Origin of the sequence: Gilvimarinus chinensis DSM 19667 (genome assembly GCF_000377745.1) — a bacterium.
Taxonomy (GTDB): Bacteria; Pseudomonadota; Gammaproteobacteria; order Pseudomonadales; family Cellvibrionaceae; genus Gilvimarinus; species Gilvimarinus chinensis.
Genome location: NZ_KB898706.1, coordinates 519,043 through 634,385, shown reverse-complemented (window position 1 = coordinate 634,385; position 115,343 = coordinate 519,043). Strand labels below are relative to the sequence as shown.

The following is a 115,343-nucleotide window of genomic DNA, read 5'->3' as shown; positions in this document are numbered from 1 at the left end:
GACCACCGAGCCTGGACTGCAGCCTTGGTAGTATCAATATCAGCGCATGCACTGATGGTATGGCTGTGGGACTTTCCTAAGCCCGAACCCGCACCCTATCCCGAGACAATCAGCATTAAACTACAACGGCAGGCGGTTCGAATGCCCCCCCTGCCCAAGTCAGTAAAACAGAAAGTATAGCTGACGCTTCTAAGCAATCCCTCACTAAGGAGCCCCAATTGGAGGAAACACGCTCAAGCAATACAGAACCACTTAATATCGAAGCCGTGCGCCCTGCAGAACCTAAACACCCGCGACCAGAAACTGAGAGTTCGGTAATACTTGCTCCCCCCACAACTCCGTCAGCGACTTCCAGAAACGTATTTGACCCACGCCTACGAGCAAAACTAAACAGCCTCCCGCAGGAGCGAGCCAAGTCAACGCCCAATATCTATACCGATATCAGCGGTAGTACTCAGGTAGATTTTGGACGCGGCAATTGTCTTCGGTCCGCCATAGAAAATACACGGGGACTATCTCAGAACTGGTACCTAACCCAATGCAATAACAGGAAGAGTGAAGGCGATGCGATTCTTCAAGGGTTGAACGATCGGCTCAAACACAGAGCGCGTTAACGTGCAGTGTAATAGCCTGTTTCGCGATTGTTATCGTCGCGGCATCCAGCTGGCCTTCACTTTTCCCCAAGCGCCGTAACAAAGGCGTACGCCCCACCAGTAAAAAGGTCACCTGCCCGGCCAGCATATGGGTTTGTACAATCACCTCAGGCGATTCAGGCTTAACCTCACTGATTTTTGCGACCAACTGACTTAAAAATCTCTGCACTTTAAAAAAGGCGTTGTCATATAGGGTATCAAATGCCTCGGTGGGAGCAACCTGTTCACGCAGTATCAACATCAACCACTTTTCGGCTTCACCGTCGGTGGCGAATACATCCACCATGCGATGAAGTATGGCGATAAGTTGTGCGCTCGCTTCGTGCTTGCTTAATGCCGCCACATCAGGGAATTGCGCAAACGACAGTTTTTCAAGAATGCAGCGACTGATTTGCTCGGCAATAGCCAGATAAAGCCCCTGCTTATTGCCAAAATAGTAGGCAATTGAGCCTATGTTAGCATTGGCTTTTTCAGCCACCATACGTGTTGTGGTTGCTTTAAAGCCAAGCTCACCAAATAACGCAATGCCCGCCTCGATCAATTTACTTTCAGTGCTCTCGCTGTGCATTACTTCGCTTCCTGCAAACCTGCGCGCACATCTGTCACAGACATTTTAAACGCGTAGCTGTACAAAACAGGAACCACCGCCAGCGACATAACCGTACCTACCGCCAAACCAAACGCCATCGCGCAGGCCATACCATAAAAAAGCGGATCGTTCCCGGCGATTAATGGTAAAAAACCCAGCACTGTAGTGACGGTGGACATAATGATAGGTCGCAACCGTCGCACCGACGCTTTGATCACTGCCTCGACAGCGGTGTATGCGGAGTTTTGTCGATCAATATCAATACGGTCAATCAATACAATCGCATTATTAATAATGATACCCGCCAAACTGTACAGCCCCAGCAACACCATAAAGCCAAAGTCGGCCCGCATAATCAGCAACCCCACAGAGACACCAAGAATAACCAGCGGGATAGTAACAACAATCAACAGCGGTCGCTTAAAAGAATTAAACTGCGCGACCAGCAACACGAAAATCAACCCGATGCACATGGGAAGGTTAGCCTGCAAAGCCGCTTGACCTTCAGCGGACATTTTCACGACGCCATCGTACTCAATCCAGTGACCGGGCGGCAGCGTTTTTTCAAGTTCAGCCAACTGGTCAAAAACTTCGGGCTGCATTTGCTCTGCGGTCATAACCGTACTGCGAGCCTGAATGGTGATGGTGCGCACCAGGTCTTCACGGTCAATACGCCCGTAGCTACTGACAAGCTTAATTTCGGCTACTTGGTTTAACGGCACACCACGACCATTGGACTCCAGCGGGTAAACGGTTAACGATTTCAGTCGCTCAAGGCTCGCTCGCTCTTCCGCCTCGTTGCGCAGCACAATCGGAATCAGTTTATCGCCCTGGCGAAAGCGCGACAGCTGGTAGCCGTCAATAGCGCCACGCAAAGACTGCGCAATGTCCTCAGAGGTGACACCCGCAGCGCGGGCTTGAGCTTGGTTGACCTGTACATCCAGCGCTGAAATGCGCGCCTCCCAGCTGTGCTTAATATCACGCGCACCGGGCTGCTGCGCCAAAATAGCTTCTACGTCTTTTGCCCTTGAGAACAACACTTCGCGATCAGGCCCCTTGAGCTGAACCTCTAAGAGGTTGCTGTCGGATGGACCTAAAAACATTTTTACCACTTGTGCACGAAGCTCTGGATGGCGATTTATAAAGTAATCGTGCAGACGCTGCTTTACGGCATCCACCTTGTTGCGCTGCGCGACGTTAACCACCAAGAACCCCTTATTGGCGGCCGGATCTATCGGAGTTAATGACAAAACAAAACGCGGCCCACCAAAGCCGGCGTAACCGGCCACACTGGCCACATCGGAGGCAAGATCAGCATGTTGCTGGACTTCCGCGCTGAGCTTTTGAATAGACTCATCCGCTTGCGTGGGCGAAATATCCACCGGAAAATCCACATACACCAGCACTTGATTGCGATCGGAGTCCGGGAAGAACTTTTGCGGCACAAGCTGCATTAACCCCACCCCCAGCACTAACAACCCCAACATGACAAACAAAAAGATAACCCGGTGGGCGAGCGCGTGACGCAAAAGCGATTCGTAACGCCCGCTCATAGCGCGAAACAAACGGTCGGATAAATTGACGCTTTCGGTTTTCGACTTATGTTGTTCGGTAGTTTCTGGCAGCGTTAAAAAGCGGTGGCACAACACTGGTGTTACCGTAAGCGATAAAAACCAGGATGTGATTAAGGTAATGGCGATCACGATAGAGATTGAACGGGTGTACTCACCCGCCACATGATTTGCCAACATCAACGGCAAGAAAACCAAAATGGTCGTCAGGGTGGAAGATAACAGCGGCAACGCAAGCTCCGAGCCTGTTACCCGCAAAGCTTCATCCCGCGAGTCGCCGCTTTCCAATCGTGTTTTAAAATCTTCGGCCACCACAATGGCGTTATCCACCAGCAACCCTAAGGAGATCACCAGGGTTGCCAAGCTCATGCGCTGCAGCGACATGTCCATAAAGCCCATAATGGCCAATGTCACGAGCATAACGGCGGGGATAATAGAGCCGACAATCAACCCCGTGCGCAGGCCTAAAAACAGAATCACAACCGCCAGCACAATTGCCAGAGTCTGCAACACACTGGAGGTAACCCCATACACGGCGTTGGCGACCTGGTCGGCTTGAAAAGTCATAATCTCCAGTGCATAACCGGGTGGAAGTTCGCGCTGCAGGCGCTCGATTTTCTCTTTCACCTGATGGCCGTAATCTAATACGCTGCGCCCATCGAGCATGGAAATAGCCAATACAATGGAGCGTTTGCCATTAAAGTACGCGGTCTGGCTAACCGGCTCTTGGTAACCGCGCTCAATCTCACCCAAATCGCCCAAGCGGATGGAACCACCATTATTGGGCAACTGAACTTCAGCGTTGGCAAGATCTTCAAGGCTGGCGTAAGAGCCGGACACCTGCACCGCAAAACGTTGTTCACCCGCTTCGATTTCCGCCGCCGGCGGCAAAATATTACGCTGCTGCAGTTGCGAGGCGAGCTGCCCCGGGGAAAGCCCCAACTCAGCAAGCCGGGCCTCGGGCAAGTTGATATAGATGCGCTCATTTTGAACGCCCAGCAATTCAACGCGCTTGGTGCCTTCTAAGGCGTAGAGTTCAGCGCGAATATGCTCAGCCATTTCCAGCTGTTCCGCGTGGCTGTATACGCTGGATGACAACGCGGCGGTGACGACGGCAACATCGCCAAAGTCGTCGTTAAACACCGTTTCTTGAGTGCCGTCTGGCAAAGAGGGATAGGCGGCGTTTATTTTCTGTCTGACCTCGTCCCATATTTGGTCCAGATCAAAAAACTCATCGCGAATTTCTACGTGAATAAGCGAGCGACCGCGCATGGAGGTAGAGCGAATCGACTCTACCTGCCCCACCTCTCGGATACTCGCCTCTAAAGGTTTGGTAATTTTTTCTTCAACTTCTTCCGCAGACAACCCCGGATAAGCCGTACTGGCCAGGGCTTCGCGGATAATAATTTGCGGATCTTCCCGCGCGGGCAGAGTAAAATAATTGGCAATACCGGCCAGCACAGACAGCACCAGGCACAGCAATAAAACAGGACGGAAACGGTACGCGAGCTGAGAAATGTTCATCAGTTAAACCGCTCCGGACCCTGGCCCATAATCTCTACGGTTTCACCGGGGGAGACAAACTCGGCGCCGCGGGCGACGATAAAGTCTCGGGCGGCCAAGTCGCCACTCACTTCTGCAAACTTAACCCGCGGCTCAATGATCGTGACTTCAACCTGCTCCAGAACCTGACTGGCATTGATACGCAGCACGTGAACCGTATTTTGCTCGCCGTGCACCAGGGCCGTTAGAGGTACCAAAACGCTGCCTTGGCTTTGTTTGCCGCTGCGTGGTGACAACAGGGTCTGGGCGGTCATGCCTGCCCGCAGCTCGCCATCTTGCGACTCGAGCGCTAACACCACTGGGTAATTGTTTGAGGATTCGGGGCGAGTGCCTATATGCTCAATAGTCGCGGTGAGCTTGTCCTGGCTGAGCGCGGGAATGAGTACCTGCTGCTTGCTGCCACGCTGTAACTTGCCAACCAAAGCCTCGGGGACATGGGTGTAAACCTCAAACCCGCCGCGCTCAGAGATTGCCTCCAGCACCGGCTCGTTAGGGCCTACCCGTTGCGCCGGTTGCGCCAAGCGCTCACTGATGGAGCCAGAGAACGGGGCTTTTAACTGTGTAAGAGCGACATCACGCTCGGCAATATTCACCGATGCCTGGGCAGAGCGGTAACGCGATTGGGCCGTCTCCAGCGCCGCTTTTGCGGTGTCCAGATTCGCTTTGCTGACAAAGCCCTGCCCCTGCAATTCGTTTAAGCGATTGTAATCCAGCTCTTTTTCCGTAAGGGCCGCCTGGGCCTCTGCCGCCTGGGCCTCTGCCTGACTTAGCACTAACTGATAGCGCTCATCGTTGAGGCTTGCCAGAATTTGTCCTTGCTCTACCGCATCGCCCACATCAACGTGCAGGGTGGATATTTCACCGCTTACCTCAAAGCTTAATACGGTTCGCTCCACGGCCCGCACTCGCCCACTCAGGCTAACCACACTGGCACCATTGGCCGCCTTTACCTCGGCGGCATCCACCAGTCGGGGCGGCGACTGCTGGAGCTGGCTATCGCCATCAGAACACGCCGTCAGTCCCATCCCAAGCAACGCACACAAAGATAAAGCCAGTAGTCGAAGCCGCGGAAAATATGTCACATCCATCTCCTAGGTAGGAAAGAGTTTAATCAAGCGATTAATCTTATAATCACTTGATTAAACCTACAAGGGGTCAGACTTCTTGTCGACCTCATTTGATCCGGAGCGACGAGTTTGATCCTCTTGCAGTACCCGGCGCAGATCATCCAGGTTTTTGCGAATGGCACGGCCGTAACTTTTATCATCGCCCCAAACCTTGGCGAGCTTGCTTAGGGAGTTCTCGTCATGTTGCTCAAACAAATCGCCCGCACGCTCCGCTGACTCCTTGTCTTGCCCCAAAAGCTTCAGCGCATCCACACCTAACTTAAGCGCAGAGTGGAATGTCTCACGGCGTAACCCGTCCACCTCTGCGGCAATTAATTTGTAAGCATGGGGGCGATCAATGGCGCGCACTAAAATTTTCAGATTAGGAAAGTGACGCTTCGCCGTTTGTATAATACGCATGGCACGGTCGGGTTCATCCACAGCAATAATCAACAACTTGGCCTGCTCACCGCCCGCGGCACGCAGCAAGTCTTCACGGGAGGCGTCACCGTAGTACACTTTGCTACCAAAACGGCGCACCAGCTCAACCTGGCCCGGGCTGTGATCCAGAATGGTCAGCTCATACCCCTGTGCCGAAAGAAGCCGCCCGATAATCTGACCGAAGCGACCATAGCCGGCAATAATGACATGCTCCGACGAAGGTATAGCCTCTTCTTCTGGATAAGGTTGAGCACTTTTACGCCCGGTACGAGAAAACAGTGTTTCGTAAGCCGCCAGCAATAGCGGTGTAAGCAACATGGACAGTGCCACCACGAGAATGACCGTATCCGCAGCACCCGCCCCAACCACTTGGTTAGCCTTGGCCGCCGCAATAATCACAAACGCAAATTCCCCTCCCTGAGCCAACGCCAAGCTGAACAGCAAGCCTCGCCACTTGCCCATTTTAAACACCACGGCCAACAGCATTAATACCACAAGCTTAGCGGCAACTAGCCCTATAACGGCGAGCGTCACCACTAATGGTTTATCAAGCAGTAAGTCAAAATCGATGCCGGCACCAACGGTGATAAAAAACAACCCCAGCAGCAATCCCTTAAACGGCTCAATATCCACCTCAATCTCATGGCGATATTCACAGTCTGCCAGCACGACTCCGGCAATAAATGCCCCCAAAGCCGGAGACAACCCTATCGATTGCATCAACACCGTGATAGCGACCACAATAAACAAAGCAAACGCGGTGAATATTTCCCGTAAATCCGTCTCGGCAATTTTTCTAAAGATAGGAGCGGCCAGGAAACGCCCTGCCAAAATGACGGCAACTATGGTGAAAAGACTGATAACCACCTGCACGCTTGCGGGCCAGGATTCAATCAGGCTATGACTTTCCAACGGCGACTCACTGCCCGAGACGCTAGAAAGCAAGGGCAAAAGTGCCAATATGGGGATAATGGCGATGTCTTGGAACAACAGCACCGAGAAAGTATTTCCACCGGCCGGGGTATTAAACAGCCCTCGCTCTTGAAGCGACTGCAGAACGATCGCAGTGGATGACAGAGCTAATGCCAACCCTATGGCCAGGGCGCTTCGCCAGCCAAGATCACTGACCCCAAGAATCAGCGCAGTAATAAGGCCTGCCGTCAACACCACCTGCAAGCCACCTAAACCAAGTATGGGTCGACGCATATCCCACAAACGGCTGGGCTGGAGTTCAAGTCCAATTAAAAAAAGCATCATGACCACGCCAAACTCGGCCACATGCATAACGTCTGTCTGATCCCCCACCAGCGCCAGAACATAGGGCCCAATCAACACCCCTGCCAGCAAATAGCCGAGCACCGCACCTAACCCGGCGCGTTTAGCCAAAGGCACTGCGATAATGGCAGCACATAAATAGATTAGGGCATTGATCATGCTAGAGTACTCCGTTTACTAGTCACTATAGAAATAGTGAACGTCTGGTCCCGTTCAATAAGGCACCCATAAGTAAAACAATCAATTTTTACTGAACTGCATCGAGGGGATACCGGCAACAGCGTCAGCATAACCAGAGCTGGCATTTTGAGCTGTTGCCCTGCCGTGCGCATAGCGTTAATACCCTAATGGATCACAATAACCACTAGGTTATGATTCGACTGCTCTACTGGGGCAGCGACCTACCCCGGCTGCCTGTTTGAAACAACGTCTTTATGCTAAGCCGCACAGAACAAAAACAAAACCAATATAAAACGTCCCTGTAACAAGTAAGGTGTTTTGAATTAGCTCATTTTAAGCATTTTTAGGTTCTGCCTCGTTAGCGGCCTGATCAACCCGCGGCATATTCTGAACATCCAGACGAGCAGGCGGAGCCGCCCCCTCTTTATCCTCGCCAAAGTAAATGGTTTGATGAGGAAAGGGAATTTCAATATTACGTTCGTCAAAGGCATATTTCATCCGGCGATTAAATTCACGGCCCACGCCCCATTGCTCTTTAGGTTTTGTTTTTATTCGCGCTTTAATAACCACAGCGCTATCGGCAAACTTATCCACTCCAAGTATTTCTATGGGCTCTAGAATAACGTCTTTGTATTTTTCGTCGTCCATCATGCCGCGACTGATCTCTTCCAGCACCTCAATCACTTCATCTGGGCTTTCACGATAGGCGATGCCCACATCGAACATATAGTAACTAAATATCTTGGTATAGTTTTCAACCACCGCTATTTCGCTAAAAGGCACGGTATACACACGACCATCCAGGTCTCTTAGCTGAACTTTTCTCAAGGTGATTTTTTCAATAATGCCCGTTTTGCCGCCCACTGCAGCAATATCACCAACTTGGATCAAGTCCTCCACAATTACAATAAAACCATTGAGGACGTCTTTGATCAGCGCCTGCGCGCCAAAGCCAACGGCCACACCAATGACACCTGCACCCGCCAACAACGGAGTTACATCAATTCCTAGCTCAGAAATGACGGTGATTCCGAACAGCACGAGTAAAGTGCCGTAGAGCACAGTGCGAGCAATCGGTAAAAGGGTATCTATTCGAGCGCTACCACGCAGAGATAAACGATAGAAATAGCGCTCTAGCGCAACAGAGATCACCTCAAACACCACCACCGCAAAGACCGCAGCGACCGAGAAGCTCAAAATATTAATAAACCAAGTAGTTGCCAGGTTAGAGAAAGCAACTTTGCCTTCACCATCCAGCCAGACCAAAAACAAAGTGTAGGCAACGAAACACATGACCAGCAAAAATACTATGAAATTAAAAATACGGCGGTAAATCGATAAGCGTCGAGCACTGCCATGAAAGTCACGGTATTTCTTCTTTAGATGTTTATACACCCGACGAGCGCTATAACCTGAAACCAATAAGATAAGGGCCGCTGCCACTAAAATGATGGTGGTTACTACAGCCTTGGCAGACCAGCCACCCACGCCTATCGCCTGCAGCCAGCTGTGAACTTGCGCCTCCCAATTCTCGGCTACTTCAGCCACATCAATAACTTGACCCACGTCCAGGTTTACGGGCAAAGATGATTGCCCACTGTCACACTCTCCAGATGGGCAATCGCTATTGCTGGACGTGGATGAACTGCTTGAAGATGAGTCAGACTCGTCCACGCTCACATCCACCTCAGGAACAACCTGAGCCTGACCTAGCCCGCAAGCGAGTGAAAGAACGAAAAGAACAACAAAAAAGCCAAATCGCCTCATCTGTTTACCTCTGAACAATGATTCCAAAACACAAAAAAATTGCGGCCACAAAGGTGGCCGCAACTTGATGAATATCTGAAAATTGAACGGTATCTTTAGTTAAGATCTAGCAATTCTCATCGGTCATGTCTTCACACGCATCTTCTGCGCTGTCCGATACCTCATCGGCAGCATCATCAAGAGCGTCACGGGTATTATCTGCCGCATTATCAATCTTTTCGCCCAACTGCTCGGCACCACCGTCATTGGTGTCGCAAGCGGCAAGAGGCAAAGCAAACACTACCATCAGTAAAATACGTTTCATCATGTTCATAATCGAGCTCCTTGATAAAAGGGTGTTTCTTAGTTTTGTGAGGGCGGAAGAAACCGCCTAACGCTTTCACAGTATGACTATAGCTCAAAGCATGCCAGTTTATTGAAAATATTAAAAATATTTATAACCTTTTGAATTAACTAGGTTTTTATGAATTTTAAATTTAGCATTAAGTATCATTCAACAAAATGAAGCCAGGCCTGTTGCAAGAGTTACAACATTTATGGAAAAACGAATACTAAAGAGTTTGTAGGTCGCTTAACGAGACCGGCTTCATAAAACTGGCGCTGATGCCCGCCGCGGCCACTCTAGCTTGATCAACAGGCTCACCACTTAATACGATGATTTTCGCCTCGGGCGCTAAAGATTTGCACTGCCCTGCCAAGTCATAACCACTGGCATCAGGAAGATTTAAATCCATAAGAATGGTCTGCGGGCTACCAGAGTCAAGATGAACCAGAGCCTGCTGTGCGTCAGAGGCCTGGAGAACCTCCCAGCCCAACAGCTCTAATAAACTGGACGTAGCCTGCAGGGCATCAGCATCATCTTCAACAACCATAATAGTGCGATGGCCAGATTCCACTTCAGCCTTTTGCTGCACGTTCAAATAAGTTGCCAAGGCGCTGTAGAGTTGTTGCTGATCAACAGGCTTACTTAAATACGCACTAAAGCCAGACTCCAGACACTTATCCATATCGCCTTTCATGTGCGCAGCGGTTAAGGCGATTAACGGCTGCTTTGCTCCGGCTTCGCGAAACTTCTGTGCGGCCTCATGCCCTCCCATAACCGGCATGTGAATATCCATCAATATAATATCAAACGGCTCGCCTTTCTCTTCTTCCAGCGCCGCCACTTTAAGCGCCTCTTCGCCGTTACGAGCATAGACAACCTGTAAGCCTGCCTGCTTAACAAAGTGACCTATCAGCATGCGAATATCGCGCAGGTCATCAACCACCAACACTTTACCCGTCAACTGAGGAATATCACTTTCAGAGGTGCGCTGGCTATCAAACTCTATAGAAAAAACCCGCCGCTCAATATCGGTCACGTCCCCCATATCAATCGTAAATTCGAAGCAGCTTCCCTCTCCAGGGGTGCTATCAACGCTAATTTCGCCGCCCAGCCGCTCTACCAGTTGCTGGCTGATCGCAAGCCCCAGCCCCGTTCCAGCCCTGGGCTCAGAGTAAGACGCTTCCCGCGTTTGGACGAATGGCTGGAAAATATCGAGCAAGGCCTCTTTTCTGATACCAATACCAGAATCTTGAACCAAGAATTTAAGCTGCTCTCTACCATCGTGCAGGTGAGGTATAACTTTTAAAGATACGCTTCCAAAGTCGGTAAACTTGATGGCATTGCCCAATAGATTCAGCAGCACCTGGCGCAGTCGTGTAGGGTCCGTGTGTATCTGATAAGGGAGCGGGCTGGGGGCCTCTAACTGTAGCTGTAAGCTCTTATCGACAGCCGCGCCATGCATCAAAAAATAAATATCGGTCAGAAACGAAGAGAGATAAACCGGTTGAATTTCAAGCTCAAGCTTACCGGCTTCAATTTTCGATAAATCGAGAATATCGTTAAGCAAGCCCAATAAATGTTTGCCATTGCGCTGAACCACTCGCAGATGACTTAAAGAATCCTCATCTTTATTCGTGTTAATCAGGAGTTCCGTAAACCCCAAAATAGCGGATAACGGTGTGCGCAATTCATGACTTAAATGTGCTAAAAATTCGCTTTTCGAGCGGTTTTCAGCCTCAGCTTTAAGGCGCTCAACACGCTCATGCTCCATTTCACGGCGCGCCAAAGCGTAACGAATACTCCTTGCAAGCTGCTCAGCGGATAAGCTGTCTTTCACTAAGTAATCAACAGCACCGGCCTGTAAGGCCTGCATATCCACTTCGCCCTGGTGCATGCCAGTGAGGAGAATAATCGGACCGGTATAGCCCAGCGTTTGGGCCTCGCGCAGCAACTCAATGCCATCGTGTGCGCCAAGTTTGTAGTCCATCAAACACAAATCATGGCGGTTCTCTGCCAGTACCTCTTTACCCGCATCGTAGCTGCCGGCCCAATCAAGCTCGTAAGGACCTACCGTAATTTCATCCAGCAGATCTTTAGCGAGCATAAAATCGTCTTCGTCATCGTCGACGATAAGTAGTTTTACGCCTTGCATTTATGGTAGCTCTACAAACTCAACCCAATATTTACCTAACGTTCGCATTAACTCAACCAGCACATCAAAGGTTACCGGCTTAGTAATATAGGAAGCCGCACCCAAGTCGTAGCCCTTGAGCATATCCTCTTCAGCCTTTGAGGTTGTCAAGATAACAACCGGTATACGTCTTAATACCGAATCTTGTTTTAATAATGCCAAGGCCTCTCGGCCATCCATTTTGGGCATATTTAAATCAAGCAGAATCAACCCAGGCAAAGGGTATTTATCACGATCGGCGTATTCACCCTCACCGCGTAAATACTCCATCAGCTGCACGCCATCCTCAGCAAAATGCAGCTCATTAAGCACCCGACTTTCAACGAGTGCTTCTTGTGTTAACAGGCGATCATCTGCATCATCGTCCGCCATTAAAATCACTAATGTTTTTTTATCAGCGCTCATTCATTATTCCTCAGAAGACTCAAATTGTGGTTGTTGCAGCGGAATATGGATAATAAACTCCGAGCCCACACCAAGCTGGCTCTTTGCTTCTATCTTCCCCCCGTGGCGCTCAATAATTTTTCGGCATAGGGCGAGGCCTATCCCCGTGCCAGTGTATTCGTCTCGTCCATGCAGACGCTGGAACAAATTAAATACCTTATCGGCATATTGCTCATCGAACCCAATACCATTGTCGATCAAGCGCAGTCGGCACCAGCTCACATCGTCATAAAGGTGATCATTTTCCAACGCGAACTCTGGGCCTATTTCAGAAATAATTTCTATAACGGGCGGCACATCCGCACGTCGAAATTTGATACTGTTACCAATCAAATTCATAAATAATTGGCCGAGCTGCGAAGCGTCTGCATCCAAGCAAGGCAAGCTTCCTACCTTAATAGTGGCTCCAGAATCTTCGATGGCATACTCTAAGTCATCTTGTACTTGCACCAGGACCTTATTAAGGTCAACCTCTTCAAAAGGCTGCTGGCGTGTTGAAACCCGAGAGAAGCTCAACAAATCGTCAATCAGTTGTGACATTCTCTCCGAAGCGGCGTGCATACGTTCAACGTAATCGGCACCTCTCTCCCCCAACTCATGGCGGTACTTTTGCCGAAGCCGGTCGCCGAACGCTCGAATTTTCCGCAAAGGCTCCTGTAAATCATGAGAGGCAACAAAAGCAAATTCTTCCAATTCACGATTACTGCGCTGCAGCTCTTCTGAATATTGTTGAAGCGCCAGAGTTCGCTCTTCAACTTTATCTTCCAGCTCATCGTTTGCCTGCTCAATACGGTTATAAAGAACGGTAATTTTCCGATTGTGACGATAGATGGCAATAAACACCACCAGCGTTAATATCAAACCTAGTATATTGGTTACAATCAGTGTATTTAGGATGAACTCACGATCTTTCTGCGATTCCATTCGGTTTCGGTACAACAGCGCTCGCTCGTCAGACTCCATTTGACCAATTAACTCTCTGATCTCGCGCATCATGATCACACCGCGGTCAGTGCGCACCTGCTTCAGTGCTTCAGAACGTCGGTTTTCATCCACTAACGTTATGGTCTCTTGCATCTCATCAATTTTGGCGCGTACTTTTTGATTAAGAGCCTGGAACCGCTGTTTTTGCTCGGGAATTTCCGTAGAAGATTCGGACAGCGATATCAAAAGGTGATCCATGCGCGCCAACGCAGTATGATAAGGCTCTAAGTACTGTTGATCGGAAGTCAACAGATAGCCACGCTGCCCACTTTCGGCACTTGCCATCTCCGTACGAAGGTCTTTAATCAAAGCAATAACCTGTAGGGTATTGTTTACGCTCTGACTATTCTCATGCATTAGACCGATAGAGCGATACGCCGAGGCCATACTGATACAGAAAAATGCAACCACGACAAACAACGCCAAGATGCCGGGCTTACTGGGCATACCCGCCTCTTTCAAACTTCGAATAATATTCACTCTCGCTCTTTCGCCTCTAATGTATCGGCCAGCGACTGCAACTTTTGGCTGCAGCGCTGACACTCAGACAAAATTACGTCCAATGAAGTTATGGCCTTATCGATATCCGAGCTGGTCTGCAATGCCAGCTTACTTAACTCAGCATGTACTGAAATGTTATTAAGCGGGTTTCGCGCGTCGTGTATTAGCTTGCGATAGTCTTCATCCATATTAACTCTTACTAATGTTCTTCTGCGTAACTGTTTAAACGGTTATATAGGGTTTTTAAACTGATACCCAACATTTCCGCAGCCTTTTTCTTATCACCATCTAGATGTTCTAACGTTGTTTCAATTAACTCGCGCTCAACATCTTCCACGGTTTTACCAACGCTAATGCCAGAAATTTTACTTTCACCGGTTTTCGAGAAAGGTGAAGACAGATCGTCGGGCAACACCAGATTATTCGTATCTCGGTCGGCCATAATATAGGCACGGTGTATCGCGTGGCGTAACTCCCGAACGTTGCCAGGCCAGTCATAAGTCTGGAGTCGGCGGAGACTTGCTTCATCGATGCCGACTTCGGCCTGGTATTGTTTATTAAAATCTGCCAGAAAATGCTCCACCAGAAGCGGTATATCTTCGAGCCGCTGACGTAATGGGGGAATGTAGATAGGAAACACCGCTAAACGAAAGTACAAATCTTCGCGCAGACAATTTTCTTCAGCCAATTGAGATTCGGTGCGATTGGTAGCGGAAACCACCCTACAGTTGATATCAATGGCGCTGGTAGCACCCAATCGAGTTACCTTTTGCGTTTCCAGAACCCGCAAAAGGTTGGGCTGCTGCTCTATTGGCATCTCTGTAATTTCATCCAAAAACAAAGTGCCCTTGTTAGCCAGCTCAAACACCCCCGCTTTACGGTGTGAAGCCCCCGTAAACGCGCCTTTCTCGTGGCCGAAAAGCTCACTGGAGATCAAATCTCGTGCAAACGCGCCACAGTTCGCAGGTACAAACTCTCCCTCGGGCTGACTGGCATAATGAATAGCACCAGCCACCACTTCTTTACCTACGCCACTCTCCCCCATCAATAATACATTTGCTTTGGTGCCAGAGACACGATCGATCATCTCATAAAGCTTTTTCATGGGCGCCGACTCGCCCACCAAATGGCCAAAGTGCATACCCGGAAGTTCTTCAGAGCGCACTTTCTTAGCTACAGGTTTATCCAATAAAGACTGCAACTGTTTAAGGTCAATAGGTTTGATCAAATAGGAAATGTTAGGACCGTATAAATCCTTAACGACTGACTTTACCGAGGGATGCCCAGTGACCAGGGTAACATTGGTGGTGTTGCCACTCTCTAACTGGTCCAGCACATGCAGGCCACTTCCATCAGGTAGGATCAAATCGAGAATCACATGATCAAACACTTTACCCGAGGCAACGCGCTGCGCCCCAGCCACAGAGTCAGCAGTCACCACTGAATGGCCTAACATTGTTAATAACTCACCAGTTGCATCCAAAAAAGCCTGGTCGTCATCCACCAGTAATATCTTCGCCACTGTATCCTCTCTTATTGACAGACAGACCTAAACAGGTCACTTATTTTGCAGGGTTAAAATTATCCATAGAACGCTAAGCGGCTGCCCCAGATTTACAGCACAGTTGTAATCTATACCAGCGCCCTTGGCTAATGAGCACAGCAATGCGACTAAGCGGGCAGGAATCACCGAAACAGAGCCGCTCGTTGGGCTTAAGGCGCTGGCATACAGCTTGCTAAGGTCGAGTTAGGCGAGTCTAAACCAACCTTAGGAGCAGTACAATGGACCATTCAACCCCCAGCAGTAAGACCTTAACCTACTTAGCCGGCCTTGGTGGAACCGACGCTTGCGGAGGGAGTTTATCACCCTCAGACAAACAGAGATGGAGCACTATGGTCGCAACCACAAAAACACAGAAAACACCCTTTTTTCAACGCCTGGCTTCGTACTTTAGCAGGCGCTAATAGAACGGCCTTGGCAGCCGAGGCCAATCGGGAAACAAGTGAACGGAGTCAAAAGGGTCGTTAAAAAGACTGGATAAATCCACTTAAGGCGGCCCGACGAGCCACTTTCGATAACTTTGAATTTGGTGCCAGTTTTTGCCATACCACGCCGGCAAAGAATGCACCGAAAACCAGACCCCGCCAAAGCCCCTGCGGATCCGTATGAGGGTCGTCTGCCAGTAACTGCTTTAACCGCCGACCCTGCGTAAGCAGCTCAAGATGACGCTGTTGAATCTTCTTTTGCAGTCGCATTGGAAAGCTCCTGACGGAAATTGTGTAACGTCTCGGTTGTGTAAGGAAAGGTCATATTTCGCTGGTATTTTTTCAATGCCCACCGCAGCACACCTAAAGATATAAGCTGCAATAGAAATAAGGTAAAAAACCCGGCTAAAGCATGCCCTGACCACTCAAAGGCAGCCCACGCGCACAGCGCAGAGAAGCTCAACCAGACGAGCAAGGCAGCAGGCAAAATTAGCAACCAAGTAGCTATAGCCTTAGGGATACTACGAACTGCAAGCGTAAACTCCAACTTAAACAGTTCAGCACTACCCTTGACCACATCCATGGTCTGCTCACCTAGAGCCAGTATGCGCTCAAGCTCTTCAGTCAACGCAGAATGAGCAGAGCCCCCGCTGGACTCTTGCTTGTCGCGGGGGGTGCTGGTTGGGTCGTTGGAGTCCACAACGTTTAACTCTTATTAGAGCCAGACAAAAGACGTGAGACAACCCAACCGGCTGCAAAGGCGACACCAACCGTCAACAAAGGGCGTTCGCGCAAATAACTCTCCGCCTGAGATCCGTACTCCACAGCACGCTCGCGTCCTTCCTCAACTTTTACCCGAGCCGAGGCTGCCCCTGCCGCGCCCACTGCGCCTACTGCGTCACGAACACTTGCGGAAGCATCCTTTACTTTATCGAAGGCTTCACTCATAGAAGCTTGTTCACCAGAATTTCCAGTAGATTTCTTTGCTTGCGTAGCCATATTTAACTCCTGTTAAAATTAAGCCTTTAAATTAAAGAAAATATCATCAACCAAAAAACAGACACTTATCGACGTCGACGACCGAAAATAAGTGATAGAACAAACAGCACGATAAACACCACAAACAAGATTTGAGCAATACCGGAAGCCGCCCCTGCAATACCGCCAAAACCAAGTACGGCAGCAATCAAAGCGATAATAAAAAACAAAATAGCATAACCTAACATCATCATTCTCCTTTTAAATGACTTCACTGTTAAACAGTCAAATCCCGTGCCAAATATTTAACCCGAAAACCGGGGCTTTAACGTGAATACCGAGCAAATTATTTGCAAAGCGTGCAAAGCGAAATCCTTTTTTACACAAACTACCATTAGCTTTCCGAGCTCGAATTAAAAATGGACGAAGAGAATCCGCCATTAAGAACCTTCACCCAACCGCCCACCAAATCCAGGTGAGTGGCTAAAATACGAAAACACACCAGCAAGGGGATGGCGATAAGCATACCCACAGCCCCCCACAACCAGCCCCAGGCGAACATCCACAGCACGACCAGCAAAGGGTTAATGTTAAACCTCTGCCCCAGTAAAGTAGGCGTTACAAATTGACATTCGATAAAGTTCAGCACCAAGAAAACCCCCGGCACAGACAAAACATGAAAGATTTGATAAAACTCAATAAAGCCTACCCCGGTAAGAATAATCACGAGCAACATAGGGCCGACATAAGGAGCAAAATTCAAGATAGTCGCCAGAGCGCCCCACAGCAGAGGGTCATCAACGCCTAAACACGCCATCGCCCCTGCGGTAGCCGCCCCCAGGCCAACATTAATTAATGAGATAACCAACACATAACGGGAGACATCGTTTTGAATGGTCTGAAACATTACCACCGTAGTTTTCTTGTGGGAAAATGATTCTTGCGCCCGCACTATATTGCGCATTAGCTCATCACCAAAAACAAGAAAGAAATAGGTGATAACAATAATCGCACCTACCTGTATCGCAAACAGAACCGTCGTCTCTGCAAGAACAGAAATAACATTTTGCAACGTAGAATCTACTGCCTGTTCGATAGACTCTCCACCGCCTCCACTGCTGCCCACACCGTTTCGCAAAGATTCCAATGGCTGTGCCACATCCCCTACTTCCGTGGATAAGCGCTCCATCACGGCGGGAATGACTTCAAGCCATCGCGTAGCCGGATCCACCAACAGTCCCAGCACGTAAACCACTGCACACAGCAATCCACCAATAACTAATATAGCCCCCAATGGTCTGGGAATTTTTAAAACCAACAGCAGCCGGACAATAGGGCTAGAGAACAGCGCAATAAAACCCGCCACACAAATCGGCACCATTAATGTTTCCGCAAAGTACAAGGTATAAGCTACTGCAATCAATGCCAGAATATTCAAACCAGCCATCCGCCTATCCGTTTTAATCTCGCTTCGATTGTCTACATCCGTTTTTGTGTTCATTCAAAGTTCCGCCTTCCGGTGATGAAATGAATAACCAACGGCAAATGCCAGATTCATACCAGAAGTACCGCCAGCACGATCAAGCCTTCCCCCCCCTAATTACAAAATTCTGTATTTTTTTCACACCAACTGACATTAGCGTCTGCCTAAACGGCCCTGCCTACACCGGGATTTCTGCTCTGGAAAAACCTGGCACAGTTTACGCATTAACGCCATCACCACTTATCGCAACGTTATATTCATCTTAACGAGCTTGGAGAAACACAATGCAACGCAACGCCTTACAAACTGTTATTGCACCAGTAACCTCTGTCGCCTTAGTCACGGCTTTTTCAATTTCTACAGCCGTTGGGGCGAACTCGGAAGGCGCCTACGATGATAAACGCAGCGCCGAAGAATACTGGGCCGACTTTAAACAGGACAGCGAACAAAACTGGGAGAACACCCAGGACGCGTTTCGTGACGGCTGGATTGAAAGTAAGTTGGAAACAGCTTTAGTGTTGAACGAACATTTAAACCCGTTTGAAATCGACATTAGTGTGGATGATGCCAAGGCGACTTTAGCGGGCGAAGTGTCCAGCGATATTGATAAAGAGCTGGCCGAAAATGTTGCCATGGGCATTGAGGGCATTGATGCCGTAGAAAATAAACTTTCGGTAAAGGCAGATCTCGACAAAAGTAAGGGCGAAGAATCTGGCCGCAACTTTTCACAATACATGGAAGACATTTCCACTACCGCAGCCATCAAAACCGAACTGTTAGCGTCTTCAAACATTAATGGTATGTCTATCGACGTGGATACCTATAAAGATGAGGTAACCCTGTCAGGTGAGGTCGAAACCGAAGCACAACGAAAGCTGGCCGAAGCCATTGTCAGCAAACGCGATGGTGTTGCCAAGGTGGTTAACAACCTAAAAGTTGCCTCGTAAATACAGACATCCGCACTCAAGATAAATATACCCAACCTTGCCGGGGGCACCCCGGCAAGCAAGCTGGAGAAGTTCATGACAGAATCTGCATTTATTCAAGATCTGGATTCCCGACGAGAGCAGGCGCGCAAGCACATGATGGATGGCGCCGTAACGGAAGACTATACGGAAAACCGGGACACCATTTTAAAATTACTGAACGAAGCGTTAGCAACCGAACTTATATGCGTATTGCGATACAAAACACATTACTACACGGCTAATGGTCGGGGCACAAAAGCAGCAGCTGAGGAATTTTGGGAGCACGCCCAAGAGGAGCAAGAGCATGCCGACCGCCTCGCAGAACGTATTGCCCAACTCGGGGGCAAGCCGGAAATGAACCCTGACCTTTTAAGCACGCATGCCCACAGCGATTACCACAGTGGCGGCGATACGTTAGATATGCTGAAAGAAGATTTAATTGCCGAGCGTATTGCGATCAGCAGCTATCGTGAAATGATCGCGTATGTGGGTGACCAGGACCCGACAACGCGTCGGATTCTGGAGGATCTACTGGCGCAGGAAGAAGAACACGCCGATGATTTGGTCGACTTGATCGAACATATTGGCAACTAAGCGGAAAAAGATGACGAGGGCTATTACGGCCCTCTTTTGATCTTAAGTTAAGCGCGTGATTTTTTAATCAGATCGTAGGCTACCTGAATTTCCTTAGAGCGCTCCGTCGCCGCCTTAACGGCATCCTCAGGCAACCCCTGGCCCGCCAGTTTATCCGGGTGGTACTGACTCATTAACTTGCGATAAGCCCGCTTTACTTCTGCATCGGTCGCCGAAGATTCCACCCCCAAAGCGTCGTAAGCCTCGGCCAGCGCATTAGGGCTGGACTGCGAACCGCCTCCGGCCCCCTGACGATAACCACCACCAGCGAAAGAGTTCTGCGCCTTGATCATTTTCAGGATTTGCTCAAAAGCAAACCCATTAATCCCCAGGCCCGCTGCAATTTCGCGTAATACACGCTCTTCGGATGCATCAAAGCTGCCATCGGCCAGGGCCAGGTTAACCAGATACGACAACAGCATCTGTACCAGGTTATGACGCCGCCCACACTGAGCACGAAACGCCGCCATAGTGGGCTTGGGGTCAAACTCTTTCGCTGAGCCCGCCTTAAACAAAGCGATGGCCTCGCGGCGCTGCTCGGCCGTAAGCCCCATTTGCGTCATCAACTGTTCAGTTTGCGCCACTTCCGCTTCGCTGACGCGGCCGTCTGCCTTGGCCAGATACCCCAGTAGCGTAAACGTGGTTTCAAAAAAGCTTTTGCCAATGGCGTCGCGGTCAGCCTGAGAGGGCTGGCGCATATTGGCCGCATACCCCTTATCGAACAAATGCCCCAGTATCACCCCAAGGATCGCGCCGGGAATAAACCCGATTACAAAACCGATAATACCGCCAACGAGTTTACCCATCGTTTACCTATTCTCCTGCCGTCTAAAGTCGCTTAGCTTATCACAGGCGCCCCTAACGCTGATTGCCCCATAACACCCGACGGCAACAATTCTTAACCCATTCAAACCCTGCAGCGGGGTTGAGTGCCTCGCGTGCTGAAGAGCCATTACGTATAATCGACGTACAACCTATAAGAATTTCACGCTATGACAGAACCACCAAACACACTGCTTGAAGAGCTGCTATTGCCCCGCCTGGACGACAAAGCGCAAAAATTTTGGCACAACGCCCGTACCGAGTTGGCGGCTGGTTGCAATAAAAGCCGCTTTGCCGCGCTGATTGCGCTGGCCAGTCGTTACTGCAAACGACGTCCGTTAGACGTGAGCCATATTGAGCGCGAAAGAATAAGCACGGCCATACCCGGTCTCACTCTGGATGAATGGAACCTGCTTGAGCTTCTCAGGGTTGCTCTGATCTGCGGGCGCAATGATTTAACCTCGGCTCAGTTTGCGGAGGACTATGAAGCCCAATTCGTCTATGCCGATGAAGGCGAAACCTGCGCCCTGTATCGCGCCCTGCCTTTTTTACCCGCGGGCGAGCGTTTTGCGTGGCGTGCCGGTGACGGCTGCCGCACCAATATGCTGAGTGTCTTTCACGCCATAGCGCTGGATTCACCCTACCCGGCAAAACACTTTGACGATACGGCCTGGCATCAGCTGGTTATGAAAACCCTCTTTCTAGAGTTACCAGTTTGGCGTATCGTCGGGCTTGACGAGCGGCGCTCGGCCGAACTAAACCGCATGGCACTGGACTATGCCGAAGAGCGTGAAAGCGCCGGACGCAGTTTACCCATAGGCCTGTGGCTGTGCTTTACCGAGCACGACAAAAACCGCCTGACAGCACTGGTCGAACGCCACTGGCACAGCGCAACGGCGCAGGACCGCAAAGCCATTGTCTTTGGGCTGGTAAGGTCCGGACTGCACAGCCAGGTACACACATTAGCCACCAGTGAATCAGACGCCGGGGTTGCCCACGTCATTGATCACACGCTAGGTGGCCAAACCCAACAAATCCATTTTGCCCGTTTGGTGACAGACTAGAGCGAGAATTAGCCATGAGATTTTTTGACCCCCATATTCATATGTCCAGTCGCACCACCGACGACTACCAAAACATGGCCGCGGCGGGTATCCGCGCCGTCATTGAACCGGCCTTCTGGATGGGCCAGCCGCGTACCAACGTAGGCAGCTTTATCGATTATTTCGCCAGCTTGGTGGGCTGGGAGCGTTTTCGCGCTTCGCAGTTTGGTATTGCCCACTACTGCACCATTGGCGTTAATTCCAAAGAAGCCAACAACGAGGGCCTGGCCCGCGAAGCGCTGGAGCTGCTGCCCCAGTTCGCTCTTAAAGAAGGTGTAGTAGCCATTGGTGAAATCGGCTATGACGAAATGACTCCCGCCGAGGAATGGGTATACCAGCATCAATTGCAATTTGCCGTGGACCACGACATGGTCGTGATGGTGCATACCCCACACCGCGACAAAAAAAATGGGGTATTGCGTTCGATTGACGTGGCCCGAGAAGTGGGCGTGCCCATGGAAAAGCTGGTGATAGATCACAACAATGAAGAAACCGTTCAAAGCGTGTTGGATGCCGGCGCCTGGGCGGCCTTTACCATTTACCCCAACACCAAAATGGGTTCTGAACGAATGACGGAAATCGTCCGTCAGTACGGCCCTGAGCGCATTATTGTAGACAGCTCGGCCGACTGGGGCGTAAGCGATCCGCTGTCAGTCCCCAAAACGGCTCACCTGATGCAAGAGCGCGGTATCGATCAAGCCGCCATTGAGTTGACCTGCTGGCAAAACGCCCTGGACGCTTACGCTCAGTCTGGCCAGATCGACGTGGAAGAGCTGTTAAAGGCTCCCGTGATTGACCAGTCACAACGATTCAGTGAGAACTCAGTTCTGCGCGGCCAACAACCACGCATCGACGAACCGGTTAAAAACTAAAGGCCGCTGTACGTGTACCAAATAGACCAAAGCTTTACCATGACTTACTCCTTCCCGGTCTGCTTTGACCGGGACACACTGGCCCCTGAAAGCGCGGTGCTGACAGACATTTTAAGCCGCGCAGGCGAAGGCCCCCACCGGGTTTTGCCGGTTATTGATCAAAACGTGGTGGAGGCACACCCTGATCTGGTGGACCGTCTGCAGCTTTACGCCGATGTGCACGGCGATGTGATGGAGCTGATTGACCCGCCTTTGATGGTACGCGGCGGTGAAATCAGTAAATCCGAGCCCGTTGAGGTCGACGAGTTTTACCAGCGCACCCAAACCCAGAATATTGATCGCCACAGTTTCGCCCTGGTGATTGGCGGCGGCGCGGTGGTAGATGCCATCGGTTATGCGGCCGCCACCGCGCACCGCGGCATTCGCCTTATTCGTATGCCTACCACGGTACTGGCGCAAAACGATGCCGGTATTGGGGTAAAAAACGCGATTAATTATCGCGGCCGGAAAAATTACCTGGGCACCTTTGCCGCGCCTTTTGCGGTCATCAACGACTTTGATTTTCTCGCCACCTTACCCGCCCGCGATAAAGTCAGCGGTATCGCCGAAGCCATTAAAGTTGCCCTGATTCGCGATGGTGAATTCTTTGATTGGCTGTACCAAAACCGCCAAGCCCTGGCCGACTTTGAGCAAGCCGCCACCGAGCGCATGATTACCCGCTGCGCCGAGCTGCACTTAAACCATATTCGCACCAGTGGCGATCCGTTTGAACAGGGCAGCGCCCGACCGCTGGATTTTGGTCACTGGTGCGCCCACCGCTTAGAAGAGCTGTCCGCCAGTGAGCTGCGCCACGGCGAAGCCGTAGCCATTGGTATCGCGCTGGACTCTCTGTACTCGTATCTCAAAGGCATGATCAGCCTTGCCAGCGTTGAGCGTATTCGCGATACCTTAGAAGGTGTGGGTTTTACCCTTAACCATCGCGCGCTGGAATCTCTGGATATTCACAAGGCGCTGGAGGATTTTCGCGAGCACCTGGGCGGCAAGCTGTGCATTACCCTGCTAACCCGTGAAGGCGCCGCCGTTGAAGTCAACGAGATTGATCATCACGCCATGGAAGAGTGCCGCCAGCAGTTGCTGGGGGGCGTATGGCCGAAGTAACCACGGCGCCTGCAGTCACCTATTGCAGCAACATCCACCCGGGCGAGTCCTGGGCGGATGTTATGCATAACCTCAACGGTCACGCGCTTGAGGTCAAACAAAGGCTTAACCAAAATGCGCCTTTCCCTCTGGGGCTGCGTATTGCCCATCAGGCCGCCCTTGAAGCAGACGCCAATGCCATTGCCGAATTTCGCGCCTGGTGTCAGCAACACAATACCTACCTGTTAACCATTAATGGTTTCCCCTACGGCACCTTTCATCAAACGCGAGTGAAAGAAAACGTCTACCTGCCCGACTGGCGCGAACGCGAACGGGTTGAGTACAGCAAACGGCTGGGGGATTTGGCCATTGCCCTGCAACCAGGGGCGCAGCGTATTTCCATTTCCACCGTGCCCATTGCCTTTAAACCCGGTTTTAACGAAGCGGACTGGCCCCAGGCACTCGCCCATGTGCGTGAAGTGGCCGAGCACTACCGCAGCTTGTCACAGCAAACCGGCACGCAGCTGGTATTAGCACTGGAGCCAGAGCCGGGCTGTGTGCTGGAAACCACCGCCGAGGCCATCGATTTTTTCACCCGCTTAGACTTAGCCGACGCCCTGCGCCCTTATGTAGGCTTGTGCTTTGACGCCTGCCACCAGGCCGTGGAGTATGAAAACGCCGCCGAGTGTTTGCAGCAGCTGTCACGCGCCAATATACCGCTGGGCAAAGTACAGGTGTCCAGCGCCTTGAAAGCCTCTGGCGATGAAATTGACACATTGCTCAGCTTTGATGAACCTGTGTACTTACACCAGGCCGTCGCCCGCCACCGCAATACCGGCAAACTGCACCGCTTTAACGATTTACCCGAATTTGCCCATGCACGCGCGCAGGGCGAACACTACAGCGAGTGCCGGGTGCACTTTCATGTCCCCATCTTTTTAGAGCATCTCGGCCGCGTGGGCACCACCCAGACTTTTTTACGCGAGCTGCTACCCTTATTGGATAACTCGGTACCACTGGAAGTAGAAACCTACAGCTTTACCGCCATTCCAGAAAACCTGCGCCACGGCAGCGTAGGCGAAAATATCACCCGCGAACTGCAATGGGTGCATCAGCTGTTGGGCCCTACTCACACGAATTAAACTACGAGGTTGTCATGCAAAGAACCGTCGTCCTCAATGTGGTCGGCCTGACCCGCGCGTTACTGGGTGAGCACACACCCAACATCAATCGCCTCGCCGGTCGCAGCACCACCATCAAACCCGTTACCCCGGCGGTCACCTGCGCCGCGCAAGCCACTTACTTAACCGGCAAACAACCCAGCGAACACGGTATTGTTGCCAATGGCTGGTACTTTCGCGACCAAAACGAAGTCTGGCTGTGGCGCCAGAGCAACAAGTTAATTCAGGCACCCAAAATCTGGGACATTGCCCGCGCGCGCGACGCCAGCTTTACCTGCTCCAATACGTTTTGGTGGTACGCCATGGCCACCGATGCCGACTACACCTTGACGCCTCGGCCACTGTATCTGGCCGACGGCCGCAAACTGCCGGACTGCTACACTTATCCGCTGGAGTTGCGCGACACCTTGACCGAAAAGTTTGGCACCTTTCCCCTGTTTCACTTTTGGGGACCAGCCACCAGCGTCAAATCCAGCCGCTGGATTGCCGACGCCGCCATGCACATGGAAAGCGAGCACTCGCCCACCTTGCAGCTGGTGTACTTGCCCCACTTGGATTACTGCCTGCAAAAGTTTGGCCCCGATGGCGACATAGCAAAAGACTTACAGGAAATTGATGCACTCGTCGGTGAGTTGATGGATTTTTTCACCGCGCGCGACTGCCAGGTAATCGTGTTATCCGAGTACGGGATAGGCCCGGTCAACCGTCCCATCCATCCCAACCGCATTTTACGCGAGGCGGGTAAATTATCGCTCAAGGTAGATTTAGGCCGCGAGTATATAGACTTTCACACCTGCCGCGCCTTTGCCATGAGCGATCATCAGATCGCGCATATTTATGTGCAAGCCGAACAAGACCTGGCAGAAATTAAACACCTGTTTGCCAATACCCCAGGGGTGGCAAAGGTACTGGCCGGTGCCGAACGCGCCGAGTACGGGTTAGATCACGAGCGCGCCGGTGAACTGGTGCTGTTGGCGGAGCCCGACAGCTGGTTTACCTATTACTACTGGAACGACGATACTCGCGCACCGGATTACGCCAACCAGGTAGAAATTCATAAAAAGCCCGGGTTTGATCCCTGCGAGATGTTTTTAAACCCGAAACTCAAGCTGCCCAAGCTGCGCATTATTCGCAAGCTACTGCAAAAGAAGCTCGGGTTTCGCTATGTGCTGGATGTTATTTCCACCGACGCGTCGCAAATTAAAGGCAGCCACGGCGTGTGGGACGGCAGCGATTACACCACCCCCGTCTTGATGAGTAGCAACCCGGACTTATTGCCAGGCCACCAGGTTCACGCCACCGATGTCTGCGATATTATTCTGCAGCATATCTTTGCCGAATCGGCGAATGGTGCCAGCCAATTATCATCCGACACCGATGATTTTCAACAAGAGATTCCCGATGCTTAAAACCGCACTGGCCCTGGGCCGCGTGAGTAACCTCCCCACCGTTTGGATGAATGTGCTGTGCGCGTCGGCATTGACGGCGGCCAGTTTCGGTTTAGCACTGCCGGTGGGTACCGCCATTCTCGTTGCGCTAGCCATGAGTTTTTTTTACGCGGCCGGTATGTGTCTGAACGATTACTGCGACCGTCACTGGGACGCTGAACGGCAACCTTTTCGCCCCATACCCGCCGGGAAAATCAGCGCGCCGACGGTATTGAGCTTGTCGTTAGGACTGTTTTGTGTTGGTTTCGCATTACTGTTGCTTACCCCCAGTGCCCGCGGTGTTATCGCCGCCTGTGTTTTGGCAGCCCTCATAGTCGCCTACGATTACCTGCATAAAAAACACTGGGCCACCGTGGTTCTTATGGCGCTCACCCGGCTGGGTGTTTATGCCGTGGCGGGGTTTGCCTTGGCGGGCACAGTCACTACCGCCGTGACTGTAATGGGGCTTATTCAATGCGTGTACACGCTGCTGGTTACCGTCGTGGCACGGCTTGAAAACAGCAGGGCCGGTGGTTACGGTTTTCCGGTCATTCCCTGGATGATTGCCTGCATGGGGTTGGTTGATGGCATAGCCCTAGCGATATTGTTGTCGCCAGCATGGCTGATCGCAGGAGTCGTTACGCTGGTATTAACCCGCTGGGGACAAAAATACGTGCGCGGTGATTAATACCTACCATCGCTACTTGGTATTATCAGGGCTACTGAGAAGCTACAAGGCAATACAGGATGCCATGCTGGGGTCACTGTAAACCGGGCAACTGATAATACTGCCGTTCAAGTGGATTCAGAACCTGTTAGAAAACAATAACTTCACGGTAAAGTTATTGTTTTTATTTACATTTAATAAAGCGGCCATGTTTTTTAATTGCCAGAGAACCGTGAATAGTTAAAACGTGGAGCGTTACTGGACCGAGACGAATCCCTCGGCCCTCTGTTTCGATATTGACGTTATTGACGTTTAGAACAACTTACCCAGTAACGAGGCCGCTCCCGGCCCCGCCATATTCGAGAGTAAATCGCCGCCCGAGCTGGCTTTGTCAATGAGCTGCGGAATCATATCCGACAAACCGCTGGCAGCGGTTTGAGAGTCCACCCCGACCTGATCGGCAAACTGAGAGACCTTGTCCTGCCCTAAAAGCCCCATGACATCGGCGGCCGAAAAACTCTGATTGGCTCCGTCACCCAACCAAGAGGAAGCCATCGCCGCTAAGCCACCACCACTGCCGGTAAACTTCTGTACCAATGCCGGTATATCCAAATCGCCACCTTCGGTGGGTAACAGCTGCTGCAGGCCGGTCATTACCGAGCTTAAATCCAGCCCCCCACCCTGCCCACCTAGTTGCTTGATAAACAACTCACTTGCCATTTTCAGTAAACTCATGGGGTCTCCTACAGTTTGGCAAATTCAGCGTCGAACAAGTCGGCAGCTGCGTCAGTGAAGGGAAAGGTTTCGCGAATATAACGGAGGGTACGAAGTTCGGTATCGGTAATACCTGGGCCGTCGTTGGCCGATTTAAACAAGTCTTCTACTTCATCTTTCGCCAGATTACCTTCACCACGACCAGTGGTGTGGTGCTTGGCAAGCTCCAACAGTTCTTTTTCATACTGCACGCCATCGATAGTCACGTAAGCCATTTCTCTGTCCTTTAGAAAATGCCCAGAGCGGGCGACAGGATTGATAATAGACCGCAAATTGTGACCATGCCATGTCAAAGCCCCGCCTACCGGCGGGGCTGTGTCGCGTTACTGTCGTTCAGAAACAGTTTCACCAGAGTTGGCGATAATAATCTCCACGCGGCGGTTTTGCAGACGCCCAGAAGGGTTATCGTTACTGGCAACCGGATGAGCCTCACCGTAACCACGGGTTTTAATCCGCGCGGCACTCACGCCATTGCTGACCAAAGTGTCCTGTACCGAACGCGCGCGGCGCTCAGACAAGTCCTGATTATAACTCTCACTGCCGGTGCTATCGGTAAAGCCTTCGATCATCACATCGCGATCCGGGTATTCACGCAGAAAATCGGCCACGCGCTCCAAGGTACGTTGCGATCCGGCCTTGATGGTCGCCTTGTCTACTTCGAACAAAATATTACCCAGAGTTAGAACAAGACCTCTATCGGTTTTTTCGGTAGAAATATTCTCTAATTCTAGCTCGAGTTTCTTGGCCCGCTCACTCATTTGGTCCGCTCGCGCTTGCGCTGCCAGCGCCTCCTCCTGAGCCAAACGCGCTCGAGCTTCGGCCTCTTCAGCGCGCTGGGTTCTGGCAGTTAAAAGCATGCTGTTTCGGCGATCACTGGCTTGATCAACCATTTCATCGGCCTGCTTCATACGTGATGTTTGCGTCGCAATTTGTAAGCGGCGCTCGACAATATAAATTTGTTGCTCAACCTCAGCCGGCTCCGCATCGTTAGCAATAAGACTTTCAAGTTTTGCCAGCGATTTTTTCGCGTCGTCTAATTTTAAAGGCGCATACTCGTTGGCCTGTTCCGTAGCGGCAACCATTTCATACTGATCGCGTAGTCGCTCAACGCGGTCATCCGGCTCGGGGGTTGTGGCGCAACCACCCACCAGTAACGCGGCAGCCAGACTGCTTGTAGCTATCGTTTGTTTAAACATTGTCCTTCCTCCAAACTGTTTTTACATTCATCAGGCTTTAGCGAATTTCCGCTTCCAGTGCCCTTAGGTTTTCTTCCAGCTCATTCGCGGCTTGTTGAGACTTTTTGGCCTGGCTGGTCGCAACGGCCAGATCCGCGTCTGCCATAGAGCGCTCTAATAAGGCGCGAGCCTGATCAAATTCTTTGTTGGCGATAGCCTTTTTCGCTGTCTCTAAGTGAGTTTGAGCATCGCGAAAGGCGACGGGGGAATGACGATCCGCATTGAGGCTGCGAGCTTGTTCAATACGAGCTTCAGTTTGCGCAACCACGGACTCTGATACAGGGTCTTGAGTCGCGCAGCCGAGCATCAGCATTGCAAGCAATGCAGGGACGAGTAGCGTTAAGCGCTTCATAGGTTTCTCCTTTGTAATTCGTACACCTGTGAACTCTGGTTTGTAAAAAACGCTCCAGACAGAGTTAAAATCAACTCACACAGTGGGTAAGAGCAACACAGATGCCAACAAAGGAAAATAAAGGACGTCAGACAGCGTCAGGCTTACAACGAAATCGCTGCAAGCCTTTATAGACAAGGACTTTCGTAGATTTAATAAAAGCGACCAGAGTTAATACAAATTAAACGAATTGAAAATCTTACGCCAGCCCAAGCCAGGCACGTAAAAATGCAATTTGGCGCAAAATTAATTTTTCAACCAACCACAACATCAACAGCGACAGCCCCACTATCGGCAGCAGAATGCCCAGCGCCAATATGACGAGGGCGACCACCTTGGCCACCGCGTGTTGCGGTAAAGAAGCAGGCGCACCCAGTCGCCCTGCGGGCTTTTTACGCCACCACAAAATGGTGCCGGTCACCGATAAAAACACCAACCCCAAGGTCACTAGTACACCCAATAGCTGATTAAACCAGCCAAACAAATGTCCCTCATGAGCGGAGATACCAACACCAATGACTCGATCTACCAACGGCCTGTCGGCAAAAGGTTTTTGCCGCAGCAATTCACCGGTGCGGCCATCCACCCAGGCCTCGGCGCGCAGTGGCCGGTTTTGATTTTGCGAGCTGACTTTTAAGGTGTTTAACTGCGCATTCGACACCGACACTTCTACCGGCGGCGCAAAACCCAGCGCTTGGATACTCGCCAAGGCTTGTTCAGAAATATCCACGGTATCAACCGCCATCGGCCCCCAGGACTTTTTCTCATCGGCGCGAGATTGATTCCAGTCCTGCTGTACTACAGGCTTATTCCAGCTGCGAACCTCTTTAAAAGCGCCGCCCCACACCATCGCCCAAGGTAAACCGCTGACAATTAAAAACAGTGCAAACGCCGACAACCAAATGCCCACCACGGCATGTAAATCCCGCCAGAATATACGTTTGCTTTGGCGTAAACGCGGGTAAAGTACTCCGGCCAGGCCCTTGGCGTTGCGAGGCCACCACAAGTACAGGCCGGTTAAAATCAAAACCACAGCCCAGCAAGCGGCAAGTTCGACCAAAATAGAACCGAAGCGACCAGCCATCAGCTCGCCGTGAAACTCGCGCACCTGTCGCATAAAGCGCTGGTCAAACGCGACCTGCGACAGTACTTCACCGGTATAGGGATGAACATATACCTGATACTTTTGCCCTTCAAAGCGCAGGTTTACCAGCGCCGCATCACGAGGACTTGAGGGCAGCTCGTAGGATAGAAACTGCGCCCCAGGCAAACTCGCTTGCGCGGTGGCTATCACCTCGTTAACCGCAATCCTTTGCCCTTGCACCGTCAGGTTGTGCCAATGCCTATCGGTAAAGGCTTCAAATTGTGGCTTGAATAAATACAGCGCTCCCGACACCGACAAAGTAATGACAAAGGGTATACAGAAAAGACCGGCATAAAAATGCCAGCGCCACAGAGTACGATAAAGGCGCTGGCTTAAACTGATGCTTGCCCCTCGCCCTTGGGTGGGGGCTTTCACGGTAGATGCGATTTGGTTCATCGTTTATAGATCGTAGGAAAAGTTTATGTAGAAGGTGCGCCCAGGCCACGGGTGCGCCACATAGGCAATCTCATTGGTGATATTGTCTACACCTAACCCCGCACTAAAAGCTTTGCTAAATTGATAATTCGTTTTAACCCCTAATCGCGTGTAAGAATCTTGAGCGCCGTAGACATTGCGCGCGGTATCTGCGTTATCCAACCGACCATAGCTGTTACTTGCGTATTGCACGCTGCCGCCGACATTCCAATGATCTGACAGCTGATAAGTGGCCAGTACATTCCCGCGCCACTGCGGCATACGGGGAACCTTATTGCCAATAATGGTAGGATCCGCTTCATTCGCCAGAATCTCGGAATCCGTGTACGCGATGTTTAAGCGTACATCCAAGTCATCCACCAGCAGCTGATTAATGTTGGCGATAAACTCGACACCGCGAATGCGCACTTCATCGATCGGAATAAACGTGCTGATGGATGAGCCTCCGGGCAAGATGGTCGACTGCGATTCAATGGCCTGCTCAATATCATCCTGATACACATTAAGCCGTACATAGCCGTTGCTTAAATCGCGCTGCAACATCAAGTTCTGATGGAAACCTTCTTCCGGTCCTAACTCTGGGTTTGCCAGGCTGATGGAATTGTAGGCACGATACTGACTGAACAATTCTTCGACGATGGCAAAGCGATACGCTTCGGCCACCGAGTAGCGCAATTGCCACTGATCGCTCAACTGCCACCCCGCCGAGAATTTAGGCGAGAACTTATCGATGCTGTTACCGGGCACAGCGGTAAGATCAAACTCGGGCGTGCCCGGGTTATCGTCAGAAAAATAACCGGCTTCGCTCTGCCAGCTTTCAAAGCGGCCGCCAAAGGCGATATCCAGTTCATCGGTCAGCTGCCAGTTAAACTGAGCAAAAGCCGCCGCGATATTGGTTTCACCGCCACTGCGGCTGGTGTAACGATCTTTGCTGGAGGCTAAATAATTATCCGAGGCATAAACGCTGTAGTTTAACTCGTAGGCCTCGTAGCGAACCCCGGTGACTAAATCCAGATTCTCCAGCAGAAAGTCATTGCTGGTTAAGGTGAGCCCCGCCGTTTGCCAGCCGGTATCGTCATAATCGCTCACCTGGCCGCTTAAGTCGTAATCTGCAAAAGCGGGGTTAGTAGCCGAAGCGCGGCTGATGTCTTCGAGAATATCAAACTGGCTCAGGTTGGCCTCAAGACTGGTTTGTTCTGATACATCCCAACGCAAGCGTAAGCCTACCGACAAGCTTTCACGGTCGGCACTGCTGACGTTTAAGCGATGGGCGGGAATGGAAAAACCTTCACCATCGATGGCCACCCGCCCGCCATAAACCGGCTGACCGGCGGCATCGACAATATAACTGTTAGGGCTGTCGGTATCCGAATGTCGGTCTTCAAAGGCCACATTGAGCAGCGCGGAAAAGCGGTCCAGCTCATAACCCAGTTTAAACTTTACGTTATCGGTAGTGGTGTTAATGACGCCCGAGTCGCCGAAGTAAAGGCGCTCGTTCTCTTGGGAATCCGGCCCCCAAATTCCACCACTGGCAGCGCTTGCACCTTCGGCCGGAGCACTGGCTGCGTAGTAAAAAGACTGGGGCTGGGAGTCATTGTCTAAATGGTTATAGGATACATAAAAGCTGGTATTGCCGATTTTATCGCCATAGGAAACAAACCCTTTGTAACCACTGACCGAATCGTCAAAGCCATAATCGGCAAAGTCCTGGCTGAACCAGGAGCCATCTATATGAAATTCACGGCGCTGGGGAATGGCGGTTTCAATTTCCACCACGCCGCCCATGGCGTTGCCACTGTATTCGGCGGAATAAGGGCCGTAAATAACATCAACCTGTGCAATTTCACTGGCCGATACCATGGTCCAGCGCGGCGCACCGCTCCAGCGCGATTGCAGTAAATAATGCAAAGGCACGCCATCGGCAAATACCATAGAGCGGGAAGTTTGAAACATATTGGCACTGCGAATACCCAGAGTGCCGTTAGAGTCGCCAATAAAACGGCGGCGAATGACCAGGCTGGGCTCGTACTTCACCACATCTTCGGTGGTGGCCATATTAATGCTGGCAAAATCGCTCGGCAGCAGGCGACTGATTGGTCCCACACGCTCGGCGCTGCTGGCTTCGGCACTGTGTCCCCAGACCTTTATTTCTTCAATTTTAGGTGTATGTTCGGCCGCTGCAGGCCCACTTAACGTTACAACCAACCCGAACCCGGGCAACAGAATGTTACTTATTTTCATAACTCTCCCCCAAAGAGGGTAGAGAATTTATGGTAAAGCAAACCCTGCGCCCAGTGACAAATTGTCGCACCTTGGTGGGTTTGATTCGAACCCGCTCACAAAACCATAAATCGCCAAACCATCCATTCAGTTTCCGTAACGAATTTGGTCATTACTGCGCTTATCGAGAGAGCGCTATCACACCCACGCGAATAAAGATTCAAACACTAACTTTACGCCCGCCACCGCGAGCAATACATAACAAACACCGTAAAACCATTTATCAGAGACTCGGTGGTGTAACCACACTCCCAGCCGTACACCTATGGGCGCTAAGGGCAAGAGGACCAGCGAGGTATAAAAAGCGCTTAAATTCAGCTGGCCTGTCCACACGTATGGCACCAGTTTGATGTAATTCACCACACTGAAAAACAGCACCGTCGTGCCGACAAATAGGGTTTTGGGTAAATGCTGTGGCAACAGGTAAATTGAAATGGGTGGACCACCCGCATGGGCGATGTAGCTGACAAACCCGGCAATGGTGCTCCAAAAACCGCCGCGAGTCACGCTGGCTTTTTGCACCGCAACGCGCTGCAGGATATGTTTACCCCAGACGTAATGACCCACAAAGTACAGCGCCATCAAGCCCACCATAAAGCGAATCATATTCGCATCCATATAGGTAAACATGGCCGCGCCGAGTGCTAATCCGAGCATCGCAAAAGGAAACATGATAGCGAGGTTTTTCTTATCCCAGCGCCCGCGAAAGCTCCATAGGCTAACTAAATCCATACTGCAGAGAATGGGCAGCAACACCGCAGCGGCTAAACGTGGGTCTACCGCAAGGGACAATACCGGCACCGCCAACGATCCCAGCCCGCCACCAAAACCACCTTTGGATAACCCCACTAACAACACCACCGGAACGGCGAGTGCGTAAAACAGCCATTGATCGATCATTGTGCCCCCGTTGTTAAGGGCGCAATTTTACACTACCTGCAAGGGCAAGACATGGGCCGCTTAGCGGCCCCATACCTGAAGATTGAAGATTAATGAGCGGATACTTGGTAGGGGTTGCCGCCAAGAGCACTGGAAATATCGGCAATGGCTTTTTGCGCACGCACACTATTACCAGCGGCATCCAGCGGTGGTGAAATCACGGCAATACCAAATTTGCCCGGCGACACCGCAATAATGCCGCCACCCACTCCGCTTTTTGCGGGCAAGCCGGTTTTGTACAGCCATTTCCCCGCATCGTCATACAGGCCCGCCGTCGCCATTACCGCGAGAATTTCCGGTACATTTTCCGCAGAAGTCACCTGCTTTTGAGTCACAGGGTTTTTGCCCGCATTCGCCAAGGTTGCAGCCATTAACCCCAGGTCTTTGGCGTTAACACCTACCGAACACTGGCGGGTGTAGATGTCCGTAGCGCGCAGAAAATTTTCATCAATATGACCGTAGGCATGCATAAGAGACGCAATAGCCTGATTGCGCTGATTGGTGGCCGCTTCGGATTGGTACACATCCTCCATCACAGTAAGTTCGCGCCCGGCAAACTCGTTGTATTCGCTGGCAATTTTACCCCAGATCTCATCGTAGTCTTTGCCGTCGACTAAACCGGTAGTGGCAATTGCGCCAGCATTTACCAAAGGGTTCATTTCCGAGCCCTGATACTGTTCAATCGCCACAATGGAGTTAAACACCTGCCCGGTAGCATCCGCCCCCATGTTGTGCAGCAGCTCATCGGTGCCGTCCTGATCTATCACCAGTGCCATGGTAAACACTTTCGAAATAGACTGAATAGACACTTCAGACTTTACGTCGCCTTCGGTGTAGACCTTACCATCGGCTGTTACCAGTGCAATACCGTAAATACCCGAATCCACTTTCGCCAACGCAGGAATATAATCGGCGTTTTTACCTTCATCCAAATGACGATATTTTTTATAGGCATCGGCCAGCGCTTGTTTAATATTTGCCTTGGTCATTTCTGCTGCCTGGGTAAAACCTGCCACCATAACCGCGCAGCAAAAAACCCATGCTTTACAATTTAATAGTACTTGCCTCATGTTCTGCTCCTTAGAAAAAATCTTTACTGCTAAAGGTGTACTTCACGGAAAATTGCACGCGGTTATCAGTGCCGGCGTCACCGTCAAAATCCGTGCGCTGCCCCCAAAGGTATTCAGCGCCGACCAGCACTTGCGAAAACGGACTGTAGAGTAAGTTAACGGACGCATACTCACCTTTATTGAAGGCACTCCCTAATTGCTGAGCGTGATTATCTACCTCGGTAAAACTGTAACCCACTGCGCTGCTCATGCGATCATTCCAGGCGTGTTCGTAGTAAGCCATCACCCCCAATAAAGGCACAGAAGTTAAGTCCTCAGGGTTAAGCGTATCGGGCGCCATATCCATACCGCCATCGTTCATATAGCTGGCGATACCTTCGCCGTACACAACCCCTGCGCGCAGATGATCATCGCCCAGGTTAAGAACGCTGGTAATATTGAGGCCGTAACCCAAGTCACTGCCGCTGGGCTCATGGTCGCTGGTGCTTTGCTCTTCGTAACTCAGGTCGCGCAAAATACCGGCCACCTGCACATGCCCCCATGCATCCTGAGCGCGATACTGAGCGGTCAGGTCCGGCAGGGTTTCACTGCCGCTTAAATTAAAACCCGCCGCTCCCAGAAGCCCATCGTCCACATCGTTGCCTGGGTTTTCAATGGCGATGGCAAAACTGTTGTTACCTTCTACGGGCGTCCAACGAATTTGCGGGTTGCGCAAATACACCATCCCCGATGGGCCCCAATAATCAATCACATTGGGAAACAGGTCACCATCCATAAACAGGGTGTTGGTTTGCCCGGCCAACAAACTGCGCCACTGACCATAGGCGTGGCGCAGGCGAAGTGTCGTCTGCCCTTCATCGGAGCCAACACCAAACATATCAATTTCAAAAACCGTGTAAATACTGTCATCACCAGCGGGAAGCTCGGCTTTCACCCCCAACCGACTTTGCCTGGCACTTAAAATGGCTTGACCGTCACTGCCGTATTGACCGTCGGTGGTGGGAATACGCGAGGGGCGTAAGGTGGAATCCCATTCAGGTTGTACCCGTTCAAAATCCTGAATGTAATCCAGCTGGGCGAAGCCATACACCTCAAACTTTTGTCGCCAACTGTCGTTACTGCTGACAATGGCCTCACCCAACCCCAAACGCGCTTGCAGTAATTCAAGCTGAGCGCGGGTAACCATAACTTCTTCGCGCAATTCATCCAGCTCATCGGCAAAACACACACCGCTGCTCGAGGCGGCAATCATTAAAGGGAGAAAACTTTTCAGGAAACAACGCATATCACGTCCTCTTATTGAATGCGTAGAAATAGACAGCCTTACAGACTGTCAGAGAATATAGCGCTGCTTTATGACACTGACAATGCACGGCGCATGCAGTGACGCTTGGCGCGCTGAGTATGTTTTAAGAGACGGCGCGAAAAACGAGTGAGGTATTCAACCCGCCAAAAGCAAAGTTATTGCTGACAATGGTGTGGATTTTTTGCTCGCGCAAAGAGCCGCTTAAGTACTGTAACGGCGCGCAGCGCGGGTCAGGCTGATGCAAATTTAATGTTGGGGCTAACACCTGATCGCGTAACATATGCAAGCAGGCCCAGGCTTCAATCGCACCGCAAGCACCCAGACTATGGCCCAGATGCCCCTTTAAACTGCTCACCGGCATGGGATTACCATACACCTTAAAACAGGCTTCGCTTTCGGCGATATCGCCCCACTCGGTGGCGGTGCCGTGCATATTAATATAATCCACATCGGCGGCATTAATCCTTGCATCTTCCAGCGCCAGTGCCATCGCTTTTTGCATGCTGCTGGAATCTGGCTGGGTCACATGCCCACCGTCGGAGTTCGTGGCAAACCCTATTATTTCACCGAATATCAGTGCGCCACGCGCCTTGGCGTGGTCGTAATCCTCCAGCACCAAGCTCGCCGCCCCCTCCCCAATCACCAAGCCATCTCGCTCGGCGTCAAAGGGGCTGGGGGTTTGTTGTGGGCAGTGGTTTTTACGGCTAGTCGCGCGAAAGGTATCAAACACCGCCGCTTCAGATGGGCAGAGTTCTTCGGCACCACCGGCCAGCATAATATCTTGCTTGCCACTGGCGATGGCTTCAAAAGCGTAGCCGATGGCCTGGCTGCCCGACGTACACGCGGTAGAGGTAGAGTAAGTGCGGCCCTGTATTTCAAAACACACGCTTAAATTTACCGCCGTGGTGTTACTCATCATTTTCACGTAATTGGTAGCCGTGACACCGGACAAATCCCGCCCGCTGAGGCGCGCTGCAAACTCGCAAATGGCATCGGTACTGCCCGTAGACGAACCATACGCCAGCCCCATTCGACCGCTGTGGCGCAGCGAACTTTGCGTCAAACCCGCCTGCTCCAGAGCGGACGCGCTGGCAACGGCGGCCAATTGCGACACCCGCCCCATACTGCGGATTTTTTTACGCGGGTAATCCGTCGGCATAACAAAGTGATCGACCGGCCCGGCAACCTGAGTGTTTAAACCCGTGTAGTCGGCCCATTCCGGCATCAGGCGAATACCACTGGTGCCAGATTCTAAAGCGCGTCGAAACTCGGGCCAGCTATTACCCAGGGCAGTCACGGCCCCCAGGCCAGTCACCACCACGCGCCTCATAAGCGTTTGATAATCAGTGAGGTATTCACGCCACCAAAGGCAAAGTTATTGCTCATGGCGTACTCGGCATCCAACTCCCGTCCGCTGCCCATCAAGTAATCCAAGGCACCGCATTCGGGATCGGGATTTTGCAGGTTAATGGTCGGAGCAAACCATCCGCTGCGCATCATTTCCAAAGTCATCCACGCCTCCAATGCACCGCAGGCACCGAGGGTGTGGCCGATGTAACTTTTTAACGAACTAAAGGGTTTGTCCTTACCAACCGTATTTTCCGTCGCCCGGGTTTCGGCGATATCGCCCTTGGCGGTAGCGGTGCCATGAGCATTGACGTAATCAATCGCGGCGGCGTCCAGGCCCGCATCATCCAGCGCAAGTTGCATGGCGCGCGCCATGGTTTCAGCTTTGGGCTCAGTCACATGTGCGCCATCTGAGTTGGTGCCATAGCCGACGACTTCACCCAGAATATTGGCGCCGCGTGCCCGTGCGTGTTCGTACTCTTCCAGAATCAAAGAGCACGCCCCTTCACCAATCACCAAACCATCGCGTTCTTTATCAAACGGCCGTGGTGTCAGCTCGGGCGAATCATTGCGGGTACTGGTGGCAAATAGCGTGTCAAACACGGCGATGGGGGTTACGTGAAATTCTTCAGCGCCACCAGCCACCATCACATTCTGCAAACCATACTTGATGGCTTCATACGCGTAGCCGATACCCTGGCTGCCCGATGTACACGCGGAGGCGGTGGGAATAATGCGTCCAGTCATACCGAAAAACATCCCGATATTCACCGTGGCGGTGTGGGTCATGGTACGCAAGTAAGTAGACGCCGTGAGATCAACGGTGGTTTTATCTGTGACCACCTTACTGAGCGCAGGCACATCCCCCGGCGTACCAATGCACGAGCCGTAGGACACACCGGTTGAACCGTCGGTTAGGCACGCATCGTCGCTTAGGCCTGCCTGAGCCAATGCGCGCTCGGTGGCGTAAACCGACATCACCGACACCCGGCCCATACTGCGCAATTTTTTGCGCGGGTAGTTGGGAGCGATAAAGTCGGCCGGCGCCCCTAAACGCGTATTAAGGCCTTCAATCTCGTTCCATGCCTCAAACACGCGCACTTTATTTTTGCCGGCACGCAAGCTCGCCTCAACCTCAGCCCAGGTGTTACCCAGTGAACTGACAGCACCCACTCCGGTAATAACCACCCGACGCATCAGAGCATTCCACCGTTTACCGAGATAACCTGGCGAGTGATGTATGCGGCTTGATCACTCATTAAATACCCCACCAAACTGGCCACCTCATCCACCTGGCCGAAGCGTCGTAAGGGAATCATTTTCTTGGCCTCATCCGCAAACACCTCGTCAATCATATCGGTTTCGATAATGCCGGGGGCTACACAGTTCACAGTGATTTTGCGCTTCGCCAACTCCAATGCCAAGGCTTTGGTGGCGCCAATCAGTCCCGCCTTGGTAGCGCTGTAATTAACCTGGCCACGATTACCCGCCAACCCGGCAATGGACGACAAAGTCACAATACGCCCGCCTTTACGTGCCTGAACCATCGGCATAACCAAAGGCTGAACGACGTTATAAAAACCGTCTAGATTGGTGTGAATAACGCTGTCCCAGTCCTCTTCACTCATGGCTGGGAATGCGTTGTCCCGGGTGATACCCGCGTTACAGACGACACCATAGAACGCGCCGTGGCTGGCCACACTTTGCTCTAAAGCCTCGCGCGTGGCGGCTCGGTCAGCTACATCAAAGCACAGGCGTTCCGTTTCGCAGCCCAAGGCTTCGATCTCGCGGCAGACCTCATCGGCCTTTGCCACATTTCCACGGCAATGCACACTGACGGCAAAACCCTGACGCGCCAAGTTAAGCGCAATTGCACGGCCAATACCGCGACTTGAGCCGGTAACTAGGACCCGACGCTGCATAACATTCTCCTGTATTACCACCGGCTCAAACCCGGTGGTTCACTCGCTGCTAAATACGCTTCGGCATCATCTGGGCGGAAAGCAGAGAACACTGCTTCGGCCAAATAACCTTTCGCATTATCAGAGGAGTAAACCCTGCCATTAAACGACACGATTTGCTCCTCCTGTAGCGCCACTTCTACAGCGACTTGAAAACTTTCCCCTACGGCAAATACCGGCTGAGTTACCGTGTAGTGCCGAGTGCTAATTAAGAAGGCGGGCGCAATAGCGCGACCGGCTCTTTCATCGGCAAGGCCCAGCCAAACCGCAGCAGTCTGCGCCATAAACTCTATGCCAGCCCAGGTAGGGACACCGGCGACACTCGCATCAAAAAACACGTGATCCCGGTCAACCGAGAACGCCGTCACTACCTGCTGAGGTGTCTCGCTAACCAGGTTGTCCACCAGCCGCATAGGTGGCCGGTGAGGTATATAACGTTCAATGTCCAGCATGTAAAATCACGGCGGCATTATTACCGCCAAAAGCAAATGAATTACTCAGGCACACTTGTGCACCCGGTTCAGCCTTCCCGCCCGTCGGCACCAGGTTTAAGCTCGGTAACGACGGATCGTAATGACCATCAAAACAATGGGGGGGCAGTTTACCATCGCCATTCGTCAGCGCCAGCCAGATCAAAGCAGCCTCGGTGGCACCTGCGGCACCCAAGGTATGCCCCAATTGGCCCTTGCTACTGCTACACCAGGGGCGATGGGGAAATAAGCGATCAATAATCCCCGCTTCCATGGCATCGTTTAACGGTGTGCCTGTGCCATGTAAATTCACATAATCTACCGCACAGGGCTCGAGGTTGGCCTGCTGCAAAGCCATACGGATTGCGGCCTCTGCGCCTTTTCCCTGCGGGTCGGGCGCGGAAATATGATAGGCGTCGGACGAGGCCCCCACACCCAGTAACTCCACCCGGTGCAGGATGGGCTCTCGCGTTACCAGAAAAAACGCCGCCGCCTCGCCGATATTAATACCGTCGCGCCCCTCACTGAACGGGCTGCATACACCCGAACTGACGGAATCCAAGGCGGCAAAGCCGTTCACCGTCAGTCGGCATAAGCTGTCTGAACCACCGGCAATGACCGCATCAGCCATATTCGCCGCCAATAATCGCCGCGCCGAGGCCAGCGCATGTGCACTGGAGGAGCAGGCTGTCGACAAGGTATAAGCAGGCCCCTCAGCGCCACACAATTGAGCCACCAACGGCCCCAAGTTGCCAATCTCCTGAGCGTGATAATGGTAATCTGCAGGAATAGGTTCACCTTTAGTATGCGCGGCCACAGCGGCCTCGCCCTCCGCGATACCCGACGTACTGGTACCCGCTACTACGGCAATACGTGACGGTGCGTAGCGCGCCCTCACCTGCGCCAACGTGTTTTGCAGCTGGCTAATGGCGCTGTAAGCCAAGCGAGCGTTGCGACTGTTAAACTCTGCGAGTTCAGAGGGCAGTTCGGGTAAGCTGGCGGTAACAGCTGATACGTAAGTCGGTTTATCAGCCACCCAGTCGCAGGGTTGAAAGGCCCTCGCACCCGCGAAGAGAGCTTTACTCACTCCCGCCTTCCCTTCCCCTAAGCCATTTACCAGCCCCATATCGGTTAAATAAAATTTCACGGTGCGGCCTCGTCTTGTGGGTGAGCAGTTTGTGTTTCATTAATGGTTACCGAGATGCCGCCATACTGGTACTGCATAGGTTCAGACTTTTGCCATTGCCACCAAGGTTTTTTACCTCTGAAAAGCACTGCGCGTTCACTATTTTCTGTCAACTGAAAACCAGCGGCCATCGCACAGGCAGCCGTTAATGCGGCTCGCCTTTGCCACCAGCTATACGCTTCAATCAGTTCACTGGCAGCAGGGCCGCGGTACAGTTTGTTCACCTCTATTTGCCACTCCTGCGCCTCTCCCCCCGCAGTTCGGGCCACAAAAAGAGGAGCACCTAAAGTATCTAGGGCAACAAAGGTAAAGCCTTCGTCTGTGCGCTCTGCACGCAGTAGCAGGCGCACAGGGGAATCGTGCTGACGAAGTGTGAGAAAGGCGGTTGCGCTGTAAAGCTCAGGACAATGTGCGCCGGTAGGAACCATTACCTGACGAGCACAGCCGCTCGCGACCAATACGCTAAGAACAAACAGCCAATAACGTACTTTCATCAGGTCACCGAGGAACAATACTGTGCCAAGGTATTCATGCGACGCTTAGGTTGCGCAACAAAAGGGTTGTCGCTATCCCAGGCATAGCCCGCCAATATGGAAGAGATCATTTCTCGCAAGTTCTCCGCCTGATCGGGATAAAATATAATGTCTTGAAACAATCCGTCGTACCAGGCATCCACAAACACACGAAACGTGGCCACGCCTTGGCGTAAAGGTCGCTCATACTGCGCCTGCCAATCGACAGACTCTCCGGCTAATTGACGCAAAAGTACCCGCACCGCCATGCTGGCTGAACGCATTGCTATGGTTACCCCGGATGAGAAAACCGGATCGAGAAACTCCCCCGCGTTGCCCAAGAGGGCGTATCGATTGCTCGCTAAATGTTTGACGTTACATGAGTAACCCGTTAATTGATTTGCAGGGCAGTTCCACTGTGCGGCGCTGAGCGTCTCGGCCAGTGACGGAGCTTCTCTGACCATGGTTTGCAGCAATTCAAGGGGTGAACTCGCCCCTCGCTGGGCGAGTTTTTCGGCACTGGCTACAACGCCTAATGAGCTTTTTCCATTCGCAAAAGGAATTAACCAATACCAGATGTCCCGCTCTTCAGGATGTACCGTAATTAGAATTTTATTGCGATCAAACGAAACATCACGGATACCATCGTCTATGTGGGTAAAGGCCGCCTGGCGCACAGGAAAATCTGAAGGTGACTCCAGGCCTAGCAGTCGAGGTAACACCCGCCCAAAGCCGCTGGCATCCAGTACAAAACGACACTCAATCGAACCACTGTTACTGTCGCTGTCGCTATACCCCAGTCTTACGCCATCTGCTGTTTCAGTGTAGCTGGTTACACTGTGCTGATAGGCGATTGGCACACCTTGCAATTCGGCCTGCTCTGCCAGCAGCTGATCAAACCGGGCACGCTCTACCTGAAATGTAGTACCTGGCCCCGGTGAGAATTTTTCTTCAAAATTAAAGTAAGTTTTACGCTCACCCCATGCGAACGCGGCACCGTTCTTATACTGAAAGCCCGCCGCGCGCAGCGCTGGTAAAAAACCGGCTTCTTCAATGTACTCCATGCACTGAGGCAACAGGCTTTCTCCGATTGAAAAACGCGGAAAACGATCGCGCTCCAACACCACAACATCCACACCAGCACGGTGCAGTAACGCTGAAGCAATAGCCCCCGAGGGCCCCGCGCCAATCACAACCACCTCGGCTTTGTTCGGCACCACGGCCAGCTCTGGCTTATCCGCCATAAAACATCCCCACTTATTAACGTCCGGCGTCACACCTGTGCACAGATAACGGCGCCAGTAAAAATACCAGAAAAATTCCCACTAACACCACCAGGCCAAAGTTGTGAATGGCCGTTGTAGAACTCAGGGCTAAAAGTCCAAAGGATAGTACGGTGGTTATCGTGGATAAACCGATGGCTAACATGGTAGCGCGAGACTTGCCTGCGCTTTCGCGCCAGAACAACGAGTAATCCACGCCAATCCCCAACACAAGCAATAAAGCCATTACATGAAACACACTCAAGGCTTGCCCTGAGAGCAATAAAATCGCGATAGTGAGTACACTCGCCAAGGCCGGCGGCGCTATCACTTTTGCCGCACCCAACACACGGTAACGAATCAATAAAAGGCAGAAAATCACGCTGTAGGCGACCAACAATAGAACGCTGGCGCGCTCACGATAAGTTTGCAGTAAACCACTGGTGCGGGCCACGGGGTCAACCCATTGTCGCTCAGCATGCTGAGCTGCCAGAGAAGCCGCCGCGGCGGCATCCACGGGCGCATATAAATGCACAACACTGTAATGCTTGTCATTCATCGCAAAATAGCCAGGCGCCCCAGGAACCTCCGATAATATCGGTAACAGTGCTTCTGGTGGCAAGTTACGGGCAGAACTCCAACGAGCTGTATAGGCCTTTGCCTGCTGAGCTTTTACCCCGAGCTTTTCATATAAGCGGTTTAACAACCCACTGTCGAGTACTTGCTGCTGCCACAGCCTGGCGCTATCGCGCTGGCGCTCAAGCGAAGGCACCCATTGCGACAGGAGGCTATAACCGCCAAGTTTATTTTCCACCACTAGCGCATCTAGTTCAGCTTGCAGCTGCTCACCACGACGCAACAAGGTATTGATATCATTAGCCTGGACTAAAAGATACTGCAGCGCCGGTTGTCCGGGCATGTATTCGCGCAAGGTACTTTCAGCTTTCTGAAGTGCCGGATTCATACTTTGCATCGCTCTGATATCATCATTTACCTGCCAGCAACTGATACCTCCAAGCACCAAAACAATACCCCCAAAGTACACAGAGGGCCGCTGGCAATTGGCCAAAAAACGACTATGCCCACCGATAACCTTTGCCACCAAAACCGCGAGCCAGCGCGGCATGGGTGTACTTACGGGGCGCGCGAGTAATAATGGGTACCATCCCATCACAAAAATAAAAGCAGCGGCCAAACCTGTGCTCGACAAGACCGCGATCTGCATAAAACCGGGAAAACCCGAAGCCATAAAACTCAGATAACCGGCGCAACTTGAGACCAATCCCAAAGCCAGCGGTGCAAATAACCGCTTTGCTCCCTTTGGTGCCTGCCAAGCAGGACCACTGTCGAGTCTTTCGGTAAAAAAGTGCAAGCTATAGTCAATAGCCACCCCCACCAGCGCTGCGCCAAACACAAGCGCCATAAGGTGTACACGACCAAATGCCCATTGAGTAACTAACAGGCCTGCAACCACACCGACAGCAATAGGCGCAAATGCCAACAACACAATGTCTACGCGGCGAAATACGATCAGCAGCAACAGTACAATACCGGTTGCAGAGCCGACTCCAACGGTTGATATCTCAGTACGGGCCTGCTCCGTGCCGTCCATAGTGTAAAAAACAGCACCGGTTTGCAGCTGTCGGAACCCGGGTAATTCTCGTACCTTTTTCAGTGCGGCATTAAGAGATTGTGCAAATTGCGCTTGCGTACGTATAGAAAATGGAGACCCCTGCAACTCGACCCGCAGTAAATAAAAATGTCGCTTTTCAATAACAATGTACGGGTTGCCCTGTTCATCAAAACTCACTGACTCTGGCACAGAGCGAAGTGTACGAAGAAAATCCTGCACACTGCCTAACGGATCGTTGGCCAGTATGTGTTCATTAAGCAAACCAGGGGAAGTTACAAATTCCCGCAGCCGTTGTTGTTGTATTTTCTCGGGTGGCTCGCGCAACAAACGATCACGCCATGGCTCGGTAAGCACAATATTAGCGTGATTTTTATAAACAGCGTCAAGCCTATCGGTGGCGTTCTCTGTCTTGAATTGGGTGCCCGCCCAGGCGATGCATTCGCAAGCCTGTAAAACATCCACAATAAGAGGCAAGTGTGTGCGTAGAGCACTGGAGTCATCGGCCGCCAATAACAATAATACTTGCTGTTCGTATTTTTTCGAGAGCAACTCTTCAGCGCGGCCTTGGGCCTCCGGTTGCTGTCCTGTGGGGAAAAGAGCAAGCAGGTCGCTATCGATTTTCAGCTGAGGTAATTGCCACACAGCCAAAAGCATAATGACCAGCACAAGTAGCCTGCAGCAGCGGCTAAAAGCGCGCATCATCAGGGAGCCACAGCCTCGGTAGACACTGTATTGTCATAGCGAAAGCTCAACACCGTGTAGTCTTCACCCGGTTCGGTAATCGTCACTTTTTCCACTCGGCCGCCATCACCACTAACAATAAGAGTAGCCACCACGTCACTTAGCGGCGCTTTTGAGGGCACCAGAGCCATATCCCAAGCGTGACGGTCTGAAGCAGGAGCAAGATAAATTAAAAAATAGTGTTTCAGAGTTTCTGCGTCGAACTTGAACAATTGCTCGAACATGCGGAAAAAACCATACACCGAAGGCTCATGTGTGGCTGTTATTGTCTCTACCTCGCCGTCTACTTCACGAGTAATTTCACCTCCTTGGACGCTGTAGCGAACCGCAAAGGGCTCACGTATCTGCCACTCAATATCGCCATTCACCGCCAGAGAAAAAGCCCCCGAGGAAATCAGTGGTTGAGCGAGCACAGCCATGTGTTTTTCTTGCCTTATTTGAGCCCGAACCGGTAAGTTGGCACGCATAGCGCCAGCTATTGTGTCCAAACGCTCTATCTGTTCAGGGGTATTGACTGGGTAATCAAGGATGCCCTGGGCAATCGCGGTCGATACCGTTAAAGTAGAAGAGCAGAGTAACAACAGAGCGAATGCCCTCACGATGCTTTTCATACTACGCGTCTCCGACTTTACCCAAATAAGTTAGGACTTTCTCAGCGAGAATGGGCGGAGTTGCAAAACACATTTCACCGTCATCTACACTCACCGCCACCTGTACACTGTGTCCCTTGGTCAGGATATCACCGGAGTGCAAATCGATAATGCGATAGCGAATTTTCAACCGAACTTCCCATTCTTCGAGCGTCGCCTCTACTTTCAACAAACGGTTAAACCGCGCGGGCTTCACATATTTGAGATGTAAATCCACCACCGGAAAGCCATAGCCTGAGGCACTCATTGACTCGTAGTTGTAATCGATCGCGTCAAGCAGCGCACAGCGGGCATCCTCAAAATATTTTATGTAATGGCCGTGCCAGACAATGCCCATGCTATCTACATCGTAAAAAGGTACTTTGACTGTTTGGGTAACAATTACCTTTTGCTCAGCCATGGCTGTATAACTCCCAGTGCTGCTCGCGGATTAATTGCACACTTTTTCGCAACACACCCTCCAAGGGACGGTCTTCTTCGACCACATCAAAGTATTTGCGCACTTGCTCAGTCATACTCTGTAATGCAGGGGTAATTAATTGCTGGTTAAAGTCGGATTGCTGTTGACGTAAAGACAAGGCCTGGGTCGCGGCCAGCAGGCCTGCGGCAACCACTTGCTCGGTCAACTCAAGCACACGCAGACTGTCGCGGGCGGCTATGGTCCCCATGCTGACCTTGTCCTGATTATGACATTCAGTTGAGCGCGAAAATACACTGGCAGGCATAGTGTGTTTTAACGCCTCGGCAGCCCACGCAGAAGCGCCAATTTGTACGGCTTTAAAACCATGATTAATCATGCTGCGTTCAAAAACCGCACCCGATAAATTCGAGGGCAGCCCATTGTTGAACTTTACATCCATCAACAGGGCCATTTGCCGGTCAATTAAGTCGGCGACATTGGCAACGGCCACTTTCAATGAATCCATAGCAAAAGCGATATGCCCACCGTAAAAATGCCCGCCATGCAGCACATGCTCTCCTTCACCATCGATAATGGGGTTATCGTTAGCGCTGTTTAACTCGGTTTCAATAAACTGACGAAACCAAGGTAAGGCGTCTTGCAAAACACCAATAATATGCGGTGCGCAACGCACCGAGTAGCGGTCCTGAAGGCGATCAGAATTACGTTCCACTTCCGGGGCGTGTAAGTCGTCGTGAATCCATTGGGCAATTTGTCCCTGACCAGGGTGCGGCTTTACCGAAAACAACTTACCGTCAAAGTGATTGCTATTACCTTTGAGCGCAACACTGACCATAGCGGTAATTCGCGTGGCGAGCTTGGCAAGATACTGCGCCCTATCGAAAGCCAGGCACGCCACAGCCGTCATCACGGCCGTTCCATTCATGATGGCCAAGCCCTCTTTAGGAGCCAACTGCAGAGGTTGCAAATTTTTCTCTTGCAGAACGGCTGCGACACTTTTGCGCTGACCTTGATGGTAAACGTCGCGCTCACCGACCAAACTCGCGGCAACATAAGACAACGGGGTTAAATCACCACTGGCACCCACCGACCCTTCTTCAGGAATTACAGGCACAATGTCCAGCTCGATATATTCAGCCAAACGCTCTAACAACTCCATGCGCACCCCGGAATAGCCGCGCGACAATGACGCTAAACGCGCTGCCAAAATTGCACGCCCCTGTATTGCATCAAACTCTCGCCCCAACCCACAGCCGTGAAATCGGGTTAGATGCAAGGGTAATTCCTCAACCAAATGCGGTGGAATTGATACCGTACATGAGTCCCCATAACCCGTAGTCACCCCATAAATCACGCCCTCTTCGCGCCACAAATCGGCCACAAATTTGGCGCTGGCATTAATGCGGGCGCAAGCGGCTGGGTCATCAGTAATGCGGGCACTGGCCCCGCGAGCGATGGCAACCACATCTTCAATGGTAATAGCCTTGGCGCCAAATTCGATGGCGGTGTTACTTATGCTCATTGCGGATCAATGCTCCTGATTTTCGGTGGTATTTGGTGGCGTATCATCGCCCCAAAAATCGTAAAAATTAAACCACTGCAAGGGGTTGCGGCGGCACAGTATTTCTAGCTGAGTAACGAAGCCATGCAGTAACACTCGGCAAGTCTCGTCCCTTTGCGACCGGAGTACTTTGGCGCCGTTATAAAGAGGTTGCAGCTCTGCGCGGTAGCCGTTTTTGCTGCGATACCCCGCCATAAAAAAAACCGGCGCCTGCAGTAGAAGAGCCAACCAGAATGGTCCGACCGGAAAGCGAGCATCAACCCCTAGAAATTTTTGAGTAAAAAATCGCTGTTCATTACTCGGCGGCAAACGATCAGCCAGTAAAATCAAAAACTCGCCATCATCGAGCTTTTGTTTCAAGGTAATCGCCGTTGCCGGTGTGATTTCTTCAACTTGAATCAAACGCATTTGTACTTGATCGCTGGCGCTGTCCAGCAACTGATTAAATTTTTGCGTGTTCGCCGTATGCAAGATCACATTGAGCTTTAACGTCCCTTCGTTTTCCACCACGGCCCGGCACATTTCCAGATTGCCATAGTGTGCCCCCAACATAACGGCACCTTGTTTTTCACGCTGTAATTGCAATAACCGTTGATGGCCGGAAAACTCCACATCTGTGCGTTTAATTCGCCCCATCCAGGCACCGAGCCTATCCACTAACGCTCGGGCAAAGCTCACATGATGCAACCAGACATTCCAGAGGCTTACTGAAGCCTCTGCACGCTTTAAATACAGACGGCTATACCGCCGAGTGGCTGAACGAGTCAAAAAGAAATAGAACACCACCACATAAACAACGGGCAAAATAAGAAAGCGACCGCCGTGGCGATACAACCAAAAAAGCAGCGCCATACCAATTCGACTGCCGCGCTCTCGCTGCTTGTGCCATTCAGCCATTGCCACGCCCTCGCAAAGCCCAATACAACAGCTTTGGCAAACGCAGCAACATGCCACACACCAGGCGTGTATGCATCCAGCTGATCACCACATTGTCTCGCCACAGGCGGAAGTTAGACACTCCATGCTCAGGGTAAACCACTCGAGTAGGTAGCGAGATAACACGCACCCCCCGCCAATAAAGGCGTACCAGCACCTCGGTATCAAAGTCCATGCGCCCACCCAGCGTAACCTGGCGTGACAGGTCTACCACGGACGCTAGCGGATACACACGATAACCGCACATCGAATCTTTAATTTCAAAGGAGAGGGTCTCTATCCATACCCATACGTGGGTTATATAGCGACTGTATAATCTGTGCTTTGGCACTGAGTCGTCGTAATTTGGAATGCCCGTAATCACAGCATCGGGGTTGGCCTGCGCCAGCGCCAAAAGGTGCGGTACATCATCGGTATCGTGCTGGCCATCGGCATCAATTTGCAGCGCGTGGGTATAGCCACGATTTGCGGCGTGATGCATTCCCAGAACCACTGCGCGGCCTTTACCACCATTGGGGCGTTGCTCGATAAGCTCGCAGCCTGTCGTGCGACTTAGCTCAGTTAAAATGGCCGTCGCCTGCGCGTCGCCACCATCATTCACCAAGAGACAATCAAGCCCTTGGCTCTGTAGGCGGGCAAGGGTGTCACCAACCAGATGCGCATGATTGTATACGGGAATAACAGCGCACACGCGCAGCGACTCAGTCATCGGCTCGCCCCACGACCGCCACCGCACCTTTAGCCGTCACACCCGAAGCATTTTGGTAAGTGAATTTAAGTAAACCCTTATCGGCTTGATATTGGAGAGTCAAACGCAGGCGAACCGGTGGGCGCACCAGCTGTTGGAATTTGTTAGACCTCAACTCAGAAAATGAGAGCGAAGGATCAAAATGCGTTTGCGCCAGCTGATAGACCCAAGCGATTTGGACAACGCCTGCGAGCACAGGCAAGCCTTGAAAATGACCTTCAAAGCAAGGGTGTTGCGCCTCAAGATCAAACTCGCACACCAACCGCTGAGCAGACGACTCTAGGGTTTCAATTGGGGCAGGTAACGGTATCATTCGTCCTCCTGCTGAAAGTAATTCAGCACCGCACTTTGCGGCAGTTTACCTTGGCTATTGCGTGGCAGCTCAACAACGTAACGCCACCGGCGGGGCAATAACGGCGCCTCAAAAAATTGCACAAGAGAGGCTCGCAGCAATTGATTAATCGCTCGTTTACCCCGTTTGTGTAGCTCGTCATTACCTTGTGTTGTGAGACTAGCCAGAACCACCACTTCATCGCGCTTGCCCCGTAGCACAGCTGCTCGAGCTTCACGGACCCAGGGCTGGTCACACAAACGCTTTTCCAGCTCGGTCAGAGATAAGCGCTTGCCTTCTACTTTGACAACCTGATCAGCGCGCCCACGTAAAAGAAAGCGACCGTCAGCCTGCAGCTCGATGCAGTCGCCCATGGTAAAGTGTCCGCCATGACCTAAATGAGCACTGCACACCACCAGCGATTGTTCAGCATTGGTGGTAATACTGACGCCCGGTAACGGCTGCCATAAAGAACTATCGCTTTGACAGCGCCAGGCAACCCCCCCCGTTTCCGTACTGCCCAGAATCTCCAAAGGCGCGCCGCCGCACACATTAGCCATTGCTTGAGACGCCTCCGCAGACAATAACCCGCCAGAGGAAAAGACCGCCTTAAACGAGCGAGCGGTTGCGACAAATTTATCACTCACAGGCAAACGATTTAAATGTGTGGGGCTGGACACCAGAACCAGTTCATCGAACTGAGCAGCGTAATCCGCCAGTATCTCGGGGTAGTGGCAACTGGCATCCATAAAACCAGCCCCGCGCTCCAGCGGCCAAAGCAGTAAATGAAGCAGCCCGTAGATGTGCTGATGACTGACCGTACCCACCACAGGTGTCGTTGTCACTTGCGCTGCAAAGACCCGTTGCAGCGACGTGATCTCAGACTCAAAATCCGCAAGGGTTTTCATAACGGGTTCCGGTGCACCGGTACTGCCCGAGGTAAACAATAATAATTCAGCAGGTTGCTGCAGTGCGTTATCGTCCACGCCCGAATCATCGCCATCAACAGCCATCAACTCCAGCGGGCTCCACTGAGGACAATCGATGTCGGGCATGGGGGTATCGACAATCAGCGCATCAAAATGAGGCTGCAGCTCTCGAGCCGATTGCGGTTGTAAATTATGCGGCATAACCGTGCGTTTGCCCGCCATCGCAAGGGCCAAAACAGAGGCGAGGAAATCCACCCCCGAATCCAACCACAAACAGATGCGTTGCTCGGGACGCGAACGCAAGGCACGATAAAAAGCCAGCACCTGGCGACTAAAGTCAGTTCGGGTGACCACATCGTTAGCACGGTACGCCAAAACCTGCTCTGAGCGAACTAATCCTTGCCGACGCAAGTTGACTGATGACTCACAATCCATGCTTTTTCTTAAAAAATAAATTCCGGTACAGATATTCCAGTGCAAACAACAGCCCGATCAACACATACGCCAGTAAGCCATTGTAAAAAGCCCACACCTCCCGGCTGGCGTACAGCGCGGTGTAGGCCGCTAAAGCACCATTAACAATAAAAAACACAATCCATAACTGGGTGACTCTGCGGGTATAAAGCTCTACCACCGGGGGTAGACCATCGTTAAACTCCCGACTTGCCATACGCGCAGGTAAAGTGGGTGGGCAAAACAGGGTATAACTGAAATAAGAAACCATTAGGACATTTATAAACGCAGGCCAGAGCTTAAGCATGCGTTCATCATTCCAAAGCCACAATACAACGAGAAGTAACACGATGGCGCTAAGCGCTGCTAAGCGTGCTTTGCCATTTTGCGCTTTAGAAAGAAGACGTACTCCATACCCCCCAGCCAGAATCACACCCACTAATCGCGGCTCAAGCCAGTTACCCGCAAAATAAACAATGAGTGGATAAAGCAGCAACACCAGCGCCGCCAAAACCCCCAGAGTTCTGGTCACTCCGCCCTCAGCAACTCGTCAATAACATTGACCGCATCACCAATGGTTCGCACACCCTTGAACTGCTCGGGCTTGAGTTGCTTGCCTGTGACGCTGTGAATCTTAGCGGCCAGATCAATCGCATCAATACTGTCGAAGTCCAGGTCATTGTAGAGGTCAGCCTGAGGCGATATATCCCCCTCCTCGATCATAAACGAGTTGATCAGGACGTTTTTTAATTCGTTGTAGATTTCATCTTTAGTCATGGTAATTCTATATTCTCAGGCCTACGAGGCAGTTTGAGCCAAAACAAACTCTCGCAGGCTTGCGACACTGCGAAAATGTTCCTTATTCTGGTCTGAGTTTGCATCTATTTTTACATTAAAACGCTTCTGCAGCGCTAACCCCAGCTCCAGAGCATCGATAGAATCGAGGCCCAAGCCCTCACCAAACAGTGGAGCCTGAGTGTCGATATCCTCGACTTCTACATCCTCAAGCTCCAACTCAGAAATAATCATTTGTTTAATATCATTATCGATATCAGCCATAGCGCTTTAAACCTTCTTCAAAATAATGTTCTAAATATCGTGTTAGCAAGCGCGCCGCCCGAGGTTTGTCATCAAACCCTTCTATGACTTGTTCAGGGTTAATAATCTCGTGAAAATACACATGGATATCGGCTCGCCTAGGCGGAATTTGATACCAAGGTGCACCCTTAACCAAAGTTAGCGGCTCGCAGGTAATAAACGCCGTCAAAATTGGCGCCTGACTTCTCACAGCCACGTTCGCCAGCCCCCGTTTAAACGCTAACGGTTGTCCGGGAACACTACGTGAACCTTCCGGGAAAATCAGCACCGCCTGACCATCGTCCAGTGCCTGTTGGCACCCTTGCAACAACTCATCACCACTGGCATTGCTGATAAACCCCCCCGCGCGCATCACCCCGCGGATGTACAAATTGCGCCAAAGATCGCCTTTCACCACACAGTTGGCCTCTGGCAACAGCGCAAACAATATAACCACATCAATCAGCGTTGGGTGGTTAGCCACAACCAGGCACCCTTTAGCCTGCTGCAACAGCGCTGTGTTATGGCGCGTAACGCTTATCAACCCCAGCCACTCCATCAAAGCCACAAAGCCGCTGAAACTGAACCTTTGCAATCGCCTCACCCTGGCGGCCTTTGCTTTTCGTGATCCGGGCAGAAGATAGATGACCGGAAACACCATAAGGGTCTGAGCTAGCGCTAACAGCGAGAACAAAGCAAAACAAAAGCCCGTTGCCAGCGTTCTCCAGCCTCGATCCAACACACGTTTAAACGCAAGCACTGCCCCGCCTCCACTCCCACACATGACGAGACGTGTGCGACTGCCACTGCGGAGCATCCCCGAACCACCAGTCCAAAAAACCCACCATTTGCGAGGCACTATCTGGCATTGAGCTCGGCCCGGGGTGACAAACCAGCTCTACCGGGCAGCTGCCGGTCAAGGGCTTAGTGGCAAGTACTACGGCCAAGGCGGCGGGCATCTCGCGCTCATCGGCATAACCCTGGTAAAGGCTCGCCAAAGGCTCTTCACTGTGAATTAAAAGCACTTTCTCGGCCCCATCCCTCAGCCAGCTTACGGCCTCTTGCCAAGCACAAGCCAGAGTATCTCGCCCGCCCGCCATCGCCACCGTGGGCGCCTGCAGTTTTTTTATAATGCTGAACAACCCCAGCGCGGAGTTATGCACCGACAAGCTAAAACCATTGGGCGATAACGGCTCGTTATTGGCGAGCGATTGCAGCAGCTTAAAGGTTCGCCCAGTGTCTCCATGACGGGACGAAAAAATCACGGGCGCACTGTCCGGCCAATCAGTGCCGAACTGCTCGGCCACCTCAAAAGCCTGACGCCCCCAGCGGGTCAACCGCCGCCGCAAAATGGCCGGTACGCCGCTAGCTGCTGGTTTTTCATCCCCAGCGGGTAAACTCTGTACGGTAAACTCTCGCCACTGTTCTACGTCGCTGTAGCCAGGTGCCCACGCATTGCAGTGAGTCAGCCATATCTGCATTTTTCCACACGCCTAATCAAATAGGTGCGCCATTTTACACGACCTTGTATCCAGAAACAGTGACAAATTAACCCCATAATCCTCGGAAAATGCAGCCAAAAACAGTATAGTTGCCGCTTTTCCCACGAAGATCCTCATGTTAAGTCTAAATCGAGTCAGTTTTAGCTATCGCCCGCACGAGAATCAGATTGATGAATTAAGCCTCCAGGTCGCCGCGGGTGAGGTGCTTGGCTTACTCGGACCTAATGGCGCAGGCAAGTCAACACTGGCCGCACTGGTGACAGGCCAGTTAACCCCCTCTCACGGTGAGGTCCTGCTTGACAATGCTCAGATACAGCTGGGCAAAAGTGATATTGCCCTGGTACCCCAGGAATATGCGTTTTATCCTCGCCTTACCGTGCGGGAAAACCTCTCCTACTTCGCCGGGCTATTACCATTGGATCGTCACACCATACGCGCAAGAATCCACCAAAGTCTGGAGCAAACTGGACTGAGCGAGGTAGCCAAGACCCGAGCAGAGAAACTGTCGGGCGGCTACAAGCGCCGCCTTAACTTTGCCATCGCACTTCTGCAGCAGCCCAAGTTACTGATCCTTGACGAGCCGACGGCCAATGTTGACCCAAAATCACGCCTGGATATTCTCGCTGCCGTGCGAGCACAGAGTCACTCTGGCTGCGCCATTATCTATACCTCGCACTTACTGGACGAAGTAGAGGCCATCGCAAACCGAGTGGCGGTTATGCACCAAGGAAAAATCCTGTTACAAGGAGACACCCACACTCTGCTCACAGAGGCAGCTTCACAGGTACGCTTTAGCTCAGCGGTGGCTATCGACAGCTCTCTTTGTCAGCGCCTTTCGCTGTCTCAAGTATCTGCTAACGCATACCGCTGCGACCTAGACAAGGCCCAACTGACGCTACCCGGCCTGATAAAAGCGTTAGACCATGCAGGCGTCTCATTAACCACACTTAACATTGGCCAACGCCGCCTTGAAGAAGTCTACCTTCAATGTCTGGCTAGAACAGAGGTCAAACCATGAGAAGGTTCATCGCCTCTGTGCGCAAGGAAAGCCTACTGTTGATGCGTGACTGGCACGCCCAGGCCCTTCTTTTTGCGATGCCGGCGCTGTTTATCATCATCATGTCACTGGCCTTGCAGGATCGTTTTGGCAGCGAACAAACCGCCCAGTTTCCAGGTTACCTGACAGGCCAAACCCAGTCCTTTAACGGCCTCGCCCTTGAGCGAGAGTTTAAGCGATCACGCTATCTCGCCCTGCAGCGAGGAGACGGACCTCTCAGCACTAACGCCGAGGTGTTTGCTATTTCGTTTACGCCGCACTTTGACCAGGCTCTGGAAGCCACCTCCGATCAGCCAGGGTTGATCTTGAGCTTTGCACCTGAGCTGGGGGTACGAGAAAGATCTTTGATTCGCGCCGCGGTTCAAGAGGCCGTAGGCCGCATGCGAGCCATAAATATCGCCAATGAACTGGGACACGACAGCGAATACGCGGAGCGCGAGTTTCTCTTAACTCATTTTATTGCCACCACCGACCCCGCGCAGAGCACCAATGCCATAACCCCCACCGCTGTGCAGCAAAATGTTCCTGCGTGGCTTATTTTTGCTATGTTTTTTATCGCGGTACCTTTATCAACCACAATCATCGAAGAGCGGAATCAACGTACGCTTGCAAGGCTACGCACGCTGGGGGCTCCAGTTGCGCTTATCTACGGTGCAAAACTTTTACCTTATTTCTTAATTAATTTGCTTCAACTCACGCTGATGCTTGCGGTTGGCATTTATATTTTGCCGCTGCTGGGCGGTGATCAATTATCGCTTACAAACACTAACTTACCCGCACTGGCAGTCATGGGAATAGCCACAAGCCTTGCCGCGCTCTCGTGTGCATGTCTTATTGCAGCCAGCACTCACACCATTCAACAGGCCTCGATCAGCAGTGCGGCAGGCAATCTATTGCTGGCTGCACTTGGCGGGGTTATGGTGCCGGTCTTTATGATGCCCGACAATCTTCAGACCATTGCCGAATTTTCTCCCATGCACTGGGCACTCAGCGGCTTTATCGAACTCATTGTGCGACAGGGCGGATGGAGCGCAATTTACACCCCGGCAATAAAATTAATAAGCCTGGCTATTATTTTATTTATTTTGGCTACGATGATTCTAAAACGGAGCACCCGGCATGCCTCAAACGGTTACCACTGAATTAAAAACAGCATTAAAACAATTGATCATTGAAGAGTGCGACAAAGACGAGTTTACCGTTGAGGATATTGACGATGATGCACCGCTGCTGCGGGGCAAACTGGAACTGGACTCCCTCGACGTACTGCAAATATGCATGGCGGTAAAAAACCAATATGGCGTGCGCATTGAAGGCAACACGGCGGCCCAACGGGCATTAAAAAGCATCAACACTCTGGCCAACACCATCGCCCAACAGTCAACCCAATGAGCGCCATTATCCGCAGTTTTAGTGCCCGCAGCGCCCTAGGAGAAAATATTGCCGAGGCAGTCCCGCGACTGCTGCGCTCTGAAACCAACACGGGTTCAGTGTCCTTTTCACAACGGTGTGAAAAAATCACGCTGCCATATTTTTCGGCCCCCAGACAGGCTGATTTTTATGAGGAGCTGAAAGAGACCGTGCAGCACCTGATTGAGCAAGGCGCGTTGAATGCACAAGAGCGAAAACGCACAGCTTTGTTGATTGGCTCCTCCTCTTTCGATGTCCATATTTCCGAGCAGCAATACCGACAGGCACTTGAAAGCCAGGGCAAAGATAGTGCGGTTGCCATGCCCATTATCGGCTATGGAAAAATAGCGCAAAGGCTGGGAGATTCGCTCGGCCTCGGCCCTGTAAGAAGCACTTATTCCACGGCCTGCACCTCCAGCGCAAACGCACTGCTATACGCCAACCGCCTTATAAAGCAGGGTCAGGTTGATCATGCAATAGTAATCGGCACCGAGCACATCAACGCCACCAGCGCGCTCGGCTTTTACGGCCTGGGACTCATTTCACCCACGGGGGTTATGGCCTCTTTCGCACCACATCGCGACGGTTTAATACTCGGTGACGGTTGCGGAGCTTTGTTGCTAAGCCACGAACGCCATACACCGAGCGAACAAAGGCGCTGGAGTCTTACTGGCGGGGCGATATGCACCGACAACCACAGCCTGACGGCAGCGCACTCAAGCGGCGCAGAATTGGCCAAAGTCATCCAGGCGGCGTATCAAAATTGCGGACTACGCGCGGAGGATATTAGGGCCGTAAAACTGCACGGTACCGCATCGCTTCTTAATGACGAGGCAGAGGCGGCGGCCATGCATCTGACCTTTGATAAACCACCGCCAGGATTTGTAATCAAGCCTTACATCGGGCACACCTTAGGAGCCTGCGGCGCAATTGAAACCGCACTGATGCTGGGCTGCCTGCAACAAGGTAAGCTACCCATCAATCCGGGCACCCCAGTAGATAACAAACTGGGCATGAATATACTCAGCACCCCCACGGATGCCACGCCTGGTTATTATTTGCTGAACTGCTTTGCTTTTGGCGGCAACAATAACGCCCTCATCGTGCAAGACCGGGGGATAAACTAATGCCCTACCTCATTGACCACTACTCTCTGTTGCACTGTATTGAACCCGACACCTTAAACCTGCCGGACTTAAAGCCTGTAATCGAAAAATGGCACGAAAAGAAAATCCGTCGTATTGATCGCTATATCCAACTGTGTATTGCGGGCGGACTCAACTGCGTGAAATCGCGCGCACTCCCCCATAACACCAGTCTATATTTAGGCACCAGCAAAGGCGCTGTGGCCACCTCAGCCAGGGTGATGCAGACCATTGAATCGGATCGTGAACTGCCTAAACCTTTGCATTTTGTAAACACACTTGGCAATTCGGCAGGGTTTTATTTAACACAACTGTTAAACCTTACCGGCACTGCACTTGTTTGTTCCGCTGAAGAACACTCGTTTGAAACAGCCCTTAACCACGCCTGCCTCGATCTGGAGGCAGGGCAATGTGAAACAGCGTTAGTGGGTTGCTTTGATGAAGCCGTGCTACCGTTAAGTCACCAACATCAGCGCTTAGGCTCGCCCATTAACAGGCCTGCGCTGCTGGAAGGAACACACTGGCTGCTCTTGTCACGCTCTCCAGACAAAGCTTTAGGAAAGCTCTCGGCCCCCACATTCTATACTGATCTACCCGCACTATCGGATAACGGGTACTCAACCCAACTGAGCTTTTTTCCTACGGAAAAAGAACAGCGCTTACTGTCTAAGAGCAATCACACTGTGTATGATCCCGTCCCCCACGCCGCGGCCCACGGCAGTTTTTCAGCAGCGGCCTTCAATCACCTATTAGGCCAAACAAAAGCCTTACACTTATCGCGCAGCGGATCTAGTTATTGCGCCATCAGCTGGGAAGCCATACCCGCCAAGCCTTAACGCCTGCGCTTATACCACTGCGTTAACAACTGCCAAACCTGTTGCTCGCGCGTAGCGGTAAGGCGCAACAGATCGGCAAGCTGTGAGTTATTAATAGGTAGCGATGTCTTGCACTCTTTCGCTACAGCCACAGCAAAATCGCGCCACAAATCACCCGCCTCGGTCATGGCTTGAGACGCCTCCCCAAGCGTCTCATCTTCCAGAAGTGCCCCGGCCTCCTGCAAAAAAGAAGCGTAGATAAAACGAAAACCCGCGCCTCCTGTCCCTATTTCTTCTTGCATACGCACAATGTGCCCCAAAAAAAGCCGCTGCTGTGTGTCGTCTAAACGGGACTTTTCTATTTTTTTGGCAAGGTGCATAACACCTCTAACACCAATGACCGGTAAAGGGGCCCCTGTCATCACTTTAATGTTCTTGCCTATCGCTTGCGTAATAATGCGGGCATAGTCGATATGTTTTGGTACCGACTCAACGGTATAAAGCAATCCTTTCGGGGCCAGCGGGCCGCGAACAAAACGCGCTTTGTTTAAATCCCGGGCCGCGACAGTCACAGGTTGCTCAAAAACAGGGTCACTGACTAAGTACTGTCCCGACTGCTCTCCATACACCAAAAGGTTGTGAGCGTTAAAATGAAAGCGCATTTCTTGCGGAAAATACGGCAAATAATAAACGGAGGTCTGTAAGCCCACCATTTTTCCCTGGGCTAATAAATCGTCTAACGCGTTTGCGCCCTCAACGGGACTTTTAAATTTCTGGAAGCGCACTTCCACCCCCAGACGCCGACAGAGCCCTTTGATAATTGCTTTCGGCGGGAGGCGGTACGCAATTAAAGGCTGGCCACCAATTTTTACCACCGGGATATAAGCGAAAGCGAGCGCGTTGGCAAGGCCAAAGGCCATAGGCTCTGAGATTGCGAGACCGTGATGAGTCAACAGGGAAGAAATGACCCCGCTTTCACAGTGTGCTGCCTGTCGGTGTTGAAAACTCATGGCTGCGTGTCCGGTAACTGAGTGAGTTGCTCGACGGATAAATCCATCGCTTGAGCGTAGCGGCTTAATATTTTGGGTGTTAGTCGAGCAAAAACAGTCGGCTTAAAGTGCCGACGTAAACACCAGCGCCACACCCCTGCCACCTGAGCCAGCAGCGCTTCATCCATGCGACTGTGGTACATATAAAAATACAATGGTGATTTATCCCCCGCTTTCACCAATTGCCAGGCTTCACGTGCCAAACGTTCATACAATGCAACGGCATCAAGCGTAGCCTCAGCCTCCACTTGCCAACCATTACTTTGAACGCTTTGGTAATGCCCTTGCTCGTTCTGCGCGTACAACAGCTTTTTGTGGCCAGCATAGGTACTGCTGTTATCTTGCGGTACATCATCTGTGCGCATGCTTTCCCCTTAGACAACCTGCAATAACATATAGGCTACCGAGAAGCGTCCACTTTCTGGAACATAACAGAGGATTTTCTCGCCTTTGCGTAAACGACCACTGCGAAACAGCTCATCCAGCATAATAAATATTGATGCCGAGCCTGTATTGCCTTTACTGGCAAGGTTTGTAAACCACCGCTCCTGATCTACAACAAAGCCAACCTTCTTCATGCCGGCATCCAGCCGTTGGCGAAAAAAGTCAGAAGAATAATGGGGCAGAAAATAATCTATATCCTCGGCTTTGAGGTCATGCTTACAAACCACTGAAGCGAGGGCTTCTTCTACGGTATACCGAACAATATTTTCGTTAAGAAGTTTTACATCCTGCTTCACCGACATAAAACTTTCGGCCTGCGCCGTATCTGAGCTAACAGCTTGCCACCCAGTGAGGCTGCCCTCTTGCTCTTTACGCGCTCCAGCGTACATACAGGTGGGCATTTGACCGGCGTAGGACAGTAACTCTAACCACTCGACTCGCAGCGCCAAAGCTTGGGGTTGCCGACTTTGCAGTACGCATGCCCCAGCACCGTCGGACAGCATCCAACGCAAAAAGTCCTTTTCAAAGGCGAGCTCCGGCTGTGCTTCTAAAGCGGCCACCCGAGTCGAAATTTCGGCCGAAAAATTCGCCGCCCTCATGCTGTAAGAAGCGGCCTCAGAAGCAGCCGCCACGGCTGTTTCATGCAGGCCGGCCGCCACATTCAACCAAGCGTATTTAAAAGCACTCATACCACTGACACAAATTCCTCCGAGGCTGGCCACCTCGCAAGGTGGACTGCCTAGAAGGCCATGCACCATTACCCCATGCCCAGGCATTAACTGGTCTGCAATACTTGTCGCCGCCGCTAGGCTCGATACCGCAGCTAAAGGCACCTCATTACCTAGAGCGTTTTTAATCGCTTCGGCACACAGCTCCGCGTTGGTGTAATTCGACTGTCCCGTACTGGGGTCGATAGCGTAATAACGTGTCTTTATCTGGTTACTGCGCAACACCAACCGACGCGACCGCGATGGCCTGTCAGCCACTTGCCCCAAAAGCGATTCCATCTGCTCGTTGTCGACAGGTAAATTAGGCAGGAAACATCCGGTGTGAGTAATAAATACTGGCTTAGTGGACATACATACCCTCTGGTCACTCGCCCGAAGGCCAGGAATAATAGGATTTTTGCCGTGCGACACGCGCCTTGGTAAAAGGCTTCAGGATCGTCTTGATCAACGCCGTAAGCGGAACAACGGTAACAATCATTAAAATTAGAAATACGATATAAAACAGCGCTAAAAACTGACGCAGGAGACTCTCTGGCGCTCCGCAGGCTAAAAACAGCTTACCCCACACATGAAAGCTTCGAGCACCAATCTTTTCACTGGCAATAAATTTTTCATTGACTCTTACGGCACCCATGCCGCGAAACAAGCTCTCATCAAACGCCTGCTGTTTGTGCAGGGTCAATCCAATCTTTTCTCCAAACCGGGCAGCACCGTCAATTGCACTTTGCTTCACGCCTGCCGCAGGCACCAGCCCAAACCAGTGAGGGCCTTTGCGCCCGGTAAGCACCCACAATGGCGTAGAGAAAAAGCTTGCCGCCGAGCTCACGCCATCAACGAACACCACATTCCCGACCAGCGAGGCATTGCAACGCGTGAGATGTGATTTTACTTTTTCCTGTGCCTGTAACCACATGTTGCGACAAGCTATTACTGTCACCACCGGTTTACCTTTGAGCAATGACGCGGCCGTAGGCGTTTGTAAAAAAGACGATATGGGAATAGAGGGCGCCAGGAACCACACTTGATACGCAAGAATCACCAGATCATAATCGTCCGCCAAAGCACTGGTATCGAGCTGTAAGTCGCACGGTATCTGATGGGCAGACTCTGGAAACGCATTAATAAAGCGGAGCAAGGGCCAGGGAAAAGGGAAGTCCTGTTGCGGCCGAAGATTAAGAAAATCAACCTGAATATCGTTGCAGCTCAACAATGGCTTCACCAGCGAGTGCGCGACACTATCCAACTGCCCACTTTGTGAGTAATGGATAACTAATACGCGAGAACGCCGTGTTAACTTGATCAAACCATGCCCCTGTTTTATTACTGGGGCCCTATGCAGTCATGGCACCGTTAAGGTTGACCCCAAAATGGTGCGGATATTACCACACGAAAGGTAGAACTAGGACCATGCAAGCCACAATACGCTTATGCCTCAGAGCGCTCTGCTGTCTGATGCTTCCCGCCATCGGCATCGCCTCTCAGGAACACGCATTTACACTAAAGGTAACTGACAACTTACGGCCTGGGGCCAAGCTATACGTCGCCGTTTATACTGAACAGGCTCACAGTTGGCAAAGCCCTATACTGCAAAAGCTGGTTTTTACCCTGCCATCCACCACGGAAGCCGAATTTTCTTTACCATTACCGCCTGGGCGCTACGCCGTAAAGGCGTTTGTCGACGAAAATGAGAATCAAATATTAGACCGTAAAAACCAACGTACACCCGTCGAACCTTTCGGCTTCAGTTTAGGAGACCGCCGTAACAAGCCGAGCTTTCGTTTTACCAAATCTGTCGCCACTCTTAATGCTGATTCACCCGCTATCAGCCTTCAACTGCAATACCCTCAAGCTAATGAAGATACCGTCAAGCAGCCTGAACCGTAGCTTGCAAACAGGTAACGCCAGCCACCTGTAAACGCACCTTACAAACAGGCCAAGCATTCTCGTCCCAGACTATAAAAACGGCCTCCTCAGGCGTTATAGGAGCAACAAACTTAACCTTTCTCAGCGACACCATTTTTTTACCCGGAAAACGGGCGGCGAAGCTTTGATGCACCTTCGCCAGTAAGTATGCCCCAGGCACAATAGGCTGACCTGGAAAGTGCCCTTTGACACAAGAGGCCTCAGAGCTAACTCTAAACTGTTCGGACATGACTTGTGATATTCTCCTGTTTTCACATTACCGCGTTATACCACTTCATGAGCGATCAACGTCAAGGGCTGGACCATTTACTGCCCCATAAACCACCGATGGTGCTGCTGGACTCTATCATTGCGCACGATGCGACCAAAATCTTATGCCGCACCAAATCCCATCTAGATACTGCCAACCCATTGCGTATCGACGGTTTTCTTTCTGTGTATTGTGGTGTGGAATACGCTGCCCAGGCAATGGCCGCCCACGCCCGGCTTTACTCAGAGGCCAAGGGGGCGCCACGCCAGGGGGTTGTAGCTGTCGCCTCGAAGCTAACCCCTCACTGTGAGAAGCTTGATGCATATCCCGATGACCTGCTGGTAAAACTGCATCTGTTAGCGCGCAACGACAGCAGCAGCATGTGCGAATTTGAACTCAGCGCCCAACAGATGATTTTGCTGACAGGTCAGCTTACCGCAAGCCTGACACCTCCACACAATGAAACTACACCTGATTAACAGCGATGAGCTTCAAGTACCTGAGCCATCCATTTGGGGCGCTTATTTAAGCGCCGCCGAACAGCAAACGTCACAAAAGTTTCGCCATCTGGACTCTCAAAACCGATATATCATTAGCCGATTATTTTGCCGAACAGTACTGGCACAGACTCTCAACATCTCCGCACCGGAGATAAAGCTGGCTCGCAGCGCCAGCGGCAAACCTTATCTCACCAACGATGAATCAGGCTTGCACTTTAACCTCAGCCATAGCGGCCCATGGGTTGCCTTAGGGGTCAGCCAGTGCGGGCCATTGGGCGTGGACATAGAGTATGTACAGAAAAAGCGGCCGCTACTAAAAATTGCCGAACAATATTTCCACGAACAAGAGATTGCCAAGTTAAAAAATCTTTCCACTGCCCAGCAGGAAACCGAATTCTACCGCCTTTGGACCCTCAAAGAAGCCTTCTTCAAAGCGCGTGGCACTGGGATTTCTGAAGGGCTAAACAAAGTGAGCTTTGCTCACAAAAACCACCCAAGGGCCCCTCTCTCGATGAGTGCTGCGCACTGGCATTATCATTACTTCCCCCCCAGAGAAAACAGCCCCCCCAATCTACACCTTGCAGCGGTAAGTTCAGAGCCAGAGTTCGAATGGGCAACCCATCAAAACCTACCCAACCTCTAAGCCACCAAACCATCCCAGCAACAAAAACGCCGGGCAAGCCCGGCGTTTGAATCAGGTGTAGTCAGGCTCTATCAATACATAAAACCAAACTCAAAAATAGCGGTACCTAGAGAAGGGTCGCTCTCTGCATAGTCCACATCAAGCCAGCGCTCGTAGTAACCAACCCGAACAAAATGATTAGGGCCCAGGTCCAGGCGCAAGCCGCCTCCTACACCGTAAGAGAAAGAGTCACCGCCGTAAGTGGGCTGATAGTAGTCACAGACATAACCCCACCAGGGGTCCCACCAGCACACTTCTTCCGGGTAACCTGCCGCAATATTACTGTCAATGGAGGTCCAGCCAATCATACCGCTAACGAAAGGCGTGAAACGGCCTTCCATAAAGTAGTAATCCGCGACGCCGTTAAAGCTGAAGGCGTCCATGACACCACTGATGGACTCAACGGTTCTGTTGCCATCATCGATCACACGCTCACCATCGTAACGGGTATCGTTCCAGGTAAAACTGGCGCGCAAATTTAATTTGTTGGAATAGTTGTAACCGGCGGTAAAACCAAAGCCCGGATCTGAGGCAATATCAGCCGAAGCACCACCTTCAAAATCAATGGTTTCACCGTACAAGTAAGGCACCTGTAAGGAAAATTCATATTTGTTCATGCGATCGGCCTGTGCGGGTAGAGCAACCACACACAGCAGGCAAACAAATGCCCAGAACGGCTGAGATATACAAGACTTCATAGTTCCTTCCCTAAAGTAAATAATAAGCGCCTTAATAAGGCTCCCCTGAGAACCGATAGGATAGCCGCTACCGAGTTTAATTTCGACGGTCAGGTGCAAAAATCTTAAGATACTATGCCACCTCAATTCCCAACACTAATACACCGTCTCGGCACCTAAGCCTGCAATATGACCAGGAAAACATATTGGCAGCCAAACCCTGACCACATAAAGAAAAGGCCCACGCTTACGCGCAGGCCTTTTCAGATTTGGTGCCCAAGGCCGGACTTGAACCGGCACGGCTTGCGCCACTACCCCCTCAAGATAGCGTGTCTACCAATTCCACCACTTGGGCAAAGGGGTGATGCATTTAAACATCAATTACTTAAGCGCTACGTGCAAGAGTCCCGACACGCTACGCGTGGTCGCTAGCGGCCTCCTGCCTCCCGCGACACTTGTGCATCCTGCACATCGTCTACCACTTTCACCACTTGGGCAAAGGGGTGATGCATTTAAACATCAATTACTTAAGCGCTACGTGCAAGAGTCCTGACACGCTACGCGTGGTCGCTAGCGGCGTCCTGCCTCCCGCGACACTTGTGCATCCTGCACATCGTCTACCACTTTCGCCACTTGGGCAAAGGGGTGATGCATTAGCATCGAATTTGCTATTTATTGCACCGGTACCGCAGGTACGTCATCTTCAGCACTACCCATACTAGGTACATCAGAAGATTCGTCAGCTGCAGGAACGTCACTTTCAGCGGGTGCGGATTCTATCATGGAAGGAATCGCAACGTCAGTCACTCCAGCACTATTTTTTGCTATGATCGCCAAGCCAAAGCTCGTGCAGAAAAATACAAAAGCAAAAACAGCGGTTGCCCGAGTGAAAAAGTTACCACCGCCTTCACTACCAAACACTGTTTGGGACGCGCCAGCGCCAAAAGACGCACCAGCAGAAGCGCCTTTACCCTGTTGCATTAAGATTAAGGCAATGATCGCCAAGGCGGTAAGAATGTGTACGATTAAAACGAGTTTTTCCATTACTTTGCTCTCTGTTTTGAGCCTGTCTTCAATATTTATTTACCTGCGTTTTCAGCGCATTGGCAAATAGCAATAAAATCTTGAGCCTTCAAAGAGGCCCCACCTAACAAGGCACCATCAATATCAGGTTTGGCAAAAAGTTCTGCCGCATTCTCCGGTTTGACGCTGCCACCGTATAAAATCACGAGGGACTGCCCCACATCAGCAAACTGATCACGAATAAAAGCATGTACTTGCGCAGCTTCTTCTGGGGTTGCCGTTACACCGGTTCCCACCGCCCAAATAGGCTCGTAAGCAACTACCGCGTTACTGAAGGCCTCCAGCCCCGCCACCTCAAGAACGGCCTTTAACTGGCGGCCAATGGTGGCCAATGCCTGTCCTTGTTTGCGTTGTTCACTGCTTTCACCCACACACAGGATGGGAGTCAACCCTTCTGCCTGAGCAGCCAAGAATTGACGAGCAACGCAATCATCGCTTTCGTGTTGCAGTCGACGCCTTTCATTGTGCCCCACAATAACGTAGCGACAATCTAGGTCTCGCAGCATCTGCGCTGATACTTCACCGGTGTAAGCACCAGGAGCATTAGGGTTAACGCTTTGGCCTCCCCAATACAGCTCACGTGGGCTCAATGCACGCGCCACTTGTTCGATGTAAACGAATGGCGGGCAGATTGCCACATCCACATTTACCAAGGTGGGCCAGTCAGCGAGAATGTTCTGCAACAGACAGGAGTTATCCTCCCTTGTGCCGTTCATTTTCCAATTGCCGACAACCAGCCGACGACGCTGAGCCTTGGGCTGCGACGTCATATTCTACCCTCCGTAAAACGGCCGCCAATGGTAGCGGAACACTCTGCAAGATACAACGGCAATCGCCCAGCTTTAGCAACGGGGTACGATAGCGACAAAACGCCCACCATTAACTTAATGCCTTTTCTACTGCCTGGGCTAGCTCTTGCGCCAGCGTTTTCACCTGAGCTTTATCTTCCCCTTCCACCATAACGCGAACCACAGGTTCGGTGCCTGAAGGCCTCAGCAATACCCGACCACGGCCAGCCAACTTTGACTCGGTAGCAGTCACAGCATTTTGCACTGCTTTGTCTTTGCTCAAGTCAACCTTTTTGACCCTATGTACGTTAATCATGGTTTGTGGCAGCTTGGTCATACCTTGTTTAGCCGTGTGCAGACTCTGCTCCATGGTGCACATGGCCAATAAAACCTGTAACGCCGAAATGATGCCATCCCCGGTGGTGGTCACGTTACTGCAAACAATGTGTCCCGAAGACTCGCCGCCCAGCGCCCAGCCATTTTTGCGCATAGCCTCAATCACATAGCGATCACCGACTTTAGCGCGAACAAACTCAATACCTAATTTTTTTAAACCCAGCTCAAACCCGAAGTTACTCATCAAGGTGCCCACGACACCTGCACAACCACCACCATATTCCTGCTGGTAGGCGGCAATGATGTAGAGCAGCTCATCGCCATCGACAATCTCACCCTTGTGATCTACAAACACCACGCGATCACCGTCGCCATCAAAAGCAATACCCAAATCAGCGCCCATCTCCTGAACCTTCTCTTTTAAAGCCTCAGGATTAGTCGAACCACAGCTGCGATTAATATTGGTACCGTTCGGCTCGGTGGCGAAAGGAATCACCTTTGCGCCAAGCTCAGAGAAAACACTGGGCGCTATATGGTAAGTCGCACCATGAGCACAATCCACGACTATCTGTAAACCACTGAGGTTAAACCCCCAAGGCATGGTGCCCTTACAAAACTCAATATAGCGTCCTGTCGCATCGGTGATACGGCGTGCTTTACCTAGGCGTTCGGCGGTAAACATCGGCTCATCTAACTGAGCCTCGATGGCGCTCTCTATGTCATCCGGCAGCTTAGTGCCATTAGCACTGAAAAACTTAATTCCGTTATCGTGATAACTGTTGTGTGATGCACTGATCACAATACCCGCCTGAGCTTGAAACGTACGGGTCAGATAGGCAATGCCCGGGGTCGGCATAGGCCCCAACAAGCCCACATCCACACCGGCGCTAATTAAACCCGCCTGAAGCGCAGATTCAAACATATAGCCTGATATACGAGTATCTTTACCGATTAAAATTAGTCCTGGACCGTCGTAACGATCACCCAATACGCATCCGGCTGCCCAGCCCAGCTTAAGCATAAAATCGGGGGTAATGGGTGCCTCACCCACACGACCGCGGATGCCATCGGTACCAAAATATTTGCGACTCATTTTAATCAATCTCCTGTAGGGCTTGATGCACCGCCAGCGCATCAGCCGTTTCGCGCACATCGTGTACGCGGATTATGTGCGCCCCCCGCTGGGCGGCCTCAAGCGCCAACGCCAGTGACCCGGGCAACCGCTCATCGAGCTCACGGCCTAGCAATTTGCCCAACATCGATTTACGCGACAGGCCCACCAGCAACGGACAGCCAAGGCGATGAAAGTGCGCCAGTTTACTCAACAACACAAGGTTTTGCTGTAAGGTCTTGCCGAACCCAAATCCGGGGTCCAGCAGTACACGCTCACGCGCGATGCCAGCGGCCTGACACTCTTTTAAACGCGCAGCAAAAAAATCGTGCACCTCGCTGATGGCGTCATCATAATTTTGCTGATGCTCCATGTTCCCTGGCTCACCACGCATGTGCATTAAGCACACCGGCAACCCGGTCAACGCCGCCGCCTCAAGCGCGCCCTCCCGCCTTAACGCCCTGACATCATTAATCAGTGCAGCGCCCACGGCGGCAGATTCACGAATAACCGATGGCGTACTGGTATCGACGGATACCGGGCAACCCAGCTCCCGCACGATAGCTTCCACGACGGGCACTACGCGCGCCAGCTCTTCAGCTTCATCCACAGGCGTAGCGCCCGGCCGGGTAGATTCACCGCCAACATCGATGATACTCGCACCACTTTCTAACATCTGGTGCGCCCGAGCAACCGCCACATTCACGTCAATACGGCCGTTGCTGTAACAGTTCCCACCATCAGAAAACGAGTCAGGCGTAGCGTTCAAAATACCCATTATCTGTGGGCGGGATAAATCCAGCGAATAGTGCGCGAGTGGGAAGGTGTCGGTAAAAGGGAGTGTGTGTTTCATGAAGCAGGGTTATATCCAAGCAAAAAATAACCCCGCCGAAGCGGGGTTAGGTTGACGGATAGGCTCAGCGACCTTCCGCCGGACCGCCGATAGGCGCGTCCTTCGATTCTTTAGGCTTATCTACAGAGTCGTCTGAAGTGGCACCTGCCCCACCGCCACCGATGTGGCTATTGAAGTCACCATCGTGCCAATCGCGCGGCGGACGCACCTTACGGCGGGCCATCAAATCGTCCACTTGCTCCGAATCAATGGTCTCGTACTCCATAAGCGCGTCTTTCATCGCTTCAAGAATGTCGCGGTTATCGTGCAGCAACTGCTCGGCACGCTTGTAACAACGATCAACAATGTCACGCACTTCTTCGTCAATGATTTTAGAGGTGGCACCAGAGTAATTCGGATTGCCAGAGCCTGGCATCATACCTTCGTCCTCACCGTAATGCAGAGGACCCAGTTTGTCCGACAAGCCCCATTTGGTCACCATATTGCGGGCTAACTCGGTCGCACGTTCAATATCGTTAGACGCGCCGGTGGTTATACCTTCATCGCCCAAAGTCATCTGCTCGGCGATACGACCACCAAACAACGTGCAAATTTGCGACTCAATTGCACGGCGACTCAAGCTGTACTTATCACCCTCAGGCAGAAACTGGGTCACACCCAACGCTCTGCCTCGGGGAATGATGGTCACTTTGTGAATGGGGTCGTGCTCCGGCACCAAACGCCCAACAATGGCATGGCCAGCCTCATGGTAGGCCGTGTTTTCCTTTTCTTTCTCGCCCATCACCATAGAGCGGCGCTCAGCGCCCATCATGATTTTATCGCGGGCCTTTTCAAACTCTTCCATGGTGACCAGGCGCTTGTTAGCGCGCGCGGCGAACAGTGCCGCCTCGTTCACCAGGTTCGCCAAATCGGCGCCAGAGAAACCAGGCGTGCCACGAGCGATAACAGAGGCCTCGACACTTTCTGCAATAGGCACCTTGCGCATATGCACTTTCAATACCTGTTCGCGGCCGCGAATATCCGGCAGACCCACCACTACCTGGCGGTCAAAGCGGCCGGGGCGCAGCAGAGCTTTATCCAGCACATCAGGGCGGTTAGTGGCGGCGATAACTATCACACCCTCACTGCCCTCAAAGCCGTCCATTTCAACCAACAACTGATTAAGGGTTTGCTCGCGCTCATCATGACCACCGCCATGGCCACCACCACGATGCCGACCTACGGCGTCAATTTCATCGATAAAGATAATACAGGGTGCCTGTTTTTTTGCAGTTTCAAACATATCGCGCACACGGGATGCACCCACACCGACAAACATTTCCACAAAGTCAGAGCCGGAAATCGAGAAAAACGGCACCTTCGCTTCGCCGGCGATGGCCTTGGCCAACAGAGTTTTACCCGTACCTGGAGGCCCCGCCATAAGCACACCGCGGGGGATACGACCACCCAAACGCTGGAACTTGGAGGGATCGCGCAGGTACTCAACCAACTCCTGCACTTCTTCTTTTGCTTCATCAACGCCGGCCACATCGGCAAACGTGGTTTTGATTTGATCTTCACCCAGCAGACGCGCCTTGGATTTACCAAAGCTCATAGGTCCACCACGACCACCCCCAGCGCCACCCTGCATCTGGCGCATAAAAAACAGGAACACGGCAATAATAATCAAAATGGGGAAGCTGGCCACTAACAGCTGATGCCATAAGCTCGGCTCTTCGCGTGGCAACACGGTAATCTCAACACCATGGCGACGCAAATCGGGCATCAGCTCCTCGTCACGAATCAAGGGTAGATTGGTGGAAAATCGGGTGTTGTCGGCCATTACGCCGCGTACTTGCATTTCCTGAATGGTAACCTCGCGCACGCGATCCTGCTCAACCGCGGTTACGAAGTCCGAATAAGTCACCGTATCAGGCTGGCTTTTGCCCTCAAACCCCTGAAACACACTGAACAGGACGGCGGCAATAATCAGCCATAAAATCAGGTTTTTGGTCATATCATTCAAGGTAAAACCCTCAGTTACATCATTGTGAACATCCACTGATGTTCGTTTGACCCGCATCGGTCATTTTTACTGCCTATAACAATGACAGTATAGCGCCCAGAGCCTTCCCCGGGGCCAAAAACTTAGCCTTTAAAGTCGCGCCCAACGATATAAACTTCACGCGAGCGGGCCCGAGAGGCATCGGGTTTTCGTGTTACCACTCGCCCGAAAGATGCTCTCACCTCGGCAAGCCAAGGCTCGAAGCCCTCACCCTGAAACACTTTTGCCACAAATGTTCCGCCAGGAGTGAGGATTTGCCGCGCCATATCCAGTGCCAACTCAACCAAATACATGGCTTTAGGCTGATCCACTGCATCCATGCCACTCAAGTTGGGGGCCATATCTGAGATTACAAGGTCCACCGGCGAACCATCAATGGCCTTCATCAGCACCTCAAAAACACTGTCTTCGGTAAAGTCACCCTGAATAAACTCCACCCCGGCAATCGAATCCATCGGTAAAATATCAGAAGCCAGCACTTTGCCCTTATGCCCCACTCGCTCGGCGGCCACCTGTGACCAACCTCCGGGGGCAGCGCCTAAATCGACAACCGTCATTCCCGGACGAAATAAACGGTCTTTTTTGTCGATTTCCAGCAATTTATAGCTGGCCCGCGAACGATAGCCGTCGCGTTGAGACTGTTTGACGTACTGGTCCGAAAAATGTTCCTGCAGCCAGCGTTTACTGCTTTTTGAGCGGGCCATCGGGCGTCCTGTTGAGTTACAATAGCCTTCCGTCATTAACGGCGGCTGAATAATTTTGAAAGGTAAAGCTATGCCCTTAAGCGCTGAAAAACGCAAACAGTTCCGCACCATGGGACACAACCTTAAACCCATTGTGACTATCGCGGGCAACGGCCTGTCTGAAGGGGTAATCACCGAGCTTAACCGCGCACTTGATGATCACGAGCTGATAAAGGTCAAGCTAGCGCTGGCAGAGCGCGAAGACCGACAGCTGGTCATTGATGAGCTTAAAAAGCTGCCTCGCACCGAACTTGTGCAAAGTATCGGCAAAGTAGCCCTTCTCTATCGCGCCGCGAAAAAGCCAAACCCCAAGCTTTCAAATTTACTGCGCTAACGGTCAGAGCGCTTAAGTCGCTAAAGCCGGAAGAGGGGCAAAAGCCCCTCAAATATGCTCGACCTTATCAATTTCGTACTCTATTTCGCCGCCGGGCGCCTTCACTACAACCACATCCCCTTCTTCTTTGCCGATCAGGGCGCGAGCGATGGGAGAGCTGATTGAAATCTTATTGGCTTTCACATCCGCTTCATCATCACCCACAATGCGATAGACCTTTTCCTCTTCAGTCTCGATGTTAACGATGGTCACCGTTGTACCAAAGATCACCTTCCCCGAATGAGGAATAGTTTTAACATCAATCACTTGTGAGTTAGAGAGCTTGCCTTCAATTTCTTGAATACGGCCTTCGCAAAAACTCTGCTGCTCACGCGCCGCATGATATTCAGCATTTTCTTTTAAATCACCGTGCTCACGAGCCTCAGCGATTGCCTCGATAATGCGCGGACGCTGAACCTTTTTCAAGTCTTCAAGCTCAGCGCGGAGGGCATCAGCGCCCTCCACTGTCATAGGGACTTTATTCATTGCGCAGCCTCCGTATGTAAGTCCTGCAGGCGACGAACTTCGATTTCTTTACTGGTACGCAAAGCCATGTTGACAGCCTCTCCGCCAGCCAGGGTTGTGGTGTAATAAACGCTGTGCGCTTCAGCACTGCGGCGGATAGACGCCGAGTCACGGGTCGCCTGACGCCCCTCGGTGGTATTTATGATCAGTCCGATTTCGTCGTTTTTGATCATATCCACAATGTGCGGACGGCCTTCACCGACTTTATTCACCACCTCAACGGTAACGCCAGAGCCTTCCAGCACTTTAGCGGTACCGCGTGTTGCCACCAGGGTGAAGCCAAGTTCCACCAGCTCTTTACCTACCGCCACAACGCCGGGCTTGTCCACATCACGCACACTGATAAACGCACGCCCCGCAGTCGGCAGCTTGCTGTTGGCCCCCAATTGGCTTTTGGCGTAAGCCTCACCAAAGGTAGCGCCTACCCCCATGACCTCACCGGTGGACTTCATCTCAGGCCCGAGAATTGGATCTACCGCAGGAAATTTATTGAACGGAAAGACCGCCTCTTTAACACTGAAATAGCTCGGCACGATTTCTTCGGTAAAGCCCTGCTCAGCCAAAGATACGCCAGCCTGGCAACGAGCGGCCACTTTCGCCAAAGACACGCCCACACACTTGGACACAAAAGGCACGGTACGCGATGCGCGAGGGTTTACCTCAATGACATAAATTTTGCCATCCTGCCACGCCAGCTGAGTATTCATTAACCCCACCACACCTAACTCAAGCGCCATGGCTTTGACCTGCTCGCGCATTTCATCCTGAACTTCGGCAGGTAGAGAGTAAGGCGGCAGTGAGCAGGCCGAGTCACCGGAGTGAACACCGCACTGCTCGATGTGCTGCATAATTCCGCCGATAACGACCTCTTTACCGTCAGAAACGGCGTCGATATCAACCTCGATAGCAGCGCTTAAGAAGTGATCCAGCAGCACGGGCGCATCCTCGGACACCTTAACCGCGGAATGCATGTAGGTGCGCAGCTCTTCTTCTTTGTACACAATTTCCATGGCGCGACCACCCAGAACATAAGAGGGGCGCACGACCAGTGGGTAGCCAACTTTTTCCGCGCTGATCAACGCTTCTTCCAGTGAACGCACAATGGCATTAGGCGGCTGTAGCAACCCTAGTTTGTCGATCATTTGCTGGAAGCGCTCACGATCTTCCGCGCGGTCAATGGCATCCGGGCTGGTACCTAAAATTGGCACACCTTCGGCTTCCAAAGCACGGGCAAGCTTCAGTGGCGTCTGGCCACCAAACTGCAAAATCACGCCTTTTGGCTGCTCTTTGTGCACAATTTCCAGCACATCTTCCAAGGTGACAGGTTCGAAGTACAGGCGATCCGAGGTATCGTAATCGGTAGAAACCGTCTCGGGGTTACAGTTCACCATAATGGTTTCGTAACCGTCTTCGCGCATTGCCAGGGCCGCGTGTACACAGCAGTAATCAAATTCGATGCCCTGCCCAATGCGGTTGGGGCCACCACCGATAACCAAGATTTTCGGCTTAGCGCTGACATTCGCTTCGCACTCTTCGTCGTAGCTGGAATACATGTACGCGGTGGACGTCGAAAACTCCGCAGCACAGGTATCTACCCGCTTAAACACAGGGCGAATATTCTGCTCGTGACGAGCTGCACGCACCTTCGCCTCTTTAACACCCAACAGAAGAGCCAAGCGCTTATCAGAGAAACCTTTGCGCTTTAACAGCATCAAGTCTTCAGCGGTTAAATCCGACAATTTCGCCACACGAACTTTCTGTTCCAGCTCGATCAACTCACGAATTTGCTCCAAGAACCAAGGGTCAATTTTCGATGCATCGAACACTTCATCCACGGTCATACCCAGGCGGAATGCGTCGCCAACATACCAAATACGCTCGGCACCCGGTGTCGTCAACTCTCGACGGATACGCGCAGGAGTTTCTTCGGCACTCAGGTCCAACTTCGACTCAAACCCTGCTGATCCGACCTCCAGACCGCGCAGTGCTTTTTGCATGGATTCTTGCAAGGTGCGACCAATAGCCATCACCTCACCCACAGACTTCATTTGGGTGGTCAGGCGGGCATCCGCATCACCAAATTTTTCAAAGGTAAAGCGTGGGATTTTGGTAACCACGTAATCGATTGAGGGCTCGAAAGACGCCGGGGTAGCACCGCCGGTGATTTCGTTTTGCAGCTCATCGAGGGTGTAACCCACGGCCAGTTTCGCCGCCACTTTGGCAATGGGGAAACCTGTCGCTTTCGAGGCCAAGGCCGAAGAGCGAGACACTCGCGGGTTCATTTCAATCACCACCAAGCGACCGTTTTCGGGGTTAACGGCAAACTGCACGTTAGAACCGCCCGTTTCCACGCCAATCTCACGCAGTACCGCCAGCGAGGCGTTACGCATAATCTGCAGCTCTTTATCGGTCAGAGTTTGCGCTGGGGCAACGGTGATCGAGTCACCAGTGTGGACACCCATGGGGTCAAAGTTTTCAATGGAGCAGACGATAATGCAGTTGTCGTTTTTATCGCGCACAACCTCCATTTCGTACTCTTTCCAACCCAGCAAGGATTCGTCGATCAACAGCTCATTGGTGGGCGACAAATCTAAACCGCGGGTACAGATTTCTTCAAACTCTTCCCAGTTGTAGGCAATACCACCGCCCGAGCCACCCATGGTGAACGAAGGACGGATAATGCAGGGAAAGCCAAACTCTTTGGGGACTTCTTTGGCCTCTTCCATCGAATGAACGATTTTGGCGCGGGCGCACTCAAGGCCAATCCGCTTCATGGCCTTGTCGAACAGGTCACGGTCTTCGGCCATGTTGATGGCTTCTTCTTTAGCGCCAATCAGCTCAACACCGTACTTTTCCAGCACACCGTTTTTGGCCAGTGCCAGTGCGCAGTTAAGCGCCGTTTGCCCACCCATGGTCGGCAAGACCACATCCGGGCGCTCTTTCTCAATAATTTTGGCGACCGTCTCCCACTCTACCGGCTCGATGTAAGTGGCGTCGGCCATCGCCGGGTCGGTCATAATGGTGGCCGGGTTCGAGTTCACCAGAATCACCCGGTATCCCTCTTCACGCAGGGCTTTACAGGCCTGGGCGCCGGAGTAGTCAAACTCGCAGGCCTGGCCGATCACGATTGGGCCCGCGCCCAGAATCAAAATGCTGTTAATGTCGGTACGTTTTGGCATGTCGGTCTCGCTGTCAGAATCGGTTTACGGGTTCAAGGCGTCGTCTTGCGGCGTGCGTTGTCCGTCACCGTTTCGCGCTCTCCATCAATTCAATAAAGTGGTCGAACAGACCATCGGCATCATGAGGCCCTGGGCTAGCTTCAGGGTGCCCCTGAAAACTAAACGCAGGCTTATCGGTGCGATGGATACCCTGCAAGGTGCCGTCAAACAAGGACTTATGAGTCACCTTAAGGTTCGCGGGCAAACTCGCTTCATCAACCGCAAAGCCGTGGTTTTGTGCGGTAATCATCACGCGCCCCGTTTCGGTATCCTGTACCGGATGGTTGCCGCCATGATGGCCAAACTTCATTTTCGAGGTCTTGGCACCCGAGGCCAACGCCAGCAGCTGATGCCCGAGGCAGATACCGAACACAGGGGTGTCGGTTTCAAGGATTTCTTTAATCGCCGCAATCGCGTAATCACAGGGCTCTGGGTCGCCAGGGCCATTGGCAAGAAAGACGCCATCGGGCTTCATGGCCAACACATCACTGGCAGGCGTTTTCGCTGGCACGACCGTAATGTCGCAACCGCGATCGGCCAGCATACGCAGGATATTGGCTTTTACACCATAGTCGTAGGCGACCACTTTAAACTTGGTTTCAACGACATCGCGATGCCCCTCACCCAACTTCCAGGTGCCCTCGGTCCAGCGGTAGGGCTTGGCGCAGCTGACTTCTTTGGCCAAATCCATCCCTTTAAGCCCCGGGAAAGCCTTGGCCGCTTCAAGAGCTTTAGCCTCATCGACATCACCCGCAACGATGCAACCGTTTTGCGCACCCTTATCGCGCAACAAACGTGTCAGGCGACGGGTATCTATATCGGCAATACCTACCACGTTTTTCGCCTTGAGGTACTCATCCAGGCTCTGAGTTTGGCGGAAATTGCTGGAACGAGCCGGCAAATCACGAATCACAAGTCCCGCAGACCAAATGGTGGGGCACTCTTCATCTTCCGCAGTGGCCCCGGTGTTGCCGATATGGGGGTAAGTTAACGTCACAATCTGACGGGCGTAGGAGGGATCCGTAAGAATCTCCTGATAACCAGTCATGGAGGTATTAAATACCACTTCGCCAGCGGATAGACCGTCAGCGCCAATGGCAGTACCTTTAAAAACACTGCCGTCTTCAAGAACGAGCAGAGCGGGTCTTTGGGGCCCAGTAATCAAGTCAACCTCCTCAGATTTCACTTTCTTTATGCCGAGCGAAACGAACACACCAGCGTGGTGCGTTTGCGCAAATACATCTCGTCGGAATAATTAAAGCCCGGCCGCAAGTTGCAAAAAAGCGAGATGAAACAGACAGCTTCATCTCGCTTATTATTCAATTTGCTATGGCGACCATTGGCGCGGCTTGGGTTAATGCAACTAACCGCGCATTTTAGGTTAACTTGCCTCCCATGTCTAGGCGAATAACTGACCTTTGATCGCGCCCAAGGCTTCTTATTACACTGGATAACCTACATATACGAGCTTGAGACCCAAATCACCCTGCCATCACCGGCCCTCAAAGCACCGAAATAGCCGCTACGCATAAGATCTGCCTGCCTTACTTCTAACTGCTCCCTGGCCCAGACACAATCCCAGCTTTCATTTTGCTCTGGGCACAATATTACCTGCGCATATCCTCTAGAGAGCAATAGAGCTCTCCAATAAAGAGGCGAGGACATACGCTCGGTTAAAAATGGAGCTGTATTTGTACGCCGCTGAATATCTTCAATAGTAGCCTGCCAGTCCGCCTCAGTCGCCACAATTACAACTTGCTTCGCCGAAGGAAGCTGCGCCATTAAGCTATCAGTGTTATCAACAAGGCCACCCGTCACCGCCCTATACCAACGAGTATATTCAGCTGTGCTCAGGGCTAATGAGGCAGACAACAGCAGCAACGGCACCGCCAAAACAAGTTGCTGCATTCTCGATGGCCGATCAATCAAAAACATCCCAAGAAAAACAGCCGCCCAAGCAACACCAGCCGTCCTCGCCGATATAACAATACCTGCCGGAATGGTGGTCACATACAAAGCCAACGAACAGCAAACAGCAACCCCCACAGACCACAGGCCACCAGTGCGCAACCTTACAAGCCACACGACGAAAGCCGAAAAAGCAAGTAAAACTAATGTCGAATACTCAACCAAGGCAGCGTAATGGGCCTTTGCACCCTCCCACACACGCAGCGTATTTTCTGTCACGTCCGCCCAACCATTGACTGGATTGGGGTTTCTCCACTCTGCAATCTCAACACCGTGGCCTACCGCAAGGTACACCAGAATATTACTGACGAGATACCCAAACGGAAAAGACAAACTCCAAACCACCAAAAGACGAAACGCCCCACTGAAACGTAAATTACGAACAAACAGAAAGGGCAACAGAAAATAGAAGCTGCTAACAGCCCCGAAAAACAATACTGAAAACAAAGGGAAGAATAGGTAATCAGGTAATCGATCCGCCACCCAAGCCGCCACCCACAGAATAAGGTAACTTGTGACGAGCGTTGCAGGCCACTCCATCTGTATTCGAAAAAGTGGAATGTTAGCAATAAGCACCGCCATCAAGACAGCATAGGGGGCTAACAGCCCGAGGCGTCGCCCCGACACATAAACGAAAGCAATAAGACCTATGTAACAGAGTGAACTGGCTACCGCTGCAGGAATACATTTAAGCACAGGAAAAAGTATAAAGTTTATCCAGCGCCCCTCACTGACAAATTTATTGGCATAGGAATCTACATAATAAAGTGAATCGTGCCTCCAGAGATCCACCTGCAACCAAGGAATGAAATGCAAAGAAAAAAAGATAACTGAAATTACAGCCAGCAGATAAAGCAGAGAATCCCCTGCAATCAACGCACCCGCCAAATATTGTTTTTTCATCCCCCCCCTCAAAGACAGCATCGTCTAATTGCCCACCTTTCGCTTACACAAACCACCACCAACAAAGCTTGTACCACTTTACCGTCCGCGCTCCTCCTTTCGACTAAAGAGGCCACTTGTGTCGCCAAACAAAAACCAACCCATTACAATACCCTTCAAAGATGACAACACAATGACAAAACACGAATGGATAACAGCCTTGGCCAGCAAACCTCATAATCGCTTAACGGTATTTCTCACCTGCCTGATATGTTTTAACTTACTCATCACACTCGCAGACAGGAACGGCGACATTTATAAGTCCTGGGGCCTTATCACTGCCAACCTGCTGCCCGCCAACCTATTCTTACTTAGCCTTATTGGGCTTACAGGCCGCATTCGCAGCGGAACAATCCTTAGTGCAGGCGCATTGATTATGCTGTTTGCCATTAACGCCGCAAAAATAAATCACTTAGAGCAGCCTCTTGGCTTTTCAGATGTGTTTTTAGCGAAGCAAGTTTTCAACGGCTGGGACCTGCTTTCTCAGTACGTCAGTGTGTGGGTTATAGCGTTATCAGTTATTTTCGCCATAGCCTCTGGGCTGCTGATTATCAGAGAAAAACCCATCCCTCTTTTGCTGGCCGCGTCATTTTTGATTGTGGGAGTGCTCGGGTTGGTCACGCTGTCAGACAAACGGTTTAGCGCGGGTGAGCTTTACGCTCCTACCGCCCACGGCGCCAAGCCCTGGGACTCAGGCTCACCAGCACGAGATCAGGGTTTACTCGCCTCATTAATTGTCGGGGCTCGCTCGAGTAAACTCACCCTCCCCCTATTTGACCAACAAGCGGTTGATGCTTTTTCACAATCTCTACCTGAAAAAGCAGATAAAGACATTAAGACACACCCCGATATTATTTTGTGGCTGGGAGAAAGCTTCTTTGACCCTGGTTTGATAAAAGGTGTTCAAACCTGCGATTATTTACCAAACTACTGCACTCTAGCGAACACCTCTCTACACACGCAGATTACTGTCCCCACCTACGGCGGCAATACAACACGCACAGAGTTTGAAGTGCTAACAGGAATTCCCTTTAAGTCCCTCAACACTCAGGATTACCCCTACATTGCCGTAGTCCACGATAAATTCAAGGCATTACCCTGGACACTTGCAGATCAGGGCTATCAAGCCACAGCTATCCACCCTCACCATAAATCTTTCTGGCAACGAAACAGGGCGCTGCCATTGCTTGGCTTTCATGAGTTTATCGGCCTAAAAGACATGAAAAAAACAACACTTGACGGAACCTGGACGTCAGATAAATCTCTTGCAACGAATATTATCGATTTAGTCGAAAAAGAAAAAAAACAACCTCAGTTTATATTTGCTATCTCCATGGAGGGACACGGTCCTTACAAAAAAACCAATGTGCAGGACCCTGAGCGCAGAGACAGCATCACGCCTCCCGCCGACATATCTGCGAAAGGCGTTGAACAGTGGCAGGCATATATTTACCACGCCCAAAACACTACCCGCGAACTTTTGGCACTTCGAGAGTTCGTAAAACGCCGAAACAAGCCGACGCTAGTCGTTTTTTTTGGTGACCACCTTCCCGGCCTTCATACTGCTTTCAAAGAGTTATCATTTGAAAATGAGCTAAAGCCTCATCAACAAAAGACTCCCGTATTGGCCTTTGCGAATTATTCTTTGGGAAGTGAATGGCTTCCAGCAGCCAGCCATGAGCTTGGTCTATGGGTTCTTGATATTGCCGGAGCGTTAAGCGAAGACACTTTTTCAGAGCTGGCACAAGCCACCGCTTTAAAACGAAGTGACGACAACGCTTTACCAGACCAGCTCATCATCGACTTACAGTCGCGCCAATTCTATCCCTAAAAAATCGCCCGAACCTTTGCCCTCTAACGGCTGATGGTAGTGCGGCTCTAACCTCAAGGTTGGAGCCCACCTTCAGCGTAAAGCGATTAGCCCGATTAACGCAGACTCAACACATCCTGCATATCAAAAAGCCCGGACTCTTTCGTCAACAGCCAACTCGCAGCGCGTACGGCGCCGTTGCCAAAGGCCAAACGGCTGGAGGCTTTGTGGGTAATTTCTACGCGCTCACCCTCGGCTAAAAACATCACCGTATGCTCACCGACAACATCCCCGCCGCGCACTGTAGCAAAACCGATGGTGTCGCGATCGCGCGGTTCACTGATACCCTCGCGGCCATAAACGGCCACGTCCTTTAAGTTGCGGCCAGCGGTGTCGGCGATTACCTCGCCCATACGCAGGGCGGTACCCGAAGGAGAGTCGACTTTATGTCGGTGGTGGGCTTCGACGATTTCAATATCCGATTCACTGGCCATAACTCGCGCAGCGGTTTCCAGCAACTTAAAGCAAAGGTTCACACCCGTACTGTAGTTGGCCGCCAAGCACAAAGGTATTTGGGTTTGATACGCCAGCAAGGCTTCTTTTTCTTCGTCACTAAAACCAGTCGTGCCAATCACCATCGCTTTGCCATGCTCAGCACATAATTTGGCGTTTTCTAAGGTTGCCCGCGGCGAAGTGAAATCGATGAGTGCATCAAACTCCGAGACCACCTCTGCCAGGTTATCCACGATGGCAACGCCCTGCTTGCCCACACCGGCCAGTTCACCGGCATCAGCACCTACGAGTGAACTACCCGGGCGCACCACGGCAGCGGTCAACTGCGCGCCAGCCGATTTGACAGCGGCCTCAATTAAAATTTTTCCCATACGACCGGCGGCCCCGGTCACAGCGATACGAGTCGTCATGCATTTAACCTTTGATGTCATTCGCGTTGGTGTTTATTCGCTATCGTCTTCAAACAAATGGCCGAGCTTGCCTTTTTTTGTTTCCAGATACTTAGCGTTGTGGGGGTTGCGACCGGTTTGATGAGGAATGCGCTCAACAATCTCTATGCCCATTTCCTGCAGCGCATTTACTTTGCGCGGATTGTTGGTCATCAGTTTAAGCGCGTGAATATTCAGGTGATCCATCATCGGCTTGAGAATGCTGTAGTCGCGCATATCGGCGCCAAAACCCAATTGTTCGTTTGCCTCTACGGTGTCGGCGCCGCAGTCTTGTAAATGATAGGCTTTCACTTTATTCAGTAAACCAATGCCTCGCCCTTCCTGACGCAAATAAAAAATGGCACCGCGACCGACAATGGATAATTTATGCATCGCCGCTTGCAGCTGAGGGCCGCAGTCGCACCGCATACTGAACAACGCATCGCCGGTTAGGCACTCGGAATGCACCCGTGCAAGCACCGGCTCGCCGTCGCTGATCTCGCCCATGGTGAGAACGATATGCTCTTTATCTAAACGGTCATCACTGAAGCCGTGCATCACAAACATACCCCAAGGGGTGGGCAGCTTGCAGGACTCAACAAAACGTATGCTCAACTGTTTATCTCTTACTCAGTGGCGCGCTTTTAATACCAGCACACCGTTTTCGGTACTCATATCCACCAGGCTCAGATAACTGTTACCCAGTAAAATGACATGTGGCGACGAGCCGGCATGGACAATCGCCTCTACGTGTTTTATTTCGATTGAACCGGCCGATACACGATCAAGCCAGACGCTGTAGGCCGTGACAATGCCGTTGGCTGTATTCACGAGGACTTGCTTACCCGTCAGATAATTAATTCCAAGCCTCTGTGCGTGACCGCTATTCATGGCAACGGAGGTGGCTCCGGTATCCACCATAAAATCAACAGCCATGCCATTAATTCGGCCGGGTATTTCATAGTGCCCACCGGGGCCACTGGCAATACGCACTTCTGCGCGCTCGGCCTCCTCGAAGCTGGTTGCGATATTTTTTTGCAGCGAAAGACTGTATTTCGAACCTTGGTACTCTACGACCGCCCCGGCGCGTGAGGCGCTCACAAGAGTGACACCTTCGGGACTGGTTTGCCCTGCACGCAACATACGCTGTTTGCCATCAAGCTCAATTAAAGCAGCGTCCTTGGCCAGCATTTGCGCACTCAGGTCCGCTGCACTTATATGTGCGCCCCACAGAGTAAACACTACCAACCACACAGTCCGGCTCATATCCATTGACCTCAGAGTGAATTCATTTTTACGGCGCCAACCACAGCGCCAACGCCTGCAACACCAGCCAAGCGTAAACCGCGGCCAGAATGTCGTCCAACATAATGCCCAGACCGCCATGCACTTTGCGATCAATAGCTCCGATAGGCCAGGGCTTTAATATGTCAAAAATACGAAAAAGTACGAACCCCGCTAACATCCATAACCAACCTGCCGGAGCCAGCAACATTGTCAGCCAATAGCCCACCATTTCATCCCACACAATGCCGGGATGGTCGTGCACCTGTAACGCTTTAGAGCTGCGATCACACCAAAACACCCCAAGCGCGAAGGTCACAAGCAACCACAGGACGTACAAAGGTAAACTTAAGTCGGCGATTAACCAATAGATCGGAATCGCGGCCAAGGTACCAAAAGTGCCGGGCGCTTTGGGCGCCATCCCCGAACCAAAGCCAAAAGCAAAAAAGTGGCTGGCCTGGGTATACAGCTGGCGCGCACTGGGCTTTGGGAGTCTGGTTGCGTGATTCATGAATTCAGTGTCTTGGTCGGCGCGGTTAAAAGTGTCGGTAACCTGTGGCATCCAGGTTATAGGGCTCATCATTGAGCAGGCAGTGTACACCAGCCCCCGCAACAATCCGACCGACGACCGTGGCGGCAATATCTCCACGCGCCTGAGCCATTGCCAACTCAGGCATTTTGTCTGGGCTCAGGGTAAATACCAGCTCATAGTCATCGCCACCCGTCAAAGCCAAGCCTCGGGCGCTTTGCAGATCAACTGCCCGAACGGCCTCGCTCATAGGTAGCCGTTCAACCTCCACCTCAGCGCCAACATCGCTCGCATGACAAATATGCCCCAGGTCGGCCAAAAACCCATCGGAGACATCCTGAGCACTAGAGGCGATATCGCGCAGTAAGACACCTTCGGTGATACGAGGCATCGGGCGATAAAAACGCTCAAAAAGATAGGCGCACTGGGATTCACTCCAAAGCTCCGGTGCGTTTAAGCTCTTCAAGGCAGCGGCCCCATCTCCGAGAGTGTGGGTAACTAAGACAAAGTCTCCGACACAAGCTCCATCGCGGCGCAGCGCCTTGCCGGGAGGAACCTGCCCCAGCATTTGAATGCCAATATGTAGAGGTCCGCTGGTGGTATCGCCGCCAACCAGTTCACAGCCAAACGCCTCAGAAGCCTGACGCAAGCCTCGGCTGAAGCCTGCCACCCAATCGCGACGTTGCTCTTCGTGCCATTCAGCGGGTAGAGTCAGCGAAAGGGTATACCAGGCAGGCTCGGCGCCCATAGCTGCCATATCGCTTAAGTTCACCCGAAGTGATCGCTCACCGACAAGTTCCGCTTCCGCATCACCTGGAAAGTGAACACCAGCTACTAAGGCGTCTGCCGCCACCACCAACTGCTGGGCGGGGTCGGCTTGAATCAGGGCGGCATCATCACCAATACCCAGCACTACAGCGTCGCCATCCGGTTTATCGGCTGCGGGCCTGAAGTATTGGTTAATCAGCTCAAATTCACCCAAAGACACAACTATCGAGGACCTTTATTCGCCTTGACTTCAAGCGATCTCGCCTCAGCGGCCGCTCGGTCAAGTACGCCGTTAACGAATTTATGGCTGTCTGTAGCGCCGAATTTTTTCGCCAGCGCCACCGCCTCATTAATCACCACCTTGTAAGGCACATCAATGCGAAACTTGAGTTCGTAAGCGGCTAAGCGCAACAGGGCCTCGGTGATAGGGTCGAGCTCTTCGCCACTGCGCTCTTGCAGATGAGGCACATAAACCTCTTCAACCTGATCCAGTCTGGCAGGCACTTGATGCAAAAGCTCATGAAAATACGCGATATCAACATTTTTCATGTCGTAATCGGTGCGAAATGCGGCCTCAATAACATTGACGCTATTGCCAGACATTTTCCACTGATACAGGCCCTGCATGGCATAGTGGCGAGCCTTGCGGCGGGCAGAAGGAGAAATACCAGTATCTGTCATTAAATCTTACCCAACAAAGAAACCATTTCCAGCGCGGTCGAGGCTGCTTCGACGCCTTTATTGCCCGCTTTGGTACCCGAGCGCTCAATCGCCTGCTCAATGGTGTCCACGGTCAGTACGCCAAAGGTGACGGGAATACCAGCATCCAGAGAAACCTGCGCCAAGCCTTTCGTGCATTCGCCTGCCACGTAATCAAAGTGCGGGGTACCGCCGCGAATGACCGCACCTAAAGCGATAATGGCGTCGAATTCGCCTTTTGCGGCAATTCTTTGAGCAACCAAAGGAAACTCAAACGCACCCGGCGCGTAATAAATGCTGACATTATCATCGCTAATGCCGTGGCGACGCAGGGTATCCAGCGCGCCGTCTTTCAGGCTTTCCACTACAAAACTGTTCCAACGGCTAACGATTAGGGCGTATTTACCCTTGGAGGCCGAAAAGTCGCCTTCAACAATATGTTTACTCATAGTTTTTTCTCAACGTTCATTAACTGTTATCTGGGCCGACATAATCGACCACTTCAAGATCAAACCCCGACAGCGCTGAAAAGCGCATAGGCGCAGACATAACCCGCATTTTTCTCACGCCTAAATCACGCAGTATCTGCGAGCCCGTACCTACTTGTTTATAGACCACATCAGGGCTGCGGCGCTGCTGACGCCCTGAAAGCAGCCAATCAATTGACTCTTCTACATCGGCCGTAGACTCATCGTGACAAATCAGAACCAACACACCGCGCCCTTCTTGCTCAATACGCGTGAGAGCCTGGGCATAAGTCCAGGAACATACTCCCTCTAGAGTAGGCCGTTTAATTGTCAGCAAATCACGTGCTGTATCCATCACATGGACACGCACCAGGGTGTCTTCATCGGGGGCTATTTCACCTTTGACGAGCGCAAAGTGTAAATCGCCACGCGCCGTATCTTTATATGTGTGTAACGCGAATTCACCGTACTCGGTTTCTACCTTGCGCTTGTTAACACACTCCACGGTTTGCTCTTTGGTGGCGCGGTAATGAATCAAGTCGGCAATGGTACCGATTTTTAATCCGTGGGTTTGTGCGAATTGCTCCAGCTCTGGCCTGCGCGCCATAGAGCCGTCGGGGTTCATGACTTCGACAATGACGGCCGCCGCTTCAAAGCCTGCCATCCGAGCCAGGTCGCAACCAGCTTCGGTGTGGCCTGCACGACTCATCACACCGCCAGGCTGCGCAACAATAGGAAAAATATGGCCGGGCTGCACAATATCTGAAGGTTGTGCGTTTAGCGCTACCGCGGCACGTACAGTGCGCGCCCGGTCGGCGGCAGAAATCCCCGTCGTCACTCCCTCAGCGGCCTCAATCGAGGTCGTAAAGTTCGTAGAATGCTTGGCCTTGTTATCCTGCACCATGAGCGGCAAGCCTAATTGCTCGCAGCGTTCGGGAGTGATGGTCAGGCAGATAAGCCCGCGCGCATGGCTGGCCATAAAGTTAATGTCTTCTGCGCGCACCTGCTCGGCCACCATAATCAGGTCGCCTTCGTTTTCACGATTCTCATCGTCCATCAGGATAATCATTTTTCCCTGACGCAGATCATCGATCAATTCTTCAACGGTATTAAATTGCATTACAGACTGCTCACGCTTATTGGGTTATCAACACTAAGACACTACTTAAAGCCATGCTCCGCCAGAAACTCTGCCGTCATCCCCTGGGGTTCGGTTTTGCCACCACCTTGAAGTAAACGTTCAAGATAGCGGGCTAATACGTCCACTTCCAGGTTTACCTGAGTGCCCGGCTTATACTCCCCCATGATGGTCTCTGCGAGAGTGTGAGGCACTATATTGAGTTCAAACTCAGCACCTTCAACCCGGTTTACCGTCAGACTTGTGCCATCCACGGTAATTGAGCCTTTATGGGCGATGTAATGCGCCAGTTGCTCGGGGGCGCGCAACCGAAAACGCTCCGAGCGCGCATCAGCCTGGCGACTCACCACCTCACCGAAACCATCTACGTGCCCACTGACAATATGCCCACCCAAGCGCGTGGTAGGCAGCAAGGCTTTTTCCAAATTGACGCACTGTCCAGGCCGCCACTGACCAATGGTAGTAAGCGATAAACTTTCGCGAGATACATCGGCACGAAAGCCGTCGCCGGGCAAATCTACCACCGTCAGGCAAACACCATTAGTCGCAATGGAATCGCCCAAAGCAACATCCGCTAAATCCAGCTTTCCTGTGCGAATGCGCAGGCTTAAATCGCCACTTTTAGGGGTTGCTTCAACCACCTCACCGACAGCTTCAACTATTCCAGTAAACACGTTTCGCCTTTCAATACGAGTTAAGAATCAAAATCGGGAACGGCGGTAATACGCCAATCCTGGCCGATAGCGCGCATATCGGTAATTTTAAGCGGTAATTGGCCGGCCATGGCGTCAATGGGCAATTCAAACAAGCCACGGGCGCGGTTACCCAACAATTTGGGGGCCATGTAAATCACCAGCTCGTCCAGCATTCCCATGCGCAAAAAGCTACCTGCCACCTTCGCACCGGCCTCTACCATCACGCGGTTGCAACCGCGTTTAGCCAGCTCTCGCAGCACAGCGTAAGGGTTAACTCCACCTTCGCGCTCAGGCAATACCACGTGTTCGACATGCTCGGGCCAACCGGATGTATCTACCTCGGACGTATGCAGTAAAAGTATGGGCGACTCAAACTGTACCAACGCACAATCGGGCGTTAAACGCCCTTTTGAATCCAGCACCACCCGCAGCGGCTGACGGATTTCACCGTCTTCAGGGGCCTCGGGCCAGTCGTCGGCACGAACCGTTAAACTGGCATTGTCCATCAGCACCGTGTCCACACCCGATACGATAGCGCAGCTGGCGGCGCGCATTCGCTGCACGTCTTCGCGGGCGCGGCGTGCGGTAACCCACTGGCTCTCACCACTGGCCATTGCAGTGCGACCATCCAAGCTCATCGCTAATTTACAACTTACCATTGGCAAGCCGCGGGTCATGCGCTTAACAAAACCTTTATTGAGCGCCAGCGCTTCATCTTCCAGCACCGGGCCTATCACTTCTATACCGGCAGCGCGCAGAATCTCGAAGCCGCGGCCAGCCACTTGCGGATTGGGGTCTTCCATTGCATAAATAACCCGGCCCACACCCGCCGCTACCAAGGCCTCGGCACAGGGGCCGGTTCGGCCCGTATGACTACAAGGCTCAAGGGTAACGTAGCAGTCGGCACCTTGGCAGGCAGTGCGCACCGCTTCGGTATCGTCTGGGTTACCGCCTGTTTGTATCGTAGCGTCACGCAGGGCATGAATTTCAGCGTGGAAATCACCTGCCACCCGATGCCAACCGCGACCGATCACCTCGCCCTCACGCACCAGCAAACAGCCCACGGCGGGGTTTGGTGTGGTGGTTTGCAGCCCGCGTCGCGCCAGGCTCAGCGCCTCGGCCATGTAAACACTGTGTGTTTGAGTTACAGACATTAAATTGTGTCGCGCTCCTGTCCTTCCAGGCGATCAATCTCCTGGCGGAATTCATGTAAATCTTTGAAACTGCGATACACCGACGCAAAACGAACATAAGCCACTTCATCCAATTCGCGCAGCTCGTCCATCACTTTTTCGCCCAAGCGGCGCGAACGCACTTCGCGCTCACCGGTGGCTTGAAGAAAGTGCTTAATATTGGCGATAGCTGTCTCGATGGACTCGACCGATACCGGACGCTTTTCCAGTGCCCGCTGCAGCCCGGCACGCAGTTTGTTTTCGTCGAATGGCTCGCGGGTGCCGTCCTGCTTGATAATACGTGGCATCACCAGCTCAGCGATTTCGTAGGTGGTAAATCGTTCGTGGCAGGATAAGCACTCGCGCCGACGACGTACCTGATCACCCTCGGCCACCAGCCGTGAATCGATCACTTTGGTTTCATCGGCACTACAGAAAGGACAGTGCATGGCTTTTGCCTCTGTTCAGCGCAGATGCGCTACTTGGCTCGCGAAAAATTGCGCGCATAGTAGCACAAAGCGCCATCAATGACGCACAGGAGCCTGCCTGATGGGCCCGCTGACTAGTGTTTGCGGTAGTCGGCCGACAGCGCGTGAGCTTCTAAATCTTCACTCCGGGCTAATGTAGCCGCTGTGTGAGCCAAATCAGACGCCCCTTGGGCTGAGGCAAAAATAATTGAGCTGCGCTTTTGAAAGTCATAGACACCCAGCGGCGAGCTGAATCGCGCCGTGCCCGAGGTAGGCAGAACGTGGTTAGGCCCAGCGCAGTAATCGCCCAGCGCTTCGGGGGTGTGACGCCCCATAAAAATAGCGCCGGCGTGGCGAATGCTTGGCAACAGCGCTTCGGGGTCCTCGACCGACACCTCCAAGTGCTCTGGCGCAATACGGTTCGACAGCGCGACCGCTTCATCCATATTCGCAACTTTAATTAACGCGCCGCGATTGGCCAGAGACTGACGAATAATAGGCTCGCGAGACATGGTCGGCAGCAGGCGCTCCATGGCCTGCTCGACCTTATTCAAAAACTCGCCATCGGGGCTGATTAAAATGGACTGAGCCTGCTCATCGTGCTCGGCCTGACTGAACAAATCCATGGCAATCCAGTCCGGATCCGTCTGACCGTCACACAACACTAAAATTTCCGATGGCCCCGCGATCATATCAATGGCCACTTGGCCAAACACCGCACGCTTGGCGGTAGCCACGAAAATATTGCCTGGACCCACAATTTTATCGACCCGGGCGATAGTTTGCGTACCGTAAGCGAGCGCAGCCACAGCCTGAGCCCCACCAATGGTAATCACGCGATCAACCCCGGCGATGGCGGCAGCAGCCAATACCGTTTGATTCAATTCACCATCGGGTGCGGGCACCACCATGGTCAGTTCGTCTACCCCTGCCACTTTGGCGGGAATAGCATTCATCAATACCGATGACGGATAGGAGGCTTTACCACCGGGCACATACAAGCCCACTCGCTCCATGGGCGTAATTTTTTGCCCCAGCACCGTGCCATCGGCCTCGGTGTAACGCCAGGACTCTTGCCGCTGATGTTCGTGATAAGCGCGCACCCGTCGCGCCGCCTCTTCAAGCGCTTCGCGCTGGGCCGGATCGATAGCCTGCAACGCTTGCTGTAAAGCCTCTGGCGCTACCACCAACTCAGAAAAGTCCACCACGTTGCGACGATCAAAACGGTTAGTAAACTCTATAACAGCCGCATCGCCACGCTCTTTCACCTGATGCAGAATATCCGCCACCGCTTCGGCCACCTTATGGTCCGATACGGAGTCCCAGGCCAGCAGCGCATCCAGCTTCGCAGTAAAGTCGGCATCCTGGTTATTCAGACGGGTAATCAATGCTTCAGTCATGTTTTTGGTTCTGCTTCTAGGTTCGATGTTAGCCCTTACTCAGCCGTGAGAGCGCCAGAAATGCCATCTATGATGGCCTGGATGCCCACGTGCTTCATTTTCATGGAGGCTTTGTTCACGATCAGCCGCGAGCTGATGTCAGCGATGTGCTCGCGCGCCTCAAGGCCGTTGGCTTTTAGCGTGTTGCCGGTATCGACAATATCCACAATTTCATCGGCGAGATTCATAATCGGCGCCAGCTCCATACCGCCATAGAGCTTGATGATATCGACCTGACGCCCCTGAGTGGCGTAGTACTGTTTGGCGATATTCACATACTTTGTGGCAACCCGCAGGCGACCGTGCTTCGCCGGTGCCTCTTTGATGGCGGCGGTCATAAGCCGGCACTTGGCAATCCGCAAGTCCAACGGCTCGTACAGGCCATCGGCACCGTTTTCCATTAAGGTATCCTTGCCGGAAATGCCCATATCGGCCGCGCCAAATTGCACGTACGTAGGCACATCCGCGCCGCGCAACACCAGCAGCTGGACATCGGGCTTATTGGTGGCAAACACCAGCTTGCGACTCTTATCGATATCCTCTTCGGGGTGAATATCGGCCGCCGCCAGCAGCGGCAGAGTTTCTTTCAGTATGCGCCCCTTGGTCAGGGCGATGGTAATCATTTCACTCATGCGTGGTTGCTCTGCCTGTTGATTTAGCTGGGCACTCGGCGAATGCTCGCCCCCAACATTTGCAGTTTTTCTTCGATACACTCGTAGCCGCGGTCAATGTGGTAAATCCGATCCACCAAGGTTGTACCATCGGCCACCATCCCAGCAATCACTAAGCTGGCCGAAGCCCGCAGATCAGTAGCCATCACCGGTGCGCCTTTGAGCGACTCAACACCCTCAATCAGGGCGGTATTACCCTGCAAGGTGATTTTTGCCCCCATTCGGTTTAACTCGTGTACCTGAATCAAGCGATTTTCAAAGATGGTTTCTGTCACCGAGCTGGCCCCCTCTGCCACCGCATTCATAGCGGTAAACTGGGCCTGCATATCGGTGGGAAACGCTGGATAAGGAGCAGTCTTAAGGCTCACCGCCCGGGGTCGGTTGCCTTTCATATCCAAGCCGATCCAGTCCGGGCCTGTTTCAATGTGCGCGCCCGCTTCCTCCAGTTTTAAGAGAACCCCCTCAAGAATATCTTCGCGAGTGTCTTTGACACGAATCTTGCCGCGTGTGGTGGCCGCAGCCACCAAATAGGTGCCCGTCTCGATACGGTCAGGCATGATGTCATAACGACAACCCGACAATCGTTCAACGCCATCAATGGTCAATGTGGCCGTACCTATACCTTGGATGTTGGCTCCCATCGCCACTAAACAGTTGGCGAGATCAACCACTTCCGGCTCGCGCGCTGCATTCTCAAGAACTGTGCGTCCCTGTGCCAATACGGCCGCCATCAGCAGGTTTTCGGTGCCGCCCACGGTGACGGTATCCATAAAGATATGCGCCCCCTTTAAACGACCATCACTTCGAGCCCGAATATAGCCTTCGTCGACTTCAATAGTGGCGCCCATTGCCTCCAGGCCACGCAGGTGAATATCCACAGGCCGCGAGCCAATCGCACAGCCACCGGGAAATGACACATTGGCCACACCGTGGCGACTCAACATAGGGCCGAGCACCAAAATCGAAGCGCGCATGGTTTTTACCAGCTCATAGGGGGCGGTAAAATCATTGATGGCATTGGCGTCAATTTCGACTGACATACGCTCATCAATCATCACCCCCACACCCATACAACGCAGCAGCGCCAACATGGTGGTAATGTCATTTAAATGCGGCAAATTCGAGATATGAATCGGGCTATCGGCCAGCAAAGTGGCCGCCAAAATCGGCAGTGCTGAGTTTTTTGAACCGGAAATACGGATCTCGCCCTGTAAAGGGCCAGCCCGATTGATCATTAATTTATCCATGGTCTACCTGTACTATTGCGCCGCTTGTTCCGGGGTCAGAGTTTGCATATGAACGGCGTGAATTTCGCCCGAGGCGATTTTGTCATTCAGTACGGCATACACCATTTGCTGCTTTTTGACCGGACTGATACCGGCAAAAGCGGGGCTTACCACACGCACATGGACGTGATTACCTTCAATTTGGACCTGAGCTTGACTGTCAGGTACCGCGCTCTCAATCAGCGCCTGAATTTCTTCGGCTTGCATAGTGTCCCTATAGGGCTAGACTGCGCTGTTTGATGGGCGCAGATGAATGAATATCAGGGCGGGAATCTTACCGGATTGCGCCGCCGGGCGCACCCATTGGCACCCCCGGCAGCAAATATTGTGCAAACTGATGGCCTATGAGTCGCTTGAGCTACTCCAGTTGGCCGTTACTTTATCCAGATCACCACTGTACTTACTGGCAAGCTGCTCGAACTGACTGCTGAAAGAACTGCCCAAGTTGGCGCCGTTCAGCACTAAGTTAATTAACTTCCACTGGCCGTCACGATTCTTACCCATAGTGTAAGAGAGCTTGTGAGTAGCGCCTTGATATTTAACCTGCTGCTCGACCATGACGCGACGCTTATCACCCACATCGGCGTCGCGTAGCAATTCAATATCACTATCTGCGTAAGTAGCTATACCTTTGGCGTAAGTACCCACCAAGTCTTTTTTAAAAGTCTCGGCGAACGCATCACGCTGAGCCTGAGAAGCTTTAGCAAAGTAATCCCCCATAACCACCCGGGCGATATACTCAAAAGCAACCACCGGCTCTAAGGTCTCCAAAACCGTCTTATCAAAAGCGCTTTTGTCGCCATCTTTATTGAAGTCACGCGCGGCACTCACCAGCTTATTGGTTACATCATCCACAATCTCGTATGGATCGGCGGCCTGCGCCAACTGCGCAGCAAACATCAGCCCTAAAACCAGCCATAAGCGTCGGGCAAACATTGAATAGCCCATCTTTTTCATGTCATTTGTCCTTTTAAAATTTAAATCGCCTGAGCAGGCGCAAAGAATTGCTGCGTGAGACGTAAAACTATACCATTTCACACCGCGGTGGCCTACACCAACGCACGTTACTGATCAGACACACCCCACACCCTGAGAAAATTTTATGACCTCCCTTTGGCTTCCTGTACTGTTTGTCCTCATTGGTTTTGTCGGCCTAATCTGGAGCGCCGATCGCTTTGTAGGAGGCAGCGCAGCCTTAGCTCGCACCTTTGGAATCTCCAAACTGATCATCGGCCTGACCATTGTGGCCTTTGGCACATCGGCTCCAGAGGTCATCGTATCTATTAATGCAGGCCTTAAACACGCGGGAGATCTGGCCGTTGGTAACGCTCTTGGCTCCAACCTCGCCAATATTGGCTTAGTATTAGGCGTTACCGCGCTAATTGCCGCCCTACCCATCCAGAACCATTTACTCAAAGTTGAGTTGCCGGTGCTGCTCTTGGTCACCGCCATGGCCGGATGGTTCCTCTTTGACGCGCAATTGACCCGCACTGAGGGCTTAATATTATTGCTGTCACTCCCCTGTGCCATGTACCTTATTATCTGGAGCAAACGCCACCACCCCGAAGAGGTCGATGAAGACATTCCGCAAATGTCACGTGCACGCGCCCTTGTGTGGTTTGCTGTCGGTTTAATATTATTAATCGTAAGCGCTGATCTATTAGTTCGTGGAGCCAGCGAACTGGCCTTAGCTTTTGGCGTTAGCCCACTGATCATAGGCCTGACGGTAGTCGCAATAGGCACCAGCCTGCCCGAGCTTGCAGCGTCCGTAGCCAGTGCCCTTAAAGGCCACCACGACATTGCCATTGGCAATGTCATCGGCTCTAACCTGTTTAACATTCTCGCGGTGATGGCCATACCGGAAATCATCGCCCCGCTGACCCTGGACGCTGAAGTTTTCGGCCGCGACTTCCTGGCAATGGCAGGCTTGACGGCTTTGCTGGCCCTAGCGCTTTATTTTAGCGCCTATTTTCACCGCAACCAGGGTGGCGCACGCTTAGGCAATTTGATGGGGATAGCTCTGCTAGCGTTATACGCTGGCTATTATGTGATCCTACTGGGCTAATTGTCGTATAATCCCGCCCTCGCAAAACTGGATGGTTATGAGTCGATTTGATTACGCCGCTTCTGCCCGGCGCACAATAGCCCTGGAAGCTGACGCCGTTACCAGCTTGGCGCAGAGCGTCAATGGCGATTTTAGCCGCGCCTGCGATTTAATACTCGGCTGTCAGGGCCGGGTCATTGTCTCTGGCATGGGCAAGTCTGGCCACATGGGTAAAAAAATCGCCGCCACTTTAGCAAGCACGGGCACACCGGCCTTTTTTATGCACCCCGGCGAAGCCAGTCACGGCGATTTAGGCATGGTAACCGCCAGTGACGTCCTGATTGCCATTTCTTATTCTGGCAACTCGGCCGAGCTACTGACGCTGCTACCTTTGTTCAAACGCTTGGGGATTCCTCTGATCAGCATGACCGGCGACCCTATTTCGGTGCTCGCAAAGGCATCCGAGGTTCACTTATCGATCGCAGTTGAACGTGAAGCCTGCCCCCTGGCACTGGCCCCCACTTCCAGCGCCACGGTGACCACTGTGCTGGGCGACGCCCTGGCGATCGCACTGCTGGAAGCACGCGGCTTTACCGCTGAGGACTTTGCTTTTTCTCACCCCGGCGGCGCACTTGGGCGCAAACTTTTATTGCGCGTTAGCGATGTAATGCATCAAGGCGAGCAGCTACCGAAAGTGTCCCCCAGTGATACCCTGCCCCAGGGACTACTGGAAATGAGCCGAAAAGGCCTGGGCATGACGACCGTACAGCACGAAGGCACACTCGTCGGTGTATTCACAGACGGGGATTTACGGCGCTGTATCGACCGCAACATCGACCTCAAACACGCCACCATGTCAGAGGTGATGACCCACGCACCACAGACAATTGACGAAGACACCCTGGCCGCTGAGGCCATTAAAATCATGGAAGAGCGAAAAATTACGTCGCTGATTATTGCTGCAGCCGATCAAACAGCCACCGGCGTTGTCCATTTACACGACCTGCTGCGAGCGGGTGTTATTTAAGAAGCTATAGCGATTCTATGACCCGACAAACTCTTGATTTAGCCAAACACATCAAACTTCTCATTCTGGATGTCGACGGCGTCCTTACCGATGGCCGACTGTACTTTGACAACCACGGCAATGAGATGAAAGCCTTTAACACCCAAGACGGCCAAGGCATTAAGTCATTAATGGCTACCGGCGTGCAGGTCGCAATCATCACCGGCCGCTCCAGCGAAGTTGTCGCAAGACGCGCCCGAGAGCTAGGAATTGAACTACTGATTCAAGGCCGTGAAGACAAGTGGGACGCCTTGCAGGAAGTGTTCAACGAACTCCATCTCGCGCCTAATGAAATTGCCCACATGGGGGACGACTGGCCAGACTTATCCATCATGACACGGGTAGGCCTGGCATTAACGGTGCCCAATGCCCACAGCAGTGTCGCCGAATACGCTCACTGGATCAGCCATCGTGCCGGGGGCGAAGGTGCCGTGCGAGAAGCCTGCGATTTAATTCTGCAAGCCCAAGGCAACTTTGAACAGGCCATAGCTCGACATACCGAGGGCTAAAATGCGACAGCACCCAACCAAAAGCTGGCTTATTCCCGCTATTGTTTGCGCAATTGCGGTATCCGTGGTGATGCAGATCACGCCTCGCAACCCGCTTTTAAAAGACAAATCAAACCCACAGGGGGACTCCCATCCCAGCACTTATATTGTCGGTATGCGCGACCGCACCTACGATAAAAATGGCACCTTGAAGCATACCCTTCACGCACAACGCGTAAACTATTATCAAAACAGCGCCGAGAATCGCGGTGACATCCTCGCCCCAGAAATCGAGTTCTACAGCGAAGGCAAAGCTCCTTGGCACCTCAGCGCAGAGCGAGGCACGGTCAACAATATCGACCAGACCCTCAAGCTTGAGCAGGATGTAAGCGCCTATAGCGACAATGCGGAATATGGCAAAGTCACTATTCTCACCGAAGATTTACTGATCCATACAGAACGCCAATACGCCCATACCCCTAAACCTGTTACCATTCTCAGCGCCCGTGGTAAGACCACTGCTGTAGGCCTCAATGCGGCCCTAGAGGAGGGTCAAATAGAATTGTTAGCTGAGGTAAAAAGCCTTTATGACCCGCTTTAAATCGACATTTTCGGCACTGCTAGCGATACTATTTTTGGCAGTGTTAACAACACCCAACGTTCAGGCCTTGCCAGATGACCGCGAGCAACCATTCCAGCTGCAGGCGGATACGCAAACCTTCGACCAAAAAAATGGCCTTATTACCTACAGCGGTAACGCCTTACTACAGCAAGGGTCTTTGAAAATAAAAGCCGACACCATTACTGTAAAATTCAGCGCCGACAATAGCGTTAAAGCGGTAACCGCCATTGGCAGTCCAGCACACTTCCAGCAGCGCCCAAGTACAGAGCGTGGCATTGTCAGCGCCGAGGCCAACGAGATCATATACGACAGCGCCAACAATACGGTTTCAATGACCGAGTCGGTAAAATTGGAACAAGACGGCGCCATTATGCGCGGCCACAGACTCCACTACGACCTCACGAAAGAGCTGGTTAACGCTCAAAGCGGCACTGAAGGCGATGAGCGCATCCAAATGACTATCCCACCGGCGGCAATCGAGTAACAAGATGGCAACATTGAAAGCAGAAAACCTGGCTAAAAGCTACAAAGGTCGCCAGGTGGTCATCGATGTATCGCTGAGCGTCTCTAGCGGTGAAATCGTCGGCCTGCTCGGCCCTAACGGTGCCGGTAAAACCACTTGTTTTTATATGATCGCGGGCCTGGTCAAAGCCGATAGAGGCCGAGTGAGTTTAAACGGCCAAGACCTGACCTCACTTCCAATTCACGGCCGCGCTCGCGCAGGGATTGGCTATCTCCCCCAGGAAGCGTCGGTGTTTCGCAAGCTTTCTGTGGCCGATAACATTCTCGCCATTCTGCAAACCCGTAAAGACCTCACCTCTGCGCAGCGTCAGCAAGAACTGGAAGCATTAATGCAGGAGTTTCATATCACCCACATTCGGGACAGCCTTGGCATGGCGTTATCGGGTGGTGAGCGCCGTCGGGTGGAGATCGCCCGTGCTCTGGCCACAAACCCCGCTTTTATTTTACTGGATGAGCCTTTTGCCGGAGTTGATCCCATTTCCGTCAGCGATATCCAGCAAATCGTACAACACTTAAAAGACCGCGACATCGGCATTCTGATTACTGATCACAACGTGCGTGAAACTTTGGGCATTTGTGAAAAGGCTTATATTGTTTCTGAAGGCCACATTATCGCCGAAGGAAGTTCAGAGGATATTCTCAGCAACGCCAAGGTTCGAAAAGTATATCTTGGCGAAAACTTCATGCTGTAGCCCCTAGGCCTCTTTTACCTCCTTGACTTTTTAGTTTTATAGAACCTCAGGCATAAACATTGCTTAAACGTATTGCTTGCAAGCTGCAGGCTGACTACACTCTGCGGTTAATGCCCGAAAGACTCACTAGAAATTATGAAGCAATCGCTACAGCTCAAGCTTGGCCAACAGCTCACGATGACTCCGCAATTGCAACAGGCTATACGCCTGCTGCAATTGTCTACTCTGGATTTGCAACAGGAAATTCAAGAGGCCTTGGACTCAAACCCCATGCTCGAAATGGAGGAGAACCTCGATAACGAGCAAAGTGACAAAAGCTCCGAAGTCAACGACACCAGCGAAAGTGCCGAGCAGCGGGAAACCGCTAATGCAACCACCGAAACACTCAACAGCAATAGCGCCGATGGCAGCGATGGGGAGCCTCAGCCCGATAGTGAATGGAGCGAGGCGATCCCTCAGGATTTACCCGTCGACACCAGCTGGGATGACGTTTACGAGAGTTCTGGCCCCGCCCTTCCCGCCAGCAATTACGAAGGGGACGATAGCGATTTTGAAAGTCGCCGCGGCACAACCGAGTCGCTCTATGACCACCTTATGTGGCAACTTAACCTGACGCCGATGTCTGAGCGCGACGAACTCATTGCCATGGCAATCATCGACGCCGTAGAGCCCAGCGGTTTGCTAAGCATCAGCATTGAAGAAATATATGAGGGCTTGATCAGCAACCTCGAAGAGCTGGAGTTAGACGAAGTTCAAGCAGTAAAGCGCAGATTGCAGCAATTCGACCCATCGGGTGTGTGCAGCGAAAACCTCATGGACTGCCTGCTGGTGCAATTGGCTCAGTACGACAAACAAACACCGTTTTTAGAGGCCGCGAAACTCATCGTACAGCAACACCTGCCTCTGCTCGGCAGCCGCGATTATCGCCAACTGATGCGCAAGACCCGCCTGAAAGAAGCAGAGCTAGCTCAGGCCGTCGCACTGATTAAAACGTTAAACCCTCACCCAGGCGACATCATTGATACCCGTGAAACCGAGTACGTGGTACCTGATGTATTTGTCGAAAAACGCGAAGGTCGTTGGACGGTAGAGCTGAACCCCGATATCGCACCACGACTGCGAATTAACTCAGGTTATGCCTCTTTGGTGAAACGCGCCGACTCCAGTAGCGACAACACGTTTTTGAAAAATAATTTACAAGAGGCGCGCTGGTTTTTGAAAAGCTTGCAAAGCCGCAATGAAACACTGCTGAAAGTTGCTACATGTATCGTAGAAAAACAGCGTGGCTTTCTCGATTATGGCGCCGAAGCCATGAAACCATTAGTCTTGCATGACATCGCCGAGCTGGTAGAGATGCACGAGTCAACCATCTCTCGAGTGACGACGCAAAAGTACATGCACACGCCTCAGGGTATTTTCGAATTAAAGTACTTTTTTTCATCCCACGTAAGCACCGACTCAGGGGGTGAATGTTCCTCAACAGCAATTCGAGCTATTATTAAAAAACTGATAGCGGCCGAAAACCCGAAAAAACCATTGAGTGACAGCAAAATTACTCAAATGCTGGCAGACCAAGGCATTCAAGTCGCTAGGCGGACCATTGCCAAATACCGGGAGTCACTGAACATTCCACCGTCCAATGAGCGTAAAAGCCTGGTATAAATCCTTCGGGGCGACCCACATAGTTGCCCCCAGACAACAGAGGACTCGAGTATGCAAGTGAACATTAGTGGCCATCACCTTGAAATAACGGACGCCATCAACAACTATGTACACACTAAGCTGGAGCGACTGACCCACCACAGTGAGTTCATTACCAGCATTAATGTCATTCTCGAAGTAGAAAAGCTTACGCAAAAAGCCGAGGCCAAAATACACGTCAATGGCAAAGATATATTCGCCGATGCCGAATCGCAGGATTTATACGCCGCCATCGACGCCTTAACCGATAAGCTCGACCGCCAACTGATTAAGCATAAAGAAAAACTCAAAAGCCACCGCTGATTATTATGCAAATTGAAACTATACTCTCCTCCCAGCGCACCCTGTGCCGCATAGAAGGCGTGAGTAAAAAGCGCGCCCTGGAAATTCTCGCCAACACCATTGCCGAGCAGGTACCGGGAATGGACGCTGACGACATTTTCCGGCGCCTAATCGCACGAGAGAAGCTCGGCTCTACCGGCATCGGCCACGGCATTGCCATACCTCACTGCCGCATCCCTGGTTGCGACGCTACGCTTGGGGCACTCATCACACTGGAAGAGCCCATTGACTTCGATGCCATTGATGGCGAGGCCGTGGATGTGCTTTTTGCCATGCTGGTGCCTGCCGAGGCCGAAGACGACCATCTGAAAACCTTAGCCGCTCTGGCGTCCGCACTGAACGAGCCCTCTTATCGGGAGGCCTTGCGCCAGGCAGAGTCGCCCGAGCAGCTTTACCAAGCCGCTATCGATCAGCCGAGCTAGCCACTATGCATTTAGTTATTGTCAGTGGGCTTTCTGGCTCGGGCAAAAGTACCGCTTTAAATGCCCTAGAAGATTTAGGCTATAACTGCATAGACAATTTACCCGTCAGCCTACTTCCTGCACTCATTGCTCAAATTCAGGTTCACAAAGATGCCGCAAACCAAAACTTTGCAATCGGTATCGACGTTCGAGATGCCTGGCAGGACTTGGGGATTTTTCCACAGATGGTGGACACACTAAAGGATGCCCACCTGCCTTTTACCGTGGTTTTTTTGGATGCCGATACAAAAAAGATTGTTCAGCGCTTCAGCGAAACCCGACGCAAACACCCCTTAAGTGATAAACATCGGCACCTCAACGAAGCCATCAACACCGAACACCAACTGCTTGAGCCAATGCGGGATACCGCGGATTTAGTCATCAACACCACAGAGCTAAACCTGCACCAATTACGTGATTTAGTGAAAGCCCGTGTTGCCGAACCCAGCAGTGGTGGTATGGCTGTATTATTTGAATCCTTCGGCTTTAAACACGGCCCGCCCAATAATGCGGATTTAGTGTTTGATGCCCGCTGCTTACCAAACCCTCATTGGAACCCTAATCTACGCCGTCAAACCGGCAAAGATGCCGATGTCATCGCCTTTTTAGAAGGCGAGCCGTTAGTGCAGCAAATGTATGATGACATCAGCCTATTTTTAGAGCGCTGGTGGAAGCATTACCAAGCCAACAATCGCAGCTATATCACCATTGCTATTGGTTGTACCGGCGGCCAGCATCGATCCGTGTATTTGTGTGAAAAGCTGCAACAGCATTTCAAGCGAAAGATAGATAATGTTCAGGTCCGCCACCGAGAACTGAGCAACAAAACACACGAGTCTCACTGATGCCCCAGCGCACTGTTACGATTGTCAATCGCAAGGGCTTACATGCCCGCTCATCCGCCAAGCTGGTCGCGCTGGCAAAAGAGCTGCCCTGTAAAGTTGAAATACATCACAGCGACAAAATCGCTGACTGTAACAGCATGATGGCCCTGATGATGCTCGCCGCCGGCTTAGGCTCTGAAGTTTGTGTGCAGGCCGAAGGAGATGGCTCTGACGAAGCACTAAATGCCGTATGCCAACTTATTGAAGCAGGCTTTGACGAACTCAACGAAGAGTAAAAGTAGTGAACGATACAATTGATTACAGTGAAGAATTCGATGAAGGCCCCAGTAAAAGCCAACGCAAACGCGAGATGCACGCCCTTCAAGAATTAGGGCAGCAACTTACCGAACTGAGCGCAACACAACTGGCCAGCTTTGAACTTCCGGAGGAAGTGCACGCGGCTATTATTGAAATGCATCGTATTCGTCAAAGAGAAGCTCGCCGACGTCATTTACAGTTTATTGGCAAAATGATGCGCAAAGTTGATGGGGACGAAGTCAGAGCGAAGCTGGACGCCATAAAATCACAGGGAACGCTCAGTGTGCAGCGTCAGCATCTAATCGAACAGTGGCGCGACCGTATGCTGTCAAACGACAAACAAGCGGTTTCGGATTTTATCGATGCTTACCCAGGCGTGGACATCCAACACCTGCGTCAACTGGTACGGCAGGCTCACAAAGAAGTATCTCAAAGTAAACCTCCTGCCCATGCACGTAAATTATTCCGCTACCTACGCGACACTATCGCTGAGGCCGATTAATATCGGCCACGGCAGTTATTGTTCACTTTCAAGATCCTCGGCCACCCCTTCGAATTCGGAAACAGGCTCGTCCCAACTGCCGGTAATTTTGTAACTGACACTAGTGACTTTGTTCATTTGATCCTCAAACAGCTTACTCAGCACAAAAACCCCTGCCGCTGCGGGCAAACCCGCTGCCAAGGCTGTAATTACCGTTAAGTTTCCCCCCATGGGTATGGTTGCCACCAAACGTGTATCCAATGTTTGCTGCAGCAAATCTACCGAGCCTTGTAACTGCATTCTTCCGGAAGGGCTTTGCATCTGCACAGGTTCCGTAATATTCAACTGGCCACCGGTAAATTCTATGCCGCCGTTAATGTGATCGAAGGTTAAACCACTTTTGTATAAATCAGAAAAATCCAAACGCACACGGCGCGCCAAAGAATCAAAATTAAACAATCCCATCAGACGCAGCAGGCCTTCACTGGCCCCGGCATTAGTGCGAATAAAGCGCCCGTTTTCAATATTCGCCTGCACTTGACCACTTACTGTAGCCAACGCAAAATCCTGCGGTGCTCCTGGCCACCCGATATTCAAACGATAGCGCGCCGATTCACTCTCAATACTGGCTGGTGTACCCCAGGCGCTCAGCACCTGCCCCATATCTTCGGCACTGAGTAAAGCCTGTAATTGAGTGCCAGGATTATCATCAGATAATACGAAAAACGATGCGCCTGTGTCAGGCTCCAGGCCTGCCACTTCTATTCCTCGGATATTACCTTTGACATTAACAAAGTCTAATCGACCAGGCTTGGGGTCAAACTCGAATTGCCATCGGCCGTAGGTCTCATCATCCACTTTCACATCATCGATGGTCACTTCAGCCCGTGGCCAGCTCTCCAGTGAACGCCATAACCCCTTTGCCGTGTCCGGTTGCGAGTGCTCCTCGGCCGCTACCGGCTCAGAGTTTATTGCCGATTCAGCCGATTCAATTGGCAACGGTTTATCCCAAAGACTTGATGGCAACCTCAGGTGCTCAACATGCAACCGCAAAGGCTGATTAGAATTGCTGGGCCAGTCCAGCTCGCCCGTTGCGACGGGATGCTTAAGACCCAAATGCCAAGCCTCGGACTTTTGTTTCACACTGATTTCAAGATTTTGCAATTCAATGCCAGCCAGCCGATGTTGCTTAAGTAAGATTTCGGCCTCAACAGGCACACTTAACATTGCCCCCGCCCCACCGCCTGTGGTTTCTGCTTCCTCTCGGTGTATTTCCCTGAAGGTTTCCCAGGCATCCAGCAAAGCCTGCGGATCAATTGACTCTAGTTCACCCGTAATTCGCAGTGCGGGATCAGCTGCTAACTCCGGCTCGCCCCCCAGACTGATAGCCCCACCTTTTAATTGCTTGCCGTCTTGGGTCAAATGCATCAAGGCTCGTAAACGATCCAAATAGTGGATATCAGCTAAGGCGGTTTGCGCACCGAGAATATAATTTAACGCCAGCACACCGGCCTCACCTTTTGACTTATTCAACGGCGGAGGAAGGTCGATGGTGGTATTTTCTAAATCGGCTTGTACCGAGACAGCCGCCACGCGGGCATCATCGGATGCATCCTGCTGGCGTGAATAATTATGGTTGAGCTCTATATGCACCTCGAGCGGCATTTCACCCTGAGCAAATTGCAAAGTGGGTTGTCCCGTCCACTCAACCAACTCGGTTACGCTGGCCGAGGTTTCCACATCAACCGTGGTGAGAGCCCCCATCTGCCCGTCTTGTAAGGTGCCAATCTCAATGTTCGTCGGAGATCCGAACAGTTTTGCCGTTAATGTGTCCGACCCCAAACCAGTTTCAGAATCGTAGGAGATCCTACCGCTGAGATCCGACAGTTCAAGATTGAAGTTATCAAGCGCAAACATAGAGGCATCAATATCCAAGGCCAGCTTTTGATAAGCGCCTTTCGCATTCGCCTCTAAAGGAATTCCTAAATCGAGTGCGGCAATTAAATCACCATGCAAGTACCAGCTATCCATTTGCGAACCGACAAATTGACGCAACACGCTTTGGCGTAAAATTCGCAGCCCATCACTGGCTATACCATCTACTTTGCCACTGATTTGTAGCCATTTCCCTTGATCATAAGGGTTATCAGCAAGCGTTATATGAGTCTCGGCAATCTCGCTGTTGTAAACTTCTCCCGCCGTAATTCGTCCGTGTAAGTCACCATCATCAACCACCAAACGCCCATTAACCTTTTGCACCGGAGGCCAATCCGGATGGTAGAGAAACGCCGCTTGCTCTAACTGTAAATCCAACCCCACACTGTAAGCTTGAGCGCCTTTCTCGTTGAGCGTACCGCGATAAATAAATGCCCCGCTGGTGGCCAAGCCGGGATTGTCTCGACCAATCCCTCGCTGCACATACTGAGTTAGCGATGCTGGTACAACCTCGGGCAAATACTTTCGGTATTGCTGCGCTAATACATCCGTGGCCGTAAGAGCGATGGTCAAATCGATGGGGCCTGTACGCCTTTGAATAGGCAGCGATAAGTGGAACACCCCTCGTGCATTTTCTGCTCCATCGCTGACCTCCAGCGGCCCCGAATAAACATCAATATCGTTCAGCTTGGGCCGCACTCTCCAGGCAACTGAACCTGCTGCCGAATCAAACTCTAAGGGGTGGGCATACACACCCTCGAAGGCCATAGAAAAGCCGGCCTGGGAATTTAATTGTATGTGACCTGCAAACAAGCCTGTATCGAGATAACCATTTACATCGGTAAACGCTGGCACACCTCGCCAGCCATCCACGGCAATACTCTGAAGTTGGGCCGCAAAGTGCGTTTTCGATGTATTGCCCAGAGGCACCGTGAGCTGTAACGATCGCATCTGCCCACGGGGATTTAGTTCCTGCAGCAAACTGGTTACAAAATCGTTTTGAACAAAAGCGCCACTGGCATTAAGTTGGCGACTCAACCATGGGAGATCTAACCGGTTCATGCGAGCGATCAACGGAGCCTGTGGCGAAGATTGCTCAAGTGACAACTGCAAGCCACTTTGTGACACGCCCCCCGCGGCCACAAATAAAGACTCCAACCCCAATTGCCATCCGCCCTGCTGATAATACCCGGACAGGTCTGTCTGCAGATGCTCTATGTGCAAATCAAGCGTAGCGGCTTTTACACTGCCCTCAGACAACCGCATGTCACCCTGCAGAGTTAGTGGTGATGTGTTTTTTCCCCGGCTGAGCCACAAAGTCGCATCCAAGCGCCCACGAATCTGGCTGCCTGTCCCTTCGAGCCACGTCTTGGGCAGTATTGCCGCTGCTCGTGCCATTGAGAAATCCCGCAACTGCAAATACCCTTGCAACTGGCTATTGTTTTCTCGTGGGTCACCTTTCGCTTCAAGCACCATGTAAATGGCATTAGCGTTATCTTCCACCCCTAGCTGTAAAAGCAAGCGATGAAAATCACCCCGGTTTTCCAACAGTAAATTGGGTGATTTCAGAGTGAAGCTATCACCCGAAAGGAACTGCACATTCACCTGCGTTTGCTCAATACCAATACGCCGCGCCGCCAGCAAAATATCCACTATATGACTCTGCGACTCGGCCGACATCGGCTTGGCACTGTCGTTACTACCCTGTAACCGCCAACGGCCGTCTTTGTCTTGATGCAAGGTGATATCGCCACCGCGCAACATCACACTGCTCCAGACGGGTGCCCTGTGCCAAAGTGAAGCGAGTAAATTCAGGCGCAGTTGCGCCTCATCCATAGCTAACAGCTGTTCATTATTCTGGCCATAAATGCGGATATCATCAGCCTCAAGTAAAGGCTGCAAGCCAGACCAATCCGCATTTAACGCACTTAGCTCAACACGGGTTCCCGTTTGCTGCGAGAGCACACTGGCGAGTTCCTCTCGGTAGTCACTGACCAAGTACGTCAGGCTACGCCCCAACTGCACCACTATAGCTAAGGTAATTAAGGTGAACGCCAGAGTGAGATAAAATACCCGTAATGTCAGGCGCAGAAACCGTCTCATACTGTACTCAGCTCGCAATTCAAACTACACCAAGACAATATCGTATTGCTCCTGATTAAACAGAGGCTCTACTTGAAACTCGATGGTGCGGCCAATAAAGGCCTCAAGATCCGCCACATAAGCGGCTTCTTCATCCAGCAAACGATCCACAACAACAGAGGCCGCCAACACCAAGAATTTGTCATTATCGTAAGCGCGAGCCTCTCGCAATATCTCTCGAAACACCTCATAACAGATCGTTTCGGCAGATTTGACTTCACCGCGCCCTCGGCACATGGGACAAGGCTCGCACAGCATTTGCCCTAAGGATTCCCGTGTACGCTTTCGGGTCATTTCAACCAGACCAAGCTCCGACACACCTGTGATTTTGGTTTTGGCGTGATCTTTTTCCAGCGCTTTTTCAAGGGTGCGTAACACTTGGCGCTGATGTTCTGGGTCTTGCATATCAATAAAGTCCAGAACGATGATGCCACCAATATTGCGCACTCGTAATTGCCGGGCGATAGCGCCTGCAGCTTCCATATTGGTTTTGAAAATTGTTTCTTCGAGATTTCGCCTGCCTACAAACGCTCCGGTATTAACATCTACCGTGGTCATGGCTTCGGTTTGTTCAATAATCAAATAGCCACTGGACTTCAAGGGTACCCGGGTATCCAGTGCACGAGCGATTTCATCCTCCACACCGTATAAATCCAGTAGTGGGCGCTCTCCCTGATAACATTCAATGATGTTAATTAATTGCGGAGCATAATCGTTGGCAAACTCACGCATGTGGGTCCAGCTTAAGCGAGAATCAACACGAATTTTTTCGATGGGCGAACGCGCCAAATCCCTTAGCGAGCGCAGCGTTAACGGCATATCTTCGTAGACTACTGCCGGTGCCTCTACGGCGGTGAGCTTATCGTTTAAGTCTTGCCATAGTTTTTGCAAAAAGGGGATATCCGCCACCACAGCATCGACGTCAATGCCTTCGGCCACAGTGCGAACAATAAAGCCGCCGCGCCCATTACTTTCTTTTACCGATCTTTCTACCGCCGAGCGTAAGCGGTCGCGCTCAGTTTCGTCATCAATACGAATAGACACACCAATGTGCGGGCTGTTGGGCATATACACCAGGTAACGGGATGACAAAGTAATATGAGTGGTAAGGCGTGCGCCCTTAGTACTGATAGGGTCTTTACTGACTTGTACCAATAGGGTTTGCCCTTCTCGTACCAAGGAGCGAATATCAGGCAGCTCCGTACGTTTGGATTCGTTCTCTTCGAGTTCAGGCACGAGCTCCTGAGCGTGAATAAATCCGGTACGCTCCAGTCCGATATCCACAAAAGCTGCCTGCATGCCGGGCAAAACACGCACGACCTTCCCTTTATACAAATTCCCTACAAAGCCCTTGCGGTGGCTGCGCTCAATATGAAGCTCCTGCAAGACTCCGTTATCCACCAATGCCACACGAGTCTCTACCGGCGATACGTTAATTAGAATTTCTTCGCTCATCGCCGTTTTACCTCAGTTTTTTATACTTGCCAAATAGAAATGTTGTACTCACGCAACATTTGCGCGGTCTCCTCAAGGGGTAAGCCCACTACCGCCGAATAACTGCCTCTCAGCTCACGGACAAATACCGCCCCCAAACCCTGTATCCCGTAACCTCCGGCTTTATCTTCGGGCTCCCCCGTCTCCCAGTAACGGTTAATCTCCGTTTCACTGAGGGGTCTAAACCAAACCTGAGTCTGCACTAAGCGTAAGGTTTCTCGCTTGCCATCCGTTAGGGCAACCGCCGTCATTACCGTGTGCTCGCGCCCCGACATTGCCCGCAGCAACTCTGCAGCATGTTCACGATTGCGGGGTTTTTCAAGCACCTCCCCCCTTAGTATCCCTAAAGTATCGGCCCCTAGCACAACACCGGGCTGCCCTTGTAAGGCTTGACTTCCAGCGCGAGCTTTTTCCAACGCAAGGCGCTGTACATAATCTTCGGGCGTTTCTTCCACCCCTCTGACTTCAGGCACATCCACCTGTAACCGCTGAAAGTTTACACCTATCTGACGCAGGAGTTCACGGCGACGTGGAGAACCAGACGCCAGGTAAAGTTGCACTGATGCGCTCTCCATGATGAAGCCACCTTAAATCTGTCGCACTATTCGATGACGCCGCCGTAATGTATCCAAAATCAGTGACATTAGCGGCCAAACACTGGCACTGGCTAACGCTGGAATCATAAACTCCGCGGCTACAAATTCACGCCCCTGAAGTGACTGCACCCAGTACGCCAAAAGCTGCGCCAGCACCACCAAAAAGAACACCCATAACGCCGCTTGCCAGCGGGCGAAATGCCGTACCCGACGATAAGTGCGTAAACACAGATAACCGACAACCGTTAACATTAATGGGTGCTGCCCAAGCGGCGAACCAATAACAAGGTCTTGAACCACCCCCAGTAAAAGCAGCAAGGTCATGCTCGCGCTCTGAGGCCAAATATGAATCCAGAAAATCACCACCAACAGCACAAACTGCGGACGGAAAATTTGATACTCGAAGGGCAGCGGGTAGATATCCAACAACAGAGCGAGAAGCAGAGTTGTTAACACCAGCAGGTAATTGCCAATTCGATCCAGCCACATAACTACCGACCGGCTACCGGCGTATCAAAAACCAACAGAACATTCCGCACTCGATCTAATTGGGCCATAGGGCGAACCGTAATCTCAGCAAAGGGCTGCCCTGGATCTCGCATCACAGCTTGGACTACCCCTACCGGATAGCCCGAGGGAAAGCGCTGCCCTAAACCAGAGCTGACCAGTAAATCACCCTCACGGATATCGGTCGTATTGGATACATGACGTAACTGTAAACGATGTAAATCCCCCGTACCCTCGGCAATACTGCGCACCCCATTGCGGTTCACCTGAACAGGTAAAGCATGGGAGGGGTCAGACACCAATAACACACGAGCACTGTTTGGACTGACTTCAATTACCTGCCCTACTAGCCCTTGGGCATCCAGTACAGGCTGCCCTTCAAAAACACCATCGTCAGCGCCTCGATTAAGCACAACGGTATGACTAAGCGGATTAGGTGAGACACCTATCAACTCAGCCACTAAGACATCATCCTCAAGCAGCTCTGTAGCATTTAACAGCTGACGCAAGCGTGCATTTTCAGCAGCCAAGGCCGCCATTTGCTGAAGCTTACGCTGATGAATTAAAAGCTCGGTTTCTAAGCGTTGATTTTCCTGGGTGAGCGTCCCGTGAGAAACAAAGGTTTCTTTACGCCACTGGTTAACTCGTCCAGGCCAGTCGGTCACTTGGTAAAGCGGTTTAGCAATAACACTCAGCTGACGACGAGGCTCATCCAGAATATCGGTGTACAAAGATAGAAGCAGCAGTGTCAGCGCAATCAGGCTGAACAGAGCAAAGCGAGAGCTAACGGCGGGGCCTTTGGTAAAAAGCGTTTTAATGACTAATGCTCCGACGTATCAGAAGCGGGGTAAACGGCGCCGCAACGGGCGCCACTCATATTAAGATGACAGCAAATCAATGTTGCGTTTGTCGTTCATTTCCATGGCCAAGCCACCGCCGCGGGCTACGCAGGTCAGTGGGTCTTCGGCTACCACAAAAGGCAAGCCCGTCTCATTGGCCAGCAAACGATCAATGTCGCGCAGCAAAGCGCCACCTCCGGTTAATACCACACCACTTTCAGCGATGTCGGAGGCCAGCTCTGGCGGTGATTGTTCCAGCGCGCTTTTTACCGACTGGACGATACCGGCCAGGGGCTCTTGCAGAGCCTCAAGGATCTCATCGCTGTTTAAGGTAAAGCTGCGGGGCACACCTTCGGCCAGATTGCGACCGCGCACGTCGATTTCGCGCACCTCGGAGCTTGCGTAAGCGCAACCAATCTCTTGCTTGATACGCTCAGCGGTCGCATCACCAATAATACTGCCGTAGTGACGGCGTACATAATTCACAATGGCCTCGTCAAAACGGTCGCCACCTATCCGTACAGAATCCGAATAAACCACCCCGTTTAAGCTGATTACGGCGATCTCGGTGGTGCCACCGCCGATATCCACCACCATCGAGCCGCTGGCCTCAGCCACCTTCAGCCCCGCACCAATGGCGGCGGCCATGGGTTCCTCTATTAATCGTACCTCTAAGGCCCCAGCGCCCAAAGCCGATTCACGGATAGCACGTTTTTCTACTTCGGTGGATAAACAAGGGACACTGATCAATACTCGAGGACTGGGAGCGAACCAGCTGTTTTCGTGAACTTTACGAATAAAATGCTGCAGCATTTTCTCGGTAACCTGGAAGTCGGCAATCACGCCATCTTTAAGAGGACGGATCGCCGTGATGTTACCAGGCGTTCTACCCAGCATACGTTTGGCTTCGGTGCCTACCGCCTCGACTATTTTTTGTCCGTTGTGATGGCGAATGGCGACCACTGATGGCTCGTCGAGAACAATACCTCGGCCGCGCACATAGATAAGCGTGTTAGCCGTACCAAGATCAATAGAAAGGTCGTTAGAGAAAGCGCCGCGAAGATATTTAAACATGTTTATTGCTGGCCTTAAGATACTATAAGTGCTCGGGCTGCCGTAATAGCAGCCCGAGCAAAAAAATCCTGTTACTTACCACCCCGAGGGCAGGGTTTAGGTGTTTGAGTGGGGCGATCTGCGGACGCATCATGGCGCTCTTAGGGCAGACCTCTCGCCAATGCTGGCACTCTATCAACGGCAGGGATTTAGGGCAAGGCGCAAATGTGATAACTTTAGCGCCTTTTCGGGCAATCTCGGCATTTTTGTCTTCATTTTAGTGGGCACTTGCCAAATCACCCCTTAAAATTGCCAACTTTTGACCAATGCGCGAACGCGCGAGCAAGGCGGAGCAGAGCCCATGGCTGTAAATCAATCCGATATCGAAAAACTGGCCGAACTGGCAAAATTAGAAATTTCCACCGAGGCCGCCGGTGCCACGGCCGACAGTATTTCCCAGGTTTTAGAGCTGGTTGACCAGTTACAGGCAGCCGATACCTCAGGCGTTGCCCCCATGGCCCACCCGCTGGATGCGGTGCAGCGCCTGCGCGCCGATCAGGTAACCGAAACCGATCAACGCGACACCCTGCAAGCCATGGCCCCGGCCACCGAAGACGGCCTGTACCTGGTACCGCGAGTGATCGAATAAGCGTCACCTATCGCTGACCAACCACGAATTCAACGCTCATCCTATTCAAGGACACGGTTCATGCATACCAAGACCATTGCCCAGCTTATTGAGGGGCTGCGCAGTAAAGAATTTTCCAGCGTCGAGCTGACCCGCCACTATTTACAGCGGATTAAAGAGCGCGACGGCACCTACAACAGCTACATTACCGTCACCGAAGAGGCCGCCCTGGCCCAGGCCGAAGCCGCCGACCAGCGCCTGGCAGCCGGTGACGACAGCCCCCTATGCGGCGTACCCATCGCTCACAAAGATATTTTCTGCACCACCGGCATTCGCACCAGCTGCGGCAGCAAGATGCTGGATAACTTTATCGCCCCCTACGACGCCACCATTGTCGAGAATTACCAAAAAGCGGGCGCGGTTATGCTGGGCAAAACCAATATGGACGAGTTCGCCATGGGCTCCTCCAACGAAACCAGCTACTACGGCCCAGTGAAAAACCCCTGGAACACCAACTGCGTGCCCGGCGGCTCCTCGGGCGGCTCGGCCGCCGCCGTCGCAGCGCTACTAGCACCAGCGGCCACCGCCAGCGATACCGGCGGCTCGATTCGCCAGCCTGCAGCACTGTGTAATCTGACCGGCCTTAAGCCCACCTACGGGCGGGTTTCGCGCTGGGGCATGATTGCCTTCGCCTCCAGCCTGGATCAGGCGGGCACGCTTACACGCACCGCCGAAGATTCGGCCATTATGCTTAACGCCATGGCCAGCTTCGATGCCAAAGATTCTACCTGCGTCGATCAGCCCCTGGAGGACTACACCGCAGGGCTCAGCAACTCGCTGCAGGGTTTAACCATCGGCATCCCCGAAGAGTACTTTGGCGAAGGCCTGAACCCGCAAACCGCCGAGCGGGTGCAGGCGGCGATTAAAGTGTACGAATCTTTAGGCGCTACCACCAAATCCATCAGCCTGCCTCACACACACTTAGCGGTACCGGCCTACTATGTAATCGCCCCGGCGGAGTGCTCGGCCAATCTGTCGCGTTTTGACGGTGTGCGTTACGGGCACCGCTGCGACGATCCGAAAGATCTGGCGGACCTGTACAAGCGCTCGCGCGGCGAAGGCTTTGGCGACGAAGTAAAACGCCGCATTCTGGTAGGCACCTACGCGCTGTCCGCCGGTTACTACGACGCCTACTACAACAAAGCCCAGCAGGTGCGCCGCTTAATCAAGCAGGACTTTGTGGACGCGTTTAACCAAGTTGATGTGGTGCTCGGCCCCACCTCGCCCTCGCCGGCGTTTGAGTTCGGCGCCAAGTCGGACGACCCGGTCGCCATGTACCTGGAAGACATTTACACCATCGCCACCAACCTGGCGGGCCTGCCCGGTCTGTCCATCCCCTGCGGCATGGTGGACAACAAGCCCGTGGGCCTGCAGCTGATCGGCAACTATTTTGCCGAAGGCAAGCTGCTCAATGTCGCCCATCAATTCCAGCTCGCCACTGACTTTCACCAGCAGTTGGCCCCCGAAACAGCGTAAGAGGTAAGCACTATGGAATGGGAAACGGTTATCGGGCTGGAAATTCACGTACAGCTTTCCACCCAGTCAAAAATATTCTCGGGCGCCAGCACCGCTTTTGGCGCGGCTCCCAACTCGCAGGCCTGTGCCATTGATCTGGCCATGCCCGGCACCCTGCCAGTGGCCAACGAACAGGCGTTTCGCTACGCGGTGATGTTCGGCCTGGCCATGAATGCCGAGATCGGCAAGCGCTCGGTGTTTGAGCGCAAAAACTATTTTTACCCCGACCTGCCCAAGGGCTACCAGACCACCCAGCTGGAAGAACCTATTGTGGGCCCGGGGGTAATCGACATTGAGCTGGAAAACGGCGAGACCAAATCCATTCGCCTACACCACGCTCACCTGGAAGAAGACGCAGGTAAGTCCCTGCACGAAGACTATCAGGGCATGAGCGGTATCGACCTTAACCGCGCCGGCACCCCGTTGATTGAAATTGTCTCCGAGCCGGACATGCGCTCAGCCGAAGAGGCGGTGGCCTACCTGAAAAAAATTCACTCCATTATCACCTACCTGGGTATTTCCGACGGCGAAATGTCCCAGGGCTCCATGCGCTGCGATGCCAATGTCTCGGTGCGCTTAAAAGGTGAAGAGGAATACGGCACCCGCTGCGAAATCAAAAACATCAACTCGTTTAAGTTTGTGGAAAAAGCCATTAACGTCGAAGTTGAGCGCCAGATTGATTTGATCGAAGACGGCGGCAAAGTGGTGCAGGAAACCCGCCTGTACGACGCTGACAAAAACGAAACCCGCTCCATGCGCAGTAAAGAAGTGGCCAACGACTACCGCTACTTCCCCTGCCCTGACTTGCTGCCAGTAATTCTGGACGACGACTATATCGCAGAGATTAAAAGCACCCTGCCAGAGCTGCCGGACGCCAAGCGCGACCGCTTTGTCCGCGACTACAACTTATCTAGCTACGACGCGACGGTGCTAACCGCCGAGCGCGCCACCGCCGATTTCTTTGAAACCGTGGCTAAAACCTCGGGCGAGCCCAAGCTTGCCGCCAACTGGGTGATGGTGGATTTGGCCGCTTACCTGAATAAATCCGAGCAAAAACTGTCAAGCTGCCCCGTCAGCGCCGAGCACCTGGCGCAACTCATTACCCGCATCAAAGATGGCACCATTTCCGGCAAGATAGCCAAACAAGTGTTTGAAGCTATGACGGCGGGCGAGGGCGAACCAGACAGCATTATCGAAAAACGCGGCCTAAAGCAGGTCTCCGATACTGGCGCCATTGAAAAAATGGTAGACGAGGTTATCGCCAACAATCAGGCCCAAGTAGACAACTATAAAAACGCCGACGAACAGAAGCGCCCCAAAATGCTGGGCTTTTTTGTCGGCCAAATCATGAAAGCCAGCAAAGGCCAGGCAAACCCGCAGGCTGTTAACGAAATCCTCCTGAAGAAGTTAAACGAACAATGACACTGAAAAAAGACAAAGCAAAAGTACTGGGCGAAGTGTTTGATGAAGAGCGCATCAAAAGCTTTTTTAACTATCCGGCCCCCGACGGTATTAACCAGGATTACCACCTGCTGGAAAAAGCCTACCGGGGCATGCGTGAAGAAAACTTCTCGATGTTCGTAAAACTGTTTACCGAGCAGGGCCGCGACTTAAACGCCGAAGGCCCCGACGGAAAAACCTTTTTGCAAACCATAAAAACCCATCGCCACGCGGACGATTATATTACCGCGCTGGAGCAAGCCGGAGCCAAATAAGTGCGAGGCAATCCTGCCAAGGCACTGAACTACCTGAGCCGCGGGGCACATTTAATTACCACCCCGGGGCTCAGGCGCTTTATTATTGTGCCGCTACTGGCCAATGTGGTGGTATTTATTCTCACCACGGTTGCATTAATACACCTATTCAGTGATGTATTAAGTATGCTGATGGGCTGGCTACCCGGCTGGCTGGAGTTTTTAGCCTGGATACTTTGGGCTATTTTCGCCCTGGCTTTATTAGTGTTTTATGGCTACAGCTTTAACCTCATCACCAATTTAATCGCCGCACCCTTCTACGGTTTTTTAGCAGAAAAAATTGAAACCAAACTGACCGGCACCCCCTTACCCGAAGAAACCTGGGCCCAGCTTATTCCGCGCACTCTGGGGCGCGAGCTCGTCAAGCTGTGGTACTTTCTTACCCGCGGCCTGCTGGTTTTACTGGTCGTAATGATTAGCTGGTTTATACCCGGCTTAAACCTGATTGTGTTAGCAATAACCACCCTCTGGGCCGCCTGGTGCATGTCCGTTCAGTACGTGGACTACCCCGCCGACAACCACCAGACCCCCTTTCCTCAGCTGCGCAAAAAGCTCGGCGCCGCCCCGCTTACCAGCTACAGCTTTGGCGGCCTGGTTATGCTGGGCAGCATGATTCCGGTTATAAATATTTTTGTTATGCCGATAGCCGTGGCGGGCGCGACGGTTTATTGGGTAGAGGAGATGCGAGAAGCGGGTAACACTGAGCTTTTAAAGCCCCACCACTAAGGCATTGCGAATTAAACTGCTGTCGCAAACCAATAGGCCTGCCCGCCGGCGCGGCCTAAGCCGCCCTATCAAAGCAGCGCCTTCGGCCCATTAATCTCTGAAATTATTAAATTGCAGCGGCTGGTCGATGTCAGCACCTTTCAAAAAGGCTATCACAGCTTGTAAGTCATCGCGTTTTTTACCGGTTACCCGTAATTGATCACCCTGAATTTGCGCCTGCACTTTCAGCTTTTGATCCTTGATCATTTTCACGATCTTTTTTGCCAGGTCCGTCTCAATGCCGGTTTGCACCACAACCTCTTGCACCACCAGCTTTCCGCTGGCTCGAGGAGGCTTAGACTCCAGGCAGGCAATGTCAATGC

The 115,343-nt window shown here is 52.0% G+C and carries 119 protein-coding genes and 1 tRNA gene (1 of these 120 running past the window's edge); 35 read left to right on the top strand and 85 right to left on the bottom strand.

Features of this window, described 5'->3' with window-relative positions:
- Positions 1-594 precede the first annotated feature (594 nt).
- The 15 genes from D568_RS19030 to D568_RS0102845 form a co-directional block, all read right to left on the bottom strand.
- Positions 595-1,221 carry a CerR family C-terminal domain-containing protein gene (locus D568_RS19030; protein ID WP_020208072.1) on the bottom strand — a complete coding sequence of 209 codons (627 nt, stop codon included), beginning with the start codon at positions 1,219-1,221 and terminating at the stop codon, positions 595-597.
- Positions 1,221-4,337, bottom strand: coding sequence for an efflux RND transporter permease subunit (locus D568_RS0102915; RefSeq protein ID WP_020208071.1), 3,117 nt, complete (start codon positions 4,335-4,337; stop codon positions 1,221-1,223). Before D568_RS0102915 ends, D568_RS19030 begins: the two co-directional genes overlap by 1 nt.
- Positions 4,337-5,458 carry an efflux RND transporter periplasmic adaptor subunit gene (locus D568_RS0102910; protein ID WP_020208070.1) on the bottom strand — a complete coding sequence of 374 codons (1,122 nt, stop codon included), beginning with the start codon at positions 5,456-5,458 and terminating at the stop codon, positions 4,337-4,339. Before D568_RS0102910 ends, D568_RS0102915 begins: the two co-directional genes overlap by 1 nt.
- A gap of 63 nt (positions 5,459-5,521) precedes the next feature.
- A complete protein-coding gene (locus tag D568_RS0102905; protein ID WP_020208069.1) occupies positions 5,522-7,357 on the bottom strand; it encodes a monovalent cation:proton antiporter-2 (CPA2) family protein in 1,836 nt (611 codons plus the stop codon).
- 354 nt (positions 7,358-7,711) lie between these two features.
- Entirely contained in the window at positions 7,712-9,145 is a 1,434-nt protein-coding gene (locus D568_RS0102900) for a mechanosensitive ion channel family protein (RefSeq protein WP_083915281.1), read from the bottom strand.
- Positions 9,146-9,251: 106 nt separating this feature from the next.
- Positions 9,252-9,458 (bottom strand): hypothetical protein, encoded by a 207-nt coding sequence (locus tag D568_RS0102895; RefSeq protein ID WP_020208067.1) that lies wholly within the window; start codon positions 9,456-9,458, stop codon positions 9,252-9,254.
- Between the two features lie 238 nt (positions 9,459-9,696).
- Positions 9,697-11,622 carry a response regulator gene (locus D568_RS0102890; RefSeq protein ID WP_020208066.1) on the bottom strand — a complete coding sequence of 642 codons (1,926 nt, stop codon included), beginning with the start codon at positions 11,620-11,622 and terminating at the stop codon, positions 9,697-9,699.
- Positions 11,623-12,066: a response regulator gene (locus tag D568_RS0102885; RefSeq protein WP_020208065.1), complete on the bottom strand. Its 444-nt coding sequence runs from the start codon at positions 12,064-12,066 to the stop codon at positions 11,623-11,625.
- Between the two features lie 3 nt (positions 12,067-12,069).
- Complete coding sequence (locus tag D568_RS0102880) at positions 12,070-13,569, bottom strand: sensor histidine kinase (RefSeq protein WP_020208064.1); 1,500 nt, start codon at positions 13,567-13,569, stop codon at positions 12,070-12,072.
- The gene (locus D568_RS0102875) at positions 13,566-13,778 is read right to left on the bottom strand and encodes a hypothetical protein (RefSeq protein ID WP_020208063.1); all 213 of its coding nucleotides are present in this window, start codon (positions 13,776-13,778) and stop codon (positions 13,566-13,568) included. The genes D568_RS0102880 and D568_RS0102875 overlap by 4 nt, the downstream gene beginning before the upstream one ends.
- An 11-nt stretch (positions 13,779-13,789) precedes the next feature.
- Positions 13,790-15,112 carry a sigma-54-dependent transcriptional regulator gene (locus D568_RS0102870; RefSeq protein WP_020208062.1) on the bottom strand — a complete coding sequence of 441 codons (1,323 nt, stop codon included), beginning with the start codon at positions 15,110-15,112 and terminating at the stop codon, positions 13,790-13,792.
- Positions 15,113-15,808: 696 nt separating this feature from the next.
- The gene (locus tag D568_RS0102860) at positions 15,809-16,276 is read right to left on the bottom strand and encodes a hypothetical protein (protein WP_020208060.1); all 468 of its coding nucleotides are present in this window, start codon (positions 16,274-16,276) and stop codon (positions 15,809-15,811) included.
- A 5-nt stretch (positions 16,277-16,281) separates the two neighbouring features.
- Positions 16,282-16,575 carry a hypothetical protein gene (locus tag D568_RS0102855; RefSeq protein ID WP_020208059.1) on the bottom strand — a complete coding sequence of 98 codons (294 nt, stop codon included), beginning with the start codon at positions 16,573-16,575 and terminating at the stop codon, positions 16,282-16,284.
- A gap of 65 nt (positions 16,576-16,640) precedes the next feature.
- Positions 16,641-16,802 (bottom strand): DUF1328 domain-containing protein, encoded by a 162-nt coding sequence (locus D568_RS21350; protein ID WP_020208058.1) that lies wholly within the window; start codon positions 16,800-16,802, stop codon positions 16,641-16,643.
- Between the two features lie 146 nt (positions 16,803-16,948).
- Positions 16,949-18,055, bottom strand: coding sequence for an AI-2E family transporter (locus D568_RS0102845; RefSeq protein WP_020208057.1), 1,107 nt, complete (start codon positions 18,053-18,055; stop codon positions 16,949-16,951).
- A gap of 266 nt (positions 18,056-18,321) precedes the next feature.
- Between D568_RS0102845 and D568_RS0102840 the strand changes: the two genes are divergently transcribed.
- Entirely contained in the window at positions 18,322-18,984 is a 663-nt protein-coding gene (locus D568_RS0102840; protein WP_020208056.1) for a BON domain-containing protein, read from the top strand.
- A gap of 75 nt (positions 18,985-19,059) precedes the next feature.
- Positions 19,060-19,599 (top strand): ferritin-like domain-containing protein, encoded by a 540-nt coding sequence (locus D568_RS0102835; protein WP_020208055.1) that lies wholly within the window; start codon positions 19,060-19,062, stop codon positions 19,597-19,599.
- Between the two features lie 47 nt (positions 19,600-19,646).
- Here the strand turns inward: D568_RS0102835 and djlA are convergent, their stop codons facing one another.
- Positions 19,647-20,444: a co-chaperone DjlA gene (gene djlA / locus D568_RS0102830; RefSeq protein ID WP_020208054.1), complete on the bottom strand. Its 798-nt coding sequence runs from the start codon at positions 20,442-20,444 to the stop codon at positions 19,647-19,649.
- Positions 20,445-20,630: 186 nt separating this feature from the next.
- Here djlA and D568_RS20905 point away from each other — a divergent pair, with 186 nt between their 5' ends.
- Genes D568_RS20905 through D568_RS19015 form a run of 6 tightly spaced genes read left to right on the top strand, consistent with a single transcriptional unit; the run spans position 20,631 to position 26,868 of the window.
- Entirely contained in the window at positions 20,631-21,524 is an 894-nt protein-coding gene (locus tag D568_RS20905; RefSeq protein ID WP_020208053.1) for an EboA domain-containing protein, read from the top strand.
- A 14-nt stretch (positions 21,525-21,538) separates the two neighbouring features.
- Entirely contained in the window at positions 21,539-22,435 is an 897-nt protein-coding gene (locus D568_RS0102820; RefSeq protein WP_026286816.1) for a TatD family hydrolase, read from the top strand.
- Positions 22,436-22,447: 12 nt separating this feature from the next.
- Positions 22,448-23,593 (top strand): 3-dehydroquinate synthase, encoded by a 1,146-nt coding sequence (locus tag D568_RS0102815; RefSeq protein WP_020208051.1) that lies wholly within the window; start codon positions 22,448-22,450, stop codon positions 23,591-23,593.
- A complete protein-coding gene (gene eboE / locus D568_RS0102810) occupies positions 23,581-24,714 on the top strand; it encodes a metabolite traffic protein EboE (protein ID WP_020208050.1) in 1,134 nt (377 codons plus the stop codon). The genes D568_RS0102815 and eboE overlap by 13 nt, the downstream gene beginning before the upstream one ends.
- Before the next feature lie 14 nt (positions 24,715-24,728).
- Positions 24,729-26,162 carry an alkaline phosphatase family protein gene (locus tag D568_RS19020; RefSeq protein ID WP_083915310.1) on the top strand — a complete coding sequence of 478 codons (1,434 nt, stop codon included), beginning with the start codon at positions 24,729-24,731 and terminating at the stop codon, positions 26,160-26,162.
- On the top strand, positions 26,155-26,868 hold the full coding sequence (locus D568_RS19015) for a UbiA family prenyltransferase (protein ID WP_020208048.1): 714 nt from the start codon (positions 26,155-26,157) through the stop codon (positions 26,866-26,868). The genes D568_RS19020 and D568_RS19015 overlap by 8 nt, the downstream gene beginning before the upstream one ends.
- A gap of 291 nt (positions 26,869-27,159) precedes the next feature.
- Here D568_RS19015 and D568_RS0102795 read toward each other — a convergent pair whose 3' ends face one another.
- From D568_RS0102795 to D568_RS18990, 29 genes are all read right to left on the bottom strand, one after another.
- Positions 27,160-27,582, bottom strand: a complete 423-nt coding sequence (locus tag D568_RS0102795; protein WP_020208047.1) for a YidB family protein — start codon at positions 27,580-27,582, stop codon at positions 27,160-27,162.
- A gap of 8 nt (positions 27,583-27,590) precedes the next feature.
- Positions 27,591-27,836 (bottom strand): peptidoglycan-associated lipoprotein, encoded by a 246-nt coding sequence (locus tag D568_RS0102790; protein ID WP_020208046.1) that lies wholly within the window; start codon positions 27,834-27,836, stop codon positions 27,591-27,593.
- 108 nt (positions 27,837-27,944) lie between these two features.
- Complete coding sequence (locus D568_RS0102785; RefSeq protein ID WP_020208045.1) at positions 27,945-28,817, bottom strand: OmpA family protein; 873 nt, start codon at positions 28,815-28,817, stop codon at positions 27,945-27,947.
- 37 nt (positions 28,818-28,854) lie between these two features.
- Positions 28,855-29,208, bottom strand: a complete 354-nt coding sequence (locus D568_RS19010) for a DUF4398 domain-containing protein (RefSeq protein ID WP_020208044.1) — start codon at positions 29,206-29,208, stop codon at positions 28,855-28,857.
- Between the two features lie 238 nt (positions 29,209-29,446).
- The gene (locus D568_RS0102775) at positions 29,447-30,787 is read right to left on the bottom strand and encodes a PepSY-associated TM helix domain-containing protein (RefSeq protein ID WP_020208043.1); all 1,341 of its coding nucleotides are present in this window, start codon (positions 30,785-30,787) and stop codon (positions 29,447-29,449) included.
- A gap of 3 nt (positions 30,788-30,790) precedes the next feature.
- A complete protein-coding gene (locus D568_RS0102770) occupies positions 30,791-33,067 on the bottom strand; it encodes a TonB-dependent receptor (protein WP_020208042.1) in 2,277 nt (758 codons plus the stop codon).
- 177 nt (positions 33,068-33,244) lie between these two features.
- The gene (locus D568_RS0102765) at positions 33,245-34,006 is read right to left on the bottom strand and encodes a sulfite exporter TauE/SafE family protein (RefSeq protein WP_020208041.1); all 762 of its coding nucleotides are present in this window, start codon (positions 34,004-34,006) and stop codon (positions 33,245-33,247) included.
- Positions 34,007-34,095: 89 nt separating this feature from the next.
- On the bottom strand, positions 34,096-35,115 hold the full coding sequence (gene glsA / locus D568_RS0102760; RefSeq protein ID WP_020208040.1) for a glutaminase A: 1,020 nt from the start codon (positions 35,113-35,115) through the stop codon (positions 34,096-34,098).
- Positions 35,116-35,125: 10 nt separating this feature from the next.
- Positions 35,126-36,400, bottom strand: coding sequence for a DcaP family trimeric outer membrane transporter (locus tag D568_RS0102755; protein ID WP_020208039.1), 1,275 nt, complete (start codon positions 36,398-36,400; stop codon positions 35,126-35,128).
- A gap of 124 nt (positions 36,401-36,524) precedes the next feature.
- Entirely contained in the window at positions 36,525-37,751 is a 1,227-nt protein-coding gene (locus D568_RS0102750; RefSeq protein ID WP_020208038.1) for a beta-ketoacyl-ACP synthase, read from the bottom strand.
- Positions 37,748-38,965: a beta-ketoacyl-ACP synthase gene (locus D568_RS0102745; protein WP_020208037.1), complete on the bottom strand. Its 1,218-nt coding sequence runs from the start codon at positions 38,963-38,965 to the stop codon at positions 37,748-37,750. The genes D568_RS0102750 and D568_RS0102745 overlap by 4 nt, the downstream gene beginning before the upstream one ends.
- On the bottom strand, positions 38,965-39,690 hold the full coding sequence (locus D568_RS0102740) for a 3-ketoacyl-ACP reductase FabG2 (protein WP_020208036.1): 726 nt from the start codon (positions 39,688-39,690) through the stop codon (positions 38,965-38,967). The genes D568_RS0102745 and D568_RS0102740 overlap by 1 nt, the downstream gene beginning before the upstream one ends.
- A gap of 14 nt (positions 39,691-39,704) precedes the next feature.
- Positions 39,705-40,181 (bottom strand): hotdog family protein, encoded by a 477-nt coding sequence (locus D568_RS20900; protein WP_020208035.1) that lies wholly within the window; start codon positions 40,179-40,181, stop codon positions 39,705-39,707.
- Positions 40,168-41,346 carry a beta-ketoacyl-ACP synthase gene (locus D568_RS0102730; protein ID WP_020208034.1) on the bottom strand — a complete coding sequence of 393 codons (1,179 nt, stop codon included), beginning with the start codon at positions 41,344-41,346 and terminating at the stop codon, positions 40,168-40,170. Before D568_RS0102730 ends, D568_RS20900 begins: the two co-directional genes overlap by 14 nt.
- Complete coding sequence (locus tag D568_RS0102725) at positions 41,343-41,879, bottom strand: hypothetical protein (RefSeq protein WP_020208033.1); 537 nt, start codon at positions 41,877-41,879, stop codon at positions 41,343-41,345. The genes D568_RS0102730 and D568_RS0102725 overlap by 4 nt, the downstream gene beginning before the upstream one ends.
- Entirely contained in the window at positions 41,879-43,141 is a 1,263-nt protein-coding gene (locus D568_RS0102720) for an NAD(P)/FAD-dependent oxidoreductase (RefSeq protein WP_020208032.1), read from the bottom strand. Before D568_RS0102720 ends, D568_RS0102725 begins: the two co-directional genes overlap by 1 nt.
- Before the next feature lie 16 nt (positions 43,142-43,157).
- The gene (locus tag D568_RS0102715) at positions 43,158-45,458 is read right to left on the bottom strand and encodes an MMPL family transporter (protein WP_169334780.1); all 2,301 of its coding nucleotides are present in this window, start codon (positions 45,456-45,458) and stop codon (positions 43,158-43,160) included.
- A gap of 35 nt (positions 45,459-45,493) precedes the next feature.
- Complete coding sequence (locus D568_RS0102710) at positions 45,494-46,144, bottom strand: outer membrane lipoprotein carrier protein LolA (RefSeq protein ID WP_020208030.1); 651 nt, start codon at positions 46,142-46,144, stop codon at positions 45,494-45,496.
- A gap of 1 nt (position 46,145) precedes the next feature.
- Positions 46,146-46,583 (bottom strand): acyl-CoA thioesterase, encoded by a 438-nt coding sequence (locus D568_RS0102705; protein ID WP_020208029.1) that lies wholly within the window; start codon positions 46,581-46,583, stop codon positions 46,146-46,148.
- Entirely contained in the window at positions 46,576-48,126 is a 1,551-nt protein-coding gene (locus D568_RS0102700) for an HAL/PAL/TAL family ammonia-lyase (RefSeq protein WP_020208028.1), read from the bottom strand. The genes D568_RS0102705 and D568_RS0102700 overlap by 8 nt, the downstream gene beginning before the upstream one ends.
- 6 nt (positions 48,127-48,132) lie before the next feature.
- Positions 48,133-49,062 (bottom strand): lysophospholipid acyltransferase family protein, encoded by a 930-nt coding sequence (locus D568_RS0102695; protein ID WP_020208027.1) that lies wholly within the window; start codon positions 49,060-49,062, stop codon positions 48,133-48,135.
- Positions 49,055-49,810, bottom strand: coding sequence for a glycosyltransferase family 2 protein (locus tag D568_RS0102690; protein WP_020208026.1), 756 nt, complete (start codon positions 49,808-49,810; stop codon positions 49,055-49,057). Before D568_RS0102690 ends, D568_RS0102695 begins: the two co-directional genes overlap by 8 nt.
- Complete coding sequence (locus D568_RS20895; protein ID WP_020208025.1) at positions 49,803-50,162, bottom strand: ApeI family dehydratase; 360 nt, start codon at positions 50,160-50,162, stop codon at positions 49,803-49,805. The genes D568_RS0102690 and D568_RS20895 overlap by 8 nt, the downstream gene beginning before the upstream one ends.
- Positions 50,159-51,544, bottom strand: coding sequence for an AMP-binding protein (locus tag D568_RS18995; RefSeq protein ID WP_020208024.1), 1,386 nt, complete (start codon positions 51,542-51,544; stop codon positions 50,159-50,161). Before D568_RS18995 ends, D568_RS20895 begins: the two co-directional genes overlap by 4 nt.
- Complete coding sequence (locus D568_RS0102675) at positions 51,534-52,094, bottom strand: COG4648 family protein (protein WP_020208023.1); 561 nt, start codon at positions 52,092-52,094, stop codon at positions 51,534-51,536. Before D568_RS0102675 ends, D568_RS18995 begins: the two co-directional genes overlap by 11 nt.
- The gene (locus D568_RS0102670) at positions 52,091-52,339 is read right to left on the bottom strand and encodes an acyl carrier protein (RefSeq protein ID WP_020208022.1); all 249 of its coding nucleotides are present in this window, start codon (positions 52,337-52,339) and stop codon (positions 52,091-52,093) included. Before D568_RS0102670 ends, D568_RS0102675 begins: the two co-directional genes overlap by 4 nt.
- 21 nt (positions 52,340-52,360) lie before the next feature.
- Entirely contained in the window at positions 52,361-52,621 is a 261-nt protein-coding gene (locus tag D568_RS0102665; protein ID WP_020208021.1) for a phosphopantetheine-binding protein, read from the bottom strand.
- Complete coding sequence (locus tag D568_RS0102660) at positions 52,614-53,399, bottom strand: lysophospholipid acyltransferase family protein (RefSeq protein WP_020208020.1); 786 nt, start codon at positions 53,397-53,399, stop codon at positions 52,614-52,616. The genes D568_RS0102665 and D568_RS0102660 overlap by 8 nt, the downstream gene beginning before the upstream one ends.
- The gene (locus tag D568_RS18990) at positions 53,386-54,120 is read right to left on the bottom strand and encodes a beta-ketoacyl synthase chain length factor (RefSeq protein ID WP_020208019.1); all 735 of its coding nucleotides are present in this window, start codon (positions 54,118-54,120) and stop codon (positions 53,386-53,388) included. The genes D568_RS0102660 and D568_RS18990 overlap by 14 nt, the downstream gene beginning before the upstream one ends.
- A 136-nt stretch (positions 54,121-54,256) precedes the next feature.
- Between D568_RS18990 and D568_RS18985 the strand changes: the two genes are divergently transcribed.
- The 5 genes from D568_RS18985 to D568_RS0102630 are packed head-to-tail and all read left to right on the top strand — an operon-like array spanning position 54,257 to position 58,589.
- The gene (locus D568_RS18985; RefSeq protein ID WP_020208018.1) at positions 54,257-55,159 is read left to right on the top strand and encodes an ABC transporter ATP-binding protein; all 903 of its coding nucleotides are present in this window, start codon (positions 54,257-54,259) and stop codon (positions 55,157-55,159) included.
- Positions 55,156-56,340 (top strand): ABC transporter permease, encoded by a 1,185-nt coding sequence (locus D568_RS0102645; RefSeq protein WP_020208017.1) that lies wholly within the window; start codon positions 55,156-55,158, stop codon positions 56,338-56,340. The genes D568_RS18985 and D568_RS0102645 overlap by 4 nt, the downstream gene beginning before the upstream one ends.
- Entirely contained in the window at positions 56,318-56,590 is a 273-nt protein-coding gene (locus tag D568_RS0102640; RefSeq protein ID WP_020208016.1) for a phosphopantetheine-binding protein, read from the top strand. Before D568_RS0102645 ends, D568_RS0102640 begins: the two co-directional genes overlap by 23 nt.
- On the top strand, positions 56,587-57,735 hold the full coding sequence (locus D568_RS20890) for a beta-ketoacyl synthase N-terminal-like domain-containing protein (RefSeq protein WP_020208015.1): 1,149 nt from the start codon (positions 56,587-56,589) through the stop codon (positions 57,733-57,735). Before D568_RS0102640 ends, D568_RS20890 begins: the two co-directional genes overlap by 4 nt.
- Positions 57,735-58,589 carry a beta-ketoacyl synthase N-terminal-like domain-containing protein gene (locus D568_RS0102630; protein ID WP_020208014.1) on the top strand — a complete coding sequence of 285 codons (855 nt, stop codon included), beginning with the start codon at positions 57,735-57,737 and terminating at the stop codon, positions 58,587-58,589. The genes D568_RS20890 and D568_RS0102630 overlap by 1 nt, the downstream gene beginning before the upstream one ends.
- Here the strand turns inward: D568_RS0102630 and darH are convergent.
- From darH to D568_RS0102610, 4 genes are read right to left on the bottom strand one after another with little or no spacing between them, the layout of a single operon-like run.
- Positions 58,586-59,578, bottom strand: a complete 993-nt coding sequence (darH, locus tag D568_RS0102625; RefSeq protein ID WP_020208013.1) for a BtrH-related acyltransferase DarH — start codon at positions 59,576-59,578, stop codon at positions 58,586-58,588. The two genes, D568_RS0102630 and darH, sit on opposite strands and share 4 nt — an antisense overlap.
- Complete coding sequence (locus tag D568_RS0102620; RefSeq protein WP_020208012.1) at positions 59,575-59,982, bottom strand: DarG family dialkylresorcinol biosynthesis protein; 408 nt, start codon at positions 59,980-59,982, stop codon at positions 59,575-59,577. Before D568_RS0102620 ends, darH begins: the two co-directional genes overlap by 4 nt.
- 9 nt (positions 59,983-59,991) lie before the next feature.
- Positions 59,992-61,140 (bottom strand): beta-ketoacyl-ACP synthase III, encoded by a 1,149-nt coding sequence (locus D568_RS0102615; protein ID WP_020208011.1) that lies wholly within the window; start codon positions 61,138-61,140, stop codon positions 59,992-59,994.
- A 13-nt stretch (positions 61,141-61,153) separates the two neighbouring features.
- Positions 61,154-62,092, bottom strand: coding sequence for a hypothetical protein (locus D568_RS0102610; RefSeq protein ID WP_020208010.1), 939 nt, complete (start codon positions 62,090-62,092; stop codon positions 61,154-61,156).
- A 104-nt stretch (positions 62,093-62,196) separates the two neighbouring features.
- Here D568_RS0102610 and D568_RS20885 point away from each other — a divergent pair, with 104 nt between their 5' ends.
- A complete protein-coding gene (locus tag D568_RS20885; protein WP_169334779.1) occupies positions 62,197-62,673 on the top strand; it encodes a DUF2141 domain-containing protein in 477 nt (158 codons plus the stop codon).
- Here the strand turns inward: D568_RS20885 and D568_RS22325 are convergent.
- Complete coding sequence (locus D568_RS22325; RefSeq protein ID WP_020208008.1) at positions 62,654-62,941, bottom strand: ApeI family dehydratase; 288 nt, start codon at positions 62,939-62,941, stop codon at positions 62,654-62,656. The genes D568_RS20885 and D568_RS22325 overlap by 20 nt on opposite strands.
- A 47-nt stretch (positions 62,942-62,988) precedes the next feature.
- Between D568_RS22325 and D568_RS20880 the strand changes: the two genes are divergently transcribed.
- Positions 62,989-63,441 (top strand): ApeP family dehydratase, encoded by a 453-nt coding sequence (locus tag D568_RS20880; RefSeq protein ID WP_051083990.1) that lies wholly within the window; start codon positions 62,989-62,991, stop codon positions 63,439-63,441.
- Positions 63,422-64,105, top strand: coding sequence for a 4'-phosphopantetheinyl transferase family protein (locus D568_RS20875; protein WP_020208006.1), 684 nt, complete (start codon positions 63,422-63,424; stop codon positions 64,103-64,105). The genes D568_RS20880 and D568_RS20875 overlap by 20 nt, the downstream gene beginning before the upstream one ends.
- Positions 64,106-64,176: 71 nt before the next feature.
- Here D568_RS20875 and D568_RS0102585 read toward each other — a convergent pair whose 3' ends face one another.
- The 8 genes from D568_RS0102585 to rlmE all read right to left on the bottom strand — a co-directional run bounded on the left by D568_RS0102585 (position 64,177) and on the right by rlmE (position 71,740).
- Entirely contained in the window at positions 64,177-64,842 is a 666-nt protein-coding gene (locus tag D568_RS0102585) for an outer membrane protein (RefSeq protein WP_020208005.1), read from the bottom strand.
- 249 nt (positions 64,843-65,091) lie between these two features.
- Positions 65,092-65,176: transfer RNA gene (locus tag D568_RS0102580), tRNA-Leu, on the bottom strand.
- Positions 65,177-65,493: 317 nt separating this feature from the next.
- Positions 65,494-65,865 (bottom strand): preprotein translocase subunit SecG, encoded by a 372-nt coding sequence (gene secG, locus D568_RS0102575; RefSeq protein WP_020208004.1) that lies wholly within the window; start codon positions 65,863-65,865, stop codon positions 65,494-65,496.
- A 35-nt stretch (positions 65,866-65,900) separates the two neighbouring features.
- Positions 65,901-66,674: a triose-phosphate isomerase gene (tpiA, locus tag D568_RS0102570; RefSeq protein ID WP_020208003.1), complete on the bottom strand. Its 774-nt coding sequence runs from the start codon at positions 66,672-66,674 to the stop codon at positions 65,901-65,903.
- Between the two features lie 109 nt (positions 66,675-66,783).
- Positions 66,784-68,121 (bottom strand): phosphoglucosamine mutase, encoded by a 1,338-nt coding sequence (gene glmM / locus D568_RS0102565; RefSeq protein ID WP_020208002.1) that lies wholly within the window; start codon positions 68,119-68,121, stop codon positions 66,784-66,786.
- A 1-nt stretch (position 68,122) separates the two neighbouring features.
- Positions 68,123-68,992: a dihydropteroate synthase gene (gene folP / locus D568_RS0102560; RefSeq protein WP_020208001.1), complete on the bottom strand. Its 870-nt coding sequence runs from the start codon at positions 68,990-68,992 to the stop codon at positions 68,123-68,125.
- A gap of 64 nt (positions 68,993-69,056) precedes the next feature.
- Positions 69,057-70,988 (bottom strand): ATP-dependent zinc metalloprotease FtsH, encoded by a 1,932-nt coding sequence (gene ftsH, locus D568_RS0102555; RefSeq protein WP_157497661.1) that lies wholly within the window; start codon positions 70,986-70,988, stop codon positions 69,057-69,059.
- 131 nt (positions 70,989-71,119) lie between these two features.
- A complete protein-coding gene (gene rlmE, locus D568_RS0102550) occupies positions 71,120-71,740 on the bottom strand; it encodes a 23S rRNA (uridine(2552)-2'-O)-methyltransferase RlmE (RefSeq protein WP_020207999.1) in 621 nt (206 codons plus the stop codon).
- 70 nt (positions 71,741-71,810) lie between these two features.
- On the opposite strand from rlmE, the gene yhbY reads away from it, so the two are divergent.
- Entirely contained in the window at positions 71,811-72,113 is a 303-nt protein-coding gene (yhbY, locus tag D568_RS0102545; protein WP_020207998.1) for a ribosome assembly RNA-binding protein YhbY, read from the top strand.
- Positions 72,114-72,161: 48 nt separating this feature from the next.
- On the opposite strand, the gene greA is transcribed toward yhbY, so the two are convergent.
- From greA to D568_RS0102525, 4 genes are all read right to left on the bottom strand, one after another.
- Positions 72,162-72,638: a transcription elongation factor GreA gene (gene greA, locus D568_RS0102540; RefSeq protein WP_020207997.1), complete on the bottom strand. Its 477-nt coding sequence runs from the start codon at positions 72,636-72,638 to the stop codon at positions 72,162-72,164.
- The gene (carB, locus tag D568_RS0102535; protein WP_020207996.1) at positions 72,635-75,856 is read right to left on the bottom strand and encodes a carbamoyl-phosphate synthase large subunit; all 3,222 of its coding nucleotides are present in this window, start codon (positions 75,854-75,856) and stop codon (positions 72,635-72,637) included. Before carB ends, greA begins: the two co-directional genes overlap by 4 nt.
- A gap of 64 nt (positions 75,857-75,920) precedes the next feature.
- On the bottom strand, positions 75,921-77,060 hold the full coding sequence (carA, locus tag D568_RS0102530) for a glutamine-hydrolyzing carbamoyl-phosphate synthase small subunit (RefSeq protein ID WP_020207995.1): 1,140 nt from the start codon (positions 77,058-77,060) through the stop codon (positions 75,921-75,923).
- 290 nt (positions 77,061-77,350) lie between these two features.
- Entirely contained in the window at positions 77,351-78,766 is a 1,416-nt protein-coding gene (locus D568_RS0102525; RefSeq protein ID WP_020207994.1) for a hypothetical protein, read from the bottom strand.
- 28 nt (positions 78,767-78,794) lie between these two features.
- Here D568_RS0102525 and D568_RS0102520 point away from each other — a divergent pair, with 28 nt between their 5' ends.
- Positions 78,795-80,636 carry an LTA synthase family protein gene (locus D568_RS0102520; protein ID WP_169334778.1) on the top strand — a complete coding sequence of 614 codons (1,842 nt, stop codon included), beginning with the start codon at positions 78,795-78,797 and terminating at the stop codon, positions 80,634-80,636.
- A 95-nt stretch (positions 80,637-80,731) separates the two neighbouring features.
- Here D568_RS0102520 and dapB read toward each other — a convergent pair whose 3' ends face one another.
- The 16 genes from dapB to D568_RS0102440 form a co-directional block, all read right to left on the bottom strand.
- Entirely contained in the window at positions 80,732-81,538 is an 807-nt protein-coding gene (gene dapB, locus D568_RS0102515) for a 4-hydroxy-tetrahydrodipicolinate reductase (RefSeq protein ID WP_020207992.1), read from the bottom strand.
- Between the two features lie 33 nt (positions 81,539-81,571).
- Positions 81,572-82,171 carry a GTP cyclohydrolase II gene (ribA, locus tag D568_RS0102510; protein WP_020207991.1) on the bottom strand — a complete coding sequence of 200 codons (600 nt, stop codon included), beginning with the start codon at positions 82,169-82,171 and terminating at the stop codon, positions 81,572-81,574.
- A gap of 15 nt (positions 82,172-82,186) precedes the next feature.
- Positions 82,187-82,822, bottom strand: coding sequence for a TIGR02281 family clan AA aspartic protease (locus D568_RS0102505; RefSeq protein ID WP_020207990.1), 636 nt, complete (start codon positions 82,820-82,822; stop codon positions 82,187-82,189).
- 28 nt (positions 82,823-82,850) lie between these two features.
- Positions 82,851-83,351, bottom strand: a complete 501-nt coding sequence (locus D568_RS0102500; protein WP_026286811.1) for a phosphatidylglycerophosphatase A family protein — start codon at positions 83,349-83,351, stop codon at positions 82,851-82,853.
- 25 nt (positions 83,352-83,376) lie between these two features.
- The gene (gene thiL, locus D568_RS0102495; RefSeq protein WP_020207988.1) at positions 83,377-84,357 is read right to left on the bottom strand and encodes a thiamine-phosphate kinase; all 981 of its coding nucleotides are present in this window, start codon (positions 84,355-84,357) and stop codon (positions 83,377-83,379) included.
- A 2-nt stretch (positions 84,358-84,359) separates the two neighbouring features.
- Positions 84,360-84,818 (bottom strand): transcription antitermination factor NusB, encoded by a 459-nt coding sequence (gene nusB / locus D568_RS0102490; protein ID WP_020207987.1) that lies wholly within the window; start codon positions 84,816-84,818, stop codon positions 84,360-84,362.
- Entirely contained in the window at positions 84,818-85,285 is a 468-nt protein-coding gene (gene ribH / locus D568_RS0102485) for a 6,7-dimethyl-8-ribityllumazine synthase (protein WP_020207986.1), read from the bottom strand. Before ribH ends, nusB begins: the two co-directional genes overlap by 1 nt.
- Positions 85,286-85,304: 19 nt before the next feature.
- Positions 85,305-86,423, bottom strand: a complete 1,119-nt coding sequence (gene ribBA / locus D568_RS0102480; protein ID WP_020207985.1) for a bifunctional 3,4-dihydroxy-2-butanone-4-phosphate synthase/GTP cyclohydrolase II — start codon at positions 86,421-86,423, stop codon at positions 85,305-85,307.
- A gap of 41 nt (positions 86,424-86,464) precedes the next feature.
- On the bottom strand, positions 86,465-87,115 hold the full coding sequence (locus tag D568_RS0102475) for a riboflavin synthase (RefSeq protein ID WP_020207984.1): 651 nt from the start codon (positions 87,113-87,115) through the stop codon (positions 86,465-86,467).
- 20 nt (positions 87,116-87,135) lie between these two features.
- On the bottom strand, positions 87,136-88,290 hold the full coding sequence (gene ribD / locus D568_RS0102470) for a bifunctional diaminohydroxyphosphoribosylaminopyrimidine deaminase/5-amino-6-(5-phosphoribosylamino)uracil reductase RibD (protein ID WP_020207983.1): 1,155 nt from the start codon (positions 88,288-88,290) through the stop codon (positions 87,136-87,138).
- A complete protein-coding gene (gene nrdR / locus D568_RS0102465; RefSeq protein WP_020207982.1) occupies positions 88,290-88,757 on the bottom strand; it encodes a transcriptional regulator NrdR in 468 nt (155 codons plus the stop codon). The genes ribD and nrdR overlap by 1 nt, the downstream gene beginning before the upstream one ends.
- A 113-nt stretch (positions 88,758-88,870) precedes the next feature.
- Entirely contained in the window at positions 88,871-90,175 is a 1,305-nt protein-coding gene (hisD, locus tag D568_RS0102460; RefSeq protein ID WP_020207981.1) for a histidinol dehydrogenase, read from the bottom strand.
- A gap of 35 nt (positions 90,176-90,210) precedes the next feature.
- Positions 90,211-90,846: an ATP phosphoribosyltransferase gene (gene hisG / locus D568_RS0102455; RefSeq protein ID WP_020207980.1), complete on the bottom strand. Its 636-nt coding sequence runs from the start codon at positions 90,844-90,846 to the stop codon at positions 90,211-90,213.
- Between the two features lie 23 nt (positions 90,847-90,869).
- Positions 90,870-92,132: a UDP-N-acetylglucosamine 1-carboxyvinyltransferase gene (gene murA / locus D568_RS0102450; RefSeq protein ID WP_026286810.1), complete on the bottom strand. Its 1,263-nt coding sequence runs from the start codon at positions 92,130-92,132 to the stop codon at positions 90,870-90,872.
- A gap of 12 nt (positions 92,133-92,144) precedes the next feature.
- Positions 92,145-92,378: a BolA family protein gene (locus D568_RS0102445; protein ID WP_020207978.1), complete on the bottom strand. Its 234-nt coding sequence runs from the start codon at positions 92,376-92,378 to the stop codon at positions 92,145-92,147.
- Between the two features lie 135 nt (positions 92,379-92,513).
- Positions 92,514-93,128: an MlaC/ttg2D family ABC transporter substrate-binding protein gene (locus D568_RS0102440; protein ID WP_020207977.1), complete on the bottom strand. Its 615-nt coding sequence runs from the start codon at positions 93,126-93,128 to the stop codon at positions 92,514-92,516.
- Between the two features lie 145 nt (positions 93,129-93,273).
- On the opposite strand from D568_RS0102440, the gene D568_RS0102435 reads away from it, so the two are divergent.
- The 12 genes from D568_RS0102435 (at position 93,274) to yjgA (ending at position 101,753) form a co-directional block, all read left to right on the top strand.
- Positions 93,274-94,236 (top strand): calcium/sodium antiporter, encoded by a 963-nt coding sequence (locus tag D568_RS0102435; RefSeq protein ID WP_020207976.1) that lies wholly within the window; start codon positions 93,274-93,276, stop codon positions 94,234-94,236.
- Between the two features lie 37 nt (positions 94,237-94,273).
- Positions 94,274-95,242 carry a KpsF/GutQ family sugar-phosphate isomerase gene (locus tag D568_RS0102430; protein WP_020207975.1) on the top strand — a complete coding sequence of 323 codons (969 nt, stop codon included), beginning with the start codon at positions 94,274-94,276 and terminating at the stop codon, positions 95,240-95,242.
- Between the two features lie 17 nt (positions 95,243-95,259).
- Positions 95,260-95,790, top strand: coding sequence for a 3-deoxy-manno-octulosonate-8-phosphatase KdsC (kdsC, locus tag D568_RS0102425; protein ID WP_020207974.1), 531 nt, complete (start codon positions 95,260-95,262; stop codon positions 95,788-95,790).
- 1 nt (position 95,791) lies between these two features.
- Positions 95,792-96,370 (top strand): LPS export ABC transporter periplasmic protein LptC, encoded by a 579-nt coding sequence (lptC, locus tag D568_RS0102420; RefSeq protein WP_020207973.1) that lies wholly within the window; start codon positions 95,792-95,794, stop codon positions 96,368-96,370.
- A complete protein-coding gene (gene lptA / locus D568_RS0102415; protein WP_020207972.1) occupies positions 96,357-96,875 on the top strand; it encodes a lipopolysaccharide transport periplasmic protein LptA in 519 nt (172 codons plus the stop codon). Before lptC ends, lptA begins: the two co-directional genes overlap by 14 nt.
- Positions 96,876-96,879: 4 nt before the next feature.
- Complete coding sequence (gene lptB, locus D568_RS0102410) at positions 96,880-97,605, top strand: LPS export ABC transporter ATP-binding protein (protein ID WP_020207971.1); 726 nt, start codon at positions 96,880-96,882, stop codon at positions 97,603-97,605.
- A gap of 135 nt (positions 97,606-97,740) precedes the next feature.
- Positions 97,741-99,267, top strand: a complete 1,527-nt coding sequence (locus tag D568_RS0102405) for an RNA polymerase factor sigma-54 (RefSeq protein WP_020207970.1) — start codon at positions 97,741-97,743, stop codon at positions 99,265-99,267.
- Between the two features lie 51 nt (positions 99,268-99,318).
- A complete protein-coding gene (gene hpf, locus D568_RS0102400; RefSeq protein WP_020207969.1) occupies positions 99,319-99,609 on the top strand; it encodes a ribosome hibernation-promoting factor, HPF/YfiA family in 291 nt (96 codons plus the stop codon).
- A gap of 5 nt (positions 99,610-99,614) precedes the next feature.
- Positions 99,615-100,070, top strand: a complete 456-nt coding sequence (gene ptsN / locus D568_RS0102395; RefSeq protein ID WP_020207968.1) for a PTS IIA-like nitrogen regulatory protein PtsN — start codon at positions 99,615-99,617, stop codon at positions 100,068-100,070.
- A 5-nt stretch (positions 100,071-100,075) separates the two neighbouring features.
- Positions 100,076-100,954 (top strand): RNase adapter RapZ, encoded by an 879-nt coding sequence (gene rapZ, locus D568_RS0102390; protein WP_020207967.1) that lies wholly within the window; start codon positions 100,076-100,078, stop codon positions 100,952-100,954.
- Positions 100,954-101,229, top strand: a complete 276-nt coding sequence (locus tag D568_RS0102385; RefSeq protein WP_020207966.1) for an HPr family phosphocarrier protein — start codon at positions 100,954-100,956, stop codon at positions 101,227-101,229. The genes rapZ and D568_RS0102385 overlap by 1 nt, the downstream gene beginning before the upstream one ends.
- A gap of 5 nt (positions 101,230-101,234) precedes the next feature.
- A complete protein-coding gene (gene yjgA / locus D568_RS0102380; RefSeq protein ID WP_020207965.1) occupies positions 101,235-101,753 on the top strand; it encodes a ribosome biogenesis factor YjgA in 519 nt (172 codons plus the stop codon).
- A gap of 15 nt (positions 101,754-101,768) precedes the next feature.
- On the opposite strand, the gene D568_RS0102375 is transcribed toward yjgA, so the two are convergent.
- From D568_RS0102375 to D568_RS0102350, 6 genes are all read right to left on the bottom strand, one after another.
- Entirely contained in the window at positions 101,769-105,770 is a 4,002-nt protein-coding gene (locus D568_RS0102375; protein WP_020207964.1) for a YhdP family protein, read from the bottom strand.
- A gap of 24 nt (positions 105,771-105,794) precedes the next feature.
- Entirely contained in the window at positions 105,795-107,264 is a 1,470-nt protein-coding gene (gene rng, locus D568_RS0102370) for a ribonuclease G (protein WP_020207963.1), read from the bottom strand.
- 20 nt (positions 107,265-107,284) lie between these two features.
- Positions 107,285-107,878, bottom strand: a complete 594-nt coding sequence (locus D568_RS0102365) for a Maf family protein (protein WP_020207962.1) — start codon at positions 107,876-107,878, stop codon at positions 107,285-107,287.
- Between the two features lie 12 nt (positions 107,879-107,890).
- Complete coding sequence (gene mreD, locus D568_RS18955; protein ID WP_020207961.1) at positions 107,891-108,388, bottom strand: rod shape-determining protein MreD; 498 nt, start codon at positions 108,386-108,388, stop codon at positions 107,891-107,893.
- Positions 108,389-108,390: 2 nt separating this feature from the next.
- Positions 108,391-109,137, bottom strand: coding sequence for a rod shape-determining protein MreC (gene mreC / locus D568_RS0102355; protein WP_020207960.1), 747 nt, complete (start codon positions 109,135-109,137; stop codon positions 108,391-108,393).
- 147 nt (positions 109,138-109,284) lie between these two features.
- Positions 109,285-110,319 carry a rod shape-determining protein gene (locus tag D568_RS0102350; protein ID WP_020207959.1) on the bottom strand — a complete coding sequence of 345 codons (1,035 nt, stop codon included), beginning with the start codon at positions 110,317-110,319 and terminating at the stop codon, positions 109,285-109,287.
- A 340-nt stretch (positions 110,320-110,659) separates the two neighbouring features.
- On the opposite strand from D568_RS0102350, the gene gatC reads away from it, so the two are divergent.
- The 5 genes from gatC to cysZ are packed head-to-tail and all read left to right on the top strand — an operon-like array spanning position 110,660 to position 114,981.
- A complete protein-coding gene (gene gatC, locus D568_RS0102345; protein ID WP_020207958.1) occupies positions 110,660-110,947 on the top strand; it encodes an Asp-tRNA(Asn)/Glu-tRNA(Gln) amidotransferase subunit GatC in 288 nt (95 codons plus the stop codon).
- Positions 110,948-111,007: 60 nt separating this feature from the next.
- Positions 111,008-112,462 (top strand): Asp-tRNA(Asn)/Glu-tRNA(Gln) amidotransferase subunit GatA, encoded by a 1,455-nt coding sequence (gene gatA, locus D568_RS0102340; RefSeq protein WP_020207957.1) that lies wholly within the window; start codon positions 111,008-111,010, stop codon positions 112,460-112,462.
- A gap of 12 nt (positions 112,463-112,474) precedes the next feature.
- On the top strand, positions 112,475-113,923 hold the full coding sequence (gene gatB / locus D568_RS0102335; protein ID WP_020207956.1) for an Asp-tRNA(Asn)/Glu-tRNA(Gln) amidotransferase subunit GatB: 1,449 nt from the start codon (positions 112,475-112,477) through the stop codon (positions 113,921-113,923).
- A complete protein-coding gene (locus D568_RS0102330; protein WP_020207955.1) occupies positions 113,920-114,216 on the top strand; it encodes a PA4642 family protein in 297 nt (98 codons plus the stop codon). Before gatB ends, D568_RS0102330 begins: the two co-directional genes overlap by 4 nt.
- Positions 114,217-114,981: a sulfate transporter CysZ gene (gene cysZ / locus D568_RS0102325; protein ID WP_020207954.1), complete on the top strand. Its 765-nt coding sequence runs from the start codon at positions 114,217-114,219 to the stop codon at positions 114,979-114,981. It abuts the gene before it with no gap.
- A 90-nt stretch (positions 114,982-115,071) separates the two neighbouring features.
- Here the strand turns inward: cysZ and D568_RS0102320 are convergent, their stop codons facing one another.
- Positions 115,072-115,343 carry the 3' portion of a YajQ family cyclic di-GMP-binding protein gene (locus D568_RS0102320; RefSeq protein ID WP_020207953.1) on the bottom strand. Its footprint extends 211 nt past the window's final position, so only the last 272 of its 483 coding nucleotides appear in the window; the start codon falls outside the window, past its right edge; it ends in the stop codon at positions 115,072-115,074.

Excerpts from the sequence above, each read along its gene's own strand:
- hisD (WP_020207981.1), bottom strand. The coding sequence starts at position 90,175 with ATGACTGAAGCATTGATTACCCGTCTGAATAACCAGGATGCCGACTTT.
- D568_RS0102630 (WP_020208014.1), top strand. The coding sequence starts at position 57,735 with ATGCCCTACCTCATTGACCACTACTCTCTGTTGCACTGTATTGAACCC.
- kdsC (WP_020207974.1), top strand. The coding sequence starts at position 95,260 with ATGACCCGACAAACTCTTGATTTAGCCAAACACATCAAACTTCTCATT.
- D568_RS0102915 (WP_020208071.1), bottom strand. The coding sequence starts at position 4,337 with ATGAACATTTCTCAGCTCGCGTACCGTTTCCGTCCTGTTTTATTGCTG.
- D568_RS0102440 (WP_020207977.1), bottom strand. The coding sequence starts at position 93,128 with ATGAAAAAGATGGGCTATTCAATGTTTGCCCGACGCTTATGGCTGGTT.
- D568_RS20895 (WP_020208025.1), bottom strand. The coding sequence starts at position 50,162 with ATGATACCGTTACCTGCCCCAATTGAAACCCTAGAGTCGTCTGCTCAG.
- hisG (WP_020207980.1), bottom strand. The coding sequence starts at position 90,846 with ATGAGTGAAATGATTACCATCGCCCTGACCAAGGGGCGCATACTGAAA.
- D568_RS0102500 (WP_026286811.1), bottom strand. The coding sequence starts at position 83,351 with ATGAATCACGCAACCAGACTCCCAAAGCCCAGTGCGCGCCAGCTGTAT.
- D568_RS0102435 (WP_020207976.1), top strand. The coding sequence starts at position 93,274 with ATGACCTCCCTTTGGCTTCCTGTACTGTTTGTCCTCATTGGTTTTGTC.
- gatC (WP_020207958.1), top strand. The coding sequence starts at position 110,660 with ATGGCTGTAAATCAATCCGATATCGAAAAACTGGCCGAACTGGCAAAA.
- D568_RS20885 (WP_169334779.1), top strand. The coding sequence starts at position 62,197 with ATGCAAGCCACAATACGCTTATGCCTCAGAGCGCTCTGCTGTCTGATG.
- D568_RS0102365 (WP_020207962.1), bottom strand. The coding sequence starts at position 107,878 with ATGGAGAGCGCATCAGTGCAACTTTACCTGGCGTCTGGTTCTCCACGT.
- D568_RS0102640 (WP_020208016.1), top strand. The coding sequence starts at position 56,318 with ATGCCTCAAACGGTTACCACTGAATTAAAAACAGCATTAAAACAATTG.
- D568_RS0102710 (WP_020208030.1), bottom strand. The coding sequence starts at position 46,144 with ATGAAAAGCATCGTGAGGGCATTCGCTCTGTTGTTACTCTGCTCTTCT.
- D568_RS21350 (WP_020208058.1), bottom strand. The coding sequence starts at position 16,802 with ATGTTAGGTTATGCTATTTTGTTTTTTATTATCGCTTTGATTGCTGCC.
- D568_RS0102790 (WP_020208046.1), bottom strand. The coding sequence starts at position 27,836 with ATGGCTTACGTGACTATCGATGGCGTGCAGTATGAAAAAGAACTGTTG.
- lptA (WP_020207972.1), top strand. The coding sequence starts at position 96,357 with ATGACCCGCTTTAAATCGACATTTTCGGCACTGCTAGCGATACTATTT.
- D568_RS0102645 (WP_020208017.1), top strand. The coding sequence starts at position 55,156 with ATGAGAAGGTTCATCGCCTCTGTGCGCAAGGAAAGCCTACTGTTGATG.
- nusB (WP_020207987.1), bottom strand. The coding sequence starts at position 84,818 with ATGACAGATACTGGTATTTCTCCTTCTGCCCGCCGCAAGGCTCGCCAC.
- secG (WP_020208004.1), bottom strand. The coding sequence starts at position 65,865 with ATGGAAAAACTCGTTTTAATCGTACACATTCTTACCGCCTTGGCGATC.
- glsA (WP_020208040.1), bottom strand. The coding sequence starts at position 35,115 with ATGAGGCAAGTACTATTAAATTGTAAAGCATGGGTTTTTTGCTGCGCG.
- eboE (WP_020208050.1), top strand. The coding sequence starts at position 23,581 with ATGGCCGAAGTAACCACGGCGCCTGCAGTCACCTATTGCAGCAACATC.
- D568_RS0102770 (WP_020208042.1), bottom strand. The coding sequence starts at position 33,067 with ATGAAAATAAGTAACATTCTGTTGCCCGGGTTCGGGTTGGTTGTAACG.
- D568_RS0102705 (WP_020208029.1), bottom strand. The coding sequence starts at position 46,583 with ATGGCTGAGCAAAAGGTAATTGTTACCCAAACAGTCAAAGTACCTTTT.
- D568_RS0102385 (WP_020207966.1), top strand. The coding sequence starts at position 100,954 with ATGCCCCAGCGCACTGTTACGATTGTCAATCGCAAGGGCTTACATGCC.
- carB (WP_020207996.1), bottom strand. The coding sequence starts at position 75,856 with ATGCCAAAACGTACCGACATTAACAGCATTTTGATTCTGGGCGCGGGC.
- D568_RS19015 (WP_020208048.1), top strand. The coding sequence starts at position 26,155 with ATGCTTAAAACCGCACTGGCCCTGGGCCGCGTGAGTAACCTCCCCACC.
- D568_RS20900 (WP_020208035.1), bottom strand. The coding sequence starts at position 40,181 with ATGCTGGACATTGAACGTTATATACCTCACCGGCCACCTATGCGGCTG.
- D568_RS0102615 (WP_020208011.1), bottom strand. The coding sequence starts at position 61,140 with ATGTCCACTAAGCCAGTATTTATTACTCACACCGGATGTTTCCTGCCT.
- D568_RS0102855 (WP_020208059.1), bottom strand. The coding sequence starts at position 16,575 with ATGGCTACGCAAGCAAAGAAATCTACTGGAAATTCTGGTGAACAAGCT.
- rng (WP_020207963.1), bottom strand. The coding sequence starts at position 107,264 with ATGAGCGAAGAAATTCTAATTAACGTATCGCCGGTAGAGACTCGTGTG.
- hpf (WP_020207969.1), top strand. The coding sequence starts at position 99,319 with ATGCAAGTGAACATTAGTGGCCATCACCTTGAAATAACGGACGCCATC.
- D568_RS18995 (WP_020208024.1), bottom strand. The coding sequence starts at position 51,544 with ATGGATTGTGAGTCATCAGTCAACTTGCGTCGGCAAGGATTAGTTCGC.
- D568_RS20875 (WP_020208006.1), top strand. The coding sequence starts at position 63,422 with ATGAAACTACACCTGATTAACAGCGATGAGCTTCAAGTACCTGAGCCA.
- D568_RS19020 (WP_083915310.1), top strand. The coding sequence starts at position 24,729 with ATGCAAAGAACCGTCGTCCTCAATGTGGTCGGCCTGACCCGCGCGTTA.
- D568_RS0102840 (WP_020208056.1), top strand. The coding sequence starts at position 18,322 with ATGCAACGCAACGCCTTACAAACTGTTATTGCACCAGTAACCTCTGTC.
- nrdR (WP_020207982.1), bottom strand. The coding sequence starts at position 88,757 with ATGCACTGTCCTTTCTGTAGTGCCGATGAAACCAAAGTGATCGATTCA.
- gatB (WP_020207956.1), top strand. The coding sequence starts at position 112,475 with ATGGAATGGGAAACGGTTATCGGGCTGGAAATTCACGTACAGCTTTCC.
- D568_RS20905 (WP_020208053.1), top strand. The coding sequence starts at position 20,631 with ATGACAGAACCACCAAACACACTGCTTGAAGAGCTGCTATTGCCCCGC.
- dapB (WP_020207992.1), bottom strand. The coding sequence starts at position 81,538 with ATGACGACTCGTATCGCTGTGACCGGGGCCGCCGGTCGTATGGGAAAA.
- greA (WP_020207997.1), bottom strand. The coding sequence starts at position 72,638 with ATGAATAAAGTCCCTATGACAGTGGAGGGCGCTGATGCCCTCCGCGCT.
- murA (WP_026286810.1), bottom strand. The coding sequence starts at position 92,132 with ATGGATAAATTAATGATCAATCGGGCTGGCCCTTTACAGGGCGAGATC.
- D568_RS0102620 (WP_020208012.1), bottom strand. The coding sequence starts at position 59,982 with ATGCGCACAGATGATGTACCGCAAGATAACAGCAGTACCTATGCTGGC.
- D568_RS18990 (WP_020208019.1), bottom strand. The coding sequence starts at position 54,120 with ATGCAGATATGGCTGACTCACTGCAATGCGTGGGCACCTGGCTACAGC.
- gatA (WP_020207957.1), top strand. The coding sequence starts at position 111,008 with ATGCATACCAAGACCATTGCCCAGCTTATTGAGGGGCTGCGCAGTAAA.
- D568_RS0102740 (WP_020208036.1), bottom strand. The coding sequence starts at position 39,690 with ATGCAGCGTCGGGTCCTAGTTACCGGCTCAAGTCGCGGTATTGGCCGT.
- ribH (WP_020207986.1), bottom strand. The coding sequence starts at position 85,285 with ATGAGTAAACATATTGTTGAAGGCGACTTTTCGGCCTCCAAGGGTAAA.
- D568_RS0102785 (WP_020208045.1), bottom strand. The coding sequence starts at position 28,817 with ATGTTTAAACAAACGATAGCTACAAGCAGTCTGGCTGCCGCGTTACTG.
- rapZ (WP_020207967.1), top strand. The coding sequence starts at position 100,076 with ATGCATTTAGTTATTGTCAGTGGGCTTTCTGGCTCGGGCAAAAGTACC.
- D568_RS0102795 (WP_020208047.1), bottom strand. The coding sequence starts at position 27,582 with ATGAGTTTACTGAAAATGGCAAGTGAGTTGTTTATCAAGCAACTAGGT.
- D568_RS0102690 (WP_020208026.1), bottom strand. The coding sequence starts at position 49,810 with ATGACTGAGTCGCTGCGCGTGTGCGCTGTTATTCCCGTATACAATCAT.
- D568_RS0102700 (WP_020208028.1), bottom strand. The coding sequence starts at position 48,126 with ATGAGCATAAGTAACACCGCCATCGAATTTGGCGCCAAGGCTATTACC.
- ftsH (WP_157497661.1), bottom strand. The coding sequence starts at position 70,988 with ATGACCAAAAACCTGATTTTATGGCTGATTATTGCCGCCGTCCTGTTC.
- D568_RS0102405 (WP_020207970.1), top strand. The coding sequence starts at position 97,741 with ATGAAGCAATCGCTACAGCTCAAGCTTGGCCAACAGCTCACGATGACT.
- D568_RS0102525 (WP_020207994.1), bottom strand. The coding sequence starts at position 78,766 with ATGAAAAAACAATATTTGGCGGGTGCGTTGATTGCAGGGGATTCTCTG.
- D568_RS0102665 (WP_020208021.1), bottom strand. The coding sequence starts at position 52,621 with ATGGCTGATATCGATAATGATATTAAACAAATGATTATTTCTGAGTTG.
- ribBA (WP_020207985.1), bottom strand. The coding sequence starts at position 86,423 with ATGCAATTTAATACCGTTGAAGAATTGATCGATGATCTGCGTCAGGGA.
- djlA (WP_020208054.1), bottom strand. The coding sequence starts at position 20,444 with ATGGGTAAACTCGTTGGCGGTATTATCGGTTTTGTAATCGGGTTTATT.
- D568_RS0102890 (WP_020208066.1), bottom strand. The coding sequence starts at position 11,622 with ATGCAAGGCGTAAAACTACTTATCGTCGACGATGACGAAGACGATTTT.
- D568_RS18985 (WP_020208018.1), top strand. The coding sequence starts at position 54,257 with ATGTTAAGTCTAAATCGAGTCAGTTTTAGCTATCGCCCGCACGAGAAT.
- D568_RS0102670 (WP_020208022.1), bottom strand. The coding sequence starts at position 52,339 with ATGACTAAAGATGAAATCTACAACGAATTAAAAAACGTCCTGATCAAC.
- darH (WP_020208013.1), bottom strand. The coding sequence starts at position 59,578 with ATGAGTTTTCAACACCGACAGGCAGCACACTGTGAAAGCGGGGTCATT.
- D568_RS0102445 (WP_020207978.1), bottom strand. The coding sequence starts at position 92,378 with ATGCAAGCCGAAGAAATTCAGGCGCTGATTGAGAGCGCGGTACCTGAC.
- glmM (WP_020208002.1), bottom strand. The coding sequence starts at position 68,121 with ATGAGTCGCAAATATTTTGGTACCGATGGCATCCGCGGTCGTGTGGGT.
- D568_RS0102775 (WP_020208043.1), bottom strand. The coding sequence starts at position 30,787 with ATGAACCAAATCGCATCTACCGTGAAAGCCCCCACCCAAGGGCGAGGG.
- folP (WP_020208001.1), bottom strand. The coding sequence starts at position 68,992 with ATGAAACACACACTCCCTTTTACCGACACCTTCCCACTCGCGCACTAT.
- D568_RS0102695 (WP_020208027.1), bottom strand. The coding sequence starts at position 49,062 with ATGGCTGAATGGCACAAGCAGCGAGAGCGCGGCAGTCGAATTGGTATG.
- D568_RS19030 (WP_020208072.1), bottom strand. The coding sequence starts at position 1,221 with ATGCACAGCGAGAGCACTGAAAGTAAATTGATCGAGGCGGGCATTGCG.
- D568_RS0102430 (WP_020207975.1), top strand. The coding sequence starts at position 94,274 with ATGAGTCGATTTGATTACGCCGCTTCTGCCCGGCGCACAATAGCCCTG.
- D568_RS0102725 (WP_020208033.1), bottom strand. The coding sequence starts at position 41,879 with ATGAAAGTACGTTATTGGCTGTTTGTTCTTAGCGTATTGGTCGCGAGC.
- tpiA (WP_020208003.1), bottom strand. The coding sequence starts at position 66,674 with ATGACGTCGCAGCCCAAGGCTCAGCGTCGTCGGCTGGTTGTCGGCAAT.
- mreD (WP_020207961.1), bottom strand. The coding sequence starts at position 108,388 with ATGTGGCTGGATCGAATTGGCAATTACCTGCTGGTGTTAACAACTCTG.
- D568_RS0102895 (WP_020208067.1), bottom strand. The coding sequence starts at position 9,458 with ATGAACATGATGAAACGTATTTTACTGATGGTAGTGTTTGCTTTGCCT.
- D568_RS0102750 (WP_020208038.1), bottom strand. The coding sequence starts at position 37,751 with ATGAGGCGCGTGGTGGTGACTGGCCTGGGGGCCGTGACTGCCCTGGGT.
- D568_RS0102885 (WP_020208065.1), bottom strand. The coding sequence starts at position 12,066 with ATGAGCGCTGATAAAAAAACATTAGTGATTTTAATGGCGGACGATGAT.
- lptC (WP_020207973.1), top strand. The coding sequence starts at position 95,792 with ATGCGACAGCACCCAACCAAAAGCTGGCTTATTCCCGCTATTGTTTGC.
- D568_RS0102875 (WP_020208063.1), bottom strand. The coding sequence starts at position 13,778 with ATGGATGAAGACTATCGCAAGCTAATACACGACGCGCGAAACCCGCTT.
- D568_RS0102755 (WP_020208039.1), bottom strand. The coding sequence starts at position 36,400 with ATGCGTTGTTTCCTGAAAAGTTTTCTCCCTTTAATGATTGCCGCCTCG.
- rlmE (WP_020207999.1), bottom strand. The coding sequence starts at position 71,740 with ATGGCCCGCTCAAAAAGCAGTAAACGCTGGCTGCAGGAACATTTTTCG.
- D568_RS20880 (WP_051083990.1), top strand. The coding sequence starts at position 62,989 with ATGAGCGATCAACGTCAAGGGCTGGACCATTTACTGCCCCATAAACCA.
- D568_RS0102820 (WP_026286816.1), top strand. The coding sequence starts at position 21,539 with ATGAGATTTTTTGACCCCCATATTCATATGTCCAGTCGCACCACCGAC.
- D568_RS0102765 (WP_020208041.1), bottom strand. The coding sequence starts at position 34,006 with ATGATCGATCAATGGCTGTTTTACGCACTCGCCGTTCCGGTGGTGTTG.
- D568_RS0102350 (WP_020207959.1), bottom strand. The coding sequence starts at position 110,319 with ATGTTTAAATATCTTCGCGGCGCTTTCTCTAACGACCTTTCTATTGAT.
- ribD (WP_020207983.1), bottom strand. The coding sequence starts at position 88,290 with ATGTCTGTAACTCAAACACACAGTGTTTACATGGCCGAGGCGCTGAGC.
- D568_RS19010 (WP_020208044.1), bottom strand. The coding sequence starts at position 29,208 with ATGAAGCGCTTAACGCTACTCGTCCCTGCATTGCTTGCAATGCTGATG.
- D568_RS0102505 (WP_020207990.1), bottom strand. The coding sequence starts at position 82,822 with ATGAGCCGGACTGTGTGGTTGGTAGTGTTTACTCTGTGGGGCGCACAT.
- D568_RS0102745 (WP_020208037.1), bottom strand. The coding sequence starts at position 38,965 with ATGCGTCGGGTGGTTATTACCGGAGTGGGTGCTGTCAGTTCACTGGGT.
- D568_RS0102585 (WP_020208005.1), bottom strand. The coding sequence starts at position 64,842 with ATGAAGTCTTGTATATCTCAGCCGTTCTGGGCATTTGTTTGCCTGCTG.
- D568_RS20890 (WP_020208015.1), top strand. The coding sequence starts at position 56,587 with ATGAGCGCCATTATCCGCAGTTTTAGTGCCCGCAGCGCCCTAGGAGAA.
- ptsN (WP_020207968.1), top strand. The coding sequence starts at position 99,615 with ATGCAAATTGAAACTATACTCTCCTCCCAGCGCACCCTGTGCCGCATA.
- D568_RS0102845 (WP_020208057.1), bottom strand. The coding sequence starts at position 18,055 with ATGAACACAAAAACGGATGTAGACAATCGAAGCGAGATTAAAACGGAT.
- D568_RS22325 (WP_020208008.1), bottom strand. The coding sequence starts at position 62,941 with ATGTCCGAACAGTTTAGAGTTAGCTCTGAGGCCTCTTGTGTCAAAGGG.
- yhbY (WP_020207998.1), top strand. The coding sequence starts at position 71,811 with ATGCCCTTAAGCGCTGAAAAACGCAAACAGTTCCGCACCATGGGACAC.
- D568_RS0102330 (WP_020207955.1), top strand. The coding sequence starts at position 113,920 with ATGACACTGAAAAAAGACAAAGCAAAAGTACTGGGCGAAGTGTTTGAT.
- D568_RS0102900 (WP_083915281.1), bottom strand. The coding sequence starts at position 9,145 with ATGAGGCGATTTGGCTTTTTTGTTGTTCTTTTCGTTCTTTCACTCGCT.
- D568_RS0102375 (WP_020207964.1), bottom strand. The coding sequence starts at position 105,770 with ATGAGACGGTTTCTGCGCCTGACATTACGGGTATTTTATCTCACTCTG.
- D568_RS0102905 (WP_020208069.1), bottom strand. The coding sequence starts at position 7,357 with ATGATCAATGCCCTAATCTATTTATGTGCTGCCATTATCGCAGTGCCT.
- D568_RS0102720 (WP_020208032.1), bottom strand. The coding sequence starts at position 43,141 with ATGGCGGATAAGCCAGAGCTGGCCGTGGTGCCGAACAAAGCCGAGGTG.
- lptB (WP_020207971.1), top strand. The coding sequence starts at position 96,880 with ATGGCAACATTGAAAGCAGAAAACCTGGCTAAAAGCTACAAAGGTCGC.
- D568_RS0102835 (WP_020208055.1), top strand. The coding sequence starts at position 19,060 with ATGACAGAATCTGCATTTATTCAAGATCTGGATTCCCGACGAGAGCAG.